At 65.8% G+C, this 115343-nt stretch carries 100 protein-coding genes, 2 tRNA genes, 1 pseudogene and 1 riboswitch (1 of these 104 running past the window's edge); of the genes and pseudogenes, 34 read left to right on the forward strand and 69 right to left on the reverse strand.

From position 1 onward, the window contains the following. Positions 1–353 precede the first annotated feature (353 nt). The 5 genes from NA5_RS11015 to NA5_RS40275 all read right to left on the reverse strand — a co-directional run bounded on the left by NA5_RS11015 (position 354) and on the right by NA5_RS40275 (position 4609). Positions 354–632, reverse strand: a complete 279-nt coding sequence (locus tag NA5_RS11015; protein WP_062984701.1) for an acylphosphatase — start codon at positions 630–632, stop codon at positions 354–356. Then, positions 632–1102 carry an OsmC family protein gene (locus NA5_RS11020; protein ID WP_062984702.1) on the reverse strand — a complete coding sequence of 157 codons (471 nt, stop codon included), beginning with the start codon at positions 1100–1102 and terminating at the stop codon, positions 632–634. Before NA5_RS11020 ends, NA5_RS11015 begins: the two co-directional genes overlap by 1 nt. Before the next feature lie 104 nt (positions 1103–1206). After that, positions 1207–1914 (reverse strand): response regulator, encoded by a 708-nt coding sequence (locus tag NA5_RS11025; RefSeq protein ID WP_062985198.1) that lies wholly within the window; start codon positions 1912–1914, stop codon positions 1207–1209. A 38-nt stretch (positions 1915–1952) separates the two neighbouring features. Then, on the reverse strand, positions 1953–4454 hold the full coding sequence (locus NA5_RS11030; protein ID WP_062984703.1) for a DUF4118 domain-containing protein: 2502 nt from the start codon (positions 4452–4454) through the stop codon (positions 1953–1955). Continuing rightward, complete coding sequence (locus NA5_RS40275) at positions 4451–4609, reverse strand: hypothetical protein (protein WP_157110335.1); 159 nt, start codon at positions 4607–4609, stop codon at positions 4451–4453. The genes NA5_RS11030 and NA5_RS40275 overlap by 4 nt, the downstream gene beginning before the upstream one ends. A gap of 378 nt (positions 4610–4987) precedes the next feature. On the opposite strand from NA5_RS40275, the gene kdpF reads away from it, so the two are divergent. Genes kdpF through NA5_RS11050 form a run of 4 tightly spaced genes read left to right on the forward strand, consistent with a single transcriptional unit; the run spans position 4988 to position 9765 of the window. Further along, positions 4988–5074 carry a K(+)-transporting ATPase subunit F gene (kdpF, locus tag NA5_RS42140; protein WP_245672202.1) on the forward strand — a complete coding sequence of 29 codons (87 nt, stop codon included), beginning with the start codon at positions 4988–4990 and terminating at the stop codon, positions 5072–5074. Further along, positions 5075–6745: a potassium-transporting ATPase subunit KdpA gene (gene kdpA / locus NA5_RS11040; protein WP_062984704.1), complete on the forward strand. Its 1671-nt coding sequence runs from the start codon at positions 5075–5077 to the stop codon at positions 6743–6745. It begins immediately after the preceding gene. A 1-nt stretch (position 6746) separates the two neighbouring features. After that, on the forward strand, positions 6747–8876 hold the full coding sequence (gene kdpB / locus NA5_RS11045; protein ID WP_062984705.1) for a potassium-transporting ATPase subunit KdpB: 2130 nt from the start codon (positions 6747–6749) through the stop codon (positions 8874–8876). 1 nt (position 8877) lies between these two features. After that, the gene (locus NA5_RS11050) at positions 8878–9765 is read left to right on the forward strand and encodes a potassium-transporting ATPase subunit C (RefSeq protein WP_062984707.1); all 888 of its coding nucleotides are present in this window, start codon (positions 8878–8880) and stop codon (positions 9763–9765) included. A gap of 79 nt (positions 9766–9844) precedes the next feature. Here NA5_RS11050 and NA5_RS11055 read toward each other — a convergent pair whose 3' ends face one another. From NA5_RS11055 to NA5_RS11065, 3 genes are all read right to left on the reverse strand, one after another. After that, the gene (locus NA5_RS11055; protein WP_062984708.1) at positions 9845–10030 is read right to left on the reverse strand and encodes a hypothetical protein; all 186 of its coding nucleotides are present in this window, start codon (positions 10028–10030) and stop codon (positions 9845–9847) included. Positions 10031–10111: 81 nt separating this feature from the next. Beyond that, the gene (locus NA5_RS11060) at positions 10112–12250 is read right to left on the reverse strand and encodes an amylo-alpha-1,6-glucosidase (RefSeq protein WP_062984709.1); all 2139 of its coding nucleotides are present in this window, start codon (positions 12248–12250) and stop codon (positions 10112–10114) included. Further along, the gene (locus NA5_RS11065; RefSeq protein ID WP_084484070.1) at positions 12247–13443 is read right to left on the reverse strand and encodes a glycosyltransferase family 4 protein; all 1197 of its coding nucleotides are present in this window, start codon (positions 13441–13443) and stop codon (positions 12247–12249) included. The genes NA5_RS11060 and NA5_RS11065 overlap by 4 nt, the downstream gene beginning before the upstream one ends. A 524-nt stretch (positions 13444–13967) precedes the next feature. On the opposite strand from NA5_RS11065, the gene NA5_RS11070 reads away from it, so the two are divergent. Next, the gene (locus NA5_RS11070) at positions 13968–14249 is read left to right on the forward strand and encodes a hypothetical protein (protein ID WP_062985201.1); all 282 of its coding nucleotides are present in this window, start codon (positions 13968–13970) and stop codon (positions 14247–14249) included. Between the two features lies 1 nt (position 14250). Here NA5_RS11070 and NA5_RS11075 read toward each other — a convergent pair whose 3' ends face one another. From NA5_RS11075 to NA5_RS11120, 10 genes are all read right to left on the reverse strand, one after another. Further along, positions 14251–14700, reverse strand: a complete 450-nt coding sequence (locus NA5_RS11075; RefSeq protein WP_062984710.1) for a carboxymuconolactone decarboxylase family protein — start codon at positions 14698–14700, stop codon at positions 14251–14253. A 65-nt stretch (positions 14701–14765) separates the two neighbouring features. Further along, positions 14766–16292 carry a PstS family phosphate ABC transporter substrate-binding protein gene (locus NA5_RS11080; protein WP_062985202.1) on the reverse strand — a complete coding sequence of 509 codons (1527 nt, stop codon included), beginning with the start codon at positions 16290–16292 and terminating at the stop codon, positions 14766–14768. A gap of 120 nt (positions 16293–16412) precedes the next feature. Beyond that, positions 16413–17312 carry a hypothetical protein gene (locus NA5_RS11085; RefSeq protein WP_062984711.1) on the reverse strand — a complete coding sequence of 300 codons (900 nt, stop codon included), beginning with the start codon at positions 17310–17312 and terminating at the stop codon, positions 16413–16415. A 46-nt stretch (positions 17313–17358) separates the two neighbouring features. Continuing rightward, the gene (locus tag NA5_RS11090; protein WP_062984712.1) at positions 17359–18432 is read right to left on the reverse strand and encodes a PHP domain-containing protein; all 1074 of its coding nucleotides are present in this window, start codon (positions 18430–18432) and stop codon (positions 17359–17361) included. Positions 18433–18437: 5 nt separating this feature from the next. Further along, a complete protein-coding gene (locus NA5_RS11095) occupies positions 18438–19019 on the reverse strand; it encodes a dihydrofolate reductase family protein (protein WP_062984713.1) in 582 nt (193 codons plus the stop codon). 65 nt (positions 19020–19084) lie between these two features. Beyond that, on the reverse strand, positions 19085–19945 hold the full coding sequence (gene mutM / locus NA5_RS11100; RefSeq protein WP_062984714.1) for a bifunctional DNA-formamidopyrimidine glycosylase/DNA-(apurinic or apyrimidinic site) lyase: 861 nt from the start codon (positions 19943–19945) through the stop codon (positions 19085–19087). 1 nt (position 19946) lies between these two features. Continuing rightward, a complete protein-coding gene (gene rnc / locus NA5_RS11105) occupies positions 19947–20669 on the reverse strand; it encodes a ribonuclease III (protein WP_062984715.1) in 723 nt (240 codons plus the stop codon). A gap of 22 nt (positions 20670–20691) precedes the next feature. Continuing rightward, on the reverse strand, positions 20692–20874 hold the full coding sequence (gene rpmF, locus NA5_RS11110; protein ID WP_014987105.1) for a 50S ribosomal protein L32: 183 nt from the start codon (positions 20872–20874) through the stop codon (positions 20692–20694). A gap of 54 nt (positions 20875–20928) precedes the next feature. Further along, entirely contained in the window at positions 20929–21558 is a 630-nt protein-coding gene (locus tag NA5_RS11115; protein ID WP_062984716.1) for a YceD family protein, read from the reverse strand. A gap of 76 nt (positions 21559–21634) precedes the next feature. Then, positions 21635–22381, reverse strand: a complete 747-nt coding sequence (locus NA5_RS11120; protein ID WP_062984718.1) for a DivIVA domain-containing protein — start codon at positions 22379–22381, stop codon at positions 21635–21637. A gap of 304 nt (positions 22382–22685) precedes the next feature. On the opposite strand from NA5_RS11120, the gene NA5_RS11125 reads away from it, so the two are divergent. Continuing rightward, positions 22686–23201, forward strand: coding sequence for a GtrA family protein (locus tag NA5_RS11125; protein WP_084484043.1), 516 nt, complete (start codon positions 22686–22688; stop codon positions 23199–23201). A gap of 62 nt (positions 23202–23263) precedes the next feature. On the opposite strand, the gene coaD is transcribed toward NA5_RS11125, so the two are convergent. The 3 genes from coaD to NA5_RS11140 are packed head-to-tail and all read right to left on the reverse strand — an operon-like array spanning position 23264 to position 27765. Next, positions 23264–23749: a pantetheine-phosphate adenylyltransferase gene (gene coaD, locus NA5_RS11130; RefSeq protein WP_062984720.1), complete on the reverse strand. Its 486-nt coding sequence runs from the start codon at positions 23747–23749 to the stop codon at positions 23264–23266. Positions 23750–23803: 54 nt separating this feature from the next. Beyond that, positions 23804–24364, reverse strand: a complete 561-nt coding sequence (gene rsmD / locus NA5_RS11135) for a 16S rRNA (guanine(966)-N(2))-methyltransferase RsmD (RefSeq protein ID WP_062984722.1) — start codon at positions 24362–24364, stop codon at positions 23804–23806. After that, positions 24361–27765, reverse strand: a complete 3405-nt coding sequence (locus NA5_RS11140) for a pyruvate carboxylase (protein ID WP_062984724.1) — start codon at positions 27763–27765, stop codon at positions 24361–24363. The genes rsmD and NA5_RS11140 overlap by 4 nt, the downstream gene beginning before the upstream one ends. Before the next feature lie 258 nt (positions 27766–28023). Continuing rightward, a riboswitch (cobalamin riboswitch) is annotated at positions 28024–28264 on the forward strand. A 141-nt stretch (positions 28265–28405) separates the two neighbouring features. Between NA5_RS11140 and metE the strand changes: the two genes are divergently transcribed. Then, positions 28406–30664, forward strand: a complete 2259-nt coding sequence (gene metE / locus NA5_RS11145; protein WP_062984726.1) for a 5-methyltetrahydropteroyltriglutamate--homocysteine S-methyltransferase — start codon at positions 28406–28408, stop codon at positions 30662–30664. Between the two features lie 441 nt (positions 30665–31105). On the opposite strand, the gene NA5_RS11150 is transcribed toward metE, so the two are convergent. Then, the gene (locus NA5_RS11150; protein WP_062984728.1) at positions 31106–31492 is read right to left on the reverse strand and encodes a nuclear transport factor 2 family protein; all 387 of its coding nucleotides are present in this window, start codon (positions 31490–31492) and stop codon (positions 31106–31108) included. A gap of 176 nt (positions 31493–31668) precedes the next feature. On the opposite strand from NA5_RS11150, the gene NA5_RS39180 reads away from it, so the two are divergent. Then, entirely contained in the window at positions 31669–31845 is a 177-nt protein-coding gene (locus NA5_RS39180) for a DUF1737 domain-containing protein (protein ID WP_084484044.1), read from the forward strand. Between the two features lie 46 nt (positions 31846–31891). Here the strand turns inward: NA5_RS39180 and NA5_RS40280 are convergent. Beyond that, positions 31892–32139: pseudogene (locus tag NA5_RS40280) on the reverse strand (MmgE/PrpD family protein); the annotation flags it as partial. Positions 32140–32332: 193 nt separating this feature from the next. On the opposite strand from NA5_RS40280, the gene NA5_RS11155 reads away from it, so the two are divergent. Further along, positions 32333–33754, forward strand: a complete 1422-nt coding sequence (locus NA5_RS11155) for a short-chain fatty acyl-CoA regulator family protein (RefSeq protein WP_174555223.1) — start codon at positions 32333–32335, stop codon at positions 33752–33754. Between the two features lie 61 nt (positions 33755–33815). Here the strand turns inward: NA5_RS11155 and recG are convergent, their stop codons facing one another. Together recG and NA5_RS11165 are read right to left on the reverse strand one after the other, a co-directional pair. After that, positions 33816–36089 carry an ATP-dependent DNA helicase RecG gene (recG, locus tag NA5_RS11160; RefSeq protein ID WP_062984732.1) on the reverse strand — a complete coding sequence of 758 codons (2274 nt, stop codon included), beginning with the start codon at positions 36087–36089 and terminating at the stop codon, positions 33816–33818. Positions 36090–36093: 4 nt separating this feature from the next. Then, complete coding sequence (locus NA5_RS11165) at positions 36094–37896, reverse strand: DAK2 domain-containing protein (protein WP_084484071.1); 1803 nt, start codon at positions 37894–37896, stop codon at positions 36094–36096. A gap of 426 nt (positions 37897–38322) precedes the next feature. On the opposite strand from NA5_RS11165, the gene rpmB reads away from it, so the two are divergent. The 3 genes from rpmB (at position 38323) to NA5_RS11180 (ending at position 39919) form a co-directional block, all read left to right on the forward strand. Then, entirely contained in the window at positions 38323–38514 is a 192-nt protein-coding gene (gene rpmB / locus NA5_RS11170) for a 50S ribosomal protein L28 (protein ID WP_011210730.1), read from the forward strand. 101 nt (positions 38515–38615) lie between these two features. Continuing rightward, positions 38616–39107, forward strand: coding sequence for a GNAT family N-acetyltransferase (locus tag NA5_RS11175; protein WP_062984733.1), 492 nt, complete (start codon positions 38616–38618; stop codon positions 39105–39107). 32 nt (positions 39108–39139) lie between these two features. Next, positions 39140–39919 carry an enoyl-CoA hydratase/isomerase family protein gene (locus NA5_RS11180; RefSeq protein WP_062984735.1) on the forward strand — a complete coding sequence of 260 codons (780 nt, stop codon included), beginning with the start codon at positions 39140–39142 and terminating at the stop codon, positions 39917–39919. Here NA5_RS11180 and NA5_RS11185 read toward each other — a convergent pair. Genes NA5_RS11185 through thiL form a run of 4 tightly spaced genes read right to left on the reverse strand, consistent with a single transcriptional unit; the run spans position 39916 to position 42957 of the window. Then, positions 39916–40779, reverse strand: a complete 864-nt coding sequence (locus NA5_RS11185) for an alpha/beta fold hydrolase (RefSeq protein ID WP_062984737.1) — start codon at positions 40777–40779, stop codon at positions 39916–39918. The genes NA5_RS11180 and NA5_RS11185 overlap by 4 nt on opposite strands. A gap of 57 nt (positions 40780–40836) precedes the next feature. Then, positions 40837–41103 (reverse strand): hypothetical protein, encoded by a 267-nt coding sequence (locus NA5_RS11190; protein ID WP_040693471.1) that lies wholly within the window; start codon positions 41101–41103, stop codon positions 40837–40839. Positions 41104–41146: 43 nt separating this feature from the next. Further along, a complete protein-coding gene (locus NA5_RS11195) occupies positions 41147–41830 on the reverse strand; it encodes a uracil-DNA glycosylase (RefSeq protein ID WP_062984738.1) in 684 nt (227 codons plus the stop codon). Between the two features lie 11 nt (positions 41831–41841). Beyond that, positions 41842–42957 carry a thiamine-phosphate kinase gene (gene thiL, locus NA5_RS11200; RefSeq protein ID WP_062984740.1) on the reverse strand — a complete coding sequence of 372 codons (1116 nt, stop codon included), beginning with the start codon at positions 42955–42957 and terminating at the stop codon, positions 41842–41844. 174 nt (positions 42958–43131) lie between these two features. Here thiL and NA5_RS11205 point away from each other — a divergent pair, with 174 nt between their 5' ends. Beyond that, a complete protein-coding gene (locus NA5_RS11205; protein ID WP_084484045.1) occupies positions 43132–43995 on the forward strand; it encodes a DUF3515 domain-containing protein in 864 nt (287 codons plus the stop codon). Positions 43996–44113: 118 nt separating this feature from the next. Here NA5_RS11205 and NA5_RS11210 read toward each other — a convergent pair whose 3' ends face one another. Next, entirely contained in the window at positions 44114–45211 is a 1098-nt protein-coding gene (locus tag NA5_RS11210) for a D-alanine--D-alanine ligase family protein (protein WP_062984742.1), read from the reverse strand. 55 nt (positions 45212–45266) lie between these two features. Further along, positions 45267–46262, reverse strand: a complete 996-nt coding sequence (locus NA5_RS11215) for an NAD(P)H-dependent glycerol-3-phosphate dehydrogenase (protein ID WP_062984744.1) — start codon at positions 46260–46262, stop codon at positions 45267–45269. A 43-nt stretch (positions 46263–46305) separates the two neighbouring features. On the opposite strand from NA5_RS11215, the gene cofC reads away from it, so the two are divergent. From cofC to NA5_RS11230, 3 genes are all read left to right on the forward strand, one after another. After that, positions 46306–46995, forward strand: coding sequence for a 2-phospho-L-lactate guanylyltransferase (gene cofC / locus NA5_RS11220; RefSeq protein WP_062984746.1), 690 nt, complete (start codon positions 46306–46308; stop codon positions 46993–46995). A 161-nt stretch (positions 46996–47156) separates the two neighbouring features. After that, on the forward strand, positions 47157–49316 hold the full coding sequence (locus tag NA5_RS11225; RefSeq protein WP_062984748.1) for an RNA degradosome polyphosphate kinase: 2160 nt from the start codon (positions 47157–47159) through the stop codon (positions 49314–49316). A 99-nt stretch (positions 49317–49415) separates the two neighbouring features. Then, on the forward strand, positions 49416–50360 hold the full coding sequence (locus NA5_RS11230) for an NUDIX hydrolase (RefSeq protein WP_062984749.1): 945 nt from the start codon (positions 49416–49418) through the stop codon (positions 50358–50360). 182 nt (positions 50361–50542) lie between these two features. Here the strand turns inward: NA5_RS11230 and NA5_RS11235 are convergent, their stop codons facing one another. The 3 genes from NA5_RS11235 to leuC form a co-directional block, all read right to left on the reverse strand. Beyond that, positions 50543–51184 carry an HU family DNA-binding protein gene (locus tag NA5_RS11235; protein WP_062984751.1) on the reverse strand — a complete coding sequence of 214 codons (642 nt, stop codon included), beginning with the start codon at positions 51182–51184 and terminating at the stop codon, positions 50543–50545. A 156-nt stretch (positions 51185–51340) separates the two neighbouring features. Next, positions 51341–51949 (reverse strand): 3-isopropylmalate dehydratase small subunit, encoded by a 609-nt coding sequence (gene leuD / locus NA5_RS11240; protein WP_062984753.1) that lies wholly within the window; start codon positions 51947–51949, stop codon positions 51341–51343. Positions 51950–52067: 118 nt separating this feature from the next. Further along, positions 52068–53489: a 3-isopropylmalate dehydratase large subunit gene (gene leuC, locus NA5_RS11245; protein WP_062984755.1), complete on the reverse strand. Its 1422-nt coding sequence runs from the start codon at positions 53487–53489 to the stop codon at positions 52068–52070. A gap of 148 nt (positions 53490–53637) precedes the next feature. Between leuC and NA5_RS11250 the strand changes: the two genes are divergently transcribed. The 4 genes from NA5_RS11250 to NA5_RS11265 all read left to right on the forward strand — a co-directional run bounded on the left by NA5_RS11250 (position 53638) and on the right by NA5_RS11265 (position 55680). Further along, positions 53638–54339: an IclR family transcriptional regulator gene (locus tag NA5_RS11250; RefSeq protein WP_062984757.1), complete on the forward strand. Its 702-nt coding sequence runs from the start codon at positions 53638–53640 to the stop codon at positions 54337–54339. 35 nt (positions 54340–54374) lie between these two features. After that, complete coding sequence (locus NA5_RS11255; RefSeq protein WP_062984759.1) at positions 54375–54875, forward strand: pyridoxamine 5'-phosphate oxidase family protein; 501 nt, start codon at positions 54375–54377, stop codon at positions 54873–54875. Between the two features lie 131 nt (positions 54876–55006). Beyond that, the gene (locus NA5_RS11260) at positions 55007–55201 is read left to right on the forward strand and encodes a DUF5302 domain-containing protein (RefSeq protein WP_062984761.1); all 195 of its coding nucleotides are present in this window, start codon (positions 55007–55009) and stop codon (positions 55199–55201) included. A 269-nt stretch (positions 55202–55470) separates the two neighbouring features. Further along, complete coding sequence (locus NA5_RS11265) at positions 55471–55680, forward strand: hypothetical protein (RefSeq protein ID WP_062984763.1); 210 nt, start codon at positions 55471–55473, stop codon at positions 55678–55680. 216 nt (positions 55681–55896) lie between these two features. Here NA5_RS11265 and NA5_RS11270 read toward each other — a convergent pair. The 4 genes from NA5_RS11270 to NA5_RS11285 all read right to left on the reverse strand — a co-directional run bounded on the left by NA5_RS11270 (position 55897) and on the right by NA5_RS11285 (position 58589). Further along, positions 55897–55969 (reverse strand) — tRNA-Glu (locus NA5_RS11270). 154 nt (positions 55970–56123) lie between these two features. Further along, a tRNA-Gln gene (locus NA5_RS11275) sits at positions 56124–56195 on the reverse strand. Between the two features lie 134 nt (positions 56196–56329). Next, the gene (gltX, locus tag NA5_RS11280; protein WP_062984765.1) at positions 56330–57802 is read right to left on the reverse strand and encodes a glutamate--tRNA ligase; all 1473 of its coding nucleotides are present in this window, start codon (positions 57800–57802) and stop codon (positions 56330–56332) included. Positions 57803–57815: 13 nt separating this feature from the next. Further along, the gene (locus NA5_RS11285; protein WP_062984767.1) at positions 57816–58589 is read right to left on the reverse strand and encodes a fumarylacetoacetate hydrolase family protein; all 774 of its coding nucleotides are present in this window, start codon (positions 58587–58589) and stop codon (positions 57816–57818) included. Positions 58590–58799: 210 nt separating this feature from the next. On the opposite strand from NA5_RS11285, the gene NA5_RS11290 reads away from it, so the two are divergent. Then, entirely contained in the window at positions 58800–59981 is a 1182-nt protein-coding gene (locus NA5_RS11290) for an MFS transporter (RefSeq protein WP_062984769.1), read from the forward strand. 264 nt (positions 59982–60245) lie between these two features. Continuing rightward, the gene (locus NA5_RS40285) at positions 60246–60725 is read left to right on the forward strand and encodes a hypothetical protein (protein WP_157110336.1); all 480 of its coding nucleotides are present in this window, start codon (positions 60246–60248) and stop codon (positions 60723–60725) included. A gap of 27 nt (positions 60726–60752) precedes the next feature. Here the strand turns inward: NA5_RS40285 and NA5_RS11300 are convergent, their stop codons facing one another. The 5 genes from NA5_RS11300 to NA5_RS11320 form a co-directional block, all read right to left on the reverse strand. After that, positions 60753–61334 (reverse strand): Uma2 family endonuclease, encoded by a 582-nt coding sequence (locus NA5_RS11300; protein ID WP_062984773.1) that lies wholly within the window; start codon positions 61332–61334, stop codon positions 60753–60755. A 78-nt stretch (positions 61335–61412) separates the two neighbouring features. Then, positions 61413–62420, reverse strand: a complete 1008-nt coding sequence (locus NA5_RS11305; protein ID WP_062984775.1) for a 3-isopropylmalate dehydrogenase — start codon at positions 62418–62420, stop codon at positions 61413–61415. A gap of 193 nt (positions 62421–62613) precedes the next feature. Continuing rightward, positions 62614–64212, reverse strand: coding sequence for a phosphoglycerate dehydrogenase (gene serA, locus NA5_RS11310; RefSeq protein WP_062984777.1), 1599 nt, complete (start codon positions 64210–64212; stop codon positions 62614–62616). A gap of 669 nt (positions 64213–64881) precedes the next feature. After that, complete coding sequence (locus NA5_RS11315; RefSeq protein ID WP_062985206.1) at positions 64882–66381, reverse strand: hypothetical protein; 1500 nt, start codon at positions 66379–66381, stop codon at positions 64882–64884. Positions 66382–66439: 58 nt separating this feature from the next. After that, positions 66440–66934: a winged helix-turn-helix transcriptional regulator gene (locus tag NA5_RS11320; protein WP_062984778.1), complete on the reverse strand. Its 495-nt coding sequence runs from the start codon at positions 66932–66934 to the stop codon at positions 66440–66442. 103 nt (positions 66935–67037) lie between these two features. Between NA5_RS11320 and NA5_RS11325 the strand changes: the two genes are divergently transcribed. After that, entirely contained in the window at positions 67038–67682 is a 645-nt protein-coding gene (locus tag NA5_RS11325; protein ID WP_062984780.1) for a dihydrofolate reductase family protein, read from the forward strand. Between the two features lie 67 nt (positions 67683–67749). On the opposite strand, the gene NA5_RS11330 is transcribed toward NA5_RS11325, so the two are convergent. From NA5_RS11330 to NA5_RS11355, 6 genes are all read right to left on the reverse strand, one after another. After that, entirely contained in the window at positions 67750–67953 is a 204-nt protein-coding gene (locus NA5_RS11330; RefSeq protein WP_040693519.1) for a cold-shock protein, read from the reverse strand. A gap of 436 nt (positions 67954–68389) precedes the next feature. Beyond that, complete coding sequence (gene iolD, locus NA5_RS11335) at positions 68390–70240, reverse strand: 3D-(3,5/4)-trihydroxycyclohexane-1,2-dione acylhydrolase (decyclizing) (RefSeq protein ID WP_062984782.1); 1851 nt, start codon at positions 70238–70240, stop codon at positions 68390–68392. Positions 70241–70242: 2 nt separating this feature from the next. Further along, complete coding sequence (locus tag NA5_RS11340; RefSeq protein WP_062984784.1) at positions 70243–71028, reverse strand: ATP-binding cassette domain-containing protein; 786 nt, start codon at positions 71026–71028, stop codon at positions 70243–70245. Beyond that, positions 71025–72077, reverse strand: coding sequence for an ABC transporter permease (locus NA5_RS11345; protein ID WP_062985207.1), 1053 nt, complete (start codon positions 72075–72077; stop codon positions 71025–71027). Before NA5_RS11345 ends, NA5_RS11340 begins: the two co-directional genes overlap by 4 nt. Positions 72078–72090: 13 nt before the next feature. Then, positions 72091–73098, reverse strand: a complete 1008-nt coding sequence (locus NA5_RS11350; protein WP_157110338.1) for a sugar ABC transporter substrate-binding protein — start codon at positions 73096–73098, stop codon at positions 72091–72093. 10 nt (positions 73099–73108) lie between these two features. Next, positions 73109–74011, reverse strand: coding sequence for a TIM barrel protein (locus NA5_RS11355; RefSeq protein WP_062984788.1), 903 nt, complete (start codon positions 74009–74011; stop codon positions 73109–73111). 249 nt (positions 74012–74260) lie between these two features. Between NA5_RS11355 and NA5_RS11360 the strand changes: the two genes are divergently transcribed. Further along, positions 74261–75265 carry a LacI family DNA-binding transcriptional regulator gene (locus tag NA5_RS11360; protein WP_062985209.1) on the forward strand — a complete coding sequence of 335 codons (1005 nt, stop codon included), beginning with the start codon at positions 74261–74263 and terminating at the stop codon, positions 75263–75265. 48 nt (positions 75266–75313) lie between these two features. Next, positions 75314–76333 carry a Gfo/Idh/MocA family protein gene (locus tag NA5_RS11365; protein WP_157110339.1) on the forward strand — a complete coding sequence of 340 codons (1020 nt, stop codon included), beginning with the start codon at positions 75314–75316 and terminating at the stop codon, positions 76331–76333. 290 nt (positions 76334–76623) lie between these two features. Here NA5_RS11365 and NA5_RS11370 read toward each other — a convergent pair whose 3' ends face one another. Then, positions 76624–77085: a nitroreductase/quinone reductase family protein gene (locus tag NA5_RS11370; protein ID WP_062984790.1), complete on the reverse strand. Its 462-nt coding sequence runs from the start codon at positions 77083–77085 to the stop codon at positions 76624–76626. A 107-nt stretch (positions 77086–77192) separates the two neighbouring features. Between NA5_RS11370 and NA5_RS11375 the strand changes: the two genes are divergently transcribed. After that, positions 77193–77807: a TetR/AcrR family transcriptional regulator gene (locus NA5_RS11375; protein WP_062984792.1), complete on the forward strand. Its 615-nt coding sequence runs from the start codon at positions 77193–77195 to the stop codon at positions 77805–77807. 276 nt (positions 77808–78083) lie between these two features. On the opposite strand, the gene NA5_RS11380 is transcribed toward NA5_RS11375, so the two are convergent. Then, on the reverse strand, positions 78084–79490 hold the full coding sequence (locus NA5_RS11380) for a vWA domain-containing protein (protein ID WP_245672192.1): 1407 nt from the start codon (positions 79488–79490) through the stop codon (positions 78084–78086). Positions 79491–79629: 139 nt separating this feature from the next. Further along, positions 79630–80520: an AAA family ATPase gene (locus NA5_RS11385; protein ID WP_062984794.1), complete on the reverse strand. Its 891-nt coding sequence runs from the start codon at positions 80518–80520 to the stop codon at positions 79630–79632. 223 nt (positions 80521–80743) lie between these two features. Between NA5_RS11385 and NA5_RS11390 the strand changes: the two genes are divergently transcribed. Beyond that, positions 80744–81043, forward strand: a complete 300-nt coding sequence (locus NA5_RS11390) for a hypothetical protein (RefSeq protein WP_157110340.1) — start codon at positions 80744–80746, stop codon at positions 81041–81043. A gap of 174 nt (positions 81044–81217) precedes the next feature. On the opposite strand, the gene NA5_RS11395 is transcribed toward NA5_RS11390, so the two are convergent. The 6 genes from NA5_RS11395 to NA5_RS11420 all read right to left on the reverse strand — a co-directional run bounded on the left by NA5_RS11395 (position 81218) and on the right by NA5_RS11420 (position 88896). After that, positions 81218–82189 carry an acyl-CoA thioesterase gene (locus NA5_RS11395; RefSeq protein WP_371856405.1) on the reverse strand — a complete coding sequence of 324 codons (972 nt, stop codon included), beginning with the start codon at positions 82187–82189 and terminating at the stop codon, positions 81218–81220. Between the two features lie 145 nt (positions 82190–82334). Beyond that, complete coding sequence (locus tag NA5_RS11400; RefSeq protein ID WP_062984798.1) at positions 82335–83525, reverse strand: alkane 1-monooxygenase; 1191 nt, start codon at positions 83523–83525, stop codon at positions 82335–82337. A 286-nt stretch (positions 83526–83811) separates the two neighbouring features. Further along, a complete protein-coding gene (locus NA5_RS11405) occupies positions 83812–85137 on the reverse strand; it encodes a lipase family protein (protein WP_169811281.1) in 1326 nt (441 codons plus the stop codon). Between the two features lie 260 nt (positions 85138–85397). Beyond that, entirely contained in the window at positions 85398–86399 is a 1002-nt protein-coding gene (ilvC, locus tag NA5_RS11410; RefSeq protein WP_174555227.1) for a ketol-acid reductoisomerase, read from the reverse strand. A gap of 68 nt (positions 86400–86467) precedes the next feature. Further along, complete coding sequence (ilvN, locus tag NA5_RS11415; protein WP_062984804.1) at positions 86468–86971, reverse strand: acetolactate synthase small subunit; 504 nt, start codon at positions 86969–86971, stop codon at positions 86468–86470. Next, positions 86968–88896: an acetolactate synthase large subunit gene (locus tag NA5_RS11420; protein ID WP_062984806.1), complete on the reverse strand. Its 1929-nt coding sequence runs from the start codon at positions 88894–88896 to the stop codon at positions 86968–86970. Before NA5_RS11420 ends, ilvN begins: the two co-directional genes overlap by 4 nt. Before the next feature lie 331 nt (positions 88897–89227). On the opposite strand from NA5_RS11420, the gene NA5_RS11425 reads away from it, so the two are divergent. Continuing rightward, complete coding sequence (locus NA5_RS11425; RefSeq protein WP_084484048.1) at positions 89228–89980, forward strand: PH domain-containing protein; 753 nt, start codon at positions 89228–89230, stop codon at positions 89978–89980. Between the two features lie 333 nt (positions 89981–90313). Further along, positions 90314–92155: a dihydroxy-acid dehydratase gene (gene ilvD, locus NA5_RS11435; protein ID WP_062984810.1), complete on the forward strand. Its 1842-nt coding sequence runs from the start codon at positions 90314–90316 to the stop codon at positions 92153–92155. Positions 92156–92464: 309 nt separating this feature from the next. Here ilvD and NA5_RS11440 read toward each other — a convergent pair whose 3' ends face one another. Continuing rightward, the gene (locus NA5_RS11440; RefSeq protein WP_062985218.1) at positions 92465–93358 is read right to left on the reverse strand and encodes a DoxX family protein; all 894 of its coding nucleotides are present in this window, start codon (positions 93356–93358) and stop codon (positions 92465–92467) included. 111 nt (positions 93359–93469) lie between these two features. Between NA5_RS11440 and NA5_RS11445 the strand changes: the two genes are divergently transcribed. After that, complete coding sequence (locus NA5_RS11445) at positions 93470–94576, forward strand: PQQ-dependent sugar dehydrogenase (protein ID WP_062984812.1); 1107 nt, start codon at positions 93470–93472, stop codon at positions 94574–94576. 66 nt (positions 94577–94642) lie between these two features. Here the strand turns inward: NA5_RS11445 and gatB are convergent, their stop codons facing one another. The 6 genes from gatB to NA5_RS11475 form a co-directional block, all read right to left on the reverse strand. Then, complete coding sequence (gene gatB / locus NA5_RS11450; protein WP_062984814.1) at positions 94643–96148, reverse strand: Asp-tRNA(Asn)/Glu-tRNA(Gln) amidotransferase subunit GatB; 1506 nt, start codon at positions 96146–96148, stop codon at positions 94643–94645. Between the two features lie 140 nt (positions 96149–96288). Beyond that, a complete protein-coding gene (locus tag NA5_RS11455; RefSeq protein ID WP_062984815.1) occupies positions 96289–97668 on the reverse strand; it encodes an alpha/beta hydrolase family protein in 1380 nt (459 codons plus the stop codon). Positions 97669–98212: 544 nt separating this feature from the next. Continuing rightward, on the reverse strand, positions 98213–98656 hold the full coding sequence (locus NA5_RS11460) for a hypothetical protein (RefSeq protein WP_062984817.1): 444 nt from the start codon (positions 98654–98656) through the stop codon (positions 98213–98215). 64 nt (positions 98657–98720) lie between these two features. Then, positions 98721–99755 (reverse strand): ATP-dependent 6-phosphofructokinase, encoded by a 1035-nt coding sequence (locus tag NA5_RS11465; RefSeq protein ID WP_062984819.1) that lies wholly within the window; start codon positions 99753–99755, stop codon positions 98721–98723. A 71-nt stretch (positions 99756–99826) separates the two neighbouring features. Next, a complete protein-coding gene (locus NA5_RS40290; RefSeq protein WP_062984822.1) occupies positions 99827–102289 on the reverse strand; it encodes a serine/threonine protein kinase in 2463 nt (820 codons plus the stop codon). 129 nt (positions 102290–102418) lie between these two features. After that, positions 102419–103300 (reverse strand): serine hydrolase, encoded by an 882-nt coding sequence (locus NA5_RS11475; protein ID WP_062984824.1) that lies wholly within the window; start codon positions 103298–103300, stop codon positions 102419–102421. 367 nt (positions 103301–103667) lie between these two features. Between NA5_RS11475 and NA5_RS11480 the strand changes: the two genes are divergently transcribed. After that, positions 103668–104150 (forward strand): adenosine-specific kinase, encoded by a 483-nt coding sequence (locus NA5_RS11480; RefSeq protein ID WP_062984826.1) that lies wholly within the window; start codon positions 103668–103670, stop codon positions 104148–104150. A gap of 17 nt (positions 104151–104167) precedes the next feature. Here NA5_RS11480 and NA5_RS11485 read toward each other — a convergent pair whose 3' ends face one another. Further along, positions 104168–105325: an NADH:flavin oxidoreductase gene (locus tag NA5_RS11485; protein ID WP_084484049.1), complete on the reverse strand. Its 1158-nt coding sequence runs from the start codon at positions 105323–105325 to the stop codon at positions 104168–104170. Further along, the gene (locus tag NA5_RS11490; protein WP_371856406.1) at positions 105325–105918 is read right to left on the reverse strand and encodes a TetR family transcriptional regulator; all 594 of its coding nucleotides are present in this window, start codon (positions 105916–105918) and stop codon (positions 105325–105327) included. The genes NA5_RS11485 and NA5_RS11490 overlap by 1 nt, the downstream gene beginning before the upstream one ends. Before the next feature lie 108 nt (positions 105919–106026). On the opposite strand from NA5_RS11490, the gene NA5_RS11495 reads away from it, so the two are divergent. After that, positions 106027–106401, forward strand: coding sequence for a DUF488 domain-containing protein (locus NA5_RS11495; RefSeq protein WP_062984829.1), 375 nt, complete (start codon positions 106027–106029; stop codon positions 106399–106401). Positions 106402–106413: 12 nt separating this feature from the next. Here NA5_RS11495 and hrpB read toward each other — a convergent pair whose 3' ends face one another. Continuing rightward, positions 106414–108831 carry an ATP-dependent helicase HrpB gene (gene hrpB, locus NA5_RS11500; RefSeq protein WP_062984831.1) on the reverse strand — a complete coding sequence of 806 codons (2418 nt, stop codon included), beginning with the start codon at positions 108829–108831 and terminating at the stop codon, positions 106414–106416. Between the two features lie 321 nt (positions 108832–109152). Here hrpB and NA5_RS11505 point away from each other — a divergent pair, with 321 nt between their 5' ends. Both NA5_RS11505 and NA5_RS11510 read left to right on the forward strand, forming a co-directional pair. Further along, on the forward strand, positions 109153–110307 hold the full coding sequence (locus NA5_RS11505) for an FIST signal transduction protein (RefSeq protein ID WP_062984834.1): 1155 nt from the start codon (positions 109153–109155) through the stop codon (positions 110305–110307). Then, complete coding sequence (locus NA5_RS11510; protein WP_062984836.1) at positions 110304–111065, forward strand: Mut7-C RNAse domain-containing protein; 762 nt, start codon at positions 110304–110306, stop codon at positions 111063–111065. The genes NA5_RS11505 and NA5_RS11510 overlap by 4 nt, the downstream gene beginning before the upstream one ends. Positions 111066–111139: 74 nt before the next feature. On the opposite strand, the gene NA5_RS41780 is transcribed toward NA5_RS11510, so the two are convergent. Then, a protein-coding gene (locus NA5_RS41780; protein ID WP_157110341.1) for a helix-turn-helix domain-containing protein crosses the window boundary here: on the reverse strand, positions 111140–115343 show its 3' end. 12719 nt of this gene lie beyond the right edge of the window; only the last 4204 of its 16923 coding nucleotides appear in the window; its start codon lies off the right edge, out of view; the stop codon is at positions 111140–111142.

Raw genomic sequence — 115343 nt, forward strand, 5'->3', positions numbered from 1 at the left:
CGCCCGACCCAGCACCCGCAGAACCAGACCCGGAATCCGGCGAGCCCGACCCACTGCCCACCGACCCGGACCCGCCGCCCGCAGAACCAGATCCAGCGCCCCGCGAACCAGACCCCGGATCCGCAGAACCAGACCCACCGCTCACCGACCCAGACCCGGCATCCGCCGAACGGGATCCACCACCCCGCGAAAGCGGTTGCGGCGCTTCGGCTTCAGACCCCGCTTGCGCACCGGACTCGGGCACGCCAGGCCCAGACGACCCCGAATCCGGATCGGGCCCAGTCCGCCCCGCGTCGTCTCCCGCCCCCCGACCTCCCGTACTCAACGATCACATCGCTCGGTCGTCGAAACCACTACCGCTCCTCGAATCCGGACAAATCTCCCCGCGCGGGCTCCCAGCTTTCCACAACAACGTCGACCCGACCAGGAGTATCGCCAGAACGCAGAAGATCCAGCAACATTTCGCACGCGGGCCGCGGACCTTCGGCCACCACATGCACCCGACCATCACGCGCATTGGTGGCGTGTCCGACCAGGCCGAGCGCCAGCGCACGCGAGCGCGTCCACCACCGGAAGCCGACGCCCTGCACGTAGCCGTGCACCCATGCGCTGAGCCGAACCGTTTCCGGCATCACGCGTCGATGGCGTCGATATCGAAGGTGAGCGTGACCTTGGCACCGGCCTTCAGCGTCCGGCCGACGGTGCAGACCTTGTCGATGGCGCGCTGCACCGTGACCAGCAGTCGCTCGCGGGCCTGCTCGTCCAATTCGCTGAGGTCGAGCTCGAACACCTCGTCGAGTTGCGGGTACACCTCGTTCTCGCGGTCGGCGTCGCCGGAGACGCGGATGGTCGCGTCGAAGCTGTCGCCGAGCTTGCGTGAGAGCGGGAAGTCCGCGCTCAGTCCGGAGCAGCCCGCCAAGGCGATTTTCAGCAGCTCACCGGGGGTGAAGGCCCCCGGTACGCCCTGCGACGCGATCAATACCTCGGCACCGCGCGAGCTGCGGCCGGTGTACGCCCTGGTCCCGGTGCGCTCGACCCACAGGGTGGTCGGCTCGGTCACGGCGGTGGTCGGGGTCGCGGATGCGGTGGTCTGGTCAGCCATGGTCTGATCCTGCCATTCTCGAAAGGGAACACTCATCCCCGGCAACGCCGCGCGAGCGCGAGCCCTTCCGTGAACGGCCACCCCGACCGGTGATCTCCGAGACATCACTCCTGGAAGCGGTATCCCATACCGGCCTCGGTCAGCAGATGCTTCGGATTCGACGGGTCGATCTCGAGCTTCCGCCGCAACTGCGCGAGATACACCCGCAGATAATGCGTTTCGGTGGCATACGACGGCCCCCACACCTCACGCAGCAGCTCGCGCCGCCCGACCAGTTTGCCGCGGTTGCGCACCAGCATTTCGAGCATCCCCCACTCGGTCGGGGTCAGATGAACCGGTTCACCGTTCCTGGTCACCTTCTTCGCGCTGAGGTCGACGGTGAACGAGGACGTCACCACCACCGGATCCGAGGCATCGGTATCGGTCGCGCCGCGGCGGACCGCGGCCCGCAGCCGGGCGAGCAGCTCATCCATGCCGAACGGCTTGGTGACATAGTCGTCCGCGCCCGCGTCCAGCGCTTCCACTTTGTCGGTCGAATCGGTGCGTGCCGAGAGCACGATCACCGGTGTCGCCGTCCAGCCGCGTAGCCCGGCCAGTACCTCGATGCCGTCCATATCGGGCAGGCCCAGATCCAGGATGACCACATCGGGATGCTTATCGGCCGCCGCGCGCAATGCCGCCGCGCCGGTACCCGCGGTGATCACCTCATAGCCGCGCACCGACAAATTGATGCGCAGTGCCCGGACGATCTGCGGTTCGTCATCGACCACAAGCACCTTGGTCGAGGGCGCTTGCTGCTGTTTGTCGGTCATCACGACTTCCTGTGCGGTCCGCGGTGTCGTTGTGCTCATCATCGGCTGCTCACCCCGGTTTCATCGGCAGGCAGGTCCACGATCATCGTCAATCCTCCGCCCGGTGTCGGTTCGGCATGCACGGTGCCGCCCATCGCCTCGACGAATCCGCGCACCACGGAAAGGCCGAGCCCGACCCCCGTGGTGTTGTCACGATCGCCGAGCCGCTGGAACGGTTCGAATAATTGCTCCTCGGTGCCCGGTGGGACACCGGGTCCGACATCGATCACGGCTATCGACACGCGATCGCCGTCGTGTTCCGCGGTGACCCGCACCGGTGTATCGCGGGTCGAATGCCGCAGCGCGTTATCGATCAAATTGGCCAGCACCCGTTCCAGCAGGCCGCTGTCCGCCCGCACCGAAACCTCGCCGACCTCGACCTTCACCCGATCCATCGCCGCCCGCCGCAGCCCGCGCGCGCCCATCCCGACGCTCACCAGCGCCTGATGCACGACCTCGTCCATGTACACCCGACGGAACTGCGGCTGCACCACACCGACCGCCAGACGCGAAGAGTCGAGCAGATTGCCGACCAGCGCGGTCAGCTGATCCACCGATTCCTCGATGGTCTCCAGCAATTCGACGGTGTCCTCGGGCGAGAACTCGATGTCGTCGCTGCGCAGACTGGAAACCGCGGCCTTGGCACCGGCCAGCGGTGTGCGTAGATCGTGGCTCACCGCGGACAGCAGCGCCCGGCGCAACCGGTCGGCCTCGAGCAGGGCCGCGGCGGCGCTGGCCTCCTCGGCCAACCGGGACTGACGGACCAGCCCGGCCGCCTGATTCGCGACCGCGTTGAGCACCGGACGGTCGGTCGCGGCGAGTGGACGTCCCGCCAACAGCAGCCAGCTCGTCGCATCGCCCGCCTGGATAGCGGTTTCGGCCTCGGACGCCCGCTGCGGCGGATTCGTGCCGACCGCCGCTATCACCTCGTCACCGCACTGCATGCTGACCGCGCGCAGCCCATAGGTTTCGCGGACCTGTTCGAGCAGATTGGGCAGATCCGCACCATGCAGCACGGCACCGGCGAACAGGGTCAGCAATTCGGCCTGCTGAGAGGCCCTGCGCGCCTGACGGCTCTGTTTCGCGGCCACATCGACCAGCGCCGCGACCGCCACCGCCACGATCAGCAACACCACCACCGTGATGAAGCTGTCCGGTTCGGCGATGGTCAGGCTGTAGCGTGGTTCGACGAAGAACCAGTTCAAAAGCATGCCCGACAGCAGCGCCGAAAGTGCCGCTGGCACAATGCCACCCAGCAAGGCCACCGCGACGACGCCGATGAAGAACACCGCGCTGAGACCGCCGAGCTCGAGATAGCCGTCCAGGAACGAACAGATCACCGAGACCGCCGCGGGCACCAGCACCGCCGCGAGCCAGGCCCGGATCGGCTGACGCGGCATCACCGAATAACGACGCAGCCCTCGGTTGGCCTCCTCATGAGTGACCATATGCACGTCGATCTTCCCGGAAGCCTGCACCACGGCCGAGCCGATGCCCTCGTCGAGCATGCGCGCCCAGCGTGAGCGGCGGGAGGTGCCGAGCACCAGTTGGGTCGCGTTCACTTCGCGGGCGAACTCCAGCAGCGTATTCGGCACATCATCACCGGTGACCGTGTGCAGCGAGGCATCCAGGCTGGCAGCCAGTTCCCGCAGCCGATTCAGCCGTTCGGTCGATACCCCGGCCAGACCGTCGCCGCGCACCACATGAACCAGCACGAGTTCGGCACTGGATTTGGTCGCGATGCGACTGGCCCGACGCACCACGGTTTCCGATTCCGGACCACCGGTGACCGCGACGACTACGCGTTCGCGCGCCTCCCACAGCTCGGTGATCTTGTGGTCGGCCCGGTATTTCGCCAATGCGGCGTCGACCTGGTCGGCCAGCCACAGCAGCGCCAATTCGCGCAGGGCGGTCAGATTGCCGGGCCGGAAGTAATTGCGCAGCGCCGCGTCGACCTTGTCGGCGGCGTACACGTTGCCGTGGGATAGCCTGCGCCGCAACGCTTCCGGCGTGATATCGACGAGTTCGACCTGGTCGGCGCTGCGCACAACGGCGTCGGGCACGGTTTCCTTCTGCTGGATGCCGGTGATCTGCTCGACGACGTCGTTGAGGCTCTCCAGATGCTGCACATTGACCGTCGAGATCACATCGATCCCCGCCGCCAGCAAATCCTCGACATCCTGCCAGCGCTTGCCGTGTTTGCTACCCGGCGCGTTGGTGTGGGCGAGTTCGTCGACCAGCACCACCGCCGGTGCGCGCCGCAGCACCGCTTCCACATCGAGTTCGGGCAGCGTGGTGCCGCGATACTCCACCATGCGCGGCGGGATCCGCTCGATGCCCGCCAGCAGTTGCGCGGTCTTGGCTCGGCCGTGTGTCTCCACTACCGCAGCTACCACGTCGCGGCCGCGTTCGAGTCGGCGATGGGCCTCGCCCAACATGGCGTAGGTCTTGCCGACCCCCGGTGCCGCACCGAGGTAGATGCGCAGTTGGCCGCGTTTCACTCGTCCATCATCGCGCGGTAGGGCGTGTCGCCGAATATCCGCACCCGTTCTGTCGCGATATTCGAATCTGGTCGCTGCACCATGACCGACAGCGCACGAATGACCAGTGCGCTCGAGATGAATACGACGATCAACGCGACCGCAGCAGTCGACATGACGATCCTTTCACCAACCAACAGGACCCCGGTCGCGCTGGCATCCCCCGCATGGCCGGTCGATGAATTTCTACTCCCGTATCGGCCGTCTATCTGGATCTTTACGGTGTGTTGACGGGTTGCCCGCCTACCTTGACGGCATCCTTTCACTCGGCGTCCGGGCCACACCCGTAAACGAAGCGTCAATGCTCATCAGTGGGCCGCCAAGAACCCGTAAACAAGTTCCGCACCAGCTCGAATGACCGCTTGACTCGCCATGTCGCGCGCCATACCGAGAGCGCCAATGGAGGTTGTGTAAATGTCTGTCGTGGTGTTCACGGTGCTCACCGTGGCGATCTTCGCGCTACTTGGCCTACTCCAGCGCGGAGTGGAAAAGCTGTGATCGCGAACCTGATCGGTCTGGTCCTCGCCGTCATCATCGCCGTCTACATGGTGGCGGCGCTGCTGTTTCCCGAGAGGTTCTAGTTGAACACGACCACCGCGGGGATCGCCTTCGTCGCATCCCTGATCATCGCGCTGGCCCTCGTACATGTGCCGCTCGGCGACTATATGTTCCGGGTGTACAAAGCCGAGAAGCACTCTCGTGCGGAGCGGGTCATCTACCGGGCCATCGGCGTGCAGCCCGAGGTCGAACAGACCTGGGGCGTCTATGCCCGCAGTGTGCTGGCGTTCTCGGCGGTCAGCATCCTGTTCCTGTTCTTCCTGCAACTGGTCCAGGGCAAGCTGCCACTGCACCTGCACGATCCTGGCACCGAGATGACTCCGGCGCTGGCCTGGAACACCGCGGTCAGCTTCGTGACGAATACGAACTGGCAGAACTACTCCGGTGAATCCACCCAGGGCCACCTGGTGCAGATGGCCGGGCTCGCGGTGCAGAACTTCGTCTCGGCGGCCGTCGGCATCGCGGTCGCGGTCGCGCTGGTGCGCGGCTTCGCGCGCAGGCATACCGGCGATCTCGGCAACTTCTGGGTGGATCTGGTGCGCGGCACCATTCGCATCCTGCTGCCGCTAGCATTCGTCTTCGCGATCATTCTCGTCGCCGGTGGCGCGATCCAGAACTTCCACCTGCACGACCAGGTCGCGCAGACGCTGAACGGCGGCGAGCAGACCATTACCGGCGGCCCGGTGGCCAGCCAGGAGGTCATCAAGGAACTCGGTACCAACGGTGGCGGGTTCTACAACGCGAACTCCGCGCACCCCTTCGAGAATCCGACGACCTGGACCAACTGGCTCGAAATCTTCCTGCTGCTGGTGATCAGTTTCTCGCTGCCGCGCACCTTCGGTCGCATGGTCGGCAGTAAGAAACAGGGCTACGCGATCGCGGCGGTAATGGGCACGATCGCGCTGATCAGCGTCACCTTGCAGAACCTGTTCCAACTGCAGCACCACGGCACGGTGCCGACCGCTATCGGCGCATCGCTGGAGGGAGTCGAAACCCGTTTCGGTGTGGCCGATTCCGCGACCTTCGCCACCGCGACCACGCTGACCTCCACCGGTGCGGTGGACTCGTTCCACGACTCCTACACCAGCCTCGGCGGCATGATGACAATGTTCAATATGCAGCTCGGTGAGGTCGCGCCGGGCGGTACCGGCTCGGGTCTGTACGGCATGCTGATCCTCGCGGTGATCACCGTCTTCGTCGCGGGGCTGATGGTCGGTCGCACACCGGAATATCTCGGCAAGAAGATCACGCCGCGCGAAATCAAGCTCGCCGCTTCATATTTCCTGATCAGCCCGCTGATCGTGCTGGTGGGCACGGCGGCCGCGATGGCCATGCCTGGTCAGCGCGCGGGCATGCTCAACGTCGGACCGCACGGGCTGTCGGAAGTGTTGTACGCCTTCACATCCGCGGCGAACAACAACGGTTCCGCCTTCGCCGGTCTGACCGGGAATACCGAGTGGTACAACACCGCGCTCGGCCTGGCCATGGTTTTCGGACGCTTCCTGCCGATCATTTTCGTACTGGCTCTTGCCGGTTCGCTCGCCCAGCAAGGGCAGACCCCCGAGTCGATCGGCACACTGCCGACGCACCGGCCACAGTTCGTCGGCATGGTCGTCGGCGTGACGGTGATCCTGGTCGCGCTGACCTTCCTGCCCGCCCTCGCACTCGGGCCGCTCGCCGAAGGAATCCACTGATATGTCCACTGCGACAACCGAACCGGTCCAGCACGAACGCGGCGTCCGCAAGGGTGTGCTGGATCCCAAGATGCTGCTGACCGCCATTCCGGACGCGATACGCAAGCTCGACCCGCGCACCATGTGGCATAACCCGGTCATGCTCATCGTCGAGATCGGCGCGGTCTGGTCGACCGTGCTCGCGCTGGTCGAGCCGACCTTCTTCGCCTGGGCGATCGTCGTATGGCTATGGCTCACCGTCATTTTCGCGAATCTGGCCGAGGCAGTGGCCGAGGGACGCGGCAAGGCGCAGGCCGATACGCTGCGAAAAGCCAAGACCGACACTATGGCTCGGCGTTTGGTCGACTGGTCACCGGGTGCGCGGATCGTCGAGGAGAGCATCGGCGCTCCGGCGCTGCAACGCGGCGATTACGTCATTGTCGAGGCGGGCCAGGTGATTCCCGGGGACGGTGATGTGGTGGAAGGTATCGCGTCGGTGGACGAATCGGCCATCACCGGCGAATCCGCACCGGTCATCCGGGAGTCCGGCGGCGACCGATCGGCAGTCACCGGCGGCACCACGGTGCTGTCCGACCGCATCATCGTCAAGATCACCCAGGAGCCCGGTGCGAGCTTCATCGACAAGATGATCGCGCTCGTCGAGGGGGCGTCGCGGAAGAAGACGCCGAATGAGATCGCGCTGAATATTCTGCTCGCCGCACTGACCATCATCTTCGTCTTCGCGGTTGCGACACTGCAGCCGTTGGCGATTTTCTCGAAGTCGAACAACCCCGGGGTGGCCGATACTTCGGCACTCGACGTGCACGGCGTCACCGGCATCGTGATGGTCTCGCTGCTGGTATGCCTGATTCCGACCACCATCGGCGCACTGCTTTCGGCCATCGGCATCGCCGGTATGGATCGCCTGGTGCAGCGCAATGTGCTCGCCATGTCCGGCCGCGCGGTCGAGGCGGCCGGTGACGTGAACACCCTGCTGCTGGACAAGACGGGCACCATCACCCTTGGCAACCGACAGGCCTCGGAATTCGTGCCGATGCCCGGCATTGCGGATGACGAATTGGCCGATGCCGCACAGCTTTCCAGTCTGGCCGACGAAACCCCCGAGGGACGCTCCATCGTCGTCTACGCCAAGCAGGCGTTCAATAAGCGCGAGCGCACACCCGGTGAGCTGACCGGCGCGAGCTGGGTGGAATTCACCGCGCAGACCCGCATGTCGGGAGTGAACCTGCAGGACGGGCACCAGCTTCGCAAAGGCGCCGCCAGCGCGGTCACCGAATGGGTTCGCGCACAAGGCGGGCACGTACCGGGCGATGTCGGCGTGATCGTCGACGGGATCTCCGCATCCGGCGGTACGCCGCTTGTCGTCGGCGAGGTCGATGACGGCAAGGCTCGGCTGCTCGGCGTCATACATCTGAAAGACGTTGTCAAGCAAGGCATGCGGGAGCGCTTCGACGAGATGCGACGAATGGGCATCCGCACCGTGATGATCACCGGCGATAACCCCTTGACCGCCAAGGCAATTGCCGAGGAAGCCGGTGTGGATGACTTCCTCGCGGAGGCGACGCCCGAGGACAAACTGGCGCTGATCAAACAGGAGCAGGACGGCGGCCGTCTGGTCGCAATGACCGGCGACGGCACCAATGACGCTCCGGCCCTTGCCCAAGCTGACGTGGGCGTCGCGATGAACACCGGCACCTCGGCAGCCAAGGAAGCCGGAAATATGGTCGATCTGGATTCGGATCCGACCAAGCTCATCGAAATCGTGGAGATCGGCAAACAGTTGCTCATCACCCGCGGTGCGCTGACTACGTTCTCGATCGCCAATGACATCGCCAAGTACTTCGCGATCATTCCCGCGCTGTTCGTCGCGCTGTTTCCTGGCCTCGACCTGCTGAACGTCATGCGGCTGGCCAGTCCGCAGTCCGCGATCCTTTCCGCGGTCATCTTCAATGCGCTGGTAATCGTCGCACTGATCCCGTTGGCGCTGCGCGGGGTGCACTACCGGCCGAGCAATGCCTCGAAACTGTTGAGCCGCAACCTGACGATCTACGGTGTCGGCGGAATCGTCGCGCCGTTCATCGGCATCAAACTGATCGACCTCGTCGTCCAACTGCTCCCCGGGATGTCCTGATATGCGTATGTCAACTTGGATCCGGCAGCATCTTGCCGCATTGCGTGCGCTGCTTGTGCTCACCGCGATCACCGGAATCGTCTATCCCGCAGCGGTTTTCGTGGCCGCTCAGCTCCCCGGGCTGCACGATAAGGCGGACGGATCGCTGATCACGGTCGACGGCGGAGTCGTCGGCTCCAGCCTGATCGGGCAGTCGTTCACCGATAAGGACGGCAATGCGCTGGTGCAGTACTTCCAGAGCCGTCCGTCGGCGGCGGGCGACGGCTACGACCCGCTGTCCACCGCCGCGTCCAACCTCGGCCCCGAGAGCATTGTCGACACCATCGACGCCGATCCGGCGAAAGCGAAGTCGAGTCTGCTGTCGACCGTATGTGCGCGCAGCAAGGCGGTCGGCGACCGTGAGGGGGTCGATGGCGGCCGCCCGTTCTGCACCGAAGGCGGTGTCGGCGCTGTGCTTTCGGTGATCGGACCGCGTGACGCCGATGGCGATGTTTCGCATCCGGTGCAGGTCGTGAGTGTCAATGAGGCGTGCCCGACGAAACCGTTCCTGGCTACCTACAAGGGAGTCCAGGTCGATTGCGCCAAGCCCGGTGAGGACTACTCGGTCGGACGGATCGTCCCGATCATCGGCAATGCCTCGACCGACACACCGGTGCCGAGCGATGCGGTCACCGCCAGCGGCAGTGGTCTGGACCCGCAGATCTCGCCACAGTACGCGGCCATCCAGATCGCGCGAATCGCCAAGGCCCGCAATATCTCCCAGGAGCAGGTGCGCGCACTGGTCGATGGCCATACCGATGGCCGGACCCTCGGCTTCCTCGGTGAGCCGCGGGTGAATGTGGTCGAACTGAACCTCGATCTCGACAAGCAATACCCGTTCCGCGGCTAGCGACCCGAGCGCTCATTCCCGAACAACATCCACGAAATATGCTGGGATGCAACGAGAATGGGCGCGCGGCCGACTTTGTTCAGTTGTCCTCGACGCAGGCGACGCAATACGCCGACGCGGCGAGATACTGGTGGCAGTCCGGACCATGGCCCGCATGCGTACTGCAGATGAAACGCGCCAGGTCGAGATCGAGATCCATGGGTTCGGCACTGCAATCACGGTGTTGAGTGCTCCACAGATCCCGCCGATCCAGTGATGTCTGCATTGTGCACCTCCAGCCTGCTGGTATTCAGTGGAGAAGCAAACAGATTTCATTGCGGTGGCGGATTACCCGATCCGGCGCCGTTCATCGCGTGATCTTCCAATCATCGGGCAGCCGCACCGTGGTGACCTGATCGCCCTCGGCCTCGAGATCCACGGTCGCCGAACCCAATCGCAGATCGCTCAGCGTGACCGTGCCCCACTGCGGCGGCAGTTGCGGTCTGACAGTGAGCGTGCGCGACGGCGCCGCCGGATCCAGTCCGAGGAACGAGCGCACCAGCAACAGCGGTGCCGCGCTGGCCCACGCCTGCGGTGAGCAGGAAGTGGGGTACGGGACCGGAACCGCGAACTGATCGCGCGGAAATCCGCAGTACAGCTCGGGCAGCCGACCACCGAAAGATGCCGCCGCATCGAGCAATCCGCCCGCCAGCCGGGTGGCGAGCTCGACCGCACCCGGCACCTGCCGGTAGCGCAGCAGGCCCGCGACGGCGATCGCGGTATCGTGCGGCCAGATCGATCCACAGTGATAGCTCATCGGGTTGTACGCACCCATCGTAGATGCGAGGGTGCGCAGCCCGAAGCCGGAATCCATTTCGGGAGCGGAGAGCCGCCGAACCAATTCTGCGGCGTGCTCGTCACTGGCGATGCCGGTCCAAAGACAATGCGCCACATTGCTTGTCAGCGCGTCGACCTGCCGTTTGCGGCCGTCGAGCGCGACGGCATACCACCCCTGCTGCGGCAGCCAGAACTGTTCGGCGAATTTGCCGCGCAATTCGGCGGCACGCTCGCGCAGCCGGGTCGCGGCACGCTGATCGTCGAAGGCCTCGGCCAACTCCGCGCGGGACAGCAGTGCGGTATACGCATAGCCCTGCACCTCGCACAGCGCGATCGGCGCCTCCGCGAGATGTCCTGCGGCATCGTTGATTCCGTCGAAACTGTCCTTCCACCCCTGATTGACCAGGCCGCGATCAGTGGCACGGCGATATTCGACGAAGCCGTCGCCGTCGCGATCGCCGTAATCGGTGATCCACCGCACCGCGGCATCGGCGACGGGCAGCAGATCCCTGATCACCTCCGGGTCCGCACCCCACCGGTGACATTCGGCCAGCAACATGATGAAAAGCGGTGTGGCATCGGCGGTTCCGTAATAGGTATTGCCGCCGAGCACATGCCCGCTGGCTGGGCCACGCCGCATCTCGTGCATGATCCGCCCCGGCTCTTCCTCGGTGAGTGGATCGATGCACTGCCCTTGCGTCTCGGCCAACTGCTGCAGTGTGCCCAACGCGAGATCCACTTCCAGAGGCAGCGCCATCCACGCGGTGAGCAAACTGTCGCGGCCGAACAGGGTCATGAACCAGGGCGCACCCGCGGCAACGAACGGACGGCCATCGCCGGATTCGTCGTGAATCTGCAAGGCGCCCAAGTCACTTTCCGAACGTCGCAGCACCTGGGTGAGCACCGGATCCGCGGAAATGATCTTCGTCGCGGTGTGTCGCCACGCCGCCATCTTGCGGCTCGGTGCGCTGAGTCCATGGTGCTCCCCCGGCGCCAATGGCGCCTGGATGTGCTGATTGCCGACGGTCGGCTGGGCCACGATCTCGGTCTGCCAGCGTTCACCGGGCAGCACGACCACCCGCCAGAGCAGGGTGCCGGGCAGAACGGCGGGCTCGACGGTCGCCGAGACCGTGAGCCCGCGCATCCGATCGGTGCGGTCGTGCAACAGCAACTCGCCCTCGGCCACGGTGACCTCGGCGCGGCCGTGTGCGACGCGGCCCTCCTTGACCGCGAACAGATCGACGAAATCCGCGTCGACATGCAGTTCCAAGGTGACCGCGGTGGCCTCACGGCCCATATTCTCCAGGGTCAGAATCTCGTGCATGCCATCGGCGATGAGGCGTTCGCGCACCACGAGCAGGGTGCTGTCGGCCTGTCCGGCCTGCGGCGGACGACGCAGCACGAATCTGGCGGCGAACGCCTCCGGGCTGAGCACCGATAGCGATTCGGCGGGTTTGCCGTCCACCAGCAGTTCCCAGCGGGAGATGACGCGTGCGTCGCGGAAGAACAACCCGTGCGGGTGTCCCGGCTCGACATCGCCGAGCCGATTCGACAGGCAGAAGGTCCCGCCCTCGACCAAGGTCACCGAACTGCCGCAACCGCCGAGGCCGGTCGGCTCACCGGAATTCAGCGGTGCGGGATTCGACGCGGCGCAGGCGTCTGCGGTCATACGTGTTCGCTGGCGGGAATACGGACCGGCACCGTCTCATCGAGCAGCAGTGCCGCGCGCGCATGCCGCCGCGAACGCAGGAGCTGGTGATAGACCTGCTCGTAGCCGCGTCCGAGCGTTCCGGCGCCGAAATTCGCCTCGACGTGTGCACGGCACGCGGCCGGATCCAGCTGGCTCGCCTCGTGGATCGCGGCAGGCAATTCGGCGGGATCATCACAGATCCGTCCGGTCACGCCGTCGACGACGACCTCGGCAACGGCGCCGCCACGGAGCGCGACCACCGGTGTGCCGCAGACCATCGCCTCGATCATCACCATGCCGAACGGTTCCTCCCAGTCGATCGGGAACAACAGGCAGCGCGCATTCGCGAGCAATTTGCGCTTGGCCGACGCATCCGCGAGCCCGAAGAGATGATCGCGCTCGGTGATCATCGGGCGCACTTGTTTCTCGAAATAGGCCCGCTCCGGAGCCTCACTGCATTTACCCGCGAGCACCAATGGAATACCGGCTTCGTGCGCGGCCTGCAATGCCAGATGTGTGCCCTTGGTCGGGGTGAAGCGGCCGAGAAACAGTGCGTAGTTGCCTTTTTCGGTTTGGTACGGCCACTGATCGACATGCAGTGCATTGTGTACGCGACCGACCCAATTCAGATCGGGCGCCAATTCGCGCTGCCTATCGCTGATGGCGACCAACGACACTTCCTGACCCAATTCGCGGTAGTAGTGGTAGCAGTCGCCCTCGTCGACCGGCCCGTGCACGGTCACCACTGTCGGCAACCCCAGTCCCATATACGCGGGGGCATTCAGTGGTCCGGCAAAAGTGTGGTCGTGTACGAGATCCACGCCGGAGGTGGCGGCGACCTGTTCGATCGCCCTTCGCACCTTCAGAGCGTGCACGACCTCGGGAAACGGCTCGCCGAGCCGTTCGGGCAATGCGCGATCCCAAACCGGAACGAATTTCGCTGTGGTACCGGGTTCACCGGCGCCGAACAATGTCACGTCGTGCCCGCGTGCGACCAATGCGTCGACTAAATCGGCGACAACGGCCTCGACTCCGCCATAAGCCTTCGGTGGTACGTCGAAGTATGGCGGAACAACCATCGCAATGCGGAATCGTTCACCGACGTGATCGGTAGACAGCAAATCCGAAGCGGCAATGGGCGCCGAATTCGGCGCGATTAGACCTGCGCTCATGACCATCCTTCCAGGGACAACCTTGTGCACATCCACCCAGCACTTCGGTGCGCTGGGCGCCGAACGTGTTGGCCGCCGCGGCGGAGGTGGAGACTGGAGCCTGCACCGCCGTCCATGAAGGCTTTGGTTGGCCTGGTCACACCGGTTGGCATGAACAGGGGGGCCGCACACAGACGTACCTTATTTCTGGGTGTTCAAACCACGCAGTCCGTCTGAAATCTCAGCATTTGGGATAAAATAGCGCATTATCCGGGCTCGATATCGACGCGACTCACCCATCAAGGGGACTTACTGCGAGAGCTCGATGCAGACAGTATCGGCGGACCCCACCCGGGCTGTGCACGGCGCGGGCGGCCCGATGAGCACAGCCGCCGACACTGGCCACCATCATGCCAGCTCGAACAGTAAGCGGGAGGCATTGCGCCCCTTCGGCTTACGGAACGCGGGCACGTATCGAAGGTCGCCTCGGCACCGGTCGGCTGTCGACTCTACCGGCCCGTTATACGCATACATATAATATGCGCATGTTCGATCCCATCACTCTTGCTGTCGGAGCCGGAATCGCCGGTGTCGGCTGGGCTGTCGGGCGGTTCGGCAGGCGCTCGCCCGCCGGATCGACGGTCGCTCGGTGCGGCTGTGGCCACGACCTGGCGCTGCACGATCCGGAGGCGGGCACCTGCCACGCCGAGCTGGTCCGAAAGACCTACGGCGGGCCGGTATGGGTGCAGTGCGGTTGCCGCCGCTACACCGGTCCGGTCCCGGTCGAGGATTACTTCACCCGACCGATCCTGCCCTCGGACGACTGACTCACGAACCGTTCACCGACGCGGGCTGCATCCGCAGCGGCACCCCGATCCGGTTCCACAGGTTGATCATCGCGGTAACCGCGACCAGACCGGCCCGCGCGCCCTCGTCGAAGTTCTTCTCCACCTCGGCCCAGATCTCATCGCTGACACCGTGTTCACCGAGTCGGGTGACCGCCTCCGCATAGGCAAGGGCCGCCCGTTCGGCCTCGGTGAACTTCACCGACTCACGCCAGGCATTGAGGTAGTAGATCCGCTGTTCGGTCTCGCCCGCCATCCGTGCGTCGGTGGTGTGCATATCGATGCAGAACAGGCAGCCGTTCATCTGCGAAACCCGGATCTTCACCAGTTCGCGCACCGTCGAATCCAGCGGTCCGCGGCGGATGGCCTGTTCGGCGGCGTACCAGGCCTGGTAGATCTCCGGTGCTGCCTCGGCCAATCGCATACGTGACATGAATTGTCCTCTCTCGAAATCGCTTCCCCGAGTAGGACGAGATAGCCGCCGAATCTGTGACATCGTCACGAAGACGGCAGGCAGCGGGCTCGGTCGGGCAGCTCGGCGCACGGCTCGTTGCCATGCTCGCGCAACACATCCTTGCCGGTCAGATCCGTCAAGAAGTGCAGGAAGCTCGCACCGAGCGAATCGCCGGGGAGTTCACCGTAGCTGTACGCGTATTCCACGCCCCAGAACGGGTAGCTGCGGTTGACAGCGGCATCACGACCCGGCGTTACGCCATTGATGGTCAAGGTCGTAGCTCCGGCCTTGACTGCCTCGGAGAACTCGCTGTAGCCGATCGCACCCGGGATGTCGCCGACCGCCTTCTGCATATCCTTGGTGACCTGCACATCGCAATATCTGGCCGTCGCGGGTGCGCCATCCTTGATCGCGACGCAGCTGACATGCGGCCGATCCAGCTGCGGACCGTCGATTACCCTGCGCTCCAACGTATTTCGGGTGCCGGAACCCGGTATCCGATTGACCAAGACAACCGGCAAGTCGGAACCACCGACATCGCGCCAGTTGGTGATCCGGCCCTGATACAGATCCTGGATCTGGGCAACGGACAGGTTGGTGACGCCGACATCCTTGTGCACGATCATGGTGAACAGCGACAGCGCCAGCGGCCGGTCCAGCAGCGGTTGGTAGCCATCACCTTTCGGTCCGTCGCTGATCGTGAGCAGATCCGGATCGTCCTTGCCCTCCTCGGCGAGCCGATCGAGTCCGCGTTCGGTGCCCTCGAAGCCGAAGGTGAATTCCGCCCCGGTGCAACGCTTCCCGTACTGCGCGGCGGCATCGCGGATGACCGGTTCGAAGGCCGACGAGCCGACCACCGTGAGTTTGCCTGCGGCACAATCCAATGGCGTCGGATCGGGCGCCAGCACCGAGACCAGGAGCTGAACGACGATCACCACGACCAGAAAGGCCGTGAGTGCCACCATCACTCGTGAAATGCCGGTGCGGCTCTGGGTTTCGATGATCCGCCCACCCTTGACGCCGCCGCTCAGCTCCGGTGCCGGATTGTCCCCCGTGCCCTCCGACCGTTGCAGGATGGCCAGAATCTTGTAGTGGTCGCCGCGATTGAGCGGCACCTTCGGCAGATCGATGGCGCCGATATGTCCGGCCGTATCCTCGCGAACCGTGATACCCGAATCACGGTCAAGTGAGTAGGCCAGACCCTGGTCGCTCAGCTCGGTCACTGCCATGCCGATGACCCGACGCTGCGGAAAGTTCAGATGCAGGCCGACCCGGCTCGCCTCCGGCGCCTGGTAGTCGTGCGTGTCGATCGGTGTCGCACCGCTGTTTTCGATGCGGACCAGCACCACCGACAGATCCTTCAGCGGCGGGCTCACACCATCTTGCACGGGGCGCAGCTGCGGCAGCACCCCGGGAAAGACCGATTCGATCTCACCGGTGACGGGGGTATCCATCTGGACCCGATAGCCGAGTTCCTTGCGCCCGACGAAGACGAACTCCCACAGGAACGCGATGATCGGCACCGCGATACCGATGAGTCCGAGCACGATTTCGATCGGAAATCCACCCACCGGTGCCGCCACCCCCAAGAGATCTGTGTGTCAACCATTTTCGAACGTCATCCGGCATCCTCCCAGATGCCGCACGAGTATTCGACAACAGTTAACCCGGTGGTCAACCTGGCCGGACCGTCAGAAGCTGCCGCCGAAACAGCCGGAATGACCACCGCCACAACCGGAATGACCCGATCCGTAGTCGCTGCCGTGAATGCCGTAGATCCCCTTGCGGCCCGTCGACCGGGGCTTGTTGGGATCGCGCGGAAACGGTTCGATTTCGGCACCGGTGAGCGCCCGCCAACCAGCCACCTCGGTCTGATACTTCTCCCGGAGTGCGCGGCCAGTTTCCAGCGCCCACATCACCGAGGTGTACGGGTGCACAGCGCGTTCGGCCACCAGCTCGGCCTGGACCTCGGCGGGTGTCCGCTCAGCCGGCTCGCCCTCCGAATAGGTCCGGTCGAGGCTGGTCTGGTAGATCCAGAAGCTGCGATCGCCGGAGAGTTCCTTGATCTGGTAGGTCCACCGCGGATCGGTGGCACTCGCCACGGCCTGCTCGCGCCGTAGCCTTGCCTGCTCTTGTTCGCGCTTCAGTCGTTCCCGCTCTTGTTCGCGGTACCGCTCCTGATACTCGGGCAGATCACCGGCTCGGTTCCGATATTCCGCCAGCGCCGCGTCGAATTCGGCCAGCAGTTCGGCCTCGGCCCGGCTATATTGCCTGCGCAGCAACCGATTTCGGCGCGCATATCGCAGGTGCCATTGCAGCCGACCGCGCCAGGGTGGCTGCAAATGTAGGCTGGCCCGTCGCTCCTTTTCCTGCAACGCGTCGATAGTCGTCAGCAGGCGTTCGGTCGCGGCGAACCAACGGTTGCAATCCGCATCGGTCGCCTCGATATCCCGAGAATAAGCGGACCGCTTGGAGCCGGGCTCGACGGCGCACGGCAGATCACTGTTCTCGCTGATCCGGGCACCGATCACATTCACCGTCCACGCGCCCACCAATATCCCCAGCGACGTCACATGCACTGCGCGGCCCATCGCACCACCCTGCCGAATCGGAGGCGACTACACATCCACTCTACGATCAGACCACGTCCGCCGCGCCCGATTCGGTCCAGGCGAGCAGCTGCTCCATCGGCCACGTATTGATAACCCGTTCCGGCGCAACATCGTTCGCGACCGCGCGCTCGCATCCGTACCCCAGCCAGTCCAACTGACCGGGCGCATGCGCATCGGTATCGATCGAGAAATAGCAACCCATCTCGACCGCCATCCGCAGCAGCCGCGACGGTGGGTCGAGCCGTTCGGGACGGCTGTTGATCTCCACCGCCGTGCCGTAACTCCGGCACGCCTCGAAGACGAGTTCGGCGTCGAAACTCGACTCCGGCCGCAAACCCCGCTGCCCCGCGATCAGTCGACCAGTGCAGTGGCCGAGCACATCCACATTCGGGTTCGCCACCGCGTACACCATGCGCTTGGTCATGGTCTCGCTGTCGGCACGCAGATGCGAATGTACGCTGGCGACAACGATATCGAGTTCGGCAAGCAGATCACTCTGCTGATCCAGGGTCCCGTCATCGAGGATGTCCACCTCGATCCCGGTGAGAATTCGGAACGGCGCGACTCGTTCGTTCAGCTCCGCGACCACATCCAACTGCCGCCGCAACCGGTCGGCCGAAAGTCCGTTGGCGACGGTCAACCGCGGCGAATGATCGGTTAGCGCACAGTATTCGTGGCCGAGCGCGGCTGCGACGCCCATCATCTCCGCGATCGGACTGCCACCGTCGGACCAGTCGGAGTGAGTATGCAGATCGCCGCGCAACTGCGCCCGCATGGGCTTGCCCGGCGCCCCGATGGGTTGCGCGGCCTTGCGCAGATCGCTCAAATACTCCGGAACCGCACCGGAATACGCCTCCTCGATGACGGCGGCGGTCTTCGGCCCGATCCCCGCGATTTCTTGCCAGCTGTGCGCCGCACGATGAGCCGCCCGTTCGTCCTCGGGTAGCTGCGCCACGATATCGGCGGCTCGCCGGTACGCCTTCACCCGATGTGTTTGCGCCCGTGCGCGTTCGAGCCAGAAGCCGATCTCGCGCAGCGCCTCCACCGGACCCGGAGCGTTCCCCGGATCCGGAGTGACGAGCGAATCATCTTCCGCCACAGTGGTTATCGAATCCGGCTGTACTTCACGAAGGCGACACCGTCCTCGAACACCCGGCTGGTGATCACCCGGAAGCGGGCCGCCTCCGGCAGGCGCGAACCGGAACCGAACAGCGACCGGCCACGGCCGAGTACGACCGGGTACAGCTTCAGGAAGATCTGATCGATCTCCGGCAGCAACACCTGCGCCAACTCCCCGCCGCCGCACAACCAGATCCCGAGTCCGTTGTCCCGCTTCAACTCTCGCACAGTGTCGAGCGGATCGGCCGAGATGAGCTCCACCGACGGATCCGGGCTCTCGGGCAGCGTCGTCGATACGACGAATTGACGCAGATGCGAATACGGGCTGGAGGTTCCGGTCCGCACGCCGAAATCGTGGGTCTTGCGACCCATCAGCACGGTGTCGAAGTAACGGTTGCGCTGATCGATGCCGAGGGCCTCCCGCACCTTCGTCGGCAAGGTCTCGGGGTACTGCGCGGTGATCGCCGGGCCGTGATCACCACCGACCGGGAAGAAGTCGACCGACCCTTCCTCCGTGGCGATGAACCCGTCGATAGTCGAAGCGACGTAGTAGGTGAGCTTGCGCATAAGTCCTTCCTCCACGGCCGGTCTGATTTCCCGAACCGCCCTAAAAGAACGGTAGCTCGCCAACCCTAACGACGACGGGGCTTCGGTTGGCAGCGCGGGCAGGAGTAGGAAGAACGATTCATGAACTTCTCCCGCACGATAGGCGCACCGCAGCGACGGCAGGGCTCGTCCTCGCGACCATAGACCGCGAGGGAACGTTCGAAGTAACCGGATTCGCCGTTGACATCGACATACAGCGCGTCGAACGAGGTGCCACCCGCCGCGAGCGCCTCCTCCATCACAACACCGACCGCGGTGAGCAGGGTGCGCACAGCGGGCCTGGTCAGGCTGGATGCGAGCCGGTTGCCGTGGATCCCGGCCCGCCACAGGGCTTCGTCGGCATAGATATTGCCGACGCCGGAGATCACGGTCTGATCCAGCAGTACCCGCTTGATCTCGCTCTGTTTGGCGCGCACCGCGGCCACCACGACCTCGGGGTCGTAGCGCGGGTCCAGCGGATCCCGGGCTATATGCGCGACGGGCTCGGGCACCGAGGTGCCGTCGACCTCGACCAACGGTGCCAATGCCCAGCCGCCGAAGGTGCGTTGATCGACGAAGCGCAATTGCGCGCCGTCGTCGAGGGTCGCGAGGATATGGGCATGCTTCTCCACCGGAGCGTCGGCGGGCCGAATCAGCATCTGCCCGCTCATGCCGAGATGGACGACGAGCGCGATGTCCGGATCGTCGAAGGTGAGCCACAGGTACTTGCCGCGCCGATCGGCGGCGACGACCCGCAGCCCTTTCAACCGGGCCGTCAGATCGTCGGCACCTTCGAGATGCCGACGCACCGACCTGGGATGGGTCACCATGACCGATTCGACGACCCGCCCGACCACATGTGTGGCGAGCCCGCGCCGTACGACCTCGACCTCGGGAAGTTCGGGCACGTCAGGCTTCGTCGGTCAGCGCCTGATAGGCGGCGCCCGCGGCCTTCTGCTCGGCTTCCTTCTTGGAGCGGCCGACGCCCTGACCGTACGGACGACCGCCGATCACGGTGGTCGCGGTGAATTCCTTGTCGTGGTCGGGGCCGGTCGAGGTGATCTCGTAGCTGGGCACGCCGAGGCCACGTTCGGCGGTGAGCTCCTGCAGGCTGGTCTTCCAGTCGAGTCCGGCACCCATCCGCGGGCCACGCTCGAGCAGGTCGGCGAACAGGCGAAGCACCACCTCGCGCGCGACATCGATACCGTGCTCGAGATGGACCGCGCCGAGCAGCGACTCCATGCCGTCGGCGAGAATGCTCGGCTTATCCCGGCCGCCGGTGAGCTCTTCGCCCTTACCGAGCAGCAGGTGCACGCCGAGCCCGCCCTCGCCGAGCCCGCGCGCCACCTCGGCGAGCGCGTGCATATTCACCACGCTCGCCCGCAGCTTGGCCAGTTCGCCCTCGGACTTGTCCGGGTGCTCATGGTAGAGCCGCTCGGTGATGCTCAGGCCGAGGACCGAGTCGCCGAGGAATTCCAGACGCTCGTTGGTCGGCAGCCCGCCGTTCTCGTACGCGTACGACCGGTGCGTCAGCGCCAGTCGCAGCAGATCGGCCCGCACGTCGACGCCGAGCGCCGCGAGCAGGCTTGCATGTTCACCGGACGAGCCGGGTTCGTCCTTGCTGGCGGTCACGTCGATACGACAGGTCGAACGATCAGACAGCAGCGGTGACCTGGCGGCCCTTGTAGGTGCCGCAGGAGGGGCACGCGATATGCGGCAGCGTCTTCTCGCCGCAGGCGCGGTTCGGGCACGTGATCAGGGTCGGCGCGGTGGCCTTCCACTGGCTGCGCCGCGACCTGGTGTTGGAACGGGACATCCGGCGCTTGGGAACGGCCACGACTACTTCTCCTCTTGTCCTATTGCTTGCCGGTACGGCAGCACTGTCTCGGTCTTAATGGTCTGTGTTGGTTGCACCCGAATCGGGGCTGCCGTTGCCGGGCGACTCGGCGGCGAACTTCGCCAACCCGGCCCAGCGAGGGTCAAGTATCTCATGCCCATGGCCCGAACCCGCAATCGCCATCCTGACACCGCATTCCGGGCACAGGCCCGCGCAGTCCGGAGTGCACAGCGGCTGCAGCGGTAGCTCCAGGCCGATCTGGTCCGTGATCACCGGCTCCAGGTCGATCGTGTCATCCACGATGCGGTAGATCTCATCGTCCTCGGTGGTCTGCTCGGTGGCGCTGTCCGGGTAGGCGAACAGTTCCGTGAGCCGAATCTCCACCGTGTCGGTGAACGGCTCGAGGCAGCGCGAGCACTCCCCCGCAGTCGGTGCGGCGACCGTCCCGGTGACGAGCACACCTTCCGACACCGCCTGCAACTGCAGATCGAGGTCCACCTCGGCGCCCACTGGAATAGCGATCAGATCCAGCCCTATCCGCTCCTCGGTGGTGACCACGCGATGCAGCTCTTTCATCGTGCCTGGACGACGGCCGAGGCTGATGACATCCAGCACGAAACCCGCGTCCGGCGCCCGGCGTGAGGCCGAACGAGGGCGCGAAGCGGAACCGGAACCGGCGGACATCACGAACTCACTTCACATTCGAGGGAAAATGGACAACCACTCCACAATACGCGAGGGCATGGCGGTACCCAAACCGTCAGCGGCGATAGTCCGCCGCGTAATCCGGAGCGCCCGCGCCCGAGCGCAGTTGGTGACGTCCGCCGCGCACGGTTCGCAGGGTGGAGTTGAGGGTCTCCTCGAAGTCGGCGAGCCTGCTGTCGACGTAGTGGTCGCATTCGTCGCGCATCCGGTCGGCCTCTTCGTTCGCGCGGTCGATCAACCTGGCCGATTCGGCATGTGCGGCTCGCACCACTTCGGTCTGCGCGACCAACCGGTCGCGCTCGGCCTCGCCCTCGGCGACCGAACGGTCATAGGAGGCCTTGCCCGCTTCGATCATCCGCTCGGATTCGATACGGGCCCGCCCGGTGACGGCCTCGAATTCGGCATTGCCGTCGGCGACGATCCGGTCGGCTTCGGCCTGTGCGGTATTCACCAGATGGTCGGCATGCGCGCTGGCCTCGGCGACCATGCGGTCGGCGTGCGCCTTGGCGTCGGCGAGAATGCGGTCGGCTTCCTCGCGGGCCGACCCGATGGTCTGGTCCGCCTGGTCGTTGGCGGTGGTCACGGTCGTCTCGGCGGCGGCGCGGGCGTCGGAGACGATCTTGTCGCGATGATCGAGCACATCCTGGGCGTCGTCTAGTTCGCCGGGCAGTGCATCGCGCACGTCGTCGAGCAGTTCGAGCACATCACCGCGCGGCACGATGCAGCTGCGGGTCGGCGGGATGCCGCGCGCTTCTTCGACGATGGCGACGAGCTCGTCGAGAGCTTCGAATACGCGATACATGCTCCTACCCCACTCTCCTGCAGACCTACGGCGAAACTTTCCACCGAGGCCCAGTGTGCCCCTCGTCACGGCTCGTGCCGAGTCATCCACCGGTGTGTCGTGTAGGTGTCTCGTACGCCACAAAAACAAGTGGAGGATCCGCCTCCACTTGGTGCTACATTTATCCAGGAAGGTCGAAACAAGATCTTCTTAAGCGGATCGCAGGCCCTGACCGGGACTGTGGGGATAGAGGAGGCCGACCGGGCGGATTGCGATGACCATCGCGGTTGTCCGTACCGAAGGCTCGTGTGGGATCGGAAAGACAATGACCGTACTGGAACTACCGCGGACGGCGGTTCTGCCGACAAGCAGCCTGTACACGCCGTGGGTGGGACCGTACCCGGTGCTGCGGTCGCCGACGGCGGCTCGGTTCGGCCAGTTGATGCAGTATCTGCGTGGCGATCGGGCGCTGGCTCAACTGATCCGTTTCGCCCTGGTCGGCGGCTCCAGCAATGTCGCCTATGTCCTGCTGTTCTTCGCGATGCACGGCGTCGGTCCCCTGGTCGCCAATATCGCGGGCTCGGTCGTGAGCACCGTGATCGCCAATGAAATGCACCGCCAACTCACCTTCCACGCGGCGGGTCGGGTCGGCTGGTTCACCGCACAGTGGGAGGGCGGCGGCCTCGCGCTGGTCGGACTCGGGATCACCACCGCCGCACTGGCCGCGCTCGAGGTGTGGGCCCCCGGCATGGGCGGTGCGTTCCAGGCCACGGCCGTGCTTGCCATCACCGCCGCGGTCGGCGGTATGCGCTTCCTCGCTCTGCGTGGGTTGGTCTTCTGATTCGGCAGCCGATGCGAATCCGCCCCGGTTCTTCGGAACCGGGGCGGATTTCGTTGGGGCCGTTAGCCTTTGCGTTCGGCGAGGCGATCGAGCAGGCGCTTGTGGACGGCGGGCGGGAGCATGTCGGTGACATCGCCGCCGTAGGCCGCGACTTCCTTGACCAGTGAGCTGGACAGGAAGCTGAAGGTCGGGTTGGTAGCGATGAAGAAGGTGTCGACGCCGCTGAGCTTCTTGTTCATCTGCGCCATCTGCAGTTCGTAACCGAAATCGGTAGCATCGCGCAGCCCCTTGACGATCGCGCCGATCCCCTCCTGCTTGGCGAAATCCACCAGCAGCCCCTGCCAGGACTCCACCCGCACATTCGGCAGGTCCGCGGTCGCCTCGCGCAGCATCTCCATGCGCTCCTGCACGCTGAACATGCCCTGCTTCTTGGGATTGATCATGACCGTCACCACGATCTCGTCGAACTGAGCCGCGGCCCGCGCGAAGACGTCGATATGTCCATTGGTCACCGGGTCGAACGAGCCCGGGCACAACGCTCCTGCCATGAACAGACGGTATCAGGAGGCCGAATCGTCGCTACGAATGCCGCGACGCCGGAGTTACTCCGGGGCGAATTCGGCTAGTTCGATTCGGGTTTCGCCGTATTTGCGCGGCTTCGCTGGGATATAGCCTGTGGGCCAGGTGATCTCGGGTGAGCGGATGGAACGCTCGACTACGACGAGGGCGTCCGGTGCCAACCAGTTGTGTTCGGCGAGGGCACGTAGGTCAGCGGTGACTGTTGTGGTGTCGATGTCGTAGGGCGGGTCCGAGAAGACGACGTCGTATTTGCCCGCGCCGCCGCCCGCGAGGACATTCGCTACCGAGCCGATGCGAAGTTCGGCACCTGGCAGTCCGAGGTCGGCGATATTGCCGCGCACGATGGCGGCGGCCTTGCGGTCGGATTCGATCAGGAGGGCGTGGGTGGCGCCGCGGGAGAGCGCCTCCAGGCCCAGTGCGCCCGATCCGGCGTAGAGGTCGAGTACGCGGGCGCCGTCGAAATCGATGCGGGCGTCGAGGGCGCTGAACAGCGCCTCGCGCACCCGATCAGAGGTTGGCCGGGTACCCGCGGGCGGGACGCGTAGCCGCCGCCCGCCCGCGGTACCCGCGACGATCCGGGTCATTCGGCCGCGGACTCGCGCACCGTGAGTTCGACCAGCAGGTCACCGCCCTCGACCTGCTGTACCTTGCCGATCGCGACCCTGCCGACGATGCCAGCGCGCGGCGCGGTGATCGCGGCCTCCATCTTCATCGCCTCGATGGTGCCGACGATATCGCCCGCCGCGATCGAATCGCCTTCGGACACAGCAAGTGTCACCACACCGGCGAACGGGGCGGCGATATGGCCGGTGTTGTTCTTATCGGCCTTCTCGGCGGCCGGGATATCGCTGGCGATGGAGCGGTCGCGCACGGCGACCGGACGCAATTGGCCGTTCATGATGCACATGACCGTGCGCATACCGCGCTCATCGGGGTCGGAGATGGCCTCCAGCCCGATGAGCAGGGTGACGCCCTTCTCCAGTTGCACACGGTGTTCCTCACCGCGGCGCAATCCGTAGAAGAACTGGTTGGCCGACAGGCCCATGGTGTCGCCGTACTTTTCCCGGTGCGCGAGGAATTCGGCGGTGGGGCCGGGGAAGAGCAGCCGGTTCAGCGTGGCGCGGCGCAGTTCGGAGGAACCGGCGAGTCCGGCCTCGTCCGCCGGGGTCAGCGGTGTCTCCGGCTTGGCCGGGCCGCGTCCGGCCAGTGCCCGACTGCGGAACGGCTCGGGCCAGCCGCCCGCCGGATTGCCGAGTTCGCCTCGCAGGAAACCGATTACCGAATCCGGAATGTCGTAGCGACCCGGATCGGCGGCGAAGTCCTCGATATCGACGCCGGTGCCGACCAGTGCGAGCGCGAGGTCGCCGACCACCTTCGAGGACGGGGTCACCTTGACCAGTCGGCCCAGAAGCCGATCCGCCGCAGCGTATTTCGCCTCGACCTCTTCGAAACGGTCACCGAGACCGAGTGCGATGGCCTGCTGACGCAGATTCGACAGCTGACCGCCAGGGATTTCGTGGGTGTACACCCGGCCGGTCGGCGCGGGCAGCCCGGATTCGAAGGGCGCGTACACCTTTCGCAGCGCCTCCCAGTACGGCTCCAGATCGCAGACGTTCTGCAGGTTCAGACCGGTGTCGAACTCGCTGTGCGCGGCAGCCGCGACGATCGCGGAAAGCGCTGGCTGAGAAGTGGTTCCGGCCATGGCGGCACTCGCACCGTCGACCGCGTCGGCACCGGCCTGCCAGGCGGCGAGGTAGGTGGCCAGCTGACCGCCTGGCGTGTCGTGGGTGTGCACGTGCACCGGCAGGTCGAAGTTGCTGCGCAGCGCGGAGACCAGGGTCGCGGCGGCCGGAGCCCGCAGCAGGCCCGCCATATCCTTGATGGCCAGCACGTGCGCGCCCGCGTCGACGATCTGCTCGGCGAGCTTGAGGTAATAGTCAAGGGTGTAGAGGTTTTCGTCCGGGTTGGACAGGTCGCCGGTATAGCTCATCGCGACTTCCGCGATGGCCGTACCCGTTTCGCGCACCGCATCGATGGCCGGGCGCATCTGGTCGACATTGTTGAGCGCGTCGAAGATGCGGAAGATGTCGATGCCGGTGTCGGTCGCCTCCTGCACGAACGCGCGCGTCACCTGCTCCGGGTACGGCGTGTAGCCGACGGTGTTCCGTCCGCGCAGCAGCATCTGCAGACAGATATTCGGCACGGCCTCGCGCAGTGCGGCCAGCCGCTCCCACGGATCCTCGAACAGGAAGCGCAGCGCCACATCGTAAGTCGCGCCGCCCCAGGCCTCGATGGACAGCAGCTCCGGTGTCAGGCGCGCGACATGTCCGGCGACGCCGAGCAGGCCATTGGTGCGCACACGGGTCGCCAGCAGCGACTGGTGCGCGTCACGGAATGTGGTGTCGGTGACGCCGACGGCCTTCTGCTCACGCAGCGCCTGTGCGAAACCCTCCGGGCCCAGGCGCAGCAGTCGCTGCCGCGAACCGTCCGGCGGCGGCACGCTCAGATCGATGGCGGGCAGTTTGTCGTGCGGGTACACCGCGGTCGGGCGCTCACCGTGCGGCTTGTTCACGGTGATATCGGCGAGGTAGTTCAGGATCTTGGTACCGCGGTCGGCCGAACCGCGCAGGGTCAGCAGCTGCGGACGCTCATCGATGAACGAGGTGGTGACCCGGCCCGCCTTGAAGTCCGGATCGTCGAGCACCGCGAGCAGGAACCCGATATTGGTGGTGACGCCGCGGATGCGGAATTCCGCGAGTGCGCGGCTGGCGCGGGCCACCGCGGCAGGAAAGTCCCGGCCACGGCAGGTCAGCTTGACCAGCATCGAGTCGAAGTAGGCGCCGATCTCCGCGCCCAGGTTCGCGCCACCGTCGAGGCGGATGCCCGCACCGCCGGGGGTGCGGTAGGCAGTGATGCGGCCGGTGTCGGGGCGGAAGCCGTTGGCCGGATCCTCGGTGGTGATCCGGCACTGCAGGGCCGCACCGCGAATGGTCACCTTGTCCTGGCTCAGACCGAGCTGTTCGAGGGTCTCCCCAGCCGCGATGCGCAGCTGGGACTGCACCAGATCGACATCGGTGATCTCCTCGGTCACCGTGTGCTCGACCTGGATGCGCGGATTCATCTCGATGAAGACGTGGTTGCCGCGCTCGTCGAGCAGGAATTCGACGGTGCCCGCGCAGCTGTAGCCGATCTGGCGGGCGAAGGCCACCGCATCGTTGCAGATGCGTTCGCGCAGTGCGGGATCCAGATTCGGGGCGGGCGCGAGCTCGATCACCTTCTGGTGGCGGCGCTGCACCGAACAGTCACGCTCGAACAGGTGCATGACATTGCCGTGCTGGTCGGCCAGGATCTGCACCTCGATGTGGCGCGGGTTCACCACGGCCTGTTCCAGGAAGACGGTCGGATCACCGAAGGCCGACTCCGCCTCGCGGGACGCGGCCTCGATCGATTCGCGCAGCTGTGCCGGATCGGCGACCCGGCGCATACCGCGCCCACCGCCGCCCGCGACGGCCTTCACGAAGATCGGATAGTCCAGGTCCTGCGATGCGGCCAGCAGTTCGTCCACATCGGCGGAGGGCGCACTTGACTTCAGCACCGGCAGACCCGCCGCCCGCGCCGCCTCGATCGCACGGGCCTTGTTGCCAGCGAGTTCGAGCACTTCGGCCGACGGACCGATGAAGGTGATGCCCTCGCGCGCGCAGGCCGCGGCGAGGTCCGGGTTCTCCGACAGGAAGCCGTAGCCAGGGTAAATGGCATCGGCACCCGCGGACTTGGCCGCAGCGATGATCGCCTCGATCGACAGGTACGCCCGAACCGGGTGCCCCTGCTCGCCGATCTGATAGGACTCCGCGGCCTTCAACCGGTGGACCGAGTTGCGGTCCTCGTATGGGAAGACGGCGACCGTCCCGATGCCGAGTTCGTAGGCCGCGCGGAAGGCGCGGATGGCGATCTCGCCACGGTTGGCAACCAAGACTTTCGAGAACATTGAACTAAGGTACCCGGCCCGGAATCGTGGCCTGACAGGGAAGTCACTTTTGCAGAAATCTTCACAACAGGTCCTAGCAGGCTTGCGAAGTTCTGTTCATACCGCTGACACATAACTGTGTGTTGGCTGACGCAGCGCCGGATGTTGGCCGGCGCAACGTCGGGAAATCGGGTGGCGCTACGGACTATGCTGATTGACGCAGCTGGTTCGCCGTGCGCAGACGAGATGGAGCCCCGACGTCGCGTTACGGAGTCGAGTTCGCGGATCGGCAAGACCGGTGCGCGGATGAGAGGGAACCCGGTGAGAATCCGGGACTGTCCCGCAGCGGTATGCCGGGAACGACCGCCGTCATCAGCACTGGGTAGGCCGTAGCGATTGTTCGCAGATCGCTCGAAATGGTGAGCCCGGGAAGCGACGGCCAGTAGGTGAGCCCCGTACGGGGTCGGCCAGAAGGCCCGTGCCCGCGAGTCCGAAGACCTGCCAGCCGTGTCGGATACGCCGTATCCGGCGGCCACCGCCTCGTGGATTGGGCGCGCGGACCTCTGGTGCGATTGTCGGGCTCCGTCGGTGCTCCGGCACGTCACTCGGTCTCCGCTAGCTCGCAGGGCGTTGGTCTTCGATCTCAGCACTGGAGAAATTCGTGACTGTTACGCATAACCCGTTCACCGCGACGGTTCTAGGTCTCCCGCGGGTGGGGCCGCACCGTGAGCTCAAGCGCGCCACCGAGTCCTACTGGGCCGGACGCATCGACGCGGAGCAACTGCACGCGATCGCCCGCGATTTGCGATGCAATCAGCTGACCGAATTACAGAGCGCCGGACTGGATTCCATCCCCGTCGGCACGTTCTCCCATTACGACCAGGTGCTCGATACCGCCGTGCTGCTCGGCGCGCTGCCGCCCCGGGTGGCCGGTATCGCCGATCCGCTGGATCGCTATTTCGCGGCGGCACGCGGCACCGATACGGTGGAACCGCTGGAAATGACCAAGTGGTTCGATACCAACTACCACTATCTGGTACCGGAAATCGGTCCGGAGACGGTGTTCTCGCTGCATCCATCGAAGGTGTTGGATGAGCTGCGGGAGGCGCTGGCACTCGGGGTTCCCGCGCGGCCGGTGGTGATCGGCCCAATCACCTTCCTGAAGCTGGCGAAGGCGACCGGCGGTGCCGCGCTGGATCGCCTGGCGGAGTTGGTGCCGCTCTATCGGGAGCTGTTGCGGCTACTGGCCGTGGCGGGCGCGGAATGGGTGCAGCTCGACGAACCCGTCCTGGTCACCGATCTGACCGCTGACGAGGTCGAACTCGTGCGGCGCACCTATGCCGAACTGTCGTCCGCGACGGAGCGTCCCGCGCTGCTCGTGGCCACCTACTTCGGCAGGCCAGGCGCTGCGTTGAGTGCCTTGGTCGAGACCGAAATCGAAGGCGTCGCGGTAGATTTCACGGCGACCGCTGGTCTGTCCGTAGCGCCGCCCGCGCTGGCGAACAAGCTGCTGGTGGCGGGTGTGGTCGACGGACGTAATGTCTGGCGGGCCGATCTGGACGGTGCGTTGGCGACGCTTGGCACGCTAAAGGGAATCGCGAAATCCGTTGCGGTGTCGAGTTCCTGCTCGCTACTGCATGTGCCTTACACGCTGGCGAGTGAGACCGGCCTCGACGCGCAGTTGCGTTCGTGGCTGGCGTTCGGCGCGGAGAAGGTCGCCGAGGTGCGGTTGCTCGCGACCGGACTGAGTGCGGGGCCCGAGGCGATCGCCGACGAATTGGCCACGGTCCGTGCGGCTCTCACTACCAGGCACACCGATCCTCGGCTGGACAATCCGCAGGTTCGGGCCCGGCTGGCCGCGCTCGGTCCCGAGGCAACTCGGCGTGCTCCCGCCGAACAGCGACGGGCATTGCAGGCCGAACGGTTGCGGCTGCCATCACTACCGACGACGACCATCGGTTCGTATCCGCAGACCTCGGCAATCCGCCTGGCGCGTGCGGCGTTGCGCAAGGGGAAGATCGATCAGACCGAGTATGTGCGACGGATGCGGTCCGAAATCGCGGATGTCATTGCGCTACAAGAGAAACTGGGCCTGGACGTACTGGTGCACGGCGAGCCGGAGCGCAATGACATGGTGCAGTACTTCGCCGAGCAGCTCGACGGATTCGCCGCCACCGAGGCGGGCTGGGTGCAGTCCTACGGCACCCGTTGCGTGCGGCCGCCGATCCTGTTCGGCGATGTGGCCCGGCCCGCGCCGATGACCGTGGATTGGATCGCCTACGCGCAATCGTTGACCGATAAGCCGGTCAAGGGCATGCTGACCGGCCCGGTGACGATTCTGGCCTGGTCGTTCGTGCGCGATGACCAGCCGTTGGTGGATTCGGCACGCCAAGTGGCGCTGGCGATCCGGGACGAGACGGTCGATCTGCAGGCCGCGGGCATTCGGATCATCCAGGTCGACGAGCCCGCGCTGCGGGAACTGCTGCCGCTGCGTGCGGCCGATCAGGGCGAGTACCTGGAGTGGTCGGTCGGTGCGTTCCGGTTGGCGACCTCCGGGGTCTCCGATGCCACCCAGATCCACACCCATCTCTGCTACTCGGAATTCGGTGAGGTCATCGATGCGATCGCCGGATTGGATGCCGATGTGACTTCGATCGAGGCGGCACGCTCGCATATGGAGGTGCTCGACGATTTGAATGCCGCGGGCTTCGATCTCGGTGTCGGACCGGGCGTCTACGACATCCACTCACCGCGGGTGCCGAGTGTGGCGGAGATCACGGCCTCCTTGCGTGCCGCACTGAAGGCCGTTCCCGCCGAACGACTTTGGGTCAATCCGGATTGCGGATTGAAGACGCGTGGACCAGTCGAGGTGGAGGCGTCGTTGCGCAATCTGGTCGCGGCCGCAGCAGCAGTGCGCTAGCCGCAGAGTGCGCTCGCCCTCTTGGAACGGGAGGGCGGGCCCGCTCGCCAGGCTTCGTGCCCGCGCCGCTGTTGGCTCAACAGTGTCCACGCCGAGGTCGACGGCGGCCACGTCGTCCTACACGAACACCCTGACCTCGCGATCGACCACGTCCGCGCAGCCCGATAGCGCGGTGTGGTCACCGCGCTATCCGGCTACGTATCAATGAGATTCGGCACCTGGAAACGGCCGGATCCGACGACGCGGGGTGTACCGCTCACAATTCTCACCGTTGCGCACCATCGGCCGCATGCGCGATCGCGCACCCAATCCGCGCCGCCAGGCCGTATGACATCCCGAGCAACGATCCATGCGTAACCCCTCCTCATACGTCGCCATCAGATCACCCCCGATGTCCTATTCGACGCAGGGGCGACCGATTCGGTTCCGCCGTTTCCTCGCTTATTGGGCCGCGGGCTCGGTACCGAAGGCGCGGTTGATGGCGGCCATATCGAAGTAATCGCGCCAGGCGGTGATCGCGCCGTCGGCGACTTCGAAGACGCCCACTACTGGCAGCGGCGTGTCTTTGCCGAGGCCACGCAGGATATCGGTGCGTTCGTTCATGACGATATTCCCCGCGGCGACCTGGTGGTGGACGTCGAATTCAATGGATTCGAAGGTGCTGAGGAAACCGGCGATGAATTCGCGGATGGCGGCGCGGCCGTGGATGGGTTCCATCGGAATGTTGTGGTAGACGGCGTCTTCGGCGAAGAAGGCGCTGATCCGATCCGGGTCGGGATCGGCCCAGCTGCGGCACATGGCGGTGACGATTTCGTCGGGACTCGGCATTGGAGTTCGCTCGCTTCCTTGTGCCGATGCGATCGGGCACATCGGTCGATTCGATCGCACCGATTACACCAAACAATTGCTTGGTTGTGCCAGGATCAGCCCGCACCCAAACAGTTCGCGCTGCGGCACGTCGCGCCGCCGCAGTCCGGTCATCGCGACCGCCCTAGGCTGGGTACATGACCGAGGATCGTCCCCTGCGCTATCGGCTGATCACCGGCGTCGACGACGCCACCTTCTGCGAGCGGATCAGCGGCCTGCTCGATCAGGGTTATCGGCTGCACGGATCGCCCGCCGTCACCTTCAACGGCACCGATGTGATCGCCGCGCAGGCGCTGATCTGGGGCGGGGAGTAGGGCCGACATCAGAAGATCCCCTCGCGCACTCGCGGTGGTATGCAGCACGGGATTGCCGGGTGGTGGTGTGCAGGGCTTGCCTGATCGCTTGATAGATCGTCTCGGTATCCAGGCCCAGTAGCCTCCCGATGCCGCGCCCACCGATGGACCCAGATGTGCGACGTGATCGATCTTGTGCTCGTGCAGGCAGATTCCGCGCGCCAGGTCGATCTGGATCTCGTGACCGGTGGCCAGGCCACGGATCAGCGTGGCGCCACCGCGACCGGTGTGCTGGGCGACGGCGAGGATCGGCGGAAAGACCGCGGCGGCCGCGCGGGCGCGTACGATGTGGGCTTCATCCATCCTCCGGTTCCAGACGGGACAGCGGGGTACTTCGCACGCTACGCAGGGTTGATCTTCGATCAAAATCCCTTGCACCAGCAGATTTCTGCGGGCAAGAATCCGCCATTTTGCGATGATTGCGAATTGCGAGGGCTACCATCTTGCGGTGCGCAAGATGTACGCGGGCGCCCGACTGAGACGGTTGCGCGAGGAACGGCGGATGACTCAGGCGGCACTGGCGAAATCCTTGGATCTATCGCCCAGCTACCTCAACCAGCTCGAGCGCGACCAACGACCGCTGACCATTCCGGTGCTGCTGAAGCTCAATTCCACCTTCGACCTCGACGTGCAATTTTTCGCCGCCGACTCCGATGCCCGGCTGGTGTCGGACCTACACGAGGTCCTTGTCGATGCGGCGGGCGGTGACAGCGCGCCGCTGACAGAGGTGGAGGAACTGGCGACGCGACTTCCGGAGGTCTCGCGCATCGTCGTCGCCATGCATCGGCGATTGCGCGCCGCGACCGATCAACTCGATCTGCTCTCCGCGCGGGTGGCCGCGCCTGCGGGCGCACCCGGCGTGCCCATGCCGTATGAGGATGTGCGGGATTTCTTCTACGACCACCACAATCACATCGCGCAACTCGATCATGCGGCCGAACAGCTCTTCGAGGAGTGCGGTCTGAGCATCGGATCACTCGATCGGCAACTCGCGAGGGTAGCCGAGGAGCGCGCGGGGGTCACCGTGCTGGTGCGCGGCGACGGCGCGGATCCGGCCATCCCGAAACGGCATTACGATTCGGACAGCCGCACGCTGACGCTGGCGCGGCGATTGCGTCCCGGACAACGCGCATTTCAAATCGCGACGACCCTCGGCTTTCTGCTGTACGGCAAGGACCTGGACGCCGTACTGGCCGAAACGCCGTCGCTCACCGGCGAATCCAGGACGTTGGCGCGCATCGGGCTGGCCAATTACTTCGCGGGCGCGCTGGTACTGCCGTATGGGCGCTTTCTGCGGTCGGCCGAGGAGCTGCGCTATGACATCGATCTGCTCAGTCTGCGCTTCGAGGTCGGTTTCGAGACCATCTGCCATCGATTGAGCACCCTGCAGCGGCAGGGACAGCGCGGCGTTCCGTTCTTCCTGGTCCGCACCGACCGAGCGGGCAACATCTCGAAACGCCAGTCGGCCACGGCATTCCATTTCTCCCGGGTCGGCGGCAGCTGCCCGCTGTGGGTGGTGCACCAGGCCTTCGCCAATCCTGGTCGCATCCTGACCCAGATGGCGGCGATGCCCGATGGCCGCCGCTACCTTTGGATCGCCCGCACCGCGCTGCCGGGACCACACGGATTCGGCATGGCGACAAAGGATTTCGCGATCGGCCTTGGCTGCGATATCGAATACGCCGACCGGCTGGTGTACTCGAACGGTCTACAACTCGACAGTCCAGCCGCCGCGGTCCCGATCGGCGCGGGCTGCAAGGTCTGCGAGCGGCCCTCCTGCCCCCAACGCGCCTTCCCCCAAATCGGCAGTCCCCTCGCCGTCACCGAGCACACCAGCACCGAGCTGCCCTATCCCCGAGTCCTACGCTAGCCGGACAATTGATCAGCACGCGCTGGTGTGGGCAAATGCCTCGCCACCAGCGCATTCTCGATCAAGACTTCGCCAGGTATTCGAGGCGTTCGGCGTCTACGGCGGCGTGCATCATGGTGGCCAGGCCCGGGTGGTTGTACAGGCCCGGGTCGGATTCGACTAGTTGGCGGGCCAGGTCTTGGGCGGCAGTGATGACTTCGAGGTCGTCGAGCAGGGAGAGCAGGCGCAGGGAGCGGGCGGTGCCGGATTGGGCGGCGCCGAGGACGTCGCCTTCGCGGCGTTGACGCAGGTCGAGTACGGCGAGTTCGAAGCCGTCGGTGGTGGCGGCGACGGCGTCGAGACGGGCCATGGCGGTGCCGGTCGGGCCCGCGTCGGTAATGAGCAGGCACAGACCAGGATGCTTGCCGCGGCCGATGCGGCCGCGCAGCTGATGTAGCTGGCTGACACCGAAGCGGTCGGCGTCCACGATGACCATGACGGTCGCATTCGGGACGTCCACGCCGACCTCGACGACCGTGGTGCAGACGAGCACATCGATGTCGCCATCGTTGAAAGCACGCATTACCTGGTCTTTTTCATCGGTCGGTAGCCTGCCGTGCAGCAGGCCGACCCGGACGCTCGCGAGCGGACCGGTACGCAGCATGTCGAAGACCTCGAGGGCGGCGGCCGTGGTCGGGCCCTCCTTCTCCTCCGCTGCTTTCCCCTTGCCGGACTTCTTGCCCTTGCCGTTCTCCTCGTCGTCGCCGATGCGCGAGCACACCACATAGGCCTGCCGTCCGGCACCGACCTCCTCGAGGATGCGCTCCCAGGCACGGTCGACCCAGTTCGGATGCTGTTTGCGCGGCACCACCTTCGACACGATCGGTGAACGGCCGCGAGGCAGCTGGGTGAGCGTGGAGGTCTCCAGATCGCCGAGGGTGGTCATGGCGATGGTGCGGGGAATCGGGGTCGCGGTCATCACGAGCAGATGCGGGCTGGCACCGGTTTTCGCCTTGGCGCGCAATGCATCCCGCTGTTCCACACCGAACCGATGCTGTTCGTCGACGATCACCATGCCGAGATCGAAGAACTCCACCGCATCCTGGATCAGTGCGTGCGTGCCGATCACGATGCCCGCTTCGCCGGTGACCGCATCCAATAGTGCGGCCTTCTTCGCCGACGCCGACATCGAGCCGGTCACCAGCACGACCTTGGTCGCGTTGTCGGCGGCGCCGAGTTCACCGGCCGTACCGAGATCGCCGAGCATCGTGCGCAGCGACCGATAGTGTTGGGCGGCAAGGACTTCCGTCGGCGCGAGCAGTGCGCATTGCTGACCGGCATCGACCACCTGCAGCATGGCGTGCAGTGCGACGATGGTCTTGCCCGAACCCACCTCACCCTGCAGCAGTCGGTGCATCGGATGGGTGCGCGCGAGATCGTCGGAGATCTCCGCTATCACCTTTTGCTGTCCCTCGGTCAGTTCGAAGGGCAGGCGGGTGTCGAAAGCCGCCGCGATACCGTCGGATCGGGGCGGACAGGGCCGGGCCGCCCGGGCCTCCGCATCGTGTCGCCGCTCGGCGAGGACCAGTTGCAACGCCAGCGCCTCATCGAAACGCAAACGCTCCCTGGCCTGTTCGATATCGGACTTGCGTTCGGGCAGGTGGATCAGGCGCAGTGCGTCGGAGATCTTCATCAGCCCGCGGTCTTCGCGCAGGTCACCGGGCAGCGGATCGTCGATCGGGTCGAGTTGGTCGAGCACCTGCCGGACACAGGCCAGTAGATCCCAGCTCTGCACCTTCGCGGTCGCCGGGTACACCGGGATGTATTCCCGTTCGAAGAACGAGACGTCTACTCCCCCTTTGCCTTTCGCGCTCTGCGCCAATCCGCGCAGCGCGCCGCCGCCACGCACCGATGTGAGGTTCTCGATCGAGTCCTCTTCCTTCTCGGGCAGGATCAGATAATCGGGATGCGAAAGGTTCCAGCGATCCGGGCGCCACCAGTGCACGGTGCCCGACATCATGGCCCGGACCCCTTCGCGGACAAGGTAACTCACCTTGTCACCGTTGAAGAAGGTGATGTCGATGGGGGCGACCGAACCGGTGTCGAGGGCGACCTTGAGCAGTCGACCCCTGCGGTTCTTCATCGGGCGCAGTTCGGTTTTCGTCACCCGGCCGATGACGGTGATGTGCGCGCCCTCCTCCGGCTGCTCCTGGGTGAGCGGCTGGCCCTGGGTGGCGTAGCGCAATGGATAGTGCCGCAACAGATCTTCGACGGTATGCATGTCGAAGGCATCGACAAGCGGTTCGGCCGCCTTCACGCCGAGCAGGTGGTCCAGCCGATCGCTGAGTGTCGCCATATTCCTATTCCACCCCTATCTGCACCAGATCCGCTTGCTGCCCACCGGAATACACGCTCACCTCGACGCCGGGGAAGCCGTTGGCGATATGCGCGGCCAGTTCGTCCGCGAGTTCGGCCGGGGCGGCCGCCCCCATCAGCAGGGTGACCAGCTCACCGCCGAAGGCGAGCATCCGGTCGAGCAGGGTCCGCCCGGCGCTCGGCGCATCCCGCTCGATCACCACGACATCATGACCGACCAGACCCAACCCATCACCGACCTCGCAGGTACCGACCATGGTGAGCGCCCGCTCTGTCGCGGCACGCAATGATCCCCAGCGGGTCGCGGCCGCCGCCTCCGACATGGCGAATGCGTCGTCCACCGCGATCCGGCCGCAATCGTGCACCGCGAGCGCCGCCAACCCCTGCACCATGGAGCCGCTCGGCAACAACAACACGTCCCGATGTGCGTCACGAGCCGCGACACCGACGGCAACCAATTCGTGCGCGGGCAGCGCACCATTCGGTAGCACCAACACCTCCCGATTCGGCAACTGCCGAATCGCGGCCAGCAGCGCCGCACTGGTCACCGACCCATCGCCGCCCAGCACCACCGCACCACCGGCCTCGAACAGCGCCGCCGCGCCGTCGCCCGAAGCGACAGCCAGGACCGCGCGATCCGCGGGACCGTCGTGATCGGATCCGATGGGCGCGGTGGCACCGGATCCGATGGGCGCGCAAGGAGCTTCGGCACGCGCGGGCGCATCGGTGCGTCCAACGCCTCCAGGCTGCGTTGCGTTTGCGCGACCCGCGACATCGGCGGCGGCCACATCGGAATAACCAGCAGCGGGATTCGGGCGGGCGGTGATGGTGAAGCTTTCGATGCGGATGGCGCTGAGGGTGCCGGTGGCGATGCCTGCTTCTACCGCGGCACCGGCGTCGGCGCAGTGCACGTGGGCGGACCAGGAGCCCGCACCGTCACCGACGACCACGACGGAGTCACCGAGGTCGGCGAGGCGGGCGCGGAGGCGGGCGATTCGCTGGTCGTCGGTGTCGGAGAGGAGGTACATCACCTCGAAGTGGGGGTCGGCAATGTTCAGGGGTTCGGCGCAGCTGCCGTACGGTTCGGCATCAGCTCGCGGTGCGGTATCCGACGCGGAACGGTCGACGCTGGCCTGGTCGCCACCGAAGGCGAATTCGCCGCGCGTGTATTCCGGCCGATCGGGCGTCTCGCCGAGGGTGACCGCGACCAGACTGTCGAGCAGGACAACCAACCCCCGCGCACCCGCATCGACCACCCCGGCCTCGCGCAGCACGCCGAGTTGGGCGGGCGTATCACCGAGCGCCTTGGCGGCACCGTCGGCCGCCGCCACCGCCACCTCGGCCAGTGCGGATTCCGAGCAGGCCGCGGCACATTCCGCGGCCCGCTCCAGGACAGTGAGAATGGTCCCCTCGACCGGCACGCTCAACGATTCCCGCACCAGCGCCGATGCCGTGGCCAGCGCGGCACGCAACGTCCGCGCCGTCAGCGGCCCGCCGCGCGTCGCCTCGGCAATCCCCCGCAACACCTGCGACAGGATGATCCCGGAATTCCCGCGCGCCCCGAGCGTCGCCCCGCGCGCCATCGCCGCCGCCACATCATGCGTCGAGAGCGATTCGCCTGCGAACTTCTCCCGCGACACCGCGGCATCCGCGGCCTGCATTGCCGCTCGCATGGTGGCGAGCATGTTGGTGCCCGTGTCGGCGTCGGCGATGGGGAAGACGTTGAGGGCGTTGATCTCCGCGCGCCGCTGCTGCAGGGCTTCGAGGCAGATTCGGCCCCAGCGCATCAGGGCCGTACCGTTCAGTTCATCCGGCCCGGCAACGGCAGGCAGTCCCGCGTCGGGGCCATCACCCATCATGTCCCGCACTCCGGGCACCGCCACCTCTCTCCGCGATCGATCACACCGCCACCAACACCCGAGCGACTGCTGGCAGATCGCTCGAAAGGTTCTGCCACCGTTGGCCAGGTTAGCTGGCGATACCGACAGTCGATCGGCGACACCGATCCACTACCATCGGATGTGCCCACGGGTCGTCATTCCATGACCCGGTTTGGTGGATCCGGACGCCGCCAGTTACCCTTGCAGGGTTGCCTAGCGCGGCCGAGAGGGTTCGCGCTGGCCGACGTGAGTCGGCAGGGCATTAAGACATTGTTTCCGGACATGCCGCCGACGTGCGGCGGTCCCCCACATGACATGAAGGAGTTCGCGACTATGGCTGCCGTCTGCGACGTCTGCGCCAAGGGCCCCGGCTTCGGGAAGTCGGTCTCGCACTCGCACCGGCGTACCAACCGTCGTTGGAACCCGAACATCCAGACCGTGCGCGCTCAGGTCGCGCCGGGCAACACCCGCCGCATGAACGTGTGCACCTCCTGCCTGAAGGCGGGCAAGGTCGTTCGCGGCTGATTTCCCAGAGACCGACATACGCCCCGACACCATCAGGTGCTCGGGGCGTAGTCATCTGCGGCCCCTGTCATCGACGACCTCCCTCGACAACGATGGTCTGTATGACCCAGCCCGCCTGGCGCATAGCCCCACTCACCGCCGAATACGTCCACGGCCTCGCCGAATGCCATATCGCCTGCTGGCGGGAGGCCTATCGCGGCCTGGTCCCGGACTACATCCTGGATGCGTTCGAGGTCGAACGGCGCGCGGAGCAATGGGAACGCGTGCGGGTCCGCAATCCGGGCTGCGCCTACGTCGCACTCGTCGACGATGAGGTGATCGGCTTCTCCTGTGCGACCGCGGCACGCGACGAATCACCGGTCACCCCAACCGAACTCAACGCCCTCTACGTCCGCGCCGCCTGGTACGGCACCGGCGTCGCTCACGATCTCATCCGCGCCGCCGTACCACCCGATATCCCATGTTCGCTCTGGGTATTCGAGAAAAACCCACGCGCCCAGGCCTTTTACCGCAAACACGGTTTCGAACTCGATGGCACCAGCCGCATCGAGGCCTTCACCCCCGCCGTCGAGGTCCGCATGGTGCGCTTCTGACCGCAAGCCCGCGCAGAGCTAATGTGCTGGCCATGACTTCCACGCACACCGAGTACGTCACCGTCGTCGACGGCGTACTACAGATCACCATCTCGACCGCCGCGAACGGCACCTCCCTGGACTTCGCGGGCATCAACGCGGGCACCGAGGCGCTGCGCTCTGCGGGTCGCGAGATCGGGGCCGTGCTGTTGACCGGCGCCGGGCCGAACTTCTCCGCGGGTGGCAATGTGCGTGGGTTCGCGGCGGCCGAGGATCGGGCGGGTCATATCTACGGCCTCGCGACCGATCTGCACGAATTCGTGCGCGCACTCGACGAGACCGTCGTGCCCGTCGTGGCCGGAGTGCAGGGTTGGGCGGCCGGAGCCGGGATGAGCCTGGTGTGCGCGGCCGATATCGCGATCGGCGGTCCGAGCACCAAGCTGCGCCCGGCGTATCCGGGCATCGCGTTGAGCCCGGACGGCGGCATGTCGTGGACGCTGCCGCGGATCGTCGGCGCCGGACGTGCCCGCGAAATCCTGCTCACCGACGCCGTTCTCGACGCCGAAACGGCGGTGCGCCTCGGCATCCTGAGTCGGCTCGTCGATGACGAGCGGGTACAGACCGAGGCACTGGATGTGGCCCGAACCCTTGCCGCCGGACCACGATCCGCCTACGCGAGCATCAAATCGCTACTGGCACGGTCGAATTCGTCGACGCTGAGCGATCAGCTCGACTACGAGCGCGATGCCATCAGCGCCGCGGCGAACAGCCCGGCCGGACGCGAGGGCGTCGACGCCTTCGTCGAAAAGCGCAAACCCGATTACCGGAACTAACCGCGCACCTGAAGCACGAATTTCGCGACCGCGTCGGTGAACGAATCGTTGTCGTCACCGGCAGCGGTATGCGCCGCGCCGCCGATTTCGATCAGCTGCGCATGCGGCACCAATGCCTGGAATTCCGCGGCGCCTTCCGGTGTCACCACATCGGATTGCATGCCGCGCACCAGCAGCACGGGAATGGTGAGAGCGCGCGCGGCCGCCTCCAACTGCTGCACCATTTCGCTCGCATCCTCGACGCGGTGGCCGAGCATATCCGGATCCCAATGCCAGTACCAGCGACCGTCACGCTGGCGCAGATTGCGCAGCAGACCGTCGGTGTTCTTCGGTCGTGGCCGATGCGGCATATATTCCGCGACCGCGTCGGCGGCCTGCTCGAGGCTGTCGAAGCCGTCACGATGTTTGCCGAGGAAGTCGATCACCCGCGCGACACCGGCGGGTTCGGGACGGGTGACGATATCGACGAGCACCAGGGCGGTAATCGCCGCACCGCCCGGATCCGCGGTGGTGAGCAGGCCGGTGATCCCGCCCATGCTCGCACCGACCACGACCGCGGGGGTAGCCAGCTGTTCGAGGACCGCGACGAGATCCGCGACCATCGTCGCGCGCCGGTAATCGGCGTTCGGCGACCAGGCGCTGTCGCCGTGGCCGCGCGCGTCCAGCGTGACCACCCGCATCCCGGCGGCGGCCAACTTCGCGCCGGTCTGCTTCCACGAGTGTCTGGTCTGACCGCCACCATGCAGAAACAGCACAAGCGGGCCGTCCGCCGGACCGAACTGGTCGGCGGCCAGCTCGATCCCACCCGAACCGCGCAGCCGCAGCCGGATGGGATCGAGAAGGTTGTTCGCTTTACTCACGATCCGAGGATCGCACAGTTACCGCTGGGGCTCGTGCGAGCCCCGGTCAATGGGACCTCAGCAGTCCCACTTGCCCTGCGCGCTGATGGTGTTCTGCAGCAGGCAGGCGACCTTGGCATTCACCGAGGACGAGATGGTCGAGGAGCCATTGGAGGTGAATTCCTCGCCGACCGGAGCGGCGGTTTTCGGCGCGGAGGTCTCGGTGGCGGGCTCGAGCGGCAACCCGGCCGCATTCGCTGCGGCGCTCCCGCCAGCCAGGGCCGCGCACAGGGCCAGCGTGGCGGTGGTGCCGCGCAGTGCGCCGCGAACGGTCTTGTTCTGCATGAAATTGTGCTCCTCTACTGTGTTTTACCTCGACGCCCGTGATCTAGGGCAGGCGCCAGTCAACCGGTTCGGCACCCAATTCGTCGAGTAGTTCATTCACTCGCGAGAAGGGACGCGAACCAAAAAAGCCGCGCGAGGCCGACAAAGGCGACGGGTGCACGGATTCGATATAGGGCACCTCGGCCGCGGCGAGCTGCGGTTTCAACGTCTGCGCGTCACGACCCCACAGGATCGCGACCAGCGGCTCGTCCCGGGCCACCAGCGCGCGAATCGCCTGATCGGTCACCGCTTCCCAGCCTTTGCCGCGGTGCGAGGCGGGCTGTCCCGGCGAAACGGTCAGCACTCGGTTCAGCAGCAATACGCCTTTATCCGACCACGGGCTCAGGTCGCCATTGGACGGCGTCTGGTATCCGAGGTCCTTGCTGTATTCGGCGAAGATATTCGCGAGGCTGCGCGGCACCGGCGAAACATCCGGGGCGACAGAGAAACTCAGGCCCATCGGATGTCCGGGTGTCGGATACGGGTCCTGGCCGACAATGAGCACGCGCACCGCATCGAACGGACGTTGAAAGGCGCGCAGCACATTGTCACCGGCCGGTAGATAACCGCGGCCCGCCGCATTCTCCGCGCGCAGGAATTCGCCCATCGCCGAGATCTGTGCCGCAACCGGTTCGAGAGCCTTCGCCCAACCCGGATCCATGATTTCCGTCAGTGGTTTCGCGCCCATGACCGCACAACCTATCGTGGCTCGGGCTCAGATGCCGAGCCCACCCCGCTGAACGATTCCCAGCCCGCACTGCCCGGGTGCCGCACACCGTCGACGGTGACGCCACGACCTGCCAGCACCCGTCCGATCGGCACCCAGCCGGGCGGCAGATCCCGGTGCGCGGGCCAGGTTCCGACGAATGCGTGATCCTCACCGCCGGTCAGAATCCATTGCGTCGCATCGGTATCCAACCGCCGGGCGATCGTCGCCAGCGCCGTGTCGCGCAGGGTCGTCGGGTCGAGGTCGATAGCGACGCCGGACGCCTCGGCGATGTGGCCGAGATCCGCGAGCAGCCCGTCCGAGATATCGGTGAGCGCGGTAGGTATCGCGGGCCATTCGCTGGCAGTTCCGATGATGCCTTCGGATCCGAACTCCGTCGCGTTCGACCGATCCGATACCCCGATGTGCTCCGAGCCGAGCACACCTTCCGCCCGGGCCGCGCCCGAATCCGCCACTGTGCCATTGGAATCGGCGACCACGGCCAGCACCGCCGAATAGGGCGGCTGCGGAACGCGATGGGCCGCAAGAACCTCGGCGAACAGTTCTTCGGTCGGATCGAATCCGCCGGTCAGCACCGCCAACCCGGCCGCGGACCAGCCGAGTCGGCCGACCACCGCGACCGTATCCCCCACCCGCGCACCGGCTCTGGTGATCGGCGCGCGGCCGTCCAGATCGCCGAAGGCGGTGACCGAGATGACCAGCTGCGGGCTGCGCACCACATCGCCGCCCGCGATGGAGCCGCCCGCACGGCTCGCCTCGGCCCACATCCCGTCGGTGAGTCCGTCCACGAGCTCGACCGGTGTATCGGCCGGACAGCCGAACGCCACCACGAATGCGGTCGGCACGGCTCCCATCGCGACCACATCGGCGGCGTTCTGCGCGATCGCCTTGCGCCCGATATCGCGCGGATCGGACCAGTCGAGCCGGAAATGTCGATCCTGGACCAGCATGTCGGTGGTGACCACGAACCGACCATCCGGGGCGGCCACCACGGCGGCATCGTCACCCGGGCCGAGCAGCACGCCGGGCGCCTGCACCCGTCCCGCGTTGATCCGCTCGATCAGTGCGAACTCCCCCAGCTCACGCACTGTGTTCGGCCGTGTTCCTTCGCTGATGACCTGGTCCCTTCCCGGCGTCGTACTCGGCTGAAATCGCCCCGAGGGTACCCTTTCCAGGGCAATCGAGTATTACCAGGCCGGTGCGCGGCACCCATCCCGCAGGTGACCAGGCCCCACCAGCGCGAACAGGAAGGATCGGTGAGCATGGCGGCGGAGTCGTCGAATCGCGATTCGTCGGAGGCGGAGTCGTCGAAGGCCGAGCTGTCGAAAGGGACGACCGATTCGGCTGCGGACCGCGCCGCCGCAGCACCCAAGCCCACCGCCGATCGCCGTGGAGCCGAGAGCTCCTCGCCGACCGCCGATGCCGAGCCCATCGAGCCCGCGAAAACCTCAGCCACTGCCACCGAAGCCGCTGAACCCGAGCCCGCGGCGGCGGATGCCGAGCCCGCCGATGCCGAGCCCGGCAACTCCGAGACGGCCTCAGCCGGTGACGCCGATACCGAGTCCGCAAGTTCTGAACCTGCGGCCGAGCCCGGCGGCTACCCGCCCGCGCTGATCGCGACCGCAGTCGCACTCCCGGTCGTGCTTGTAGTCGCCGTCCTAGTCGCCGCAGTCTTGGCCCACCGCGCGCCGACCGAACGCGAACCCTTGGTCCTCGGTCCCGTCCCCGCACCCGCCGCGGACGGACCGGCATGCACCGCCCTGCTGCCCGCGCTGCCCGTCGATCTCGGCGACTACTCCAAATCCACGCTGGTGGAACCGGCTCCCCCCGCTACCCGCGCCTGGCAGCGCAAGGACGGCGGCGACGCCATCGTATTGCGCTGCGGTTTGGAACGACCATTGGAGTTCAACCGCGCATCGCCGTTGCAGATCGTCAACGGGGTGCAATGGTTCGAGGTCCGCGACGCGGCCGCCAAGGCCAGCACCTGGTTCGCCGTCGACCGCGGAACCTATATCGCACTGACCGTCCCCGACGGCTCCGGCCCCACTCCGCTACAAGGAGTTTCGGACACCATCACCGCGAAGCTACCCGCCCAGCCGATCGATCCCGGACCGCTGCCGAACTGACTCATCCGCACCAACCCGGCTGCCGCGTCCGAACCGCTCGTCGAGCGCAGTCGAGGTTGGTCGCCCACACCGGATTCGACCGCCATATCACAGCGAGGCGAGTAGTCCGAACGCGGTACTAGCGCAGCCCGGTGCCACGGGCGAGTGCGGTTTCGATCAGCGTGGAAACCAATGCGCGGTAGTCGATTCCGGTCGCCTCCCACATCCGCGGATACATGGAGATCGAGGTGAATCCTGGCATCGTATTGATCTCATTGATCACCGGGCCCCGCGCCGTGACGAAGAAGTCCACCCGCGCCAACCCTTGGCAGTCAAGCGCTTTGAACGCCCGCACCGCGAGTTCCCTGACGCTGTCGGATACTTCGTCGTCCAGCTTCGCCGGAACATCGAATTCGCAGACATCGTCCAGGTATTTGGTGTCGAAGTCGTAGAACTCCGGGGCGGCCGCATCGGCCTCCGGCATCCGGATCTCGGCGACCACACTGGCCGCCACCCGCCCGTCCGGGAATTCCAGCACGCCGCATTCGACTTCGCGTCCGACAATGCCCGCCTCCACGATCACCTTCGGATCGTGTTCGCGGGCCGTCGCGATCGCCGCGTCCAACTCGCTCCAATCGGTGACCTTGGTGATGCCGATCGAGGAACCACCGCGCGCCGGTTTGACGAACACCGGCAGGCCGAGCAGCGCCCGATCGTCCGCGTCCAGCGTGTCGGTCCCGTGCCGCAGCACCACCTGCCGCCCGATCGGCAGCCCCTCCGCTGCGAGCAGCTTCTTGGTGAATTCTTTATCCATGCCCGCCGCGCTGGCCAGCACGCCCGGCCCCACATACGGCACACCGGCCAGTTCGAGCATGCCCTGTAGCGTGCCGTCCTCACCGAACGGGCCGTGCAGGATCGGGAACACCACATCCACCGATCCGAGAGCCGCACTCGGATCGTCCAGCGCGACCAGCGAACCGGACCGGCTCGGATCGGCGGCCAGCGTCAACGCGGTGCCGCTGCTGTCGACCGTGGGCAGCGCATTGTCCTTGAACCCGAGCGCCGCCACCTCGGAACCACCGAGCACCCAGGCGCCGTCGCGGGTGATGCCGATGGGCACGGCCTCGTACCTTTCCGGATCGAGGTTGCGCAGCACGCTGCCAGCCGACACACACGAGACGGCGTGCTCGTTACTGCGCCCGCCGAACACCACAGCAACCCTGATCCGGTTCGTCATGCACCGAACCGTACCCGTTATGGATGCCGAACCAACCTAGCGCCCGCGTTCGCCCCTATTCCGGTTTGATCCGCCGACCCAGCAGATTGTCGACCGCCTCGCGCACCGAAAGCCCCTCATGGCATACCTGGTGTACCGACGTGGTGAGCGGCATCTCGACATTGTGCGCCGCGGCGAGCGCCCGAATCGATGTGCACGACTTCACACCCTCGGCAACCTGACCATGGGTGGCCTCCTGGGCCGCCTCCATGGACCCGCCCGCCCCGAGCACATGGCCGAACGACCGGTTGCGTGACAGCGGCGAGGTACAGGTCGCGACCAGATCGCCGACCCCGGCCAGTCCGGCCAAGGTGACCGGCTCCGCGCCGAGTGCGACACCGAGCCGAATGATCTCGGCCAGGCCGCGGGTGATCAGGCTTGCTATCGAGTTGTCACCCAATCCCATTCCCGAGGCGATGCCGCAGGCCAGCGCGATGACGTTCTTGCACGCGCCGCCGATCTCGCAGCCGATCACATCGGTATTGGTGTAGGGCCGGAAATAGCCGTTGGCGCAGGCCTGCTGCAGTGCGACCGCTCGCGCGGCATCGGTGCACGCGATCACGGTGGCCGCGGGTTGCTCGGCCGCGATCTCCTTGGCCAGATTCGGGCCGGACAGCACCGCGATGCGGCTCTCGTCGGCACCGGTGACCGCACCGATGACCTGGCTCATCCGCAACAGCGTGCCGGTCTCGATGCCCTTGGCCAGACTCAGCATCGCGGCGTCCGGCCCGATCGAGTCCCGCCAGGTCTCGAGATTCGCCCGCAGGGATTGGGACGGAACCGCGAGCACGACGATATCGGCACCGTCGAGTGCCTCGACGTGATCGTGGGTGGCCGCCACGCTGGGTAGCTGCACATCGGGCAGATAGAACGGATTGCGATGTTCGGTAGCCAGCGCCTTGGCCACCTCGGGCCGCCTTGCCCAGATCGTGACGTCGGTTCCCGCGTCCGCCAACACCTTCGCGAACGCGGTGCCCCATGATCCCGCTCCCAGCACTGCCGCCCTCGTCATCTGCCCAATATGCCATGGAACGACTCATGGAAGTATCAAGACCATGCATGCGCTGCACGCCGTGATCGCGGTCAAGAGCCTCGATCGCGCCAAGAGCCGCCTGGCCGATCGACTGCGCCCGGAATACCGGGCCCGGCTGGTGCTCGCCATGCTCGCCGACACCGTGTCCGCCGCTGTCGCGGTTCCACGGATCACGTCGGTCACCGTGGTGACCCCGGATCCGGTCGTCGCCGACCTGGCGCGCACGCTCGGCGCGGTGGTCCATCCCGAACCTCGCCGCGTGATCGACGCGACCGATCCGGACGGCCTGAACACCGCGCTCACCGACGCCGCCGACGCATTGCGGCACCGGCACGGCCCGGCCGAACTGCTGGCCCTGCAGGCGGATCTGCCCGCCCTGCGTCCCGACGAACTCTCGGACATGCTGACCACCGCGCCCGAGGGCGTTCGATCGGTCGTCGTCGACCACGCGGGCAGCGGCACGGCCGCGCTGGTGGTCCGCGATACCGTCGCCCCGCTGGATCCGCGCTTCGGCCCCGGTTCTGCGCGTCGGCACATCGCCGCGGGCGCGGTCGACCTGCACGGTGACTGGCCCGGATTGCGGCTCGACGTCGATACCGCCGAGGATCTGGACCGCGCCGTCGAACTCGGCGCGGGCGATGCGACAGGTGCTGTCCTGCACGACATCGGTTGGCCGATTCGCGTTCACGAGCGGGTACGCCGGGTGTGCTAGCCGGTCGCCACATCCGGCGTGATACGCACGGCAATGATGCTGTCGGGCTGCACACGGCCCGGTTCGTAAGGGATGATCGTTGACGTGAGTGAGCGAAGCAAGCGATCCAGGAACCAGCGTGCGTCGCGCATGTCGGTGCCGCGTGCCAGCGAGGCGCGGGCATGAGCGATATCGAAACCGTCAAACAGCAAGTGCTGCCGACCGCACTGCCCGCCGCGACACCACCTGCCGAGGATGTCGGCTCGCAGCGGTTGCCACGTGATCGCTACCTGAACCGCGAACTCAGTTGGCTCGACTTCAACACCCGAGTGCTCGCGCTTGCCGAGGACGCGTCGCTGCCACTGTTGGAGCGCGCGAAATTCCTCGCGATCTTCGCCTCGAATCTGGACGAGTTCTATATGGTCCGCGTCGCGGGCCTCAAACGCCGTGCTGAGACCGGACTTTCGGTGCGTTCGGCCGACGGCCGTTCGCCCACTGAGCAATTGGAGTTGATCACGGCGCGCGCCCAGGAGATCGCCGACCGGCATGCCCGCGTCTTCCTCGACTCGGTATTGCCCGCGCTGACCGCGGAGGGCATTTCCGTCATCGATTGGTCCGATCTGGATGACGATGAGCGCCAACGACTCTCGGGCTACTTCCAGGATCAGGTCTTTCCGGTGCTCACCCCGCTCGCGGTGGATCCGGCGCACCCGTTCCCCTACATCAGCGGCCTCAGTCTCAACCTCGCGGTGACGGTGAGGGATGCCTCCACCGGCGGCGAGCATTTCGCCCGCGTCAAGGTGCCCGACAACGTCGATCGCTTCATTCGCGTGCGGCGCACCGATTCCGGCTCCGCGGTCGCGGCCTTCCTGCCGATGGAAGCACTGATCGCCGCGCACCTCGATCTGCTGTTCCCGGGTATGAAGGTGGTCGAACACCACTCGTTCCGGATCACCCGCAATGCCGATTTCGAGGTCGACGAGGATCGCGACGAGGATCTGCTGCAGGCGCTGGAACGCGAACTCGCCCGTCGCCGCTTCGGTTCGCCGGTTCGACTAGAGGTCTCCGACGATATGACCGAGCACATGCTCGATCTGCTGCTGCGCGAGCTCGAGGTCGATCCCGGCGATGTGATCCAGGTGCCCGGTCTGCTCGACCTGTCCTGCCTATGGCAGGTGTACGGCGTGGACCGGCCCAATCTCAAGGACGCACCATATGTGCCCGCGACGCCGCCCGCGTTCGGCGAGCGCGAAACCCCGCGCAATGTCTTCCAGGCATTGCGCGAGGGCGATGTGCTGGTGCACCACCCCTACGACTCGTTTTCCACCAGCGTGCAGCGCTTCATCGAACAGGCCGCCGCCGACCCGCAGGTACTCGCGATCAAGCAGACGCTGTACCGCACCTCCGGTGACTCCCCGATCGTGAACGCGCTCATCGACGCGGCCGAGGCGGGTAAACAGGTCGTCGCGCTGGTCGAGATCAAGGCCCGCTTCGATGAACAGGCCAACATCAAATGGGCCCGCGCGCTGGAGCAGGCGGGCGTGCATGTGGTCTACGGCCTGATCGGCCTCAAGACGCACTGCAAGACCTGCCTGGTGGTGCGCCGCGAGGGTTCGACCATCCGCCGCTACTGCCATATCGGCACCGGCAACTACAACCCGAAGACCGCACGTCTCTACGAGGACGTCGGGTTGCTCACCGCCGCACCGGAAATCGGCGCCGATCTGACCGATCTGTTCAATTCGCTGACCGGTTACTCGCGAAAGGCCAACTACCGCAACTTGCTTGTCGCACCGCAGGGTGTGCGCGCCGGGATCATCGAACGGATCCAGCGCGAGATCGAGCTGGCACAGCAGGGCGTCCCGGCGCGAATCCGGATGAAGGCCAATGCAATTGTCGACGAGCAAGTCATCGACGCGCTCTACCGAGCTTCTCAGGCCGGTGTACAGGTGCAGATCGTGGTGCGCGGCATCTGCGGTCTGCGTCCCGGCGTCGAGGGAATGAGCGACAACATCGAGGTGCGCTCGATTCTCGGTCGCTTCCTGGAGCATTCGCGGATCATGCACTTCCAGGCACAGGACCAATACTGGATCGGTAGCGCCGACATGATGCACCGGAATCTGGACCGGCGCGTCGAAGTCATGGCGCAGGTGAAGGATCCGAAGCTGTGCGAGCAACTGGGCTCGGTATTCGACTCCGCCCTGTATCCGACGACCCGCTGCTGGGTACTCCAGGACGACGGCAGCTGGCATGCCTCGCCCGACGGTGCCGATCGCAACGGCGTCGAGGTGCGTGACCACCAGCAATTCATGATGCGAGTGCGGAGACCGGATCAGCAGTGAGCGAGCGCAGCGAGTGAAGCATCAATACAGCGCGCAATCGTGTACGACGGAGCCGAGCGCCAGCGAGGCACAGTCGTGAGCGGTACGACGGGATACGAAATGAACGGGGGACCGTTCTGGGATCCCCGGGTAACAGCCAACATTCACGCCGCCGGTGCGGTGCTGTGGCGCAGAGCCGCCGCAGGTTCCGGTGCCATCGAGATCGCCGTGGTACACCGGCCCAAGTATCAGGATTGGTCGCTGCCGAAAGGCAAACTCGATCCAGGGGAGACGCCAGTGCTCGCCGCCGTGCGTGAGGTCCGCGAGGAAACCGGCCTCGATTGCCGCCTCGGCCGCTATCTCGGGCACGTCACCTATCCGATACCGGGGCACCGGAAACTCAAGCGGGTCGACTATTGGGCCGCCGAGGTCTCCGGCGGTGAATTCAGCGCCAATTCCGAGGTCGATGTGCTGTCCTGGCACACCTTGGACCGGGTGATGGACCAGTTGTCGTATCCGATGGACCGACAGGTGATGCGCGCCTTCATCCGCCTGCCCGCGGCCACCGCCACACTGCTCGTGGTGCGGCACGCCAAGGCGGGCAGCAGGCACCGGTTCGACGGTCCGGACGAACAGCGCCCACTGGAGCGGGCCGGTCGGGCCCAAGCCGTGGCGCTGGTCCCGAATCTGCTGGCATTCGGTGCATCCGAGATCTATTCGGCCGATCCGGAGCGCTGCGTCCAGACGATGGAACCGCTGGCCGAGAAACTCGGCGCACCCATCAACATCGAACCGGATTTCTCCGAAACCGCTTATGCCGCAGCGCCGGACAAGGCTCGACAACGCGCCGTCGCACTGGTGTCGGATCATGCGGTGCGCGTTCTGTGCAGTCAGGGCAAGGTAATTCCGGATCTGCTGCGCTGGTGGGCCGATCGGGACGGCATTGCGCTGCCGTCCGCGCGTAACCGCAAGGGCAGTGTGTGGGTGCTGTCGTTCGCCTCGGGTCGACTGGTCGCCGCCGACCACCTCGACCGGTCACTATCGGACGCCATCGTCAAATCCTGACACGCGGTCGAGTTCTGCCGTTCCGGGAGACACCAACCGTCATACGGTCGCTTCTCGACACCCGACCCGGGCGCAGAGAGCCGAAACGGCCCCGAGGCGAACCTCGGGGCCGTTTCGAGTCGGTACTGCGGGTGATCCCGCCTAGCGGAGCCGAACCACCCGGTGGCACTGCACCTTCAGCGTCAGCGCGCGCGCCGGGCCGGAGCCTTCTTGGCCGCGGTCTTCTTCGCGGGCGCCTTCTTCGCCACCGTCTTCTTGGCGGCGGTGGTCTTGGCCGCCGTCGTCGACTTCTTGGCCGCTGTCGCCTTCTTGGCGGCGGTCTTCTTGGCGGGTGCCTTCTTCGCGGCCGTCTTGGTGGCAGTTGCCTTGCGCGCCGTCGTCTTTGCCGGGGCCTTCTTGGCCGCCGTCTTCTTCGCGGGCGCCTTGGTGGCGGTCGTCTTCTTGGCGGCGGTCTTCTTCGCCGCTGTCTTCTTCGCGGCCGCCTTCTTGGCTGCCACCGGTGCATTCGCGCCGCGCTTTACCGCAGGGCCGCTCGCGGTCAGCTTCTGCTTACCCGCGATGACGGCTTTGAACTGCGCGCCCGGACGGAACGCGGGCACCGAAGTGGGCTTCACCTTCACGGTTTCGCCGGTACGCGGGTTCCGCGCGACGCGAGCCGCACGCTTACGCTGTTCGAACACACCGAATCCGGTGATTGTGACGCTCTGACCCTTGTGCACCGCGCGCACGATGGTGTCGACCACATGCTCGACTGCCGCGGTGGCCGTGCGCCTGTCCGTACCCAACTTTTCGGTCAGAACGTCGATCAGTTCCGCCTTGTTCATTGAATCCTCCGCAGACTAATGGCCCGTCGTCGGACCGACTAGGTACCACGGTAAACCCACTTTGGGCAAGAGTCTATGTGCCACGCCAAAATTCATGTGGTTTAGCACACGTCCAGCTACCGCCCCAAGGCGAACTCAGCTATCGCTACCGGGTGATTACGCCTGCGAAATATGCGCCGGAAGGGTTGTGGGTTTCCAACTTGGCCTTGCCTTTTCGAACTCGCCGATGACGTCACTACGCCGCAGTGTCAGCCCGATGTCGTCCAATCCTTCGAGCAGACGCCACCGTGTGTAGTCATCAATATCGAACGGCAACACGACGGTTCCGGCCGTCACAGTGCGTGCCTCGAGGTCTACTACCAATTCGAGACCGGGCTGTTCCTCGAGCAACTTCCAGAGCATTTCGACATCGTTCTGTGACATCTGCGCGGCCAACAGTCCACCCTTACCCGCATTGCCGCGGAAGATGTCGGCGAAGCGCGCGGAGATGACGACTCGAAAGCCGTAGTCCGACAGTGCCCAAACCGCGTGTTCGCGGGAGGATCCGGTGCCGAAGTCCGGACCGGCCACCAGCACACTGCCCCGCTTATACGGTTCGGTGTTCAGAATGAAGTCCGGATCCGATCGCCATGCTGCGAACAGTCCGTCCTCGAATCCCGTTCGCGTCACCCGCTTCAGGTACACGGCCGGAATGATCTGATCGGTGTCGACATTGGATCGGCGCAGCGGCACGCCGATCCCCTTGTGCACGGTGAAGGCTTCCATTTGCTGATTCTCCTAGGGTCATTAGACGATTTGGGCCAGCCGTTTCGAACGACCTGCAAGCGGTCAGCCGCGACCGGAACAACGAATCGGCGCGGACACAACGGCGTCCGCGCGCCGATCAGTCCAGATCCGCGGGCGAGGACAAGGTGCCGCGGACCGCCGTCGCGGCCGCTACGAGCGGGGAAACCAGGTGTGTACGGCCACCTTTGCCCTGCCGACCCTCGAAGTTACGGTTCGAAGTCGAGGCGCAACGCTGACCCGGCGCGAGCTGATCGGGATTCATTCCCAAGCACATCGAGCAGCCCGCCTGACGCCATTCGGCGCCCGCCGCAGTGAAAATCTCGCCCAGTCCTTCTTTTTCCGCCTGGGCACGTACCCGCATAGATCCCGGTACAACCAACATTCGCACCCCGTCGGCGACGCGGCGGCCCTTCAAAATCCCGGCCACCGCACGCAAATCCTCGATGCGTCCGTTGGTGCACGAACCGACGAATACGGCGTCGACCGATACATCACGAAGTGGAGTACCGGGCTCCAAATCCATGTATCGCAACGCTTTCTCCGCGGACTCGCGGGCCGTCTCGTCGGTAATCTGCGCGGGATCGGGCACCTGCTCGCCCAGTGGCGCACCCTGTCCCGGGTTGGTACCCCAGGTGACGAACGGGGTCAGCGAAGCGGCGTCGATGTGCACCTCGGCGTCGAAAACCGCGCCCTCATCGGTCTGGAGCGCCTCCCAGGCGGCCACTGCGGCATCCCAGTCGGCTCCCTGCGGCGCGTGCGGGCGTCCTTTGAGGAATTCATAGGTGGTTTCGTCAGGAGCGATCATGCCTGCCCGCGCGCCCGCCTCGATCGACATGTTGCAGATCGTCATTCGCGCCTCCATCGACATGGCGCGAATGGCCTCGCCGCGATACTCGAGCACATAGCCCTGACCGCCGCCGGTACCGATCTGGGCGATGACAGCCAGAATCAGGTCCTTACTCGTGACACCGGGCGGCAATTGACCGTCGACGGTGATCGCCATGGTCTTGAACGGGCGCAGCGAGAGTGTCTGCGTGGCAAGGACGTGTTCGACCTCGCTGGTGCCGATGCCCATGGCCAGCGCGCCGAACGCGCCGTGCGTGGAAGTGTGGCTATCGCCGCACACCACCGTCATTCCGGGCTGAGTCAGACCCAATTGCGGCCCGACGACGTGCACGATGCCCTGATCCAGATCCCCCATCGGATGCAGGCGCACACCGAATTCCACGCAATTGCGGCGCAGCGTCTCGACCTGGGTGCGCGAAATGGGGTCGGCGATCGGCTTATCGATATCGATCGTCGGGACATTGTGGTCCTCGGTCGCGATGGTGAGATCGGGACGACGCACCGGACGGCCCGCGGCGCGGAGTCCGTCGAAGGCCTGCGGGCTGGTCACCTCGTGTACGAGGTGCAGATCGATGTAGATCAGATCGGGCTCCCGCGAGGCGCCCTCGCCCTCTCCGCGGGCGACGACGTGCTGCTCCCACACCTTCTCGGCCAGTGTGCGGCGCTCGGCCATTCTCGATCACCTTTCCGACGAGCAACCGAGTTACGCGATCCGGGCTGAGGCGCGCACACGGCTGCACAAGTTTTGACTGTTCCGACGCGTCCGGAGCGAGCAGACCGTTGAGTGGCTTTCTCAATATCCGAGACGCTAATATCGTTCTATGAGACAGCATAGCGGTATCGGCGTCCTCGACAAAGCGGTGTCAGTGTTATATGCCGTCGCAGAACATCCCTGCGGTCTCAATGAGCTGTGCACCCGCACCGGCCTGCCCCGGGCCACCGCCCATCGGCTTGCCGTCGGGCTCGAGGTACACCGACTGCTCGCCCGCGACAACAACGGGCTCTGGCGGCCCGGGCCCGCCCTCGCCGAACTCGCCGCCGGGGCCACCGATCCACTGCACGAGGCCGCCGCGGCCATTCTCCCGCGTCTGCGCGAGATCACCGGCGAGAGCGTTCAGATCTATTGCCGAGACGGCAATGCGCGGGTCTGCATCGCCGCCCTGGAACCGCCCGTCGGCCTGCGCGACACCGTTCCGATCGGGGCCCGGCTGCCGCTCACCGCGGGTTCGGCGGCGAAGGTGCTGGTCGCCTGGGCGGATCCGGAATTGCAGCGCATCATCCTGGCCGATGCCGTCTTCGGGGAGCGGGCGCTGGCCGAGGTCCGCAAGCGCGGCTGGGCCCAGAGCGCCGCCGAGCGGGCCAGCGGTGTGGCCAGCGTCTCCGCACCCGTGCGCGACGCCGCGGGCCATGTCGTCGCGGCCGTCTCGGTATCCGGACCGATCGATCGCATGGGCCGCAGGCCGGGCGCGCGCTGGGCGGCCGACCTGGTCGCCGCCGCGGACGCACTGCACAAGCGGCTGTAACGCGTTATAGTTTCGAACCTCTAAAGTTGGTGCGCATGGGAGTAAACCAACGGGCGCAGATCGTCATGTCCGACGCCGAGATTTCCGAATTCCTGCAGCGCAGCCGCATCGCGACGCTGGCAACCATCGGCCCGAACGGCGCACCGCACCTGACCGCGATGTGGTACGGCCTGATCGACGGCGAGATCTGGTTCGAGACCAAAGCCAAATCGCAAAAAGCGGTGAACCTGCGCCGCGATCCCCGCGTAACCTGCATGGTCGAGGCGGGCCAGACCTACGACCAGTTGCGCGGCGTCTCCATCGAGGGCCATGCCGAGATCATCGATGATCCGGAGAAGCTCTTCGCCGTCGGAGTGAGCGTCTGGGAGCGCTACACCGGCCCCTACAGCGAAGAGGTTCGCCCGCTCGTCGAGCAGATGCTCAACAAGCGCATAGCGGTCCGCGTGGTCCCGGACCGCCTGCGCAGCTGGGACCACCGCAAACTCGGCCTCCCCCAACTCCCGTTGGGCGGCACCACCGCCCAACCCCTCGATTGATCGCGCCACGCGGGCAAAATCCCCCTGACACGCCCGGTGCGGCACAGTAGCGTCAATCTTGTTCGACCCGAATCGGCAGCGCGGCGACGCCCCCGTGGCGCGCCACCCGGCCGCGACGACGAGGAGCAGACATGGCGGAAGCGGAAAGTTCCAACGGCAAGGTGGCACCGAGCACCGAGGACGTCAAACGCAAGTTCAAGGAAGCCCTGGAGCGCAAAAACCAGCACCACGCCAAGTCGAACGACCACCTCGACGGCCGCTCCAAAGCAACCTCCGCCCACGGCAACGCCAGCCACAAGCGAGAATTCCGCCGCAAGAGCGGATAGGCACACCCCCAGCAGGCCCTCCAGCGAAACCGCTGGAGGGCCTTTGCGTATCGCCAAACCCCTCGCTGCCCACAAGTACAGCTCGAATCCCATGCGCGACAGCCCGCAGATGAACCTGCCACTCCACCAGTCCGAGCGGTCTCACCAGCGAGAAAACATCACACCCACGCAGAATCACCCCATGCTCCGAAGCAAACTCCGAGCCGAACGAGCTCGAAGGCGAAGCCCTCCCGGAAGTCCCGGTCTGGGCCCTCGAGGCGGGCCGGTCTGTGCAATCCAGACAGGCCGGTCTGGGCTACTTCGGACAGGCCGGTCTGGGCTACTTCGGACAGGCCGGTCTGGGCTACTTCGGACAGGCCGGTCTGGGCTACTTCGGACAGGCCGGTCTGGGCTACTTCGGACAGGCCGGTCTGGGCTACTTCGGACAGGCCGATCTGGGCTACTTCGGACAGGACCGGGATCAACTCACAACAAACTGAGGAACCAATCCCCCCAAGAACCACGCAGCACCACGGAAACAGGGCCACACCCCACAGCGGCACCCTGACCTGCTGTTCCGGGGCGAAGCCTCCGGCCACCCTCGGGGGTCCGGGGGCAAAGCCCCCGGGTGGGGGTGTGGGGGTTTCACCCCCACAAAACAATGCGAAAACGAGAAAGGCTCACGCTCTGTGTGAGCATGAGCCTTGCACTCGTTGTAGCCCCGACGGGATTCGAACCCGCGCTACCGCCTTGAGAGGGCGGCGTCCTAGGCCGCTAGACGACGGGGCCAGGACTCGATCTCCCACATTTCAGTGGGTGATCTTTCCGGTTGATCTTTCGATCAGTGGAAGCTCGGTTAGCTTAGCCGACCGAAGCTCGGCGACCAAATCGCCGGATGCTGAACAACTTTCGGTCGCGCGCCGAGAGAAGAACAACATTTCCGCTGGGGTACCAGGACTCGAACCTAGAATGGCTGAACCAGAATCAGCTGTGTTGCCAATTACACCATACCCCAATGACCAGGACGTTCGACCTCGTGTCCGGCTGACCCGAGGCCCTGTTCCGAGCCGAGAAGTAGAGTACCAAACCGCATACGGTCTACTACAAATCGGCTGGTCAACGCCCTGTTTTTCGGTCCCAACGGAAATTTCAGGCCGGTGCCGTCCAGTTCCGCGCCGAGCGCAGCCGGGCCAGGCTCGTCTCGCGGCCGAGCAGCTCCAGCGATTCGTACAACGGCGGGCTGATATGCGAACCCGTCACTGCCACTCGCACTGGTGCGAACGCCTTGCGCGGTTTGAGCCCCAGATCATCGATGAGAGCCGTTTTGAGCGCATCCTCGATAGCGGGGGTGGTCCAGGCGGTCAGCGGCTCCAGTGCGGCAATGGCGGCATCCAATACCGACGTGGCTTCGGATCCGAGGTTTTTCGCCCCCGCCGCCGGATCAATCGCGAACTCTTCCGCGGGCGCGAACAAGAAACGCAGCAGATCCCACGCGTCGGCCAACACCACGATCCGGGTCTGCACCAGTTCGGCGGCCGCGGCGAACAACTTGTCGTCGATGTCGGCGCCGATGCGGCCGTGTTCGGTGAGGAACTCACGCAAGCGGTGCGCGAAATCACCCGGCTCCAGCAATCGGATGTGTTCGGCGTTGAGCGCGTCCGCCTTCTTCTGATCGAAACGGGCCGGATTCGAATTCACTTTCGAGATATCGAAGGCCGCCACCATCTCCGCCATCGAGAAAACATCGCGATCTTCCGCGATGCCCCAGCCGAGTAGCGCCAGGTAATTCAGCAAACCCTCCGGGATGAATCCCCTATCCCGATGGACGAACAGATTCGACTCCGGATCGCGCTTGGACAACTTCTTGTTGCCCTGCCCCATCACGAACGGCAGATGACCGAACTCCGGAGTGAACTCCGCGACGCCGATCCGGCGCATAGCCGCATAGAGCGCGATTTGACGTGGAGTGGACGAGAGAATGTCCTCACCGCGCAACACATGGGTGATCTTCATCAATGCGTCGTCGACCGGGTTAACCAGCGTATAGAGCGGATCGCCATTACCGCGAGTGAGTGCGAAATCGGGCACGGTACCCGCTTTGAAGGTGGTTTCGCCGCGCACGAGATCGTGCCAGGTGATGTCTTCATCGGGCATTCGCAGTCGGATTACCGCCGGGCGTCCGGCCGCGCGATGTGCCGCGATTTCACCGGGGGTGAGATCACGGTCGTAGTTGTCGTAGCCGAGTTTCGGATCGCGGCCGGCGGCGCGATGGCGCGCCTCGACTTCCTCGGGCGTGGAGAAGGATTCATACGCTTCACCGGCCGCCAGCAAATTCCGCACGACCTCCATATGCAGCTCGCGTCGCTGCGATTGCCGATAGGGCGCATAGGGCCCGCCGACTTCCGGCCCTTCGTCCCAGGTGAGGCCGAGCCAGCGCAGCGCGTCCAGGATCGCACCATAGGATTCTTCGGAATCGCGTGCGGCATCGGTATCTTCGATGCGAAAGACGAACTTGCCGCCGGTGTGGCGGGCGTACGCCCAATTGAACAGCGCCGTCCGGATCAGGCCGACATGCGGCGTTCCGGTCGGTGACGGGCAGAAGCGGACCCGTACTTCAGTCATGGCTCTCTTTCGACTAGCGCTTGGCGGCAACAGGATTGGTGAGGGTTCCGATGCCCTCGACGGTCACGGAGACGTTCTGCCCGGCCCGCAATGGTCCGACGCCCTCCGGGGTGCCGGTCAGCAGCACGTCGCCGGGCAGCAGTGTCATCACCGTAGTCACCCATTCGATGAACTTCGGAATATCGTGCAGCAGAAGCGAAGTGCGGCTGCGCTGGCGAACCTCGCCGTCGACTTCGGTGACGATCTCCAGATCCGAAGGGTCGAGCGAGGTTTCGATCCACGGGCCGAGCGGGCAGAAGGTGTCGTAGCCCTTACCCCGGGTCCACTGGCCGTCGTGCTTCTGCTGATCACGCGCGGTCACATCGTTGGCGACGGTGTAACCGAGCACCACATCGAGCGCGCGGGCGGCGGGTACATCCTTGCACGGACGGCCGATGACGATCGCCAGCTCGCCCTCGTAGTCGACCTGGGATGAGCTGGGCGGCAATACGATCGACGCGTTCGGGCCGATGATCGAGGTGCTCGGCTTCATGAAGATCACCGGATCCGCCGGTGCGACCCCGCCCATTTCGGCCGCGTGCGCGGCGTAGTTCTTGCCGATGCAGACCACCTTGCTGGCCAGAATCGGCGCGAGCAGGCGCACATCGGCCAGCGGCCAACTCCGCCCGGTGAATGTCGGAGTACCGAACGGATGTTCCGCGATCTCCTTGGCGACGCTCTCGCTCCCCTCCCCTTCGATGCTGACGAAAGCGACTCCATCGGGACTGGCGATTCGACCTAGACGCATGCACCGCAGTCTATCGACCGCCCTCGACCTGCTCGAACGCGCCCGACCGAGCGGTCCGGAACCGCGCGCGGCGGCGGGTTCCGCAACTCGCGCTGTGAGCTGTTCGACAGCACCACAGCCGAATCCGCTCGCCCACTGGGTGTACCGTGAGACTCGATGTTCACACAATGAGAACTCATTCCCACATTTTGAGATTTCGAGGTGAGGCCGATGGCTACGACCGTGACGCAGATGCGCGAGATCCGCCGGTGGTCCATGCTCGGCCTCGGCGTGTTCGCACAGGCCTCCAGCGCCGTCTTCATCCATGGGGTGCCATTCCTACTGCCCGCGCTGACGGCTGATGACATGCCGCTGGCCACCGCGGGACTGCTGGTGGCCATGCCGACTGTCGGGCTGGTGTGCACGCTGATCGCCTGGGGTTATGTCGTGGACCGGATCGGCGAGCACAAGGTGCTGGTCGGCGGACCGCTGCTGATGTTCGGCGCGGGCATCGCGGCGGCTACCGTCTCCGATCACGTGCTGCTCGGCGCATTGCTGTTCCTGGGCGGCGTCGGCGCGGCGAGTACGAATGGCGCCAGCGGCCGAGTGATCGTCGGATGGTTCCCGCCGCAGCGGCGCGGACTGGCCATGGGCATTCGACAGACCGCACAGCCCATCGGCGTCGGCATCGGCGCGTTCAGCATTCCCGCCGTCGCGGCCGCGCACGGTGTCTCGGCGGCCATTCTGGTGCCCGCCGTGATGGCGGGTGTGGCCGCCCTGGGGTGCCTGATCGGAATCATCGATCCGCCACGGCCCGCGGGCGCGGCGGCGGATCGGGCCAACCCGTATCGCGGTGATTCCACGCTCTGGCGCATCCATGCGGTGTCGGTGCTGCTGTGCATTCCCCAAGGGACCGTATGGACTTTCGCATTATTGTGGTTGCACGATGACGTTGGCTGGTCGCTGCCCGTGGCGGGTGCTCTGGTGACCGGAACCCAATTCCTCGGCGCCCTAGGAAGAATCGGCGCGGGCGCATGGTCCGATCGCGTCGGCAGCCGACTGGGACCACTGCGTATCGTCGCCGTCGCCGCCGTAATCTCCATGGCCGCCTTGGCTTTTGCCGCGTGGACGCATGCGTGGTGGGCGGCGATCCCGCTGCTGATCGCCGCGTCGGTCATCACGGTTTCCGATAACGGTTTGGCCTTCACGGCGGTCGCCGAGATCGCCGGACCGTTCTGGAGTGGACGCGGATTAGGTATCCAGAACACCGGCCAGAACCTCGCAATGGCGGCTATACCACCGGTTTTCGGCGCGCTGATCACCGCGAGCGGATTTTCCGCCGCGTATCTTTTGGCCGCCCTGCTGGCCATGGCAGCGGTTCCGCTGGTCCCCGCTGATCGACGAACCGAATAACGGCTCCTTGGGAATTCGCGCCCGTTCCGGTTCGCCGGAGCGGGCGCGATGCAAGTGCGCCAGACACTCGCGGCCACCTCCTCATGCGAACCGGAACTCAGCGCGGGCACCGCAGGGCGATGGCCGCGGACTCGACGGTCGACTGTCCTCATAAACCTCGAGACGCGATCGCCCCGCCTGCTGACACTGCCCGGCAAGATCACCTACGCACCAGGACGTAAACCTGGCCTTGACAAGCACAGGATGTCAAGCCACGCTTTACACATGTCCGAAGAAGAGCAGCGCGTCGACCCGCGGGATGAGCGGGCGATGCTGGGAAAGTTGTTGTCCGCCAATGCGGAACTGGTCGTGGGTGTGCTACGCCCGGAGGAGGGCAAGCCCAGCGTGCCGGTACTTGCCGCGCTCACCGCGACCCGAAATCTCAGTCGACTCGTCGACGACATCCTGCACACCCTGGCCCGGCAGGCCCGCGAAGAAGGCCACACCTGGGCTGAAATCGGCGATCTCCTCGGCACCTCCCGCCAAGCGGCCTTCCAACGTTTCAGCGGCCCGATGCCTCCGATGGGCCCCCTCCCGACACCGCCCGCTCCCCCGACACCACCTGTTGTTCCCCCGGCTCCACCCGGATTCCTCACCCCGCCAGCAGGTTTCCGCACGCCGCCGCACATGCCCATGCCACCCGGCCCGCCCCCGATGCCCACCCCACCCGACATGCCGAAGCCCCCCAACCCACCAGGCCGGTGATCGGCGCACCGGCCGAGCGCGAATAGGTCAGATCTCGATCAAGGCGGCCGGATCGAAACTCACCCGGAACGGTGGATCGGCGGTGATCGCCGCGGTGAAAACGGTTCCCGCCGTCACCACTGGACGGGCGCGAAAGGCGCCGTCCGCGAGCAGCATTCGGTGGATCCGGACCTCCGGATGGTGCTCGACTATCCAGTACTGCGGAATCTCGATGGCCGCGTACTCGTGCACCTTCCTGACCCGATCGGTGCGTTCGCTGCCATCGCCCGGCGCGATGACTTCCACGGCGAGCAGCACCTGGGTACCCGGGATCAGCCTCGGTGTTTCGGCGATAATCGCAGCCCGCGCAACATCTCTCGGGATCACCACGATATCCGGCTTGCGAATGCCGCTGGGCGTGTTGACTTCCCAACCACCACCGACGAATACGTGCACCGCGGCCACACCGGCCGCGATATCGATGAGTCGCCCGAGCCGCTGCACCACGAAATCGTGACGCGCGCCGCCCGCGATCGCGATCAACCATCCGTCCTCGAGCTCGAAACCCTTACCGCCGTCCGGCAATCTGCGCAGATCCGCATGGGTGTACGGTCCTCGACGCTCGGTCATCGGACTGCCTCACGTTCCTGCGAATCGAAAGGCCCGCGCACGAACTCGCTCGGGCGCGGGCCACAACGGGAGAACACCTCAGACCGCCGCGGCGATCCGATCTCCGATCTCGACGGTCGAGGCCGCATCGGTGCGCGACGCGAGATCCTTGGCGACCGCCGCTTCGATGCGGGCGGCGCCTTCGGTATTTCCGAGATGGTTGAGCAGCAACGAGACCGACAGAATCGCGGCGGTCGGATCGGCCTTGGACTGGCCGGCGATATCGGGGGCACTGCCGTGCACCGGCTCGAACATGCTCGGGTTGGCGCCGGAGGCATCGATATTGCCGCTGGCCGCCAGGCCGATTCCACCGCTGACGGCGGCCGCGAGGTCTGTGATGATGTCGCCGAAGAGGTTGTCGGTGACGATCACATCGAAGCGGCCAGGATCATTGACCATGTGGATAGTTGCGGCGTCGATGTGCTGGTAGGCGGTCTGCACCTCGGGGAACTCCGCCGCGACCTCGTTCACCGTGCGCTGCCACAGCGAACCGGCGAAGGTCAGCACATTGTTCTTGTGCACCAGGGTGAGGTGCTTGCGCCGGGCCTGCGCCTTCGCGAAGGCGTAGCGGACCACGCGCTCGATGCCGAAGCGGGTGTTGGTGCTGACCTCGGTGGCGACCTCGTGCGGTGTCTCGACTCGGATCGCGCCGCCGGTGCCGGTGTACGGCCCCTCGGTGCCCTCGCGCACAACCACGAAGTCGATATCCGGATTGCCCGCGAGCGGACTGGTCACGCCCGGGTACAGCTTGGACGGACGCAGGTTCACGTGGTGATCCAGCGCGAACCGGGTGCGCAGCAGCAGTCCGCGTTCGAGCACGCCGCTGGGCACCGACGGATCGCCGATCGCACCGAGCAGGATCGCATCGTGCTGCTTCAGCTCGGGCAGCACCGAATCCGGCAGGATCTCGCCGGTCGCGTGGTAACGCCGCGCACCCAGGTCGTATTCGGTCTTCTCGACCCCCGGCTGCACCACGTCGAGCACCTTGAGCGCCTCCGCGATGACCTCGGGTCCGATCCCATCACCAGCGATAACAGCAAGCTTCATAACAACAAGGCTCCGTTCAGTATTGCCGACCGCCACCGTACTTCGTCTCGCACCGCACCCAGCTGTCGGGCATCCAGTGCGTTTTCGCATCCAGCGCACTGTTCGCCCGGCAATCTCATGCGCGGCGTGACATGTCATACCGGGCACATGTGACGGCGCCGCGCACGGTGGACGTGCGCGGCGCCGGTAATGGTCAGAACAGGTCGACCAGGACGATCTTGGACGCGCCGACGGATTCGGCGATCGCGGCCTGGACGTCGGCGGGAACTTCGCGAGCCACACGGAGAACCACGGTCGCGCCCTCCTTGTCCACATCCTGGCTCAGCTGTGCGGCGAGGATGTCGATCTCGGCCTCACCGAGCTTGGTGCCGATCTTGCCGAGCGCGCCCGGCTTGTCCTCGTAGTTCAGCACGGCCAGGTTCAGGCCCTCGGCGCGCATATCGTAGTTGCGGCCGTTGATGTTGACGATCTTCTGCACCAGCTGCGGCTCGGTCAGTGTGCCCGCCACGTTCAGGGTGCTGCCGTCGCCGAAGACCGCGCGCAGGTCGACGACGCTGCGGTGGCTCGGGCTCTCCGAAACCTTGGTGACCTGGGTGGTGATGCCGCGCTCCTTGGCCAAGGCGGGGGCATTGACGAAGGTGACCTGATCCTCGACGAGCGCGGAGAAGATGCCGCGCAGCGCCGAAAGTTCCAGCACCGCAACATCTTGCGCGGCCAGCTCGCCGCGCACCTGCACCTCGACGCTGACCGGCAGCTCGTTCGACACCGCACCGAGCAGGTGCCCCTGCTTGCGTACGATCTCCAGCCACGGCGCCACCTCGTCACCGACGGCGCCGCCGGTGACATTCACCGCGCCCGGCACGAATTCACCGGCCAGAGCCAGCAGTACGGACTTCGCGACATCGGTGCCCGCGCGGTCCTGCGCCTCGGCGGTGGACGCGCCGAGGTGCGGTGTCACCACCACCTGCGGCAGGTCGAACAGCGGGCTGTCGGTGCACGGCTCGGTATCGAATACGTCCAGACCGGCGGCGCGCACGTGACCCGACTTGATGGCGTCGGCGAGCGCCTGCTCGTCGACGAGGCCACCGCGGGCAGCGTTGACGATGATGACGCCCGGCTTGGTCTTGGCGATGGCCTCCTTGCCGATGATGCCCTTGGTCTCCGGGGTCTTCGGCAGGTGCACCGAGATCAGGTCGGCGCGCTCGAGCAACTCGTCCAGGCTCAGCAGTTCGATGCCGAGCTGGGCGGCGCGGGCCGGGGAGACATAGGGGTCGTAGGCGATCACCTTGGTCTCGAAGGCGGCCAGACGCGCGGCGAAGAGCTGGCCGATGCGGCCGAGGCCGACCACACCGACGGTCTTGTCGAAGATCTCGACACCGTTGAACTTGCTGCGCTGCCAGGTCCGCTCGCGCAGGGTGGAATCGGCGGCGGGAATCTGACGGGCCGCGGCCAGCAGCAGCGTGACGGCGTGCTCGGCGGCGGTGTGGATGTTGGAGGTGGGCGCGTTGACCACCATGACGCCGCGCTCGGTGGCCGCTGGCACATCGACATTGTCGAGGCCGACACCGGCGCGGGCGACGATCTTCAGTTTCTTCCCGGCCTCGAGCACCTCGGCGTCGACAGTGGTCGCCGAGCGGACGAGGAGGGCATCCGCCTCGGGCACCGCGGCCAGCAGCGCCGGACGGTCGGGGCCGTCGACCCAGCGGACCTCGACACCGTCACCGAGCGCGTCGACGGTCGACTGGGCGAGCTTGTCGGCGATCAGAACAACAGGACGGCCTGCTTGGCTCACTGTGGGGTACTCCTGGGAGGAAAGGGGGTCGGCAATTACCGCGCACCAGCTTAGTTGGCCGGAATCCGCCGCGGCCTGCCCCCCGGTAGGCGGGTGCCCCAACATGAAGGAAGGCCTCGCACCAACGGTGCGAGGCCTTCCCTCGTCGCACGCCGTCACGGCGGCGTCGGCACGGTCGAATCAATCGACCGAGACAGCGCTATCAGCCGCCGAAAGAGCCCGTCCACAGGGTATTGAAAAGACCGTGCAGAGCAGCGCTACCGGTCGAGAACAGGCCGTTCAGGGCGGCGGAACCGGTGTCGATGATAACGGGGATCATGTAATTCCTCTTCGTCGAAAATTAATCCAGTCGAACTGGCTGACACACGGCACATCGAGGGTGAAGCAAATCCAGTTACAAAATTCTGGCGGATTGTGATGCAGACTACATTTAGCATTTATGTGTGATCTGGACAACCGACCAATACACCTCCGACCAGGCGATACCGGCAAGATCTACAGGTCAAGTGCGCTTTTTGAGACTGTAATTAGCTCCGCAAAAGAAGATTTCTAAGAGATCCCTGAGAGAACACGTGAAAGCGACTGATATCTCCCCGAGATAGGGGCTGCGGTACCGGCAACTTTCGGACATAACAGACAGCGTTGCCGTCGTATGGCAAGGCAGAGATATTAGTCAGCGCGATACATCAGATACGGGCGCGCCAAGATCAACGTGGCAGCAAGCATGGCGCTACCGAAATACACCGGCAGCAGATGGACGAACGCGGTGTAGTGGATGAAGAAGTGGATCACCAGGGCGCTGGCCGAGCCTGCGACGGCGGCACCGAGCAGCGTCCACCACACCCACCTCTCGCCCTGTCGCCAACCCCACAGTCCGAGCAGCACGATCGCCACCGCCGTCGCCATCAGCGCGCCGCCGAATCCGGCGCGGTCGTGGGCGATGAACGGCAGCAGGTGCGGATTGGCGGCTTTGAGCGCGGCCGCATCGGTGTGCATAAACGCCAGATCCGTCGGCACGAAGACGAAGGTGAGTCCGACGGTCGAGATGACGACACCGCCGATGAATACGCCCACCCCGGTCGCGACCAGCAGCAGTTGCCCGACGAGCGCGCGCCGCCTGATCCGCTCGGGGCATTCCGGGGCCACCGCCCAATGCGGCGTGGTCGGCTTGCGCCACACCGCGAGCAGAAACATCGGGAACAGCACCACCGCCGCCGTGAGGTGCAGTGGCTCGACGAAGCCGATCACCAAGAAGTAGAACAGCGTCGGAAACCCGATCAGCCCGGAGAGCAGATACGCGTTGCGGGCCCAGACGCGCCCCAGTCGTATACCGCCCCAGGCCAGGCCGGTGTACAGCACGCCGATGGCGATCATATTGCCCGCCATGGTGATTCGATCGTGCTGCAGGAAATGCACCAGATGGTGGTTGATTTCGCGCAGACCGTCCACATCGGTGCCGAGGTAGTCGCGGTCGTACCAGAGCAGTACCGGGCCCAAAGTGATTGCCGCCGCGCCGATTCCGGCGACGATCATGCCGATGCCGACAAGCAGGCCCCAGCACCAGGCGGGCCAGCGGCGCGGGTCGAGCGGCACGTCGCGCAGGGTGGGCGGAGGGGGCGCGGACTGTTGTGCGGCCTCGATGACGCGGTTGAACCAGTTGGGTCCGGCGGCGATCAGTACCGCGGGTGCCGCGAGCACGACGGCGGCGGGATCGGCCAATGATGTCACCGCGGCGGCGATATCGGGTTCGGTCAAGTAGTGCCGATCGGCGGGTTCGCCGACGATGATCTGATCGACGTGCGGCTCCAGTTCCGCACCGACCTCGGGGTCGTCGACCAGCGCGATGACCCGGCACCGACGATCCAGGGCGGCCACACGCGCTGCCGCAATATCATCGCGGCCCACCGGCCCGACCTCGACGATGCCGGCGCCCTGCACCGGCAGCACCCGGATGGCGTCCCGCGCGACCTCGACCGGAACCCGCGCACCGAATCGCTCGGCCCATTCGACGGGCAACCGCGGATGGTCGAAGACGCGCCCGATCGCCCACCCGCCACCCGGCAGTGCGATCAAACCCGACAGCAACCGCAATGCCAGCACTTGCGTACGACGCTCGCCGATCAGAGCATTCGCCAACGGGCGCAACGGGTGATAAGTCCAGTCGGGCACGGCGCTCATCGTCACACATCGGGCCCGAAACGAGGGTCGCGTATATCCAGGGTCCGTTTCACGCCTCGGCGACCGCGGCGGCATAGGCGCGCGCCAACCGATCGGTGGCGTTCGGTGCATCTGGATCGGGACGTGGTATCCCGAGGTGCGACTCGCGCAGTTCGTCCATGAACTCGGCCCACAGTTGCGGTCCGCCCTGCTCGAGAAGTTCCGCGCGGACTCGCAGGCGTTTCGTGGTCGGGCGATGCCGCAGCCCCCATGCGCCCAGCTGCGCCATGATCGGCACCAGTTGGATCGCGGGCTCGGTGAGCCGGTACTCGGCCTTCTGACCGGGACGGGTGTCCTCGCGACTGAGCAATCCGGCCGCGACCAGGCGCTTGAGCCGGTCGGACAGGATATTGGACGCGATTCCCTCCTCCGACCCGGCCAGCAGTTCGCGGAAGTGGCGGCGATTGCCGAACATCACATCGCGCAGCACCAGCAGGGTCCACCGATCGCCGATCACCTCGATGGTCGCGTTGATCGGGCAGCCCGAACGTCCTTCGTCGCGCATGCGGCACTCCTTCCGTCGACATTGCTGCTTGCATTCTACAACCAGTTGCATTTAGGCTGTGCCAAGCGATTGCAAAATGCAAGCAGATTAGAAAGAGGGCATCATGGCCAAGTTGCGCGTACACAACATCGCGATCTCACTCGACGGCTACATCGCCGGACCGAATCAGGGACCGGAGAATCCACTCGGCGAGGGTGGGCTGCGGCTGCACGATTGGGTGTGGGCCACGCGCTACGCGCACCAGATGGACGGCGCGGACACCGGCGAGACCGGCGTGGACAACGATTTCATGGTCGCGGGCGATGCCGGAATCGGTGCAACCATCATGGGGCGCAACATGTTCGGCCCGATCCGCGGCCCCTGGGCCGACCACGAATGGAAGGGTTGGTGGGGCGACAACCCGCCCTACCACCACGACACCTTTGTGATGACCCATCACCCACGGCCGTCGCTGCCGATGACGGGCGGCACGACGTTCCATTTCGTGAACGAAACGCCGGAAGAGGTTCTGCGCCAAGCATTCAAGGCCGCGGATGGTCAGGATGTGCGGCTCGCGGGCGGCTCATCGGCGATCCGGCAGTTCCTGCGCGCGGGCCTGGTGGACGAGATGCATCTCGCGGTCGTACCGATTCTGCTCGGCGCGGGCGCGCGGCTCTACGACGATCTCGGCACGCTGGCGGGCTACGAGATCAGCTCGGTGGTGCAGTCCCCCGCGGTCACCCACGTGACCTTTACCAAGAGCGCCTGAATATCCCCCGAAAACGACGAGAGGCCCGCACCCCCTGCCGGGTGCGAGCCTCCTAAGTCACGCTGAATCAGATAGCGCGGACGTCCTGGGCCTGCGGACCCTTCTGGCCCTGGCCGATCTCGAACTCCACGCGCTGGCCCTCTTCGAGGGACCGGAAACCCGAGCCGGAAACGGCCGAGTAATGCACGAAGACGTCAGGGCCGCCTCCGTCTTGAGCGATAAAGCCGAAGCCCTTCTCGCTGTTGAACCACTTCACACTGCCTTGAGCCATGTTCTTTACTTCTTACTTCCTGTTGATGAGCCGGGCAGATCACTTCGATGAGCCCGATCTCGCGATCAACAATGCCATCATCCGACGAATTAGGCCACATCCAGCAGTGGTAACTGTGAGCAAGCCGACGTTCGCGCAGCGCTGTGGTCGCCGACGCAACATCGGTTGCGAAGGCCTGGCTACCCCGATCGTCAGAGGGTCGCGCAGCGCAGACTGCCCGGTCAGCGCACACTTTCGGCTACCGATACGGCCGCGGCCCAAATGCCAGCAACCATGCTTGACACCGGCTTCGCACCGGAACTGAGAATTCGCAAAGAAAATACGACAGTTCGGGCTCGGATGTGCACTAAGCGGTCGGTTTTCAGTTATGTGACCGTGACCAAGTGTGCCATGCGATCGTCATATTGTTGGAATTTCCAGTCCGCGCCGCGAACGGCTAGTCCGCTGATTCGGCCCTGTTCAGGTAACGCACCTGCGTCGCTTTGGCCTCGTCGTATGCCGCGCGGCCCGCCAGGTGTTCGGGCACGCCGATCTCCCACCATGCGCCCGCATCGGTCCAGGCGGACGGCTGGGTGCGCACGACCACGACGGCCGGACGGGACTCGCTCATGGCCGCCGCCCGCGCCCGCGCGTACGCGCCGCGGAACTCGGTCAGGTCGGTCGCGGTGAAAACCGCGCAGCCCAATGACCTTGCGTGGCTGGCGAAGTCGGCACGGGGCGGTCGTGCGTGGTTGGTGCGGCAGTCGGCGTAGAAGTTGTTGAAGGGGTCGCCGCCCTGTCCCTCCTGGAGCCGGGCGATGACCGCGTAGCCGTCGTTGTCACAGACGACCGCGACGAACCGGTGGCCGGCGAAGGCAGCGGAGAACAGCTCGGAGTTGAGCATCAGATAGGAGCCGTCGCCGAGCAGGGTGGTGACCAGGCCGTGCACATGCGCCATGGCCGCGCCCCAAGCACCCGCGAGTTCATAACCCATGCAGGAGAATCCGTACTCTACGTCCATGGTCGGCACGGTGCCGGTGGCCCGCCAGCCGCCGATCAGCTCGCCGGGCATACCGCCCGACGCGGTCATGACATAGTCGTCCGGTGCGCTCAATTCGTTGACGACGCCGACGATTTGGGCGTAGCTCGGCATACCCGGTGTCGGAGCGCGCAGCTTGTCGATGTGGGTGTCCCAGGTGCTGCGGAGCCCTTCCGCACAGTCGGACCATTCGGCGTCGACCCGCCAATTGGCCAGCAGCGCAGCCAATTCCCGCACGGTCGCGTCGGCGTCGCCCACGACCGCGAGCGCTCCGTGCTTCACCGCGTCGAAACGGGCGGTGTTGATGGTGATCAGCCGGACTTCCGGCGCGAAGACGGTCCAGGAGGCCGTGGTGAAGTCCTGCAGTCTGGTGCCGATCGCCAACACCAGATCCGACTGTGCCGCAGCGGCATTGGCCGACGCGGAGCCGGTTATGCCGAGTGGACCGGCATACAACTGGTGGTCGTGCGGTACCAGCGTGCGGCCCGCCGTCGTTTCGGTTATCGGAATACCGTGCCGCTCGGCGAACTCGAGTACCAGCCGAGCCGCACCCGAATAGCGCACACCGCCACCGAGAACCAGCAGCGGACGTCGCGCCGAGCGCAGTGCCCGCGCTGCCTCGGCCAGCACCCGAGAGTCGGGGCGCGCACGAGTGATTCGGTGCACGACCGGCTCGAAAAGCGCCTCGGGGAAGTCGTAGGTCTCGGCTTGGACGTCCTGTGGCAATGCCAACGTCACCGGTCCCACATCGGCCGCATCGGTCATTATCCGGGCCGCTTGCGGCAGGGTAGCGATGAGTTGTTCCGGGCGGGTGATGCGATCGAAGTAGCGACTCACCGCGCGGAACGCATCATTGACGGTAATGGTCGGGTCACCGAAGTGTTCGACCTGCTGCAGTACCGGATCCGGCGCACGGCTGGTGAAGGTATCCCCCGGAAGCAGCAGCAGCGGAAGACGATTCGCATGCGCCACTCCGGCTGCGGTGACCATATTCAGTGCGCCGGGACCGATCGAGGACGTCGCGATTCCGACCTGACGGCGGTGGGTGGCCTTGGCCAGGCCGATGGCCGCGAGCGCCATTCCCTGCTCGGTATGCCCACGCCAGACCGGGATCTCATCGCGCCGCTCGGACAATGCGGTGCCGAGGCCGAGCACATTGCCGTGCCCGAATATCGCGAAAGCCGCCGGGAACAGCGGTACTTCACGACCATCGAAGGTCTCCGAATGCTGGGCGACCAGCCAGCCGACGAGTGCCTGCGCCGTTGTCATCCTCACGGCGTCACCACGCGCTGCAATTCGTGCTGCAATGCGTCCAATTCGGCGCCACCGGCCATTTGCCTTGTCAGCTCGGGCACGTCGATCTCCGATTTCTCGTACGAGCCGAGCATCGCACCGCGTTTGAGCAGGAGGAAGCGGTCACCGACCGGATAGGCGTGGTGTGGGTTGTGGGTGATCAGAATGACGCCGAGCCCTCGATCCCTGGCCTGCACAACGTATTGCAGTACGACACCGGCCTGTTTGACGCCCAGGGCGGCGGTCGGTTCGTCGAGGATGAGCACCTTGGCTCCATAGTGCACCGCCCTGGCGATCGCGATGCACTGGCGTTGTCCGCCCGACAGCGTGCCCACCGGCTGTTCCATATCGCGGATCTCGATCCCCATGTCCGTCAGTGCCTCTCGGGCGATATCGCGGCCCCTGCGACGGTCGAGCAGCCGCAGCGGACCGTAACCGACAGTAGGCTCGGAGCCCAGTACGAAGTTGCGCCAGACACTCATCAGCGGAACCACGGCGAGATCCTGGTATACGGTCGCGATGCCATGGTCCAAAGCCTCGCGGGGCGAGGACAATCGGGTCGGCTGGCCGTCCAGCTTCAGTTCACCGCGATCGTGCTGGTGCACCCCGGCGAGAATCTTGATCAGGGTCGATTTGCCCGCACCGTTGTCGCCCAGGATGCAGGTGACCTGTCCGGCATTCACCAGGGTCGACACATCACGCAGCGCGACGACACCGCCATAGCTCTTGCCGATATCGATCGCTTCGATCAGTGGTGGCGTCATCGGCGTACCCTTTCGGCTCGCTTCTTGAATACGTTGTTGACCAACACCGCGGCCAGCAGCAGTACGCCGAGGAACAGCATGAACCAATCGCTGTCCCACCCGGCGAAAACGATGCCCTGTCGCGCCATGCCGAAGATCAGCGCACCGATGGCGGCGCCGACCGCCGAGCCGAATCCGCCGGTGAGCAGACAGCCACCGACCACGGCCGCGATGATGTAGTGCAGTTCCAGACCAACTCCCTGATTCGCCTGCACGCTGGAGAACCGCAGGATGCTGCAGGATCCGACGACCCACCCCGCGAAGGCGGTGGTCATGAAGAGCAGGATCTTCGTGCGATCGGCGGGGACGCCGACGGCCCGCGCGCTCGGCAGCGCACCGCCCACCGCGAAGATCCAATTGCCGAACCTGGTGCGTACCAACACAAGTGCGGCGATGGCGGTGAGCACCACCCACCAGAGGACCGATGCCTGCAGGTGCGTATCGCCGATATCCAATGTCGAGGCGAAGACCCAACCGGCCGAGTTGTATCCGTCGGCGCCTCGAATGCCCGAGACCTGAACTGTTCCCGTAACCAATCGGGTCACACCGAGGTTGAGGCCTTGCAGCGCAAGGAAAGTGCCGAGGGTGACGATGAAACTCGGTAGCCCCGTTCGCATCACGAGCCAGCCGTTGAAGGCGCCGACCGCGAGCGCGAAGAGCAGCGAAACCAGCAGCGCGAGCCAGACATTCCAACCCGCGTGCACCGCCAGCAATGCGGTGACCAGTGCGGTGGAGGCAGTCATGACACCGGCCGAGAGGTCGAATTCGCCGCCGATCATCAGCAGCGCGACCGCGACCGCCATGATGCCCAGCGTCGACGAATCGTCGAGCCAGGTCGCGACACCGAGTGAGCTGAGGAAGCGGTCGGTGATGATCGAGAAGAATACGAAGACGAGTGCGGCACCGAGCAATGCGCCGATCTCCGGTCGCACGACCATTCGCTGCAGCAGCGACGGTCCGTCCGGCGGAGTGTTCGGACTGACCTCGGAAGTTTTTGTGGCAACGGTCATTTCATCCACTCCCTCAGCGCATGCCCAGTGCCACGCGGGCCGCGACGGCTTCGACATTGTTCTTGTCGACGAAGGCGGGACCCGTCTGCACCGGTGCACCACCACCGACCGAGTTCAGATTCGTCCGATAAAGCTGCAGCAATACGATCGGCAGATAGCCCTGCTCGTACTGCTGTTGGTCCACGGCGAACAGCAGCTTCCCGGCCCGAATGGCCTCGACCACATCGGTATTCAGGTCGAAGGTAGCTACTGTCGCCGACGACTGCGATTCCTTCACCCCGTCCACCGCACGGGCGGCGACCTGCGAATTCAGTGTGAGCACGGCGTCGATGGACCTATCCGCCTCCAAAGCGCCCTTGATGCGGGACTGGGCATCGGTGGGATTGTTGATATCCACCTGCAGTGTGGTGCCATTGCCGAAGGCCTTGGTCGCGCCGTCACAGCGCTGGTTGGCACCGATATTGCCTGCCTCGTGGATCACGCACAGCAGCTTCTTGCGGCCCGCGTCGGCGAGGCGCTTACCCGCGGACTGCCCGGCCAGCGTTTCGCTCTGTCCCACATGGCCGATCGCGCCGAACTTTGCGCTCTCGCTCTCGCCGGAGTTGATGGTCACCACCGGAATGCCCGCGGCAACAGCCTTTTCGATCGAGGGGCGCAAAGCTTCAGGGTTCGCCATTGATACTACGAGACCGTCCACGCCCTGTGCGACCGCGTTATCGATGAGTTTGGCCTGCTGGCCCGGATCGCCCGAGGAGTTGTATTCGACGCGGACACCGAGATCCTTGCCAGCCGACTCCGCGCCGTTCTTGACGACATTCCAGAAGGCGTCGCCGGGGCTACCGTGCGTCACCACTGCGACCGAACCCAATTTGCCATGGACTACCGGAGATTGAGTCGGCGCGGCAACATCCGCGCCCGGACCCGTACACGCGGCGAGGAGGGTGGCCGCGGCCAGCCACGGCAGCACGCGGCGGGATCGCCGCCACCATGGCGTGCCTATCTCGAGCGACATCGTTGTCATCACTTCCCATCTAGATTCGAACTGAGCCGAGCGCGGAAGCTATGCCCGCAAGGTGGATCAGACTGCGGGCGGCGTCGCGGCTCGACCGTTGCGCCGAATCGTCGGGGCGCAATGCCGTGTCCTGTTCGATGACATACCAGCCGCGGTAACCTGCGGCGTGCACGCTGCGCACCAGGGCCTCGATGTCGATATCGCCGTCGCCGAGCGAAACGTAGATGCCGTGGCGGACGGCGTCGCTGTATTCCATTGCGCCGCTGCGCACTTGAGCGGCTATCGTCTTGCGCACATCCTTGAGATGGATATGTCCGATGCGATCCGGATAGCGCTGGGCGAGACGCACCGGGTCGGTGCCGCCGATGAGCAGATGGCCGGTATCCAGGCACAGGTCCAGATCGGAATCGGTGAGGAACCTCTCGACTTCGGCTTTGTTCTCGACGTAGGTGCCGGCGTGGGGGTGCAAGGTGGTGCGCAATCCGAATTCGGCGGCGACATCCCGGATGGCGGCGGCGGTTTCGATCAGCGTCCGCCATTCTTCGCCGGAAAGTGCTGGGCGCGTGTCATATCCGTCGAGTCCGGTCGCGGCTGCGAGGACGATCACCTCCGCACCCGTCGCCGCGAAAAGCGCGGCGTTCTCGCGTGCGGTCTCGATCGCCTGTTCCGGGTCGCGGTGCAATGCGAGGGCGAGGAAGCCACCAACCGAGGCTATGTCGAAATCGTCGAGCAGCGAGCGTAATTCGGCTGGATTCCGCGGTAGATAGCCGGGCGGACCCAATTCCGTCGCGGAGATGCCGAGGGCGGCCATCTCGGCGAGGACGGTCCGCGCGTCGAGCACGTGACCCCAGCCGGGAACTTCGCAGACGCCCCAGGAGATCGGCGCGGCCGCGATGCGCAGTGGATAGCGAGGTTCGGTCATCCGGGCTCTCCGACCTTCGGTGTCGATCTGGCGCTATTGGAGCGCTCCAACTATGTAACGTGGGTCATAGTGTGTCAAGTACTGCATCGGTCGCTGTTTTATCGCTGCTACCAGCGAAATTACCGCTTCCAGCGGAAATACCCGGCGCTCGTGATGAGAAAAATGTCGGATTAGAGCGCTCTATTGAACTGAGCACGCCGACCTTGTAACGTCCCGTCACGGCAGGAGCACATGCGGAACGGAGGCGATATGGCGCGACCGACCATGGAGGACGTCGCCGCCCGCGCCGGGGTATCCCGCGCGCTGGTCTCCCTGGTCATGCGCAACTCCCCCAAGGTCAGCGAACATCGTCGTCGCGCGGTGCTCGCAGCCGCGAAGGAGCTCGGATATCAGCCGCACATCATGGCGCGGTCGCTGGCCAGCCGTACCTCGAACATTATCGGCGTCATGGTCTCCGACCTGCGCAATGCGTTCTTCGCCGACGTGGTGGAGGGCATGGACGCGGCCGCGCAGGACGCAGGGCTGGAGCTGATCCTCAATACCGGACGGCGCAGTGCCGCCCGCGAGCGGACCGCGCTGGAGAGCCTGCTGTCCTTCCGCCCCGGCGGCGTCATCCTGCTCTCGCCCGTACTGCCGGTGGCGGCCATTCGCGATGCCGCCGAGAAGTGTCCGATCGTGCTCATTTCGCGCAGCTCCAACATTGCGGACGTCGATACCGTCAATGACGACGGCGAGATCGGCGCCGCGCTTGCCGTCGATCATCTGGTCTCGCTCGGCCACCGCCGGATCGTGCATCTCGACGGCGGCGGGGCCTTCACCTCGGCCGCACGCCGTCGCGGCTACCGCAGCGCGATGGCGCGAAATGGGTTGGAGCCCATGACCATCACCAGCGAGCACACCGACTCGGCGGGAATCTCAGCGGTCCACAAGCTACTGAACCTGTTCTCCCCTGACAACTTTCCCACCGCACTGGTGTGCGGCAACGACTTCAACGCGGTCGGCGCGATGTCGGCGCTGGAAGATGCCGGACTCTCAGTGCCGCACGATGTTTCGGTCGTCGGCTACGACAACACGTCGCTGGCGGCGCTGCGCCATGTCTCCCTGACCACCATCGATCAACCACGAATTCAGATGGGCCGCTTGGCAATCGAGGCGCTCATCGAACGACTGCGCGATGGCCGTGCCGAACCGGTACGCCGCCGACTGGAACCTTCATTGGTCGTCCGTGCGACGACCGCGGCACCGCGCAACTGACCCGTTTCGACACCACCGCTGGTTCGTGTTTCACTAGGAGGAGAGCCGATGACATCAGCACACACCGTCACGCTGGGCGTGGCAGGCACCGGCCGTATCGGTACCTTCCATGCCGAAACACTGAAGCATCTGCCCGGTGTCGAGGCCGTCATCGTCGCGGACGCCGCCGCCGAACGCGCCCACGCCGCCGCCACCAAACTCGGCGTGCAAGCCGTCCCCGACATCGACGCGCTCTTCGCCGCCCCACTCGACGGCCTGATCATCGCCACCGCCACCGACGCCCACCCCGAACTCATCACCCGTGCCGTCGACGCGGGCATCCCCGTCTTTTGCGAAAAGCCGGTAGCCGCCGATATCCAAGGCACCCGCGAAGTCATCGCCCGCCTCGAAAACTCCACCGTCCCAGTCCAAATCGGCTTCCAACGCCGCTTCGACACCGGCTATCGCGCCGCCCGCGATGCCATCGCCTCCGGTTCCCTCGGTTGGCTGCACACCTTGCGTGCGACCACGCTGGACCCTGCGCCACCGCCTGCCGAATACATTGGACGTTCCGGCGGGTTGTTCCGCGACTGCGGGGTCCATGATTTCGACATAATCCGCTGGGTGACCGGCCGCGAAGTAGTCGAGGTCTACGCCACCGGCGCCAACCGAGGCGCCCAATTCTTCACCGACGCCGGGGATTCAGACACCGCCGCAGTCCTGCTCCGCTTGGATGACGACACCCTGGCGACTGTCTCCCTCGGCCGTTACAACGGTGCGGGTTACGACGTCCGACTGGAGGCGCTGGGCTCCCTCGGGAACGCCATAGTCGGGCTGGACGACCGAGCACCTCTCACCTCAGTCGAACCTGGCTACGCGCCTTCAGGTCTACCCGCCTACCCTGGATTCATGGAACGCTTCCGTCGGGCGTACACCGACGAACTCGCCGCGTTCCTATCCGTAGTAACCGGCGACCTCGAAAACCCCTGCGCCCCATCTGACGCCCTAGCAGCCTTCTGCATCGCCGAAGCCTGCGAACTCTCACGGCGCGAAGGCCGCCCGGTCGCAGTAGCCGAAGTCAGCCGGTGAACTTCAAACCCGGGTCACCTCCTTGCACGCAATATCGCCCGTAGTTCGTCGGGGTGCAGCCATCGACGTCGGCGATGAATCATCCGGTGGCAGTTCGAGCAGAGCAGGATCAGATCGGATAGGTTTGTGGCCGTCTCGCCTGGCCAGGTGCATCTCGACCGGCGACTGCAGGAAATCTTCCAAGACCTCTTTGTCCGAGTTCGACCCGCGATGAATCGTTGCCAGGGGCTGACTTCAGCCTGTGACAAATCCGGTCGGCTCGGAAACACATCGGTCGCGATGCGGCTCGGTCACAGGGGGTGGAGGCGGACTATGGCGGTGCCGCGGGATAGGGCGGTGCGAAGGGAGGGGAGGTTTACCGTGCCGTCTGGGTCTAGGTGGATTTTGGCGAAGCGGCCGTGGGCTGGGTTTTGGGCGAGGATTTCGCGGTAGAGGGTGGCGGCTCGCGTTTCGTCGGTGATGACTTCGTGGGTCGCTTGGATGTGGCTGCCGCGCAGGAGGATTCGGACGGGGGTGTTGGGGATGAGGTTGTGTCGCCAGGTGGCGGCGGTGCCGATGAGGAGGTGGCCTTCGTGTTCGGCGTAGCCGACGGGGTTGGCGTATTCGCGGCCGGTTTTGCGGCCGGAGACGGTGATGATGAGGAGCTTCTTGCTGAGCAGGGGGTGCAGTGGGGAGCGGAGGATGAAGCGGACGACGGCGTCGCCGGTGCGTTGGATGCGGGACTGGGTGGTGCGGGTTTTGCTGCTGGTCATGGGGTGGCTCCGATGATCGGATAATTACTGAGTTTATACTCAGAAAATACGTCCGTGTGGGGCATGCTGCAAGGGTTGATCGGTGCGGAGCGGAGGTTGCGGTGGCTATGGCTGCGGATGGTGCGCGTGGGCAGCGCGGGCGACCGTCGACGGGGGTGCGGGAGTCGATTGCAGTTGCGGCGCAGGAGATTTTGGTTGAGGCCGGGTTGGCTCGGTTGTCCACGAAGGAGGTTGCGAAGCGGGCGGGGGTGGCCGAGTCGAGCATCTTTTATCACTTCGGCGATCGAATGGGGCTGTTGCAGGCGGTGATTCAGCGGCATTTGCGGCCGGTGAAGGATGTGCTCGGGGAGGTCGAGGAGGAGCCGGAGCTGCGGGCGGGGCTGGTGACGCTTGTCGAGGCGTTGGAGGAGTTCTTCGTGGATGCTATTCCGGTGATGGCTGCGGTGCAGTCGGATGTGGAGTTGCGTGCGAAGTTCGCGCAGCGCAGTCGGGAGTTGGATATCGGGCCGCATCGTGCGGTCGACGCCGTGGTCGCACACCTGTCGATGCCGCACGCCGACCGGCGCGTGCCCGAATCGGTAGATCTACGAGCTGCCGCTTTACTACTGGTCGGTGCTGCGCATCAGCGGGCGCTGCAACGTCAGCTGAGTCCGCCTGATGTGATCGCGGGACTGCCGACAATCGAATCCGTTGTCGATACGGTTATGCCGATCTTTGACTGATACCGTCGAGCGCAGTCGCGCAGGCGAACGGTCGAAGATCTCACGGAAATCGACCTGGCAACCGTCCGCGCAGTCAGTCTGGCTGCCCACGAGCGGGGGACAGCGAGACGGAACCGCTCGAGCGATTCCCTGACACACCGTCAATCGTTGGCGGGGCCTGGCCGGTATGACCGCTGCCAATCAGTCGACTCTTTGCAGTTGACGGGTGTATCGACCTGCGCCGCAGTCGTATACAACTCACGGTAATGATCGGCCACCGACGCGCGACGACCCGCGTCACGCAGGGAGGAGTCGACCGATTACCTCTGCCAGCTGCTTGACGTTGCGGCATTCGTGCATGGTGATGAGGTCGGCGTACACGTGCGCGGCGGAGTCGCCGGTGGACCAGGAGCGAGCTGGTTCGGGGTTGAGCCAGTAGGCGTGTTTGGCTCGGTCCGACATTGTTCGGAGGGCGGGGAGGTTGGGGTCGGTGCGGTTGGTGCGGGCGTCGCCGAGGATGAGCAGGGAGGTACGGGGGCCGAGAGCATCGAGGTAGTTGTCGACAAATCCTTGGAAGGCCTCGCCGTAGTTGCTGCTGCCGAAGCGAGCGACGTTGGTGTGGCGGATGATTCGTGCGGCAAGGTCGGGGGCCGGTGGTTCACCTGGGATGAAGTGGGCGGTGATTTCATCGCAGGTGTCGATGAAGCCGAAGCTGCGGACCTTGCTGAATTGGTCTTGTAGCGCTTGGACGAGTTGCAGCGTGAATTCGGCGAAACCCGTTACCGAGCCCGATAAGTCGGCGAGCACGACTAGATCGGGGCGGCCGTGTTTGCGGGCGCGCAGGACCGGATCGATCGGCACACCCCCGGTTGCCATGGAGCGACGCAGGGTTCGGCGCATATCGATCTGGCCGCGAACCGCCTTGCGGCGACGGGCGGCGAGGCGGGTGGCGAGCTTGCGGGCCAAAGGGTTTACCAGGCGGCGCATTTCGGCGAGGTCTTGGGCGCGGGCGCCGAGGAAGTCGACCTGATCGGTACTGGATTCGACGCCGCGGCGGGCGATGTATTCGGTGCCGCGGAGTCGGGCGGAGCGCAGGCGTGCCTCGGTTTGGACGGCGGTGCGGAATTCGCGGAGGCGACGGTCGGCTTCGATGGTGCGGACGGCGGTGCCGAGATCGGCGCCCATGCGCTCGACGATGCGGTCGGTAAGTTCTTCTGGCCGTAGCGATTTCATGGTCAGATAGGAGGACCAGCCCGCACCCGATGCGGTGGTTACCGGGCGCGAGGGTGCGCCGGTGCCGACTCCACCGTAGCCGCCCAGTGCGGTGAGGGCTTGCCGGGCGAGTTCGGTGATGGCCGGGCGGTCGTCTCGAGCGAGTGCGTCCACCAGTCGGTCACGTAGCTCGTCGACGGATTCGGAAGCCGACGGGGTTGCCGGTTGCTCGGCGGTCAGGAAGTAGAGGTCGAAGAGCTGGTCGAAAACGGCGCGCTGGCCGTTGCGGCGCAGCAGGCAGGCGGCCATGCCGGAGCGCAAGCGGTTCCGGTCGGACAGGCCGAGTGCGAGCATTGCCTCTGCGGCGTCGATGGTTTCGCTGGGACCAGCGGAGATGCCGTGGTCGCGCAACAATCCGACGAACTCGATCAGGCGATCGGTCATCGTGTCGGTGGTCTGCTCGGGGCCACGCCGCTCGAATGGCGTCACCACGCGCCCTCCCTCGACACCCGCCCCTGTTGCCCCGATCGGCACCCGTTACCGGTGCCTCCTGAGAGCGCGGATTCCGCGAAACGTCGCGGCACTCGACGGGGGACGCATGCCTGCTCTATGCGTCGTGGGGTTGCGGCGATCATGACGGTCTGCGCTCGCTGGGATCGACTGCGGGAAGTTCGAGGCGGTCGATGGCGATGCGGTGGTCGGCTTGGTATTTGAGCAACACACCGAGGGTGGATCGGATGACGGTGCCGGCGAGGTTGCGGGCGCCAAGGGCCACGAGAGTTCTTGCCCAGTCGACGGTTTCGGCGATCGACGGAGGTTTGCGGAGGGTGAGTTCGCGGAGCGCGGCGACGGTTCGCACTACCGGCTCACCCAGTGTTTCGTCTAGCTCGGGCACCTTCATGCGGACGATCGCGCGCTCCAATTCCGCTGTCGGATAGTCGATATGGAGGTAGAGGCAGCGGCGCTTCAACGCTTCGGAGAGATCGCGGTTGGCGTTCGAGGTGACGATGACGAAGGGCTTGCGGACGGCGGTTACCGTGCCGAGTTCGGGGATGCTGACCTGGTAGTCGCCCAGGACCTCGAGTAGCAGACCTTCGAGTTCTATATCGGCCTTGTCGAGTTCGTCGATGAGCAGCACAGTCGGATGCGGATTCCGGATCGCGGCCAGTAGCGGGCGCTGCAGCAGGAATTCTTCGGTGAAGACGTGGTCGCGGGTGCTGTCCCAGCCCTCGTCGTCCGTTGCGGTGATGCGCAGCAATTGCTTGGCGTGATTCCACTCGTAGAGCGCACGGGCCTCGTCGATGCCCTCGTAGCACTGCAGGCGCACGAGGTCGGAGGCGGTGGCGGTGGCGATCGCGTTGGCCAGCTCGGTCTTGCCGACACCCGCCGGCCCCTCGATCAGCAGGGGCTTGCCCAGGTGACCGGCGAGGAATACCGCGGTGGCGATGTCGGTGGAGGGCAGGTATCCGGCGTCGGTGAGCCGCCGCGTCACCTCGTCGACCGAGCCAAAGAACTTACTCATCGGTAACAGTCTAGAACCAGCGGATTTCCACCCCATCCCTGAGGCCGACACCCACCACCTCGGGGACTCGTCATACCAAAGGATGAATCTTCCTGAAATCGTGTTCGCACCATTGCCATTCGTTCGGGCGCGGCCGAGTGTGGACGTGCAAATCGTTGCATTGCCGGGCCATTCGGCGAGCGACGACGGCGTCTTTCGGACGCGCAGATAGAAAGGATCCACGGTGTTCTCCAGAACGACTCCCCGCCGCTTGACCCGAGTGGCCATCGCCGGTGCCCTCGCCGCAGTCCCATTGACCGCGCTGGCCATCCCCGCCTCGGCCGACCCGGCCACCAGCGAACCCGGCGTCACCGAGGTACGGCACCCGCACGACAACGACTGGGATTGCGACCGCCCCGGCTTCTTCGACGACTGGAACCACTCCCCCGGCCGCTGGGACGACTGCGATCTCCCCGGCCGCTGGAATGACCCCTGGCGTTCCCCCCGCCACCTATTCCCCCGCGGCACCTTCGGCAGCAGCTGACCAAGTCCGCAATCCCGGCCGTCCTCCAGCAGCTGTCGCATACCCAGCGCGTACCACGCAGAGGCTCTACCTTGTGCGAAGTGCGCAATGGATATGCGACAGCGATGGAACGGCTGGGGCGCAAGCATCGACCGCACGGCGACGGGCTCGGCCAGGGCGGACCACGCACTCAGCTCACGGCATCGGCACCCGGAAATGGTTGGGTTCGGCATCCGCTGGCACATCGCTCGCCTGCGTGAACCGCTCCACCTCCGCACGCAATTCGATCAGATGGCGCGCATGCGCGTCGAGCGCCTCATCCTCCGCCGAAACCGGAACCCATTGGCGCACCGGCCGCGCCTTACCGTTCTCATCGACCGCGACAACCACCGCGAGACCGTGCGCGGCGAGCGCCGGTTCATCGGAGTGCGTATCCGTCGACGTCACATGCACGCTGACATGCATACTCCTCGGCCCGGTATGAATCAGCCGCGCGCTCACTTCGACAATGTGTCCGATGACAATCGGCCGGTAGAACCGGATGCCGCCGAAGTACGACGTAATCACATGTTGCCCAACCCAATCGGCACCACAGATATACGCCGCCTCGTCGATCCACTGCATGGTGCGACCGCCGTGCACCTTGCCGCCCCAATTGATATCCGAAGGCGCGGCCAGGAATCGCAATATCGATCTCGGCGCGGTCCCTGCCGCCGTGTATTGCTGCTCGGCCATCGCCTCCTCGATTCGCTTGCGAACCGAAACCCGTGCCCGCGCTTGCCGATGCCGCTCGAGTTCCAGAATCGAGGTCGGATTCCATTGCGGCACTTCTACCGTCCGCCGATTGTCGTCGATCGCGACGAAGATCGTCAGGCACTGCGCCGTCTGCACCGGCTTGCGTCGCGTGGGATCGGTCGAATAGACGCTGACGAGAATATGCATGCTGGTGCGTCCGGTGTGCACGAGATTCGCATGCAGCTCGACCAATTCACCAACCGCGATCGGACGGTCGAGATGAATATTGCCGACGTAGGCGGTAACGCAGTAGCAACCGCTCCATTGCGCCGCCGCCGCATAGGCGACCTTATCGATCCATTCGAGTAGCTTGCCGCCGTCGACCGAACCGGCGATGCCCGCATCGGCCGGTTTGACGAGAAAGCGGTGGATAGCCTCGGCCCGGCGACCGGCCGAAACCGAACTCGGAACGGATACGGGGACAAAGGTGCTGGATGAGATGCTCACGACTCACGATCTGTTCGGCTGACAATGGTTCGACTCCGCTGTCCTCGCCAGACAATAGGCAACCGCGCCGCTACGGGCGAGTAGTCAGCCGCGCCGATGCGGCGGTCAGTGGACGTATCCGCCGGAGCGAAAGGAGATGCCGTCTGGTTCGGGGTTTGGCGTTTACGAGACTGATATCGCCGCCGTAGTGGGCCAGCACGCGACGATCCATGACCGCGCGCCAGATCGGTGGGACGATGGCCAATAGGATCATGCTCGCGTAGCCCGCGGGTAGCTGTGGCGCCTGTTCAGAGCTGCGCAGGGTCTGGTAGCGGCGGCCCGGATTCGCGTGGTGGTCACTGTGGCGTTGTAGATGGAATAGGAATAGGTTCGTGACCAGCCGGTCACTGTTCCAGCTGTCACGCGGAGAGCAGCGCACGTAGTTGCCATTGCGACCACGCTGGCGAAGCAGGCCGTAGTGCTCGACGTAGTTCACCGTCTCGAGCAGTCCCGCGCCGATCAGCGCCTGCAGTGCCAGAAATGGGATCACCGCAGGCCCGAAGAGCAGGATCAGTGTGCCGAACAGCGTGACACTCATCGACCATGCCTGCAGCAGATGATTCTCCAGACTGAACCAGCGCTTTCCCTTACGGGATAGGCGTTCACGCTCCAAACTGATGGCCGAGCGGAAGCCGCCGAACATACTGCGCGGCAGGAACTCCCACAGCGATTCGCCGAATCGGGCGCTGGCAGGATCGTCCGGCGTCGCGACGCGCACGTGATGGCCACGGGTGTGCTCGACGAAGAAGTGCCCATATCCCGATTGCGCCAGCGCGATTTTCGCCAGCCAGCGTTCGAGGCGCTCGACTCGATGGCCGAGTTCGTGGGCGGCATTGATTCCGATGCCGGACACGAACCCGAGCGTCACGGCCAAACCCAGCTTGTCGGAGACGCTCAGCGCCGGTCTTGCCCAAAGATATCCCGCGATGAGCAGGCCGATGAACTGTAGCGGCAGAAAAAGGTAAGTGCACCAACGGTAGTAGCGATCGTTGGACAAGGACTCGTAATCCTCGTCGCGCGGATTGCTCCCGTCATTCCCTATCGCCCAGTCCAGCAGCGGGATCACCACGAGCACAATGATCGGGCCGATCCACCAGAATATTTCGAGGCCCGTATGGACCACCAGTTGGGAAGGAAGTACCGAACAAGTCGGAGCGATCAACCCCAGTATCCACAGATACCGCTTGGGGTCGCGTCTTTCCGTATTCTCGAAGATCGACATAGGTGCCTCGAGCCTCCAACAGAACAACACTGACAGGGGGTGGGGCCGCCGAAATCCGTTGCGGGTAAAACTGTCGCTCCAGAATAGCTGTGCCTGCGCCGACTGCCGGCAATCTTTCAAAATCAACTTTCTGACCTGGAGGCTTGCGTGAGCTGATGCACGCGTTGTCGTCGCGCCCGCGGGTGCCGCGCCGGAGATCGAACGCGGTACTCGATCAGCATGCCCGGCGGCGGGTTTCGGTCCTGGAACACGCCCGCCGCCGGGCATTACGCCGAAAATCACACCGTTACGGCAGCGCCGCGCAGTTCGACGGGGCAGGCATGCCCGCGAGCCGATCGGTCAACCACTGCTGCGAGGCCACCAGTGACGGGAAGAAGGCGATCACGTGGGTTCCCACGAGTCCGGAGGCGGGGGGAATTTCGGCGTTCGCGTCCAACTGAACAGGCACTCCGCTACCACACCAACCGGCGGCCACCTCGCGCACCGGCGCAAATGGCGCTCCCTGGTCGTTCATGGCCGAGGCGGCAAGTATCGGAACGCCCGGGGCGCGTGTGCCGATACGCTGCTCGGCGAGTGCCGACCGCAACGCGGGCGACCGATCGATAACGGCGGTAAGTGGTTCTCCGCTGGTGGTCCACTCCGCCGTATTCAGATGCTCCTGGGCAAGTCCGGTCGGGACCGAGCATTTGCCAAGGGCTTCCTGCAGAATCGCCTTGCCGAGGTCATTCAGTTCGGCGTCGATCACCGGGCGAGTTTCCGGGTAGTCGGCGGCAATGCCGTTGAGTATCCAGGCGATTGCCGGGCCGAAATCGGGGCGGCCATCGTTGTATCCGATGAAGTATTCATCGTCCACCACCGGCCCACCGACGTAGGCGCCGCGCACATTCAGATCGGGGGCATAGCTCGGTTGCACTTCGGCCGCACCAGCGGAGGCCATACCGCCCTGCGAATACCCGTAGAGAATGACCGGTGTGCCGGGGTTGAGACCGGTACCGGGCAGCCGCAGGGCGGCGCGCGCGGAATCCAGTACCGCGTAGGCCTGCGCCTTACGGTTGAGATAGTCGTGCACGTCGGGCGTGCCGAGGCCGTGATAGTCGGTCACCACCACCGCCACACCGCGGTTGAGCAGCGAACGGATTGCGACCAGGTCGTATTCGAAGATTATGTCCAACGGAGGCTGAACCTGGACGATCTGCGACATCAACTTCGAGGATGCACATTGATCGCCCTGCCCCTTGGTGCCGCCCGCGTACGCGATCAGCGGCCGCTCGCCCGGGCCGGTCCACGGCATGCTCGGCTGCAGATACGTGCCCACCACCGCCGTAGGCGCATCGTGGGTGTCACTGCTGACGTACATGAGCCGCGTCGCCGCCGCCGGAATCATGCCCGGCTGCCCGGGCGCCGACATCGCCAGCTGCGCCGGTTCGGCGCGAACGATGGTGCCCCGCCCGTCCGGTAACGATGGCGGCGGAAGGTAGAAATCACCGGCCTCCGCGACCGGTTGCTCCCCCGCCGGTTGCGTCCATGCGTGTGGTGCAGTGACCGTCCCGCCTCCGACCACGATGAGGGTTCCCGTCAAAGCTGCGGCCAATCCAAATATTGGGCTGCGCACGATTTCCGATCCTTCCTGCGATTTTGGGGGTACCCATGGCATCTAGAATCGGATAGTGAGGGTAACTCCAGGAGTATCGGTTTTCCGTAAATCCCGACCAGAAACGCCGATCCGGGACGGTCTCGAAGCCCGCAAAACACCCCAGGCGCAAATTCGCGACTTCGCTGATATTGCTCAGCCACGCGGTAGCGGCAACCCGCGGAAACCACAGTGGCCCACCCCGACGCAATCGGGATGGGCCACTGTGCGGTTCGCGCGTATTACGCGGTTTCGGTGATCGGGCGGTCGACCCAGCTCATCAGGCCGCGCAGCTTGGCGCCGGTGACCTCGATCGGGTGCTCGGCGTTGGCCTTGCGCAGGGCCTCGAGCTCCTTGTTGCCGCCCTCGACGTTGGCGACGAGGCGCTTGACGAAGCTGCCGTCCTGGATGTCGCGCAGGATGTCCTGCATGCGCTTCTTGGTGTCGGCGTCGATGACCCGCGGACCCGACAGGTAGCCACCGAATTCGGCGGTGTCGGAGACCGAGTAGTTCATCCGGGCGATGCCGCCCTCGTACATCAGGTCGACGATGAGCTTGAGCTCGTGCAGCACCTCGAAGTACGCCATCTCCGGCGCGTAGCCCGCCTCGACCATGACCTCGAAACCGGTCTTGACCAGCTCCTCGGTACCGCCACAGAGGACAGCCTGCTCACCGAACAGGTCGGTCTCGGTCTCCTCCTTGAAGGTGGTCTTGATGACGCCCGCGCGGGTGCCACCGATGCCCTTGGCGTAGGACAGCGCCAGCGCCTGGCCCTCACCCTTGGGGTCCTGCTCGACCGCGATCAGCGCCGGAACACCCTTGCCGTCGACGAACTGGCGACGCACCAGGTGGCCGGGGCCCTTCGGTGCGACCATGCCGATGGTCACGTTGGCCGGGGGCTTGATCAGGCCGAAGTGGATGTTGAGGCCGTGGCCGAAGAACAGCGCGTCGCCGTCCTTCAGGTTGGGCTCGATGTCGTTGGTGAAGATCGACGCCTGGGCGGTGTCGGGGGCCAGCACCATGATCACGTCGGCCCACGCGGAAACCTCCGCAGGGGTGCCGACGGTCAGGCCCGCCTCTTCGGCCTTCGGCCGCGACTTCGAACCCTCAGCGAGGCCGACGCGGACCTCGACGCCGGAGTCGCGCAGGCTCAGCGAGTGCGCGTGCCCCTGGCTGCCGTAGCCGATGACAGCGACCTTGCGGCCCTGGATGATCGACAGGTCGGCGTCGTCGTCGTAGAACATCTCGACTGCCACTGTAGGTTCCCTTCTTGTTCTTCTTGTCGAAAGTTGTTTAGTTCGAAGCGGTTCAGCTAGCGAGTCGCGGTGATGGATTTCGGCCCGCGGCCAACGGCCACCACACCGGACTGCACGATCTCCCGGATCCCGTACGGCTCGAGCATCCGCAGCAGCGCGTCGAGCTTGGACCGGGTTCCGGTCGCCTCGACGGTGAGCGCGTCCGGCGAGACGTCGATCACCTTCGCCCGGAAGAGCGTAACCGCCTCGATGACCTGGGTCCGCACACTGGCGTCCGCACGCACCTTCACCAGGATCAGTTCGCGGGCGACCGAGGTGTCGGCGTCCTGCTCCACGATCTTGATGACGTTGATCAGCTTGTTGAGCTGCTTGGTGACCTGCTCGAGCGGCAGATCCTCGACCGTGACGACGATGGTCATGCGCGAGATCTCCGGGATCTCGGTGCCACCGACCGCCAGCGATTCGATATTGAAGCCGCGGCGGGAGAACAGCGCCGCGACCCGTGCCAGCACGCCCGGCTTATCCTCGACCAGCACGCTGAGGGTGTGAGTCGTACTCACTGTTCGGTCCCCTTGTTCTTATCGTGCGACATCGCCTCGTGGATGACGGCGGGCTCGGCGGCCTGCTCGTCCTCGTCGAACAGTGGGCGGATGCCGCGCGCGGCCATGATCTCGTCATTGCTGGTGCCCGCGGCGACCATCGGCCACACCTGGGCGTCCTTGCCGACAATGAAGTCGATCACCACGGGACGGTCGTTGATGGACTGCGCCTCGCGGATCGCGGCCTCCACGTCCTGCTCGCGCTCGACCCGGATGCCATGGCAGCCGAGGGCTTCGGCGAGTTTGACGAAATCCGGAATGCGCAGGCTGTGCGTGCCCAGATCGGTATTGGAGTAGCGCTCCTCGTAGAACAGGGTCTGCCACTGGCGGACCATGCCGAGGTTGCCGTTGTTGATCAGCGCGACCTTGATCGGCACGCCCTCGACGGCGCAGGTGGCCAACTCCTGGTTGGTCATCTGGAAGCAGCCGTCACCGTCGACCGCCCACACCTCTTTGTCCGGCGCGCCCATCTTGGCGCCCATTGCCGCCGGAACGGCGTAGCCCATGGTGCCGAGACCACCGGAATTCAGCCAGGTGCGCGGCTTTTCGTACTTGATGAACTGTGCGGCCCACATCTGGTGCTGGCCGACGCCCGCACAGTAGATGGCGTCGGGTCCAGCCAAGCGGCCGAGCGCCTCGATGACGAATTCCGGCGACAGCGAGCCGTCACTCGGCGTCGACCAGCCGAGCGGGTAGCCCTTGCGGATGCCGTCGAGGTACTGCCACCAGTCGGTGAGGTTCAACTTCGGCGCGCCGGAGGGGTCGGCCTTCAGCGTTTCGATCAGTTCGACGATCACCTCGCGGCAGTCGCCGACGATCGGGACATCGGCGTGCCGGTTCTTGCCGATCTCGGCCGGGTCGATATCGGCGTGGATGACCTTGGCGTCGGGCGCGAACGAGTCCAGCTGACCGGTGACGCGGTCGTCGAAACGCGCGCCGAGGGTGATCAGCAGATCGGACTTCTGCAGGGCGGCGACCGCGCCAACGGTGCCGTGCATGCCCGGCATGCCCATATTGAGCTGATGGCTGTCGGGGAACGCACCCCGCGCCATCAGGGTGGTGACCACCGGAATGCCGGTCAGCTCGGCGAGTTCCAGCAGCTGCGGCGAGGCGTCGGCCTTGATCACACCGCCGCCGACATAGAGCACCGGCTGCTTGGACTCGAGGATCATCCGCGCGGCCTCGCGCACCTGCTTGCCGTGCGGTTTGGTCACCGGACGGTAGCCGGGCAGCCGCATCTCCGGCGGCCAGCTGAAGGTGGTCTGCGCCTGCAGCACATCCTTGGGGATATCGACGAGCACCGCGCCAGGACGACCGGAGGAGGCCAGATAGAAGGCCTCCGCGATGATGCGCGGGATGTCGATGCCCTCGGTGATGAGGAAGTTGTGCTTGGTGACCGGCATGGTGATGCCGGAGATATCGGCTTCCTGGAAGGCGTCGGTGCCGATCAGTCCGCGCCCGACCTGACCGGTGATGGCGACGATCGGCACCGAGTCCATCTGGGCGTCGGCGATCGGGGTGACCAGGTTGGTCGCGCCCGGACCCGAGGTGGCCATGCAGACGCCGACCTTGCCGGTGGCCTGCGCATACCCGGTAGCCGCGTGCCCGGCGCCCTGCTCGTGCCGGACGAGGACGTGACGAACCTTGGTGGAATCGAAGAGCGGGTCGTAGACCGGGAGAATCGCGCCGCCGGGAATGCCGAATACCGTGTCGACGCCGAGCTCCTCGAGGGAGCGGACGACGGACTGCGCGCCGGTGACCCGCTCGGGCGGGACCTGGCGGCGGTTCGCCGCGTTCGTCGGACCGCCAGCGGGCGCGGCCTGCTGATTCGCCGAGGGCGCCGGCCTGCGGGCCGAGGGCCCTGGCCGTGCGGTTGGTGCACTCACCGTCTTCGTTCCTAACTGTTCGTACTAGACCCGGACAACTGTGCTTGCACGTGGTGCCTTGCGATGCGGCCACGTGCCAGGACTTTTGTCCCGAACACAAAAAAGCCCCCGACAGCGCATGGCTGTTCGAGGGTGGCGCGTCGCAACGCGAGCTGACGTATTCGACTCAGGTAGTCAGGCTCAACGCTGGACGCGCCGGCCGATTACGAGCAACTCGTTTCGATTCACGCGCATGACGGTATGTGTGCGCGAGTCGATCAGTCAAACAGGTCTCATTATGTGAGACAGAGCGGGTGCTCGAGTCCGTTCACCATGATGCGAGGATGGTGGTGTGTCATCACCGCATCAGTCCGTGCCACCGGCTAAATCGTCCCACACGCCCGCGGCGGGATCGGAGACGGGTAGTTCGCCGCAACCGTCCGGGCCGGAGCAGACGGTGCAGGTCATCCGCATTACGCAGATGGCCCACCTCGGTGTGCTCGTACTGCTGTTCTGTGTCTTCTTCGCCTTCGTCGGCTGGCCGATCGGGCTGTGGTGGCTGCTGCTGCTCCCGGTGGCGGCGGCGGTGTGGATCGAACGCACGCGCACCGCGGTCTCCGCGGACGGGCTGGATCTGCGCACGGTTTTCGGTTCGCGGCACCTGGACTGGGCACAGGTCGCGGGGGTCAGCATTCCCAAGCGCGGCTTCGTGCGTGCGCATCTCGACGATGACACCGAGGTGAAGCTGCCCGCAGTGAGCTATGACCGGTTGCGTGATCTGATCCGCGCGTCGAACGGTCGGATTCCGGATCTGTTCGCGGCGGAGGCGGCGGCGCGGGAGGCGCAGTACGAGGCTCGGGAGGCCGAGACGAAGACGGCAAGCACCGAGGAGCGCGAAGCCGAGACCACGTCGGCCGAGGCCGAGAATGGCGAGGCTGAGACAACAACGGCCGACACCGAGGGCAGCAAGGCCGAGGCGAAGAAGGTCGAGGGCCACAAGACCGAAACCAACGGGCGCGGAGCCGGGAGGAAGACCGGCACCACGGCACCTGACGAGACCGAGGCACCTGCCGCCGACACCGCGGCACCTGACTCCGACTCGTAGCGGTTTTACCGAAGGCGGGGATAGCGGCGGACGCCGGTAAGCTCGCCGACGGATGCGCGATCTGGTGACCGCGTCGGACGGACAACCCCCGCCCCGTACGCGCCAGACCTGTGGACACCGACTGTGCCGGAACCGACACGATGACACCGTCCGCGCCGACGACCACCCTCGCGGCGACACCATCCCGCAGCACAGACCGATGACGATCAGCGCGGTCGACCGCCCCGAAAAGCCCGCCCACACGCGGGAGTAACGTGGGCGGTCGTTGAATTCGCTCGCCGAGCGAACTCCGCGCAGTCGCACATCAGCCCCCGCGACCTCCCGAGGATCCACATGCCACCGCTTCGTTCACGCACAACCACCATCGGCCGCAATGCCGCAGGCGCGCGCGCACTCTGGCGCGCGACCGGTATGACCGACACCGACTTCGGCAAGCCGATCGTCGCCATCGCGAACTCCTACACGCAGTTCGTACCGGGTCACGTGCATCTGAAGAATGTCGGTGAGATCGTCGCGGACGCGGTGCGCGCCGCGGGCGGCGTACCGCGGGAGTTCCACACCATCGCGGTCGACGACGGCATCGCGATGGGCCACGGCGGCATGCTCTACTCGCTGCCCTCGCGCGAAATCATCGCCGATTCGGTCGAATACATGGCGAATGCGCACACCGCCGACGCGCTGGTGTGCATCTCCAACTGCGACAAGATCACACCCGGCATGCTCAATGCCGCTATGCGCCTGAACATCCCGGCCGTCTTCGTTTCCGGCGGCCCGATGGAGGCCGGTAAGGCCGTGATCGTCGACGGTGTCGCCCAGGCGCCCACCGATCTGATCACCGCGATCGCGGCCAGCGCCAATATGAATGTCAGCGAGGACGGCCTGTCCGAGGTCGAGCGCAGCGCCTGTCCGACCTGCGGCTCCTGCTCGGGCATGTTCACCGCGAATTCGATGAACTGCCTCACCGAGGCGCTCGGACTCGCATTGCCCGGCAACGGTTCCACGCTGGCCACCCATGCCGCCCGCCATGCGCTTTTCGAAAAGGCGGGCACCGTGATCGTCGATATCGCGAATCGCTGGTACCGCGAGGACGATGCGTCGGTGCTGCCGCGGAATGTGGCAAATGCCAAGGCATTCCGCAATGCGATGGCGCTCGACGTCGCCATGGGCGGTTCCACCAATACGGTGCTGCACACCCTCGCCGCCGCGCAAGAGGGTGAGATCGACTTCGATCTGTCGACCATCGAGGAGACCAGCCGCCGGGTGCCGACGCTGTCCAAGGTTTCGCCCAACTCGGACTACCACATGGAGGATGTGCACCGCGCCGGTGGCATTCCGGCCATCCTCGGTGAGCTGCGCCGGGCCGGACTGCTGGAGACCGACGTCACCACCGTGCACACCAAGAGCTTCGACGAATGGCTCGACACCTGGGATATCCGCTCCGGCAAGGCATCCGAGGAAGCCGTCGAACTGTTCCACGCCGCACCGGGCGGGGTGCGCACGACCGAGCCGTTCTCGACGAGCAACCGCTGGTCGTCGCTGGATACCGATGCCGCGGGCGGTTGCATCCGCGATCTCGAGCACGCCTACACCAAGGAGGGCGGTCTGGTCGTGCTGCGCGGCAATATCGCGCCCGACGGCGCGGTGCTCAAGACCGCCGGTATCGATGAGGAACTGTTCACCTTCCAGGGCCCGGCCGTGGTGGTGGAGTCGCAGGAGGAGGCCGTTTCGGCGATCCTCGGCAAGCGGATCAAACCGGGCGACGTCATCGTGGTCCGCTACGAGGGTCCGGCGGGCGGCCCGGGTATGCAGGAAATGTTGCACCCCACCGCATTCCTGAAGGGTGCGGGTCTCGGCAAGGAGTGCGCGCTGATCACCGACGGACGCTTCTCCGGCGGCACCTCCGGTCTGTCGATCGGCCACATGTCGCCGGAGGCGGCCAGTGGCGGCGCCATCGGTCTGATCGAGAACGGCGACCAGATCCGCATCGACGTCACCACCCGCACCCTCGAGGTGGTCGTCGACGACGCGGTGCTTGCCGAGCGTCGCGCGAAAATGGAAGCGTCCGAACGGCCTTGGCAGCCGGTCGACCGCGTGCGTCCGGTGACCACCGCGCTGCGCGCCTATGCCGCCCTGGCTACGTCCGCCGATAAGGGCGCCGTGCGTCGCGTTCCGTAATATCCCGACACTCGACGGCGTCCCTCGTGCTCGCATGAGGGACGCCGTTCCATTCCACCCCAATAGGATTGCGGCCGAACGACTACGGGACCCAGTCGGCATTCGCCCGGGCACCACCTACTCGGCAGCGCTCTGCGCAGAGTGCCGAGACCAGGACACGCGGCAGTGGTCCGATCGCGACGCTGCGGCCGTGCACCACTCGGCGCCATACGCCAGTGGGGCGGCCGTGACACCCCTTGTGTCCCAACAACTTTGCCCGCAGACACGAACGGCGCCCTTCGATGCGAAGGGCGCCGGTCAGGGGCGGGTTTACTTGAAGGGGCCGATGCCGGTCAGCGGGTTGCCGCCGTGCAGCCAGTACCAGGTGCCGATGGCGGCGGCTACGGACAGAATGAGGACTACGAAGGAGCCGTAGGCGGGGCGGGTGGCCCAGCCGCGGTTGCGATCGAAGGACAGGCGGCCGGGGCCGGTCAGGAGCAGGACGACGGCGGTGCCCGCGAGGATGGACTCCAGTTCCACACCGCTCTTGACCGAGGACTTGTACTGGAAGCCGGGGATCATGCCCTGCTTCCACAGCCACGCGTCGGTGATCACCGCGAGCACCGCACCCGCGGCGAGCGGGGTGGCCAGGCCGAGCACCAGCAGTCCGCCGCCGCCGACTTCACCGGCGATGACCAGGATGGTCGACAGGGTCGCGTGATCCCAACCGCCCCCGGCCATCATGTCGCGGGTGCCGTCCAACCCCGGTCCGTGGAACCAGCCGGTGAGCTTCTGCAGACCGTGGTAGATGAAGGTGCCGCCGACGACCAGGCGCAGTACGAACAGCCCTAGATCGAGGGTGCCGCGGCGGCCGTCACCATTGCGTCGGCGCAGCGGTCGGCTCGGCTCGCCGCCGCCGGATGCGTTCGGGGCGGGCGGGATGCTGGCGTAGGCGTAGGCCGCGGCTTCGTTCGCCCTGGCCTGTTCGCCGACCGACGGGATCTCCGGATCGAGGCCGAGTTCCTCCTCGGTGCGGGGCACATCCTTGGATAGATCGGGGCCGCTCGACGCGGTATCGGAGGACATTCTGGGCAGCACGCCGGTGGGTGAATCATAGGGGCTGGTCACGCCACGACCGGTGGACGACACCGCCGACTGCTCATCCGTTGGCGTCGCCGCGCCCTCGGTTTTGGGCGCGGATGTGTCTTTGGGCTCTTCGGTCACGGTCGATACCCTATGCGGCCGCGCGGCCGCGTGGGCGGTGTCCACGCGACGGCGTGTCCGTTTATCGACCCGGAGCGGCACATCGGCCGCGGTTTCCGTAACGTCTGAACCATGAGTTTGGTTGTCGCGGGGCGTATCGCCCTGAGCTTGGCGCTCAGCACCGTCGCGCTGGTCGGCTGCGCTCGGTTCGACGATTCCGCCTCCAGCCCGTTCACACCCGAACCGACCTTCAACCCCGCCGAACCCAAATCGCCGCAGCAGAGCCCATCGCAGCGCCCGCGCCCGACCGGACCGTGCATCGATCCGGATCCGAATGTGATCACGACCTGCCTGGATTCCACCGCGGGCATCATCTCGCTCGGCGAGGACGCGCTGGTCGCCGAGCGACGCACCGGACGCATCTACAAGACGGTCGCAGTGGATCCGAGCGATCCGCAGTCGCCGCCGATACTTGTCGGTCAGGTGGACGTGGACGGCTCCGGTGACGGCGGCATCTCCGATATCGCCCTCTCGCCGACCTACCGCGAGGACGGACTCATCTACGCCTACATCACCACCGGATCCGATAACCGGGTGGTGCGCATCGCGGAGAACGGCCCGCCGAAGGCCATCCTGACCGGAATTCCGAAGGGGTCGGTCGGCAATCACGGTGCGCTGGAATTCATTTCGCCGACCGAGCTGCTGGTGCTTACCGGCGATGCGGGCAGTCCCGGTCTGGCGAGTGCGCCCTCGTCGCTGGCGGGCAAGGTGTTGCGGATCAATTCACCGTCGCCGGGAGCCAATCCGGAGGTCGTGGCATCGGGCCTCGGCACGGCGGGCGATCTGTGCGACGACGGTAAGGACAGCGTCTGGATCACCGATCGCACCCCGACCGAGGATCGTCTGCAGCGCCTTGGCCGGGACGGATCGATCACCACGGCGTGGACCTGGCCGGATCGGCCGGGCGTCGGGGGCTGCGCGGCCGGACCGGATGTGGTGGCGATCGCGATGTCGGGGGCGAAGGCGCTGGCGATCGCGAATCCGGATGCGAACACCCACGCGATCACCGCCGCGCCGACGTTCACCGTGCAGGACAAATACGGCAGGCTCGGCGGTGCGGCGGCCGGTGCGGACGGCACCATCTGGGCGACCACCGTCAACAATGACGATAATCACGGGCCCTTCGACGATCGGGTGATCAAGATCCCGCCGCCGTCCCAAGGCACCGGGCCGGACTAACCGCGCCGACAACAAATGGGCGGATCCCTTGGGGACCCGCCCATTTCAGTTCGGCCGGTGTGGAACTCAGGCGCAGGCTTCGAGCACCAGCTCGCGCACGCGAGCCGCATCGGCTTGACCGCGCGTGGCCTTCATCACATCACCGACGATCTTGCCCGCGGCCTGCACCTTGCCCGAGCGGATCTTCTCGGCGATATCCGGATTGGCCTCGAGCGCCTTCTGCACCTCCGCCTGCAGCGCGCTCTCGTCGCTGACCATGCCGAGCCCTTTGGTCTCGACGATCTTCGCCGGATCCCCCTCGCCCGCAAGCACGAAATCGACGACCTGCTTGGCGACCTTGTTGTTGACCGTCTTCGATTCGACGAGCTTGATCACCTCGGCCACCTGGGCGGGCGTGATCGGCAGCTCCTCCAGGGAAATCTCACGCTCCTTGGCCTTTTCGGTGAGGTAGGCGACCCACCACGAGCGCGCCTCGTTGACCGGGGCACCCGCATCGACGGTCGCGATGATCAGGTCCAGCGCGCCCGCGTTCACCAGGTCGCGCATGACCTCGTCGGACAGACCCCAATCCGACTGGATGCGGGCGCGGCGCAGCCACGGGTACTCCGGGATGGTGCCACGCAGCCGCTCAACCCAATCCTCAGCGGGCGCAACGGGTTCCAGGTCCGGCTCGGGGAAGTAGCGGTAGTCCTCGGCGGTCTCCTTGCGGCGACCGGGCGAGGTGGTGCCGTCACTCTCGTGAAAGTGCCTGGTCTCCTGCACGATCGAACCGCCGTCGGCGAGAATGGCTGCCTGGCGGCGCATTTCGAAGCGGACCGCGACCTCGACGCTCCTGAGCGAGTTCACGTTCTTGGTCTCGGTGCGGGTGCCGAATTCAGTTGCGCCGATGGGCATCAGCGAGACATTGGCATCGCAGCGCAGCGAACCCTGCTCCATTTTGACGTCGGAGACCTGGAGGGACTTCAGAACTTCGCGCAGCGCGGTCACATAGGCGCGCGCCACCTCCGGCGCCCGCTCCCCCGCGCCGGTGATCGGCTTGGTGACGATCTCGATGAGCGGCACACCGGCCCGGTTGTAGTCCAGCAGCGAGTGGCTCGCGCCGTGGATGCGGCCGGTGGAGCCACCGATGTGGGTGGACTTGCCGGTGTCCTCCTCCATATGGGCGCGCTCGATCTCGACGCGGAAGGTGCTGCCGTCATCGAGCACCACGTCGAGGTGGCCGTTGGTGGCGATCGGTTCGTCGTACTGGCTGATCTGGTAGTTCTTCGGCTGGTCCGGGTAGAAGTAGTTCTTGCGCGCGAACCGGCCCCACGGGGTGATCGCGCAATTCAGGGCCAGCCCGATCCGGATCGCCGACTCCACGGCCTGCTCGTTCACCACCGGCAGCGAGCCCGGCAGACCGAGGCACACCGGGCACACCTGGGTGTTCGGCTCCGCGCCGAACTCGGTCGGACAACCGCAGAACATCTTGGTGGCGGTGTTCAGCTCGACGTGAACCTCCATACCGAGCACCGGCTCGAACCGGTCGATGACATCGGCATAGTCCATCAAGTCGACGGTGGGTGCACTCATAGCGATCAGTCTATTGACCCGTCCGCCGCCCTCGCCAAGTGGTCAGCTCCCACCGGGGAGCCGTCGCACAGCCAGTGCCTATACCGCACATGGTAGAGCCTGTGCGAGGTGCTCAATGGATATGCGGCAGCCGGTTCGGGCTAGCGGGAGTGGGTGTGTTGGTTGAGCCAGGTGGTGGTGTAGGTGAGGACGTCGGGGGCGATGGTGGTTTCGTTGGAGGTGTACTCGCCAGGAAGGCCGGAGTCGGCGGGTTGCATGAGGTGGTTGAGGTCGGGGAAAACGTGGACGGTGGCGTCCGGATCGGCTGCCAGGCGGTCGCGCATCGGTTGTTCGTTCTGGGTGGCGAGGACCTGCATGTCCTTGGTGCCGAAGAACGCGAGGACCGGGATGCGCAGGGCCGAGAGGGCGGGCGCCGGGTCGTAGGTGATGAAAGAGGCCATGTAGGTGGTGTTGTAGGCGTTGAGGGTTTCCGCCGAGGCGCGCTGGTTCGGCGGGAGCGATTCGTTGTGGCGGAAGGCGAGATCCTTTGCGGCGGCCAGGTCACCGGAGCGAATCAGGTTGGTCCATTCGGTGATGTAGGTGACCTGATCATCGATTCGAGCCTGCGATGCGCCACCCGCGCTGAGCAGCGCGCGGTTCTGTTCGATCAGTACCTCCCAACCCGGTACCGCGGGGCCCGCCATCAGGACCGCGAAGGCGACGCCGCTGTCCGGGCGCGACGCCACCAGCGGTGCGAGATAACCACCCTCGCTGTGGCCGAACAGTCCGACGCGGGCCGGATCGATATCCGGGCGGGCGCGGAGGAAGCGCACCCCAGCAGCCGCATCCTCGGCGAGATCGTTGTATGTGGCGTCGTCGAGTTTGCCGCTGGTGCCGCCGACGCCGCGGTCGTCGGTGCGCAGTACGGCATAGCCCGCGCGGGTGAAGGTATCGGCCAGCAGCAGAAAGGGCTTGTGGCCCATGAGTTCTTCGTTGCGGTCCTGCGGGCCACTGCCGGAGATCATCAGAATCGCCGGGAACGGGCCGTTCCCCTCGGGCAGGGTCAGCGTGCCCGCGATGGTGATATCGCCGTCGCGGTAGGTGACGTCTTCGGAGCGGTATGGATACGGCGGTTTCGGCTCCTGCGGATGCGCGGGGGGACCGATCTTGCCCGGCTCGAGCGTCAACGGCAGGCTCTGGCCCGCCTGCCGGAATTCACCGACGATCCGGTCGGCTTCCTTGTCGAATTTGCCCTCGAACACGGGATCGCCCGGCGTGTTCGGAATCGCGAACGCCACCCGATCCGGTTCGGCGGAAACATCTTTCAGCTCCGCGCCGTTCAGACCTTGCGACGGGATATCGATGGTGGCGCTGCCGTTATCGGCGAAGTTCACCCCCACCGCCAACGGCGCATTGGGCACCGGGATGGACCCGTGCCAATCCCCGCTGAGCGACCGGGTCTCGCCCTTGTCCGACGAACACCCCGCCACCAACGCAACGATCAGGACCAGAACCGAGACGAGCCATCGCCCAGTGCGCATGCCGCAACACTACCGATCGGCAGGGGCGTTTCGGACGAACTCGGCCGCGCATTGCGTCGCCTCGGGGCGGTTCAGGTATTCCTGCCACATCCTGCGGGTGCCTCGGCATCTCGACCGGAGATCGGCAGTTGCGCCACTATCGGATACCTTTCGTCCCGCCGCGCGGTCACTCGCTGATGTGCGTTGCCGGTGTCCGGCACAAGACGATGGCGAACCCTCGAACGCCGCTCTGAATGCGCTCGGCAAATCCTGCGCTCGCACGGCCACTCCAGTCGTCGGGCATTCGGCAATATGCCGCCGAGACAATCCGATACCGCTGCGGAATCACCCTACCCGCGTCTCGAACCCGTAGCGGCATCGCTCCAACGCATCTCGATCGATCGCCGTCCGCAGTGGCCAAATCGCCGCTCGGCATTCCGGCACTGCTGGCCGCCACCGGACGAGCCGGACGATAACTGACACTGATCGTCGCCCGGCATTCCAACACTCCCGCCAACGCTTCCCTGCCCAACACTCCCCCGGCCAACGCCCCCGGGACGAAGGTTCACCCGCCGCGCGCGTACCGAACCGCAGCGGCGATCGCATTCATATCGAGTTCGAGTGTGGGGTCGTCCTCTTGCGCCTCTTGGAATTCCAACATCGCGTCGGACACGCCGCCACGGCGGGCGATGGCGAGAAGCTCACGGCGAACATAGGCGCCGAGCGGGAGTTCGGCGGCGCGGGCGCGGCGGCCGAACATGCCGAGCGCGTCGGCGGGCAGATCGTAGACCTGGATGAGGGTTACCGCGTCGGAGTCGAATTCCGGGGTCAGATCGCGGCCCTGGGATTCCAGGAATTCCACGATCGTGTCCACGGAAGTTCGCCTGCGCGCCATCGTGATCAGTTCCTGACGGACCTGAGCTTCGATCGATATGCCCGCGACGCGAGCACGGCGGCGGAACACGGCGACAGCATCGGTGGGCAGGTCGGATACCTGGAGTTGAGCCACGACGACCAGAGTAGCTGTGCGACAAGGAATTCGGGAGGTCTCGATTGTGCAACGACCGCCGGAATCAGCCGAAAAATGCCTCGGCTTCGCGGTAACGCTCGGTGGGTACCCGCTTGAGCTGCTTGGTGGCCTCGGACAACGGAACCAATTCGATGGAAGTGCCGTGCAAAGCGACCATTTGACCGAATCGTCCAGCGTGCACGGCCTCGGCGGCGTGCAGACCGAAGCGAGTGGCAAGCACCCGGTCGTACGGTGTCGGGCTGCCGCCGCGTTGGACGTGACCGAGCACGGTAGTACGGACCTCTTTACCGATGCGGCGCTCGATCTCGGTGCCCAACTGCTGTGCGACACCAGTGAACCGTTCGTGGCCGAACTCGTCGATACCACCCTCGCGCAGCGCGAATCCCGAATCGGGGGCCGGGTGCGCGCCTTCGGCGACCACGCAGATGAAGTGCTTGTCGCCGCGCTGGAAGCGACGCTTGATCATCGAGCACACCTCGTCCACATCGAAGGGCTCCTCGGGAACCAGCGTGAGGTGCGCACCGGCCGCCATGCCCGAGTTGATCGCGATCCAGCCCGCGTGGCGGCCCATCACCTCGACCAGCATGACGCGCTGATGCGATTCCGCGGTGGTGTGCAGCCGGTCGATGGCCTCCGAAGCGATGGACAACGCGGTGTCGTGTCCGAAAGTGACGTCGGTGCAGTCGATGTCGTTATCGATGGTCTTCGGGACCCCCACAACGGGGACGCCCTCGTCGGACAACCAGCTCGCGGCGGTGAGCGTGCCCTCGCCGCCGATCGGGATCAGTGCCTCGATCCCGTTGTCGTCGAGGGTGCGTTTGATCTGGTCGAGTCCGGCACGCAGTTTGTCGGGATTGGTGCGTGCGGTACCGAGCATCGTGCCGCCCTTGGTGAGCAGGCGGTCGGTGCGATCGTCGTTCTGAATGGTGATTTTTCGGTCTTCGAGTAGTCCGCGCCAACCATCCTGGAAGCCGATGATCGCGTCGCCGTAGCGTCCGTTCGCGGTGCGAACGACGGCACGGATGACCGCGTTCAGTCCTGGACAGTCGCCGCCTCCGGTCAAGACTCCGATGCGCATGGCGCATATCTTGCCCCGCCTCGAGCGATGACGCGGCCGCACCCCCGTGAACACCGGGTAACGGCTACGACTCAATACACATAGACGATGGCGTTTTCGCCGCCGCTACAGGTCGCGAATTGATCACCGGCCGTGCAATTCATCTGGTAATCCCGATTGTTGATCGGGCTGTGCGCCATTACCGATCGATCGGTGATCGTGCTGTCGCCGCCATCGGCGTAGGCCCTGCGCACCTCCTCGGCGAAGGCGCAACTGGTGACGGTGGTGCCGATCGCGGACGAGGTGAAGCGGCCGAGCGCCGGATACAGCTTGGCGCAAGGTTTGGCACCGGCGGGCAGATGTGCGGGCATCGTGTTTGTCGGTTGGCCGTCGCTTCCGTCACGCACCTGCCAGCCGACAATGCCCCCGATCGCGAGCACCGCGAGCACCACGCCGATCCAGACGATGCGCATCGATCGACGCGCAGGCACAGGTGTCGGATCGGGCGGGTACGGTGCGTCGGATTGCGGCATCGGCATGCCGACGGTCCTAGACAGCGCCTCGGTTGTCGCATCGTGCGGTGGAATGTCGCGACGCACCGGATCCGAGGGATGCCGGGGCACGAGCGTCGGCTCCAGACCGGTGATCTGCCGCGGTCCGCCGGTGGACTGTTGCCCGATGTGCGATCGAGATCTGCTCGACAGCTGGGGCCCGCTCACTTGCGGCTGCCCACTCATGGAGTGCTGGCCACCCACCGGCTGCTGGCCGCCCGCGAAGTGCGATCCACCCGCCTGCTGCGATCCACCCTCTGATCGCGGCTCACTCGCCTGTGGCGGACCACTCCCGGACCGCAGCGCATTCTCCGACGGAGCACCACCCGCTGCCGGAGCACCGCCGATCCGCTGCGGCGAGTTCGCCGACGTCGGACCGCCCGCCTGCCATTGCCCGCCTGATTGCGGCGGAGGGCCTGATCGCTGCGGCCCGCCGGACAGCCGCGAACCGATCGCAGGATGCGAACCGCCTACCGATTGCGGACCACCTGACTGCTGCGACTCACCCGACTGCTGCCGGTCACCTGATTGCTGCGGGCCGCCCGACAGCAGCGAACTGCCCGCCGGATGCAGACCCCCTGCCGACTCCGGACCACTTGCCGACGGTGGCCTACCCGCCGACTGCACCCCACGCGCCGATGCCGGACCACCCGGCTGTTGTGGGCCACCTGCCGATTTCGGGCCACCCGACTGCGGCCCACTCGCCGGACCGCCCGCATGCGGCGAACCAGCTACCGAGCGCGGACCACCCGACTGCGAATCACTCGGCGGCTGCGAACCGCCAGCTGCCTGCAGCGGACCACCTGTTTGCCGCAGGCCGCCCGGCTGCCTGGAACTACCTGTCTGCTGCGTGCCGCCTGCCGACTGCGTCCCAGCTGGCTGCCTCGAGCCGCTTGCCTGCGGCGGAGCAACTGCCTGGGGCGGACCACCTGCTTGCTGCGGGCCGACCGACTGCTGCGATCCACCCGACTGCGGCCCACCAGACTGCTGCGGACCCTCGGCCGACTGCGACGGACCCGACGGCGATCCACCCGACTGCTGGGGCCAGTTCGGTGGTTGGCGGGCGACCATGGATTCCGGGCCGAAGGTCGGGAAGATGATGGTTGCTGGGGCGGGTCGGGTGTGGTTGGAGATCTGGGTGGTGGGCGCGTCCGAGTTCGGGAGAGACGGTGTGGCCGAGACTGCGGCTCGGGCTGCCGACGCGAGTGCACCGGCTGTTGGATAGCGATCGGCGGGTTCCTTGGCCATGCCGCGGGAGATGACCTCGTCCAATGTGCCGGGCAGTCCGGCTCGTTTGGTGCTCGGGCGGGGTGGCGGTGTCGAGAGGTGCGCGCGGATGAGCGAACTCATGCCGTCGGCTGGGAAAGGCTGTGTGCCGGTGAGGCATTCGAACAGTACGCAGGCCAGGGAGTAGACGTCGGCGGTGCCGCCGATCGGGGCGGTGTCGAATCGTTCCGGCGCAATATAGCTGTAGGAGCCGATGGCTTGGCCGGTCGCGGTGACGCTGGGGTCGCGCTCGGAGCGCGCGATGCCGAAGTCGGCGAGGTACGCGAAATCCGAAGGGGTGACCAGGATATTGGCGGGTTTGACGTCACGATGCACCAAGCCCTCGGCATGCGCGGCATCCAACGCGGACGCGACCTGTTCGATAATGCCGACCGCGCGGGTGGGGCTCAGGGGCCCCTTCTCGCGCAGCACCGAGCGCAGATCGCTGCCGCGAACCAGCCGCATGTCGATGTAGAGCACACCGTCGATCTCGCCCCAGTCGTGAATCGGGATGACGTGCGGTTCGGCCAGCCGCGCGGCGACTCGGGATTCGTGCCGAAATCGCTGCTGGAACCGCGGATCGTCGGCCAGCGCCATGGGCAGTAGTTTGATCGCGACCACGCGATCCTTGACCGTGTCGTACGCCTCGTAGACCTCCCCCATCCCGCCGCGGCCCAGCAGCGTACGCAATTCGTAGGGTCCGAATCGCGTACCGGCCCGCGACTGCGTTTCGTCCACCCCGTTACCTCCACCTCGCCGAACCGCGCCACGGTCGTGGTCCTGCGATCTCACCCGTTGATTCGGGATTCTCGGGTGCCACCGTTACCCGGTCAAGTGTGCGCCCTGCGGGCGCTGACTCGACCGGGATCAGGAACAGCTGCCGCCGGAGAGTTCGTCCAGGTGCTGCGAGATCACGGTGGCGAGCTTGTCCAGGATGCTGATCCCGTCGGACAGGGCACCCGAATCGGGTTGGGTGGCAACGGCGACCGCGATCCGACCACCGGGGCCCTCGATCAGGCCGAATTGGCGGACCAGATAGGAGCCGGAGGTGTCGGGCCCCCATCCGCCCTTGAATTCCGCGCCGGTGAGTTCGCCGAGGCCCCAGCGCTGACTCGATGTGATCTGCTCCATCAGGTCGATCACATTCGAGCTCTGTTGCAGGCAGGGCAGCCGGGAGGCGAACCGAACCTGTTCGGCCAGCGCCCAATCCGCCTGTCCGAATGCCGAGGCATCGGAGCGGGTCTTGGTTGCGGGCACGGTGGTCTTGGCATCGCCGCCCTCGCGCAGCACGGCCTCGACCGCCTTGGCCGCCTCCTGCGCGGTGCCGAGCGACTGCCAGAGCGTATCGGCGGCGGCGTTGTCGGACTGGGTGATCGCCGCCGTCGCCGCGTAGCTCGAGCTCGTCGAGCTCTTGCGCTGCGAAGCGATGACCAGCGGCACCTTCATCGTCGACCAGGCGGGTCCGGTGGTCCAGTCGCCGAAGGTCACCATCTTCTGGCCGCCGACCGGCATGATCGCCATGCCGAGTTTGGCATGCGCACTCAACTGCAGTTCCTGGAAACCGGCGGCCAGTGTGCCCGGCACCGTGAAGGACAGCTGCTGCTGGTCGGTGTGCGCGGCAGCCGCGGTGATGCTGGGCTCGGCGGAAGGCTTGTCCGCGTCCGTGCCGCATCCGGCCACCATGAGGAGTCCCGCCAGCGCGGTACCGCCGACCGCTTTGCGCAGGCGCCGGGATAGCTCAAAATACATACTTCGACACATTCTCGTTTCGAACTCGCCCAGGTCTCGATGTCAATACGGCATCCCGACACCGTACTTGGCATTCACACCGACCGCCCACCCCAACCGCGCCGACGCCGCTCAACCCCGCACAGCGACAAAGGCTTACGGCGTGGTCAAACGGCATGTACACCGTAATGCGCCCGCTCGGCGTCGCTGCTCGTGCCTGATCGCGCGCCACCGCCCTCATCCGCGAACTTCTTGTGATCATCGCCTCGCAACGTACTCGACAAATCCCGCACGGCCCACTTTTCCTGGTACCAGGGGTACTGCGCGTCTCGAAGGAAAGGGCGTGTCGCCGTGGCGCACAGACTCGAGCGCGGCGCAGGATAGTTCGATGGAGCTGACTTCGGTACCCATCGATAAACCGGACGATCTCAACGTCATCATCGGACAGGCCCACTTCATCAAGGCGGTCGAGGACCTGCACGAGGCACTGGTCGGGATCAGTCCGCACCTGCGTTTCGGCCTGGCATTCGCTGAGGCATCCGGACCGCGGCTGATCCGGACCTCCGGCAATGACGACGAGCTGACCGAACTCGCCACTGAGAATGCCGTGGCGGTCGGCGCAGGACATTCGTTCATAGTGTTCCTGCGTGAGGGTTATCCGGTCAATGTGCTCAATGCGATACGACAGGTTCCCGAGGTCTGCGGAATCTTCTGCGCCACAGCGAATCCGGTCGAAGTATTGATTGCCGAGACCGAATCGGGGCGCGGAATCATCGGAGTTGTCGACGGGGGTGCGCCACTCGGCGTAGAAGGCCCGAGCGACAAAGAAGCCCGCAAACAACTACTCCGCCAAATCGGCTACAAGCTGTAGCAAATCTGGGCTTGTTGTCAGACGAGGGGGCAGTGCGTGCGGGTGTAGATGGTGGGCATGCATTCGTTGCAGTGGATGCAGGCTGAGCGCGTGCTTCGATCGGCTCGGATTCGGAGAAGGAGGTCTGGTTCGCGGAGCAGGGCGCGGCCCATGGCGACGAATTCGAAACCCTCGGCCATTGCCGTGCGCATTGTGTCGAGGTCGGTTATGCCGCCCAATAGGATCAGCGGCATGGAAAGTTCGCTGCGGAACCGGCGGGCGTTTTCCAGTAGGTAGGCGTCGCGGTAGGGGTATTCGCGGAGGAAGGCGCGGCCCATCAAGCGGAAGCCCCAGCGTGCCGGTGCGGGAAGGACTTTCGCGAATTCCTTGCGTGGGGCGGCGCCATGGAACAGGAACATCGGGTTGAGCAGGGAGCTGCCCGCGGTGAGTTCCAAGGCGTCCAGTGCGCCGTCCGATTCCAGCCAGGCGGCCACCTGCAATGAGTCCGGGAGCGAAAGGCCGCCGCGCACACCGTCTTCCATATTCAGCTTCGCGGTTACCGCCAAGCGGTCACCGACCGCCTCGCGCACGGCCAGTGCGACCTCGCGGGCGAGTCGGGCGCGGTTGACCAGTGATCCGCCGTATCGATCCTTGCGCCGGTTCAGGAGCGGGCTCAGGAATGAACTCACCAAATAGTTGTGCCCGAAGTGGATTTCGACCGCATCGAAACCCGCCTGCTCGGCCAGACGTGCGGCATTCGCGTAATCAGCTGTAATCGTGGCGATTTCGGATATGTCCGGAACATGCATGGGACGCATGCCGAGTGGGCTGAACATTCGACTCGGCGCCAGCGCGGGTGCGCGGTTCGATGCGGCATTGGCCACCGGGCCAGCGTGGCCGATCTGGGCGCTGGCGGCGGCGCCTTCGGCGTGTACGGCGTCGGTGAGTCGGCGCAGTCCCGCAACGGCTTCCGGGCGCATCCAGATCTGGTGCCGGTCGGTGCGGCCGCCGGGCGATATCGCGCAGTAGGCGACGGTGGTCATACCCACGCCACCGGCGGCGATTTCGCGATGGAAGTCGATCAGGTCATCGGTGACCAGCGCGTCCGGTGTTCGGCCTTCGAAGGTGGCGGCCTTGATCACCCTGTTGCGCACAGTGATCGGGCCGAGCTTCGCCGGTGCGAATATTTCGTTCATCATTTCTCTCCTGCCGCGGTCAGTCCGGCGACCACGAAATCGCGCAGCGTGCGCACCGCCTCGTCCGACAGTTCGCGCTCACCCGTGCCCACACCACCGAATTGCACGATGATCAGGTCGAATGCCAAGCCCCAGCGCCGCCGACTCTCGGGTTCGCTCAACTCCGGTAGCAAGCCGACCCAGGCGTCCATGCGAAACCAGTGCCGACGCCACATCGTCGGGTGCCGACCGAGTACGAATTGCGCCAACAGCCGCAGGTGCAACCGCCCGACGGGATCGGCCGCCAATCCGATGAACGGCTCGATCACCGCATCCACCAGCGTCGCCACCGAACCGTGCGCGGCGGTCACCTCGGTCAACCGTTCGGCCCACATTGACCCGAGCCGGTCCTCGAGCAGCGCCGCGACGAGTGCTTCCTTAGAGCCGAAGTGATAGTGCACCGCAGCGGGATTGGCCCCGGCCGCCGCGCAGATCGCCCGCACCGACACGTCGTCGTACCGCTCGGTCAGCAAGAGTCGCTCGGCCGCCAGCAATAGCCGTTCGCGCGTGCCCGCCGCTGCCGCCTGTTCCACCATGTCCGAAGTCAACCACATTCCCATCATCGATTCAATCACTGATTGAATCGATGATGGAGGAATAGCATAGGAGCCACCTCTAGAGCTCCACGCGAGGAGAAGTGACCAGCTCGGGACGGGAGCATGATGAGCCAGCACGTCACCTACCGGAGAATCTATGAAGCGCCGATTCCGTCGGACGGCACCCGCGTGCTCGTCGACCGGGTCTGGCCGCGCGGGATCCGCAAGGACGACGCGCACCTGGACGAGTGGATGCGCGACATCGCACCGTCGACCGAACTGCGCAAGTGGTACGGACACCGGCCCGAACGCTTCGCCGAATTCCGTCGCCGATATCTGGCCGAACTGCGCGATACACAGCACCGCGACGCCGTCGCACAGCTGCGCGAGATTGCCCGCGCGCATCCGGTGACCCTATTGACCGCCACCCGCGACGTCGACCACAGTCAGGCCGCCGTGCTCGCGAATTGGATTGCGAAAGAACCGAATTCGCCCGACTGAGGCGTCGGGGCGCTAACCGACGTTACGGGCGGTGCCGCGGTGCGCGGGCACGCTGGTCGGATCCTCCGGCCAGGCGTGCTTGGGGTAGCGACCACGCAGGTCACTGCGGACCTGCGGCCAACCGCTGTGCCAGAACGACGCCAGATCAGCGGTGATCGCGACCGGGCGTCGAGCGGGCGACAGCAGGTGCAGCACAATCGGGACTCGCCCATCGGCCAGCGACGGTGTCCGTGTCCAGCCGAAGACCTCCTGCGCCTTGACCGCGAGCACCGGCGGGTCGGTCGAGTAATCGAGACGGACACGGCTGCCGGAGGGGACCAGCAGCCGCTCCGGCGCGAGTTCGTCCATCCGCGCGGCATCGGGCCACGGCAGCAGGCGGCGCAATGCCTGTCCGGCGTCGATGCGTTCCAGATCGGCGCGGCGACGGGCGGTGGCGAGTTCGGGGCCGAGCCAGGCATCGGCATCGGTAAGCAGTGATTCGTCGTCGACCGGCGGCCAGGGAGCGCCGAGTGTGCGGTGCAGGAATTCGAGGCGCTGACGGAGGGCGACCGCGTCGGAATCCCAGTGCAGCACAGCGAGTCCGGTCGAGGTCAGACCGCGTCGCACTGCCGCGCTGAGCAATTGACGGTCCGGATCACGAATCGGCCGCTCCGACAAGACGATCGCACCCAATCGCTCGACCCGACGGGCGACCACATCACCGTCTGCCCAATCCACCTCGTCCACGATCTCCAGCAGATTCGATGCCGCGCGGCGGGCGAGCTTTTCGTCGGCGACGGCGGCCGATCGGATCCGCCCGTCGGAACGCCCCGGATCGCGGGTCGCCACCGCGACCGCCAACCACTCCGCATCACCCAACCCGGAACCCGGGGGCAGCGTCACCGCGGTGCCTCCGGCCATCAGATAGCTCGCCGAGCCAGGACTACGCCGCCGCGCCAGGCGTTCCGGATGTGCCAGTGCGACAACGAAAGCCGGATCATCGGCACCGTCCGTCGCGTCGACCAACCGGGACAGGCGCTCGACTTCCCGCCGCCAACGCGGCGGCCGCTCACGTCGCAACGCGCGCAGACCGGCCACCAGATCGACGCCGGGCATGAGGGCGTCATCGTCGAGGAGCGCGACCACTTCCGCGGCCGACCGGGTGCCGACCTCGGCGGCACCGTCCAGCAGCGCCCGCGCCAATCGGGGATGCAGGCCCATCTGTGCCATGTGTCGTCCGCGCTCGGTCACCTCGCCTGATCCGGTCACGGCTCCCAACGCGCGCAATACATCTCGACCAGCAGCCAGCCCACCTTGCGGCGGCGCGTCCCACCACGCGAGGCCATGCCCGTCGGGAGTGCCCCAACATGCGAGTTCCAATGCCAGCCGGGTCAGATCCGCCGTGCGAATCTCCGGCTCCGGATAGGCGGGCAACGTGCCGTTCTCGTACTCCGGCCAGCAGCGCCATACCTTTCCGGGAGCCTCGCGTCCCGCCCGCCCGGCCCGCTGCTCGGCCACCGCAGCCGAAACCCGCACTGTCGCAAGGCCGGACAACCCGCGTCCCCGATCGATGCGCGGCACTCGAGCCAGCCCCGAATCCACCACGGCGCGCACACCGGGCACGGTCAAACTGGATTCGGCCACCGCAGTGGACAACACTACGCGCCGCCGCGAACCGGGTCGCAGCGCCGAATCCTGTCCGGCTGCGGAAAGCCTGCCGTGCAGAGGAACCAGATCCGCGTCTACATCGGCCAGAAGATCAATGGTCCGGCGGATTTCTGCCGCTCCGGGCAGGAAGACCAACACATCCCCGTCGATCCCGGCGAGCGCCGCACGGGTGGCGCGGGCCACCTGCGCTTCGCCGCGTTCCCTCGGCAGCGGCGGAACATACGTCGTCTGCACGGGATAGGTCCGCGCCCGCACTTCCAGCACCGGCGCATTTCCCAACAGCACCGAAAGACGTTCGGCCGCAATGGTTGCCGATGTCGCGAGCACGCGCAGATCCGGCCGCAAACCGGCCCGCGCATCCAGCAGCAACGCCAACAACAGGTCCGCGTCGAGATGCCGCTCATGACATTCGTCGAGGACGACGACGTCCACGCCCGCGAGCTCGGGATCGCCCTGCAGCCTGCGCACCAACAACCCGGATGTGACGACCTCGATCCGGGTCCGGGCACTCACCCGCCGATCTCCCCGGACCGAATATCCAACCGTCTCCCCCACCGACTCACCCGACAACGCGGCCATCCGACCCGCCGCCGCACGCGCCGCCAACCGCCGTGGCTCGGCCACCACCACCCGCCCGACAGTGGCCAACGCCAACGGCACCAACGTCGTCTTCCCGGTTCCCGGAGGCGCGACCAACACGGCGGTGCCATGCTCGGTCAACGTCGCGACAATGCGATCGAGCACACCGCGCACGGGCAGATCAGGAAGTTCAGGCCGTTTCATTGCCAACCAGTCTGCAGGCCCCGGCGTGCCCGGCGGTGCCGCCCTGCCATTTCGGTAACGCCACGCTGTCGGACGGCCGAAGGCGGTCAGCCGAAGAACAGCGGCACGACGGTTGTCGCAATACATGACCGGCGTCCTCGAGCTGCAGCGGTTTACTCGGAGACGCTTCTGAAGTCCGACAGGAATGTCGACCTCGGCACTCCCCCGGCCGAATGCTTGCCCACAGCAACCCTCTGACGGCGAGGTTTGCTGTAATTCACGTGAACTCCCTTGTGCTGCAACACTATCCGCATCAACACGCGGGTTCGCTACGATGGAAAGGTGCGGATCGGAGTCGGTCTCTCCACCGCGCCGGGAGCGCGGCAGGCGGGCATGGAAGCCGCAGCGCACGCCCGCGATCAAATCGCGGGCGAGACGCTGTCGCTTGCTGTGCTGCTGGCCTCACGAGCCCATACCGACGATGCCGCGGCCGTCCTCGCCGCAGTTCACGAGACGGTCCAGGTGCCCGCGCTCATCGGATGTGTGGCGCAGGCGATCGTCGCGGGCCGCCGCGAGATCGAGGACGAGCCCGCGGTGGTGGTATGGCTGGCATCCGGATTGCCCGCCGCCGAGACCTTCCGGCTGGACTTCGTTCGCACGGCGACCGGAGGACTACTCGCGGGCTACCGGTTCGATCCGACCGCATGCGACTTCCATCTGCTGCTGCCGGACCCGTTCTCGTTCCCGGCCGACATCCTGCTCGAGCACCTGAACGCCGATCTGCCCGGTATCACCGTGATGGGTGGGCTGGTGAGCGGCGCGCGCGGGCCGGGCGGCTGCAGGCTGTTCCACGACCGCGATGTGCTGACCTCCGGCGCCGTCGGCGTACGACTCCCCGGAATGCACGGTGTTCCGATCGTGTCGCAGGGCTGCCGACCGATCGGCTATCCGTATATCGTGACCGGCGCGCGTGGCGCGCTGATCACGGAATTGGGCGGCCGACCGCCGATCCAGCGGTTGCGCGAGATCGTCGAGATGCTGCCGCCCGACCAGCAGGAACTGGTGACACACGGGTTGCAGATCGGCATCGTTGTCGACGAGCATCTGGCAGTACCCGGACAGGGCGATTTCCTGATCCGCGGCCTGCTCGGTGCCGACCCGACCAGCGGCGCGATCGAGATCGGCGAGTTCGTCGAGGTCGGCACGACCGTGCAGTTCCAGGTGCGCGACGCGGTCGGGGCGGACGAAGATCTGCGCGCTGCCCTGGTCCGAGCCGGTTCGGACCTGCCGGGACGCCCAGCGGGGGCGTTGCTGTTCACCTGCAATGGACGGGGTCGCCGGATGTTCGGGGTCGCGAACCACGACGCCGCGGCGATCGAGGACCTGCTCGACGGCATACCGCTGGCAGGCATCTTCGCCGCGGGCGAGATCGGTCCCATCGCCGGCCGCAATGCGTTGCACGGATTCACCGCATCGATGGCGGTATTCGTGGAATGAGCGTCGACCTGCGGGTCTACGCCGAGCTGAACGAATTCCTACGGCCCGACGAGCGGTACACGGTGCTGCGTCGACCGTTCCGTACGCACCAGACCGTGAAGGACGTCATCGAGGCGGCCGGTATCCCGCACACCGAAGTCGACCTGGTGCTGGTCAACGGCCGACCGGTGACCTTCGGCCAGCGCCCGCGCGGCGGCGACCGGATCACCGCCTATCCGGTGTTCGAAACCCTGGACATCGGACGGGTTACCAGGGTGCGTCCGCTCCCACTGCGCGAGCCGCGCTTCATCGCCGATGTCAACCTCGGCGGCCTCGCCAAGCTGATGCGGCTGATGGGCCTGGACGTGCGCTGCCGGTGGGACGCCGACGACGCCGCACTCGCCGAGCTGTCGGCGGCCGAGCACCGGATCCTGCTCACCCGCGATCGTGGACTCCTGAAGCGGCGCAATGTAACTCACGGCGTGTACATCCGGTCGGACCGGCCGATCGATCAGATCGTCGAGGTGATCCGACGGCTGGACCTCGTCGAACGCTTGGCACCGTTCACCCGCTGCCTGCGCTGCGGCGGCGCCGTGGTCGCGGTCGCCAAAGCCGAGGTAGAAGATCGGCTGCAACCGCTCACCCGACGCCATTACGACACGTTTCGGAGATGCCGCGACTGCGGGCGGATCTACTGGCAGGGCTCGCACCAGGTCCGACTCAGCGCCACGGTGGAGACGATCCGCACCCGCCTCGATCAATCCTTTCTGGGTCAGTAGGAGTACCGAACTGCGTTCCGAGACAGTCTGTTTCATTGGGGGATGGCCGATCTGGGCTTGGCGTGGCGCCGAACTCATCGGTCGGGCGACGGGCGGTCCGGATGTTGCGACCACGGCGTAGCCTTGGGTGGCCGGGTCGAGCCCGTGGATGGCTCGGGTATCCGAAACCCGCCTCTGGCAACCTCGGCGCGCAGGAGCGCCAACTTCTCGACGTTCGCCGTCCATATCTCGTCGACCCCCAGCCCGATCACCGCACGCATCCGACCGGAACCGCCGACGCCCCGGACTGCGAGACGCATTCCCCACTCATGGGTCAGCCACACGAAGTCCTCGGACAGTAGCGGGTAAGGCACCGCGACACCGGTAGCACCCCTGCGGCGTGCCTTCTCGAGGAGAGTGTCGATACTCTCCGCCCGGGGTCGCACCGCGCGAGCCATCCAACCGAGGGTGCCGCGAATACCCGCGGTGGTCGTCATCAGGGAGTTGATCAAGAGCACGCGGTGACACTCCGGGGCCAGCTCCGCAGCCGCCGTCAGTACCCGCTGATCGAATGCGTGCATCTCCCCCTGTACACCGTGACCCGCCAACGTGGCGACAACTTCGGCCACTTTCGTCCGGACCTCCTTGTCGGACCAGCGCGGACCGGCATTCACTTCCACCGCCAGCGTCGCATCCTCGAACGCTGCCGACCGACACACGGCATCGAGACCGGCCACGTCCTCAGCGCCACGGCCGACCCGCACGCCGATCGCGTTCACGCCGAGCACGAGCGCGTCCGTGCACGCCGACCCGGAATCCACGAGCCCGTCCGCCCCGAGTTGGACGGCGATCCTCGGACCTGCCGTTGGTGCAGGCCGCGCTGGCGCGGCGTGCGGCTCAGCATCCGCCGACGTCGCCGCAGGCCCCCAATGCTCACCCACCCCACGCTCGGCCTCTCGATTGCCGCCGTCGGCGTATCGCCCGCGCTCGCGGTCGATGGGTCGCACGCCCAGCCCGCGGCCAGATCGACGGCGCTCCACCCGAACAAGGGCGTCGCCGCGTCCGGCAGTGATCTGCGCGACGTTGGCCAGCGCTTCGGTAGGCAGCCCGGTCGCCGGGTCACGATGCAGATAGCCCTGATGCACGGCCTCGGCGCCCGCGAAGTTCGGTGAGGCGGGGAACTCGGCGCCGATTCGTTGACCGCCGAAGGCCTCGGTGGCCGGATCGATGCCGTGGCCGAGTCGCGGGTTCACGCGGCTACGCGCGCCGGGCCGGTCCGCGCCGAATATGGTCACCGGATCGCGCCACGACGCGAGGACATAGATATTCTCCGCGCCGATGCCGAACTCCTCAGCATGACGAACCGGGCCCGCTCCCGGCGACCCCGCGAGGATTATCGAGGCGACCATGCCAGCGAGCCTGCCGTACCTGCCCGCATAGCATGTCGTAACCGAACCGTAGCTGTGCCCGTAGAGCCGGATGGCGAGCCGGTCGGGGGTGGCGGTTCCGGCAAGACGTCTGGTGGCGTGGAATGCCGCGATATCGCACAGCAATCGATGGCCGCCGACGCGTGCGCGGTCTCGGAGGGCGGCTTTCGCGAATCCGGTGTTCACCGGCCCGGTCGGCGCGTCGTACCCGATCCAGATGATCGACGCCAGCTCGAGCGACGGATCGACGCGCAGTGTCTCCTCGTACAGGTTGCGCAACGGCTTGAACTGGTAGGCCAGCGAGGAAGAGGTCGTATTCGTCCCGGGCACATGCCAGTTCACCGTCTGCGCGGTGTCCACATTGCCGAGCGCGACGACGGCCTTGCCTTTGCCGTGGAAGGCGGTGGAATCGTAGGACAGCAGATGCACCGGAGGACTGCCCACCACTTCGGCGGCCTGCCGGTCCAGCTGTCGCAAGTGATTTCGAATGTGGATCAGGTTGCCGAGCTGTTTCCGCTCGGCGGCGGTGAGTCCGGTCCGGATCCAATCGAGCATTCCCACCCCGACCGGCCTGCGGGCGATGAACGCGTCCAGATCACGGCGGATCGACAACCGGTTGGCGTGGTCGCGGATCACGGCGGACAGACCGTCGGCATTACCGATCTGGTGCGGGTAGACCTGGATGAGTGCCCGTTGCGTACTGCTCAGCCCGCCGGGTGCGTCCGGGTCGCTCAGCGAATCCCACCACTGGCCGTTCTCGGTCGCACGACGTTCTGCGGCGTCAGCGAACAGGTGATCTCCCGGACGTTGCAACGTATCCGCGTCGTCGAAGCCGCCCGCACGCAGCGCCTCGTCGGCCAGCCGCCGCTGTTCGTCATCGAAACCGTGATCCACCGGCAACGAGCGCCAATGGTTGTTCGCATCGGCGTGCACGGAACCGGTGCCGTTGTTGTCCGGACGCCCCGGCTCCTCGGAGGAAACGGTCGCCGGATGGGCGCCGCTCGGGGCGGTGGTGCCGCCTGCACCCGGCTCGTCAGCAGGCAGCCCGTCCTGGGGCGATCGGCTGTGGGATCGATCCGCGGTCACCGAGGAGGATCCTCGACGGCGGCCCCTGGACCGTTCGGCCGACGCCGGTGGGTTCTGCCGGTCCATCCAGCCCAAGACCGCGTCCAGACATTCGTCCGCCGTATACGTCTGGGCCGCTGTGGAATTCGCGTGCGGCACTCCGCTCTGGTCGAAACCGTATTCGTCTACAGCGGACATTCCGGCACTCGTCGCGATCCGCTCCGCGACGTGGCGGACGATGTCGACCGCACGCAAAGCGCGCACGGAATCGTCGGGTTCGAACGGGCCGGGCGACGTCTCCGGTCCGAAGCGGTTGACCAGGAGTTGGCGTTCGGCGCTCGTGAGCTGGTCGAGTGCCGTTTGCAGGTCAGCGGGACTCGCCGCGGCCAGCGCGGTGGCCAACACCGTGTGCGACCGGTCGTGTTGGGCCGCAAGGGCAATCACCCATCGACGAGCGGCGATGAGCGCCATGCCGCGAATCATCGGTGTATTCGCTCCCGCTCGCAGTCGGCTCAGCGCTGCCCGTTGCTCCGAGCTGAGCCCTTGGACAGCGTGTTCCATCTGCTCTTGGCTCGCCGCGGCCAGCAGTTCTCGCGGGTCCGGCTGGTCGGCGCTCGTCAATGCGGCGTACATGGCTGCTCGAAAACGCTCGGACTCGGATTTCGTGGACGGCAGAACGGCAGAACGGCTCGGCGCCACCCGTTGATTTCTGAGCTTGCGGCGAACACTCGCCAGGTGCGCCCGCACATCGCGCACCGAAAGATCGAGCGCCGCAGCTATCTCGTTGTGTGTCATGTCCTGTCGCACTCGAGCGAGTACTTCGGTCTCGCACGCGGTGAGCGGGACCAGGTCCGGCGTGTTGTCGGCGGGTCGCTCGGGGATCAGGTGCGATGGTTGTTTACGGAGTTGACCATCGGAGTGCGGTTTGTCCCCGCGAGACCACGGCGTCGTCTGGCCCGATACGGGGCGTCGTGCTGGCTCGTCCTGGTCGTGTGGCTTGCTGCCGATCCCGCCGCTCGGTTTCGGAATCCCCTGGCCCGGTTCCGAATCGCTGCTTCGCGCAGGTGGCTGATCCGGTTCCGCCCTCGTGGTCCACGGTGTCAGCGATACCGGTTCCTGTTCGCCCGCGGCCACACCCGCGGGGGCGTCCGACTTCGAATCATCCTCATGCGGCCTGCTACCGATCAGGCCACGCGCACGACCCGGGGCCGGTGGATCATCCTGCAGTGGGAGATCGACCTCGAGGTCCGGCGTGACCCGCGGCGGACGCCCAGTGGTGACGTACTCGTGGATCGCCCACTGCGGCGAACCGACCGCCACACCATGAATGTCCGCCTCCGCGAACCCGACAGCAAGCGCCTCCTCATCGTTCAATACCGTCTTGGCTTCGTTACCGAAGGCGTACTGCGGCAGCCGAGCGATCCAGGTCCACCAGTGCTCGTCGACCAGGCCGAGCCTCGACAACTGTGAATAGGTCTGCCCCAGCACCTTTCGCAGGTTCTCCGAAAGCCCCTCCTTGGCATCGATCGCGTGGATGAATTCGTGGACGGCGTCGTGGTGGAACGGTCTATCGCCGATCGGATTGATCCCGTCCGCACGCGATCGGATACCGAATTCGACAAACGGGGCGGGCCTGGCCGCATGGTGCAGGCTGAAATGAATCCGCTCGGTTCGACCCGCCGCTGCTACGCGATCTACATGCCAAGACGTTCTGGCACTGGCCTTCGTATCGCCGAGGTAATCGATCCGCAGTTCCCGGATATTGGTTCGGCCCGGGAATCTGGTGAACATCTCATCCAGCCCACCG

This window comes from Nocardia anaemiae NBRC 100462 (genome assembly GCF_001612725.1).
GTDB classification, from domain to species: Bacteria; Actinomycetota; Actinomycetes; order Mycobacteriales; family Mycobacteriaceae; genus Nocardia; species Nocardia anaemiae.

What these genes read in the sequence shown, in the direction of transcription:
- NA5_RS11015 (WP_062984701.1), bottom strand. Translation starts at nt 632, where the DNA reads ATGCCGGAAACGGTTCGGCTCAGCGCATGGGTGCACGGCTACGTGCAG.
- NA5_RS11020 (WP_062984702.1), bottom strand. Translation starts at nt 1,102, where the DNA reads ATGGCTGACCAGACCACCGCATCCGCGACCCCGACCACCGCCGTGACC.
- NA5_RS11025 (WP_062985198.1), bottom strand. Translation starts at nt 1,914, where the DNA reads ATGACCGACAAACAGCAGCAAGCGCCCTCGACCAAGGTGCTTGTGGTC.
- NA5_RS40275 (WP_157110335.1), bottom strand. Translation starts at nt 4,609, where the DNA reads ATGTCGACTGCTGCGGTCGCGTTGATCGTCGTATTCATCTCGAGCGCA.
- kdpB (WP_062984705.1), top strand. Translation starts at nt 6,747, where the DNA reads ATGTCCACTGCGACAACCGAACCGGTCCAGCACGAACGCGGCGTCCGC.
- NA5_RS11050 (WP_062984707.1), top strand. Translation starts at nt 8,878, where the DNA reads ATGCGTATGTCAACTTGGATCCGGCAGCATCTTGCCGCATTGCGTGCG.
- NA5_RS11055 (WP_062984708.1), bottom strand. Translation starts at nt 10,030, where the DNA reads ATGCAGACATCACTGGATCGGCGGGATCTGTGGAGCACTCAACACCGT.
- NA5_RS11060 (WP_062984709.1), bottom strand. Translation starts at nt 12,250, where the DNA reads ATGACCGCAGACGCCTGCGCCGCGTCGAATCCCGCACCGCTGAATTCC.
- NA5_RS11065 (WP_084484070.1), bottom strand. Translation starts at nt 13,443, where the DNA reads ATGAGCGCAGGTCTAATCGCGCCGAATTCGGCGCCCATTGCCGCTTCG.
- NA5_RS11070 (WP_062985201.1), top strand. Translation starts at nt 13,968, where the DNA reads ATGTTCGATCCCATCACTCTTGCTGTCGGAGCCGGAATCGCCGGTGTC.
- NA5_RS11075 (WP_062984710.1), bottom strand. Translation starts at nt 14,700, where the DNA reads ATGTCACGTATGCGATTGGCCGAGGCAGCACCGGAGATCTACCAGGCC.
- NA5_RS11085 (WP_062984711.1), bottom strand. Translation starts at nt 17,312, where the DNA reads ATGGGCCGCGCAGTGCATGTGACGTCGCTGGGGATATTGGTGGGCGCG.
- NA5_RS11095 (WP_062984713.1), bottom strand. Translation starts at nt 19,019, where the DNA reads ATGCGCAAGCTCACCTACTACGTCGCTTCGACTATCGACGGGTTCATC.
- NA5_RS11115 (WP_062984716.1), bottom strand. Translation starts at nt 21,558, where the DNA reads ATGTCCGCCGGTTCCGGTTCCGCTTCGCGCCCTCGTTCGGCCTCACGC.
- NA5_RS11120 (WP_062984718.1), bottom strand. Translation starts at nt 22,381, where the DNA reads ATGTATCGCGTATTCGAAGCTCTCGACGAGCTCGTCGCCATCGTCGAA.
- NA5_RS11125 (WP_084484043.1), top strand. Translation starts at nt 22,686, where the DNA reads ATGACCGTACTGGAACTACCGCGGACGGCGGTTCTGCCGACAAGCAGC.
- coaD (WP_062984720.1), bottom strand. Translation starts at nt 23,749, where the DNA reads ATGGCAGGAGCGTTGTGCCCGGGCTCGTTCGACCCGGTGACCAATGGA.
- rsmD (WP_062984722.1), bottom strand. Translation starts at nt 24,364, where the DNA reads ATGACCCGGATCGTCGCGGGTACCGCGGGCGGGCGGCGGCTACGCGTC.
- NA5_RS11140 (WP_062984724.1), bottom strand. Translation starts at nt 27,765, where the DNA reads ATGTTCTCGAAAGTCTTGGTTGCCAACCGTGGCGAGATCGCCATCCGC.
- NA5_RS11150 (WP_062984728.1), bottom strand. Translation starts at nt 31,492, where the DNA reads ATGCCGAGTCCCGACGAAATCGTCACCGCCATGTGCCGCAGCTGGGCC.
- NA5_RS39180 (WP_084484044.1), top strand. Translation starts at nt 31,669, where the DNA reads ATGACCGAGGATCGTCCCCTGCGCTATCGGCTGATCACCGGCGTCGAC.
- recG (WP_062984732.1), bottom strand. Translation starts at nt 36,089, where the DNA reads ATGGCGACACTCAGCGATCGGCTGGACCACCTGCTCGGCGTGAAGGCG.
- NA5_RS11165 (WP_084484071.1), bottom strand. Translation starts at nt 37,896, where the DNA reads ATGCGCTGGGGCCGAATCTGCCTCGAAGCCCTGCAGCAGCGGCGCGCG.
- rpmB (WP_011210730.1), top strand. Translation starts at nt 38,323, where the DNA reads ATGGCTGCCGTCTGCGACGTCTGCGCCAAGGGCCCCGGCTTCGGGAAG.
- NA5_RS11175 (WP_062984733.1), top strand. Translation starts at nt 38,616, where the DNA reads ATGACCCAGCCCGCCTGGCGCATAGCCCCACTCACCGCCGAATACGTC.
- NA5_RS11180 (WP_062984735.1), top strand. Translation starts at nt 39,140, where the DNA reads ATGACTTCCACGCACACCGAGTACGTCACCGTCGTCGACGGCGTACTA.
- NA5_RS11190 (WP_040693471.1), bottom strand. Translation starts at nt 41,103, where the DNA reads ATGCAGAACAAGACCGTTCGCGGCGCACTGCGCGGCACCACCGCCACG.
- NA5_RS11195 (WP_062984738.1), bottom strand. Translation starts at nt 41,830, where the DNA reads ATGGGCGCGAAACCACTGACGGAAATCATGGATCCGGGTTGGGCGAAG.
- NA5_RS11205 (WP_084484045.1), top strand. Translation starts at nt 43,132, where the DNA reads ATGGCGGCGGAGTCGTCGAATCGCGATTCGTCGGAGGCGGAGTCGTCG.
- NA5_RS11210 (WP_062984742.1), bottom strand. Translation starts at nt 45,211, where the DNA reads ATGACGAACCGGATCAGGGTTGCTGTGGTGTTCGGCGGGCGCAGTAAC.
- NA5_RS11215 (WP_062984744.1), bottom strand. Translation starts at nt 46,262, where the DNA reads ATGACGAGGGCGGCAGTGCTGGGAGCGGGATCATGGGGCACCGCGTTC.
- cofC (WP_062984746.1), top strand. Translation starts at nt 46,306, where the DNA reads ATGCATGCGCTGCACGCCGTGATCGCGGTCAAGAGCCTCGATCGCGCC.
- NA5_RS11225 (WP_062984748.1), top strand. Translation starts at nt 47,157, where the DNA reads ATGAGCGATATCGAAACCGTCAAACAGCAAGTGCTGCCGACCGCACTG.
- NA5_RS11230 (WP_062984749.1), top strand. Translation starts at nt 49,416, where the DNA reads ATGAACGGGGGACCGTTCTGGGATCCCCGGGTAACAGCCAACATTCAC.
- NA5_RS11235 (WP_062984751.1), bottom strand. Translation starts at nt 51,184, where the DNA reads ATGAACAAGGCGGAACTGATCGACGTTCTGACCGAAAAGTTGGGTACG.
- leuD (WP_062984753.1), bottom strand. Translation starts at nt 51,949, where the DNA reads ATGGAAGCCTTCACCGTGCACAAGGGGATCGGCGTGCCGCTGCGCCGA.
- leuC (WP_062984755.1), bottom strand. Translation starts at nt 53,489, where the DNA reads ATGGCCGAGCGCCGCACACTGGCCGAGAAGGTGTGGGAGCAGCACGTC.
- NA5_RS11250 (WP_062984757.1), top strand. Translation starts at nt 53,638, where the DNA reads ATGAGACAGCATAGCGGTATCGGCGTCCTCGACAAAGCGGTGTCAGTG.
- NA5_RS11255 (WP_062984759.1), top strand. Translation starts at nt 54,375, where the DNA reads ATGGGAGTAAACCAACGGGCGCAGATCGTCATGTCCGACGCCGAGATT.
- NA5_RS11260 (WP_062984761.1), top strand. Translation starts at nt 55,007, where the DNA reads ATGGCGGAAGCGGAAAGTTCCAACGGCAAGGTGGCACCGAGCACCGAG.
- gltX (WP_062984765.1), bottom strand. Translation starts at nt 57,802, where the DNA reads ATGACTGAAGTACGGGTCCGCTTCTGCCCGTCACCGACCGGAACGCCG.
- NA5_RS11285 (WP_062984767.1), bottom strand. Translation starts at nt 58,589, where the DNA reads ATGCGTCTAGGTCGAATCGCCAGTCCCGATGGAGTCGCTTTCGTCAGC.
- NA5_RS11290 (WP_062984769.1), top strand. Translation starts at nt 58,800, where the DNA reads ATGGCTACGACCGTGACGCAGATGCGCGAGATCCGCCGGTGGTCCATG.
- NA5_RS40285 (WP_157110336.1), top strand. Translation starts at nt 60,246, where the DNA reads ATGTCCGAAGAAGAGCAGCGCGTCGACCCGCGGGATGAGCGGGCGATG.
- NA5_RS11300 (WP_062984773.1), bottom strand. Translation starts at nt 61,334, where the DNA reads ATGACCGAGCGTCGAGGACCGTACACCCATGCGGATCTGCGCAGATTG.
- NA5_RS11305 (WP_062984775.1), bottom strand. Translation starts at nt 62,420, where the DNA reads ATGAAGCTTGCTGTTATCGCTGGTGATGGGATCGGACCCGAGGTCATC.
- NA5_RS11320 (WP_062984778.1), bottom strand. Translation starts at nt 66,934, where the DNA reads ATGCGCGACGAAGGACGTTCGGGCTGCCCGATCAACGCGACCATCGAG.
- NA5_RS11325 (WP_062984780.1), top strand. Translation starts at nt 67,038, where the DNA reads ATGGCCAAGTTGCGCGTACACAACATCGCGATCTCACTCGACGGCTAC.
- NA5_RS11330 (WP_040693519.1), bottom strand. Translation starts at nt 67,953, where the DNA reads ATGGCTCAAGGCAGTGTGAAGTGGTTCAACAGCGAGAAGGGCTTCGGC.
- iolD (WP_062984782.1), bottom strand. Translation starts at nt 70,240, where the DNA reads ATGACAACGGCGCAGGCACTCGTCGGCTGGCTGGTCGCCCAGCATTCG.
- NA5_RS11340 (WP_062984784.1), bottom strand. Translation starts at nt 71,028, where the DNA reads ATGACGCCACCACTGATCGAAGCGATCGATATCGGCAAGAGCTATGGC.
- NA5_RS11345 (WP_062985207.1), bottom strand. Translation starts at nt 72,077, where the DNA reads ATGACCGTTGCCACAAAAACTTCCGAGGTCAGTCCGAACACTCCGCCG.
- NA5_RS11350 (WP_157110338.1), bottom strand. Translation starts at nt 73,098, where the DNA reads ATGACAACGATGTCGCTCGAGATAGGCACGCCATGGTGGCGGCGATCC.
- NA5_RS11355 (WP_062984788.1), bottom strand. Translation starts at nt 74,011, where the DNA reads ATGACCGAACCTCGCTATCCACTGCGCATCGCGGCCGCGCCGATCTCC.
- NA5_RS11360 (WP_062985209.1), top strand. Translation starts at nt 74,261, where the DNA reads ATGGCGCGACCGACCATGGAGGACGTCGCCGCCCGCGCCGGGGTATCC.
- NA5_RS11365 (WP_157110339.1), top strand. Translation starts at nt 75,314, where the DNA reads ATGACATCAGCACACACCGTCACGCTGGGCGTGGCAGGCACCGGCCGT.
- NA5_RS11370 (WP_062984790.1), bottom strand. Translation starts at nt 77,085, where the DNA reads ATGACCAGCAGCAAAACCCGCACCACCCAGTCCCGCATCCAACGCACC.
- NA5_RS11375 (WP_062984792.1), top strand. Translation starts at nt 77,193, where the DNA reads ATGGCTGCGGATGGTGCGCGTGGGCAGCGCGGGCGACCGTCGACGGGG.
- NA5_RS11385 (WP_062984794.1), bottom strand. Translation starts at nt 80,520, where the DNA reads ATGAGTAAGTTCTTTGGCTCGGTCGACGAGGTGACGCGGCGGCTCACC.
- NA5_RS11400 (WP_062984798.1), bottom strand. Translation starts at nt 83,525, where the DNA reads ATGTCGATCTTCGAGAATACGGAAAGACGCGACCCCAAGCGGTATCTG.
- ilvC (WP_174555227.1), bottom strand. Translation starts at nt 86,399, where the DNA reads ATGTTCTACGACGACGACGCCGACCTGTCGATCATCCAGGGCCGCAAG.
- ilvD (WP_062984810.1), top strand. Translation starts at nt 90,314, where the DNA reads ATGCCACCGCTTCGTTCACGCACAACCACCATCGGCCGCAATGCCGCA.
- NA5_RS11445 (WP_062984812.1), top strand. Translation starts at nt 93,470, where the DNA reads ATGAGTTTGGTTGTCGCGGGGCGTATCGCCCTGAGCTTGGCGCTCAGC.
- gatB (WP_062984814.1), bottom strand. Translation starts at nt 96,148, where the DNA reads ATGAGTGCACCCACCGTCGACTTGATGGACTATGCCGATGTCATCGAC.
- NA5_RS11455 (WP_062984815.1), bottom strand. Translation starts at nt 97,668, where the DNA reads ATGCGCACTGGGCGATGGCTCGTCTCGGTTCTGGTCCTGATCGTTGCG.
- NA5_RS11465 (WP_062984819.1), bottom strand. Translation starts at nt 99,755, where the DNA reads ATGCGCATCGGAGTCTTGACCGGAGGCGGCGACTGTCCAGGACTGAAC.
- NA5_RS11475 (WP_062984824.1), bottom strand. Translation starts at nt 103,300, where the DNA reads ATGTATTTTGAGCTATCCCGGCGCCTGCGCAAAGCGGTCGGCGGTACC.
- NA5_RS11480 (WP_062984826.1), top strand. Translation starts at nt 103,668, where the DNA reads ATGGAGCTGACTTCGGTACCCATCGATAAACCGGACGATCTCAACGTC.
- NA5_RS11485 (WP_084484049.1), bottom strand. Translation starts at nt 105,325, where the DNA reads ATGAACGAAATATTCGCACCGGCGAAGCTCGGCCCGATCACTGTGCGC.
- NA5_RS11490 (WP_371856406.1), bottom strand. Translation starts at nt 105,918, where the DNA reads ATGTGGTTGACTTCGGACATGGTGGAACAGGCGGCAGCGGCGGGCACG.
- NA5_RS11495 (WP_062984829.1), top strand. Translation starts at nt 106,027, where the DNA reads ATGAGCCAGCACGTCACCTACCGGAGAATCTATGAAGCGCCGATTCCG.
- hrpB (WP_062984831.1), bottom strand. Translation starts at nt 108,831, where the DNA reads ATGAAACGGCCTGAACTTCCTGATCTGCCCGTGCGCGGTGTGCTCGAT.
- NA5_RS11510 (WP_062984836.1), top strand. Translation starts at nt 110,304, where the DNA reads ATGAGCGTCGACCTGCGGGTCTACGCCGAGCTGAACGAATTCCTACGG.